The 114,966-nt window shown below is 57.6% G+C and carries 106 protein-coding genes, 3 tRNA genes and 2 pseudogenes (1 of these 111 only partly in view); 64 read left to right on the forward strand and 47 right to left on the reverse strand.

Annotated elements, in window-relative coordinates; translation table 11 throughout:
- Positions 1 to 445 (reverse strand): IS110 family RNA-guided transposase (locus tag FVV99_RS18530; RefSeq protein WP_161598982.1); only part of this gene is annotated, 445 nt, incomplete at its 3' end.
- Between the two features lie 343 nt (positions 446 to 788).
- Between FVV99_RS18530 and FVV99_RS09020 the strand changes: the two genes are divergently transcribed.
- Complete coding sequence (locus FVV99_RS09020) at positions 789 to 1,523, forward strand: efflux RND transporter periplasmic adaptor subunit (protein ID WP_148253759.1); 735 nt, start codon at positions 789 to 791, stop codon at positions 1,521 to 1,523.
- Between the two features lie 169 nt (positions 1,524 to 1,692).
- On the opposite strand, the gene FVV99_RS09025 is transcribed toward FVV99_RS09020, so the two are convergent.
- From FVV99_RS09025 to FVV99_RS09040, 4 genes are all read right to left on the reverse strand, one after another.
- On the reverse strand, positions 1,693 to 3,357 hold the full coding sequence (locus FVV99_RS09025) for a methyl-accepting chemotaxis protein (RefSeq protein ID WP_148253760.1): 1,665 nt from the start codon (positions 3,355 to 3,357) through the stop codon (positions 1,693 to 1,695).
- A gap of 294 nt (positions 3,358 to 3,651) precedes the next feature.
- The gene (locus tag FVV99_RS09030) at positions 3,652 to 3,900 is read right to left on the reverse strand and encodes a DUF2835 family protein (protein ID WP_148253761.1); all 249 of its coding nucleotides are present in this window, start codon (positions 3,898 to 3,900) and stop codon (positions 3,652 to 3,654) included.
- A 10-nt stretch (positions 3,901 to 3,910) separates the two neighbouring features.
- Complete coding sequence (locus FVV99_RS09035) at positions 3,911 to 4,435, reverse strand: hypothetical protein (RefSeq protein ID WP_148253762.1); 525 nt, start codon at positions 4,433 to 4,435, stop codon at positions 3,911 to 3,913.
- Positions 4,432 to 4,734: a nucleotidyltransferase family protein gene (locus FVV99_RS09040; protein ID WP_148253763.1), complete on the reverse strand. Its 303-nt coding sequence runs from the start codon at positions 4,732 to 4,734 to the stop codon at positions 4,432 to 4,434. Before FVV99_RS09040 ends, FVV99_RS09035 begins: the two co-directional genes overlap by 4 nt.
- A gap of 148 nt (positions 4,735 to 4,882) precedes the next feature.
- Here FVV99_RS09040 and FVV99_RS09045 point away from each other — a divergent pair, with 148 nt between their 5' ends.
- The 7 genes from FVV99_RS09045 to FVV99_RS09075 all read left to right on the forward strand — a co-directional run bounded on the left by FVV99_RS09045 (position 4,883) and on the right by FVV99_RS09075 (position 14,300).
- Positions 4,883 to 5,356 (forward strand): hypothetical protein, encoded by a 474-nt coding sequence (locus FVV99_RS09045; protein ID WP_148253764.1) that lies wholly within the window; start codon positions 4,883 to 4,885, stop codon positions 5,354 to 5,356.
- A 201-nt stretch (positions 5,357 to 5,557) separates the two neighbouring features.
- Positions 5,558 to 7,819: a flagellin N-terminal helical domain-containing protein gene (locus FVV99_RS09050; protein ID WP_148253765.1), complete on the forward strand. Its 2,262-nt coding sequence runs from the start codon at positions 5,558 to 5,560 to the stop codon at positions 7,817 to 7,819.
- 240 nt (positions 7,820 to 8,059) lie between these two features.
- Positions 8,060 to 9,151: a FliC/FljB family flagellin gene (locus FVV99_RS09055; protein ID WP_201745061.1), complete on the forward strand. Its 1,092-nt coding sequence runs from the start codon at positions 8,060 to 8,062 to the stop codon at positions 9,149 to 9,151.
- Between the two features lie 195 nt (positions 9,152 to 9,346).
- On the forward strand, positions 9,347 to 12,211 hold the full coding sequence (locus FVV99_RS09060; protein ID WP_148253767.1) for an O-linked N-acetylglucosamine transferase, SPINDLY family protein: 2,865 nt from the start codon (positions 9,347 to 9,349) through the stop codon (positions 12,209 to 12,211).
- 2 nt (positions 12,212 to 12,213) lie between these two features.
- Positions 12,214 to 12,771: an acyltransferase gene (locus FVV99_RS18990; protein ID WP_148253768.1), complete on the forward strand. Its 558-nt coding sequence runs from the start codon at positions 12,214 to 12,216 to the stop codon at positions 12,769 to 12,771.
- On the forward strand, positions 12,755 to 13,594 hold the full coding sequence (locus FVV99_RS09070) for a hypothetical protein (protein WP_161598983.1): 840 nt from the start codon (positions 12,755 to 12,757) through the stop codon (positions 13,592 to 13,594). The genes FVV99_RS18990 and FVV99_RS09070 overlap by 17 nt, the downstream gene beginning before the upstream one ends.
- A 331-nt stretch (positions 13,595 to 13,925) precedes the next feature.
- Positions 13,926 to 14,300, forward strand: a complete 375-nt coding sequence (locus FVV99_RS09075; RefSeq protein ID WP_148253770.1) for a hypothetical protein — start codon at positions 13,926 to 13,928, stop codon at positions 14,298 to 14,300.
- A 111-nt stretch (positions 14,301 to 14,411) separates the two neighbouring features.
- Here the strand turns inward: FVV99_RS09075 and FVV99_RS09080 are convergent, their stop codons facing one another.
- A complete protein-coding gene (locus FVV99_RS09080; RefSeq protein WP_148253771.1) occupies positions 14,412 to 16,997 on the reverse strand; it encodes a sensor domain-containing phosphodiesterase in 2,586 nt (861 codons plus the stop codon).
- Positions 16,998 to 17,406: 409 nt separating this feature from the next.
- Positions 17,407 to 19,125, reverse strand: a complete 1,719-nt coding sequence (locus tag FVV99_RS09085; protein ID WP_148253772.1) for a PilZ domain-containing protein — start codon at positions 19,123 to 19,125, stop codon at positions 17,407 to 17,409.
- 385 nt (positions 19,126 to 19,510) lie between these two features.
- On the opposite strand from FVV99_RS09085, the gene FVV99_RS09090 reads away from it, so the two are divergent.
- Positions 19,511 to 19,927, forward strand: coding sequence for a hypothetical protein (locus FVV99_RS09090; RefSeq protein ID WP_148253773.1), 417 nt, complete (start codon positions 19,511 to 19,513; stop codon positions 19,925 to 19,927).
- Between the two features lie 110 nt (positions 19,928 to 20,037).
- On the opposite strand, the gene FVV99_RS09095 is transcribed toward FVV99_RS09090, so the two are convergent.
- Both FVV99_RS09095 and FVV99_RS19060 read right to left on the reverse strand, forming a co-directional pair.
- Complete coding sequence (locus tag FVV99_RS09095) at positions 20,038 to 20,418, reverse strand: type II toxin-antitoxin system VapC family toxin (protein ID WP_148253774.1); 381 nt, start codon at positions 20,416 to 20,418, stop codon at positions 20,038 to 20,040.
- Between the two features lie 3 nt (positions 20,419 to 20,421).
- On the reverse strand, positions 20,422 to 20,679 hold the full coding sequence (locus FVV99_RS19060) for a type II toxin-antitoxin system Phd/YefM family antitoxin (RefSeq protein ID WP_148253775.1): 258 nt from the start codon (positions 20,677 to 20,679) through the stop codon (positions 20,422 to 20,424).
- A 290-nt stretch (positions 20,680 to 20,969) separates the two neighbouring features.
- Here FVV99_RS19060 and FVV99_RS09105 point away from each other — a divergent pair, with 290 nt between their 5' ends.
- Together FVV99_RS09105 and FVV99_RS09110 are read left to right on the forward strand one after the other, a co-directional pair.
- Entirely contained in the window at positions 20,970 to 22,925 is a 1,956-nt protein-coding gene (locus FVV99_RS09105; RefSeq protein ID WP_148253776.1) for a methyl-accepting chemotaxis protein, read from the forward strand.
- Between the two features lie 422 nt (positions 22,926 to 23,347).
- A complete protein-coding gene (locus FVV99_RS09110) occupies positions 23,348 to 23,857 on the forward strand; it encodes a hypothetical protein (RefSeq protein ID WP_148253777.1) in 510 nt (169 codons plus the stop codon).
- 122 nt (positions 23,858 to 23,979) lie between these two features.
- Here the strand turns inward: FVV99_RS09110 and FVV99_RS09115 are convergent.
- The 4 genes and pseudogenes from FVV99_RS09115 to cfa form a co-directional block, all read right to left on the reverse strand.
- Positions 23,980 to 24,870: pseudogene (locus tag FVV99_RS09115) on the reverse strand (TrkH family potassium uptake protein); the annotation flags it as partial.
- 593 nt (positions 24,871 to 25,463) lie between these two features.
- Positions 25,464 to 26,156: a hypothetical protein gene (locus FVV99_RS09120; protein ID WP_148253779.1), complete on the reverse strand. Its 693-nt coding sequence runs from the start codon at positions 26,154 to 26,156 to the stop codon at positions 25,464 to 25,466.
- 369 nt (positions 26,157 to 26,525) lie between these two features.
- Positions 26,526 to 27,863, reverse strand: a complete 1,338-nt coding sequence (locus FVV99_RS09125; RefSeq protein ID WP_148253780.1) for an FAD-binding oxidoreductase — start codon at positions 27,861 to 27,863, stop codon at positions 26,526 to 26,528.
- Positions 27,860 to 28,990 (reverse strand): cyclopropane fatty acyl phospholipid synthase, encoded by a 1,131-nt coding sequence (cfa, locus tag FVV99_RS09130; protein WP_148253781.1) that lies wholly within the window; start codon positions 28,988 to 28,990, stop codon positions 27,860 to 27,862. Before cfa ends, FVV99_RS09125 begins: the two co-directional genes overlap by 4 nt.
- A 451-nt stretch (positions 28,991 to 29,441) precedes the next feature.
- On the opposite strand from cfa, the pseudogene FVV99_RS18780 reads away from it, so the two are divergent.
- A pseudogene (locus tag FVV99_RS18780) lies at positions 29,442 to 29,662 on the forward strand (IS3 family transposase); the annotation flags it as partial.
- A 91-nt stretch (positions 29,663 to 29,753) separates the two neighbouring features.
- Here the strand turns inward: FVV99_RS18780 and FVV99_RS09135 are convergent.
- The 9 genes from FVV99_RS09135 to bioB form a co-directional block, all read right to left on the reverse strand.
- Positions 29,754 to 30,056: a helix-turn-helix domain-containing protein gene (locus tag FVV99_RS09135; RefSeq protein ID WP_148253782.1), complete on the reverse strand. Its 303-nt coding sequence runs from the start codon at positions 30,054 to 30,056 to the stop codon at positions 29,754 to 29,756.
- Positions 30,057 to 30,067: 11 nt separating this feature from the next.
- Positions 30,068 to 30,319: a type II toxin-antitoxin system RelE/ParE family toxin gene (locus FVV99_RS09140; RefSeq protein ID WP_148253783.1), complete on the reverse strand. Its 252-nt coding sequence runs from the start codon at positions 30,317 to 30,319 to the stop codon at positions 30,068 to 30,070.
- Positions 30,320 to 30,385: 66 nt separating this feature from the next.
- Entirely contained in the window at positions 30,386 to 30,505 is a 120-nt protein-coding gene (locus tag FVV99_RS19065) for an Arm DNA-binding domain-containing protein (RefSeq protein ID WP_201745063.1), read from the reverse strand.
- 279 nt (positions 30,506 to 30,784) lie between these two features.
- Positions 30,785 to 30,869, reverse strand: a tRNA-Leu gene (locus FVV99_RS09150).
- A 45-nt stretch (positions 30,870 to 30,914) separates the two neighbouring features.
- Complete coding sequence (bioD, locus tag FVV99_RS09155; protein WP_148253784.1) at positions 30,915 to 31,607, reverse strand: dethiobiotin synthase; 693 nt, start codon at positions 31,605 to 31,607, stop codon at positions 30,915 to 30,917.
- Positions 31,608 to 31,631: 24 nt separating this feature from the next.
- A complete protein-coding gene (locus tag FVV99_RS09160) occupies positions 31,632 to 32,435 on the reverse strand; it encodes a methyltransferase domain-containing protein (RefSeq protein ID WP_148253785.1) in 804 nt (267 codons plus the stop codon).
- The gene (locus FVV99_RS09165) at positions 32,432 to 33,148 is read right to left on the reverse strand and encodes an alpha/beta fold hydrolase (protein ID WP_148253786.1); all 717 of its coding nucleotides are present in this window, start codon (positions 33,146 to 33,148) and stop codon (positions 32,432 to 32,434) included. The genes FVV99_RS09160 and FVV99_RS09165 overlap by 4 nt, the downstream gene beginning before the upstream one ends.
- Positions 33,145 to 34,335, reverse strand: a complete 1,191-nt coding sequence (gene bioF, locus FVV99_RS09170) for an 8-amino-7-oxononanoate synthase (RefSeq protein WP_407921337.1) — start codon at positions 34,333 to 34,335, stop codon at positions 33,145 to 33,147. Before bioF ends, FVV99_RS09165 begins: the two co-directional genes overlap by 4 nt.
- On the reverse strand, positions 34,332 to 35,399 hold the full coding sequence (gene bioB, locus FVV99_RS09175; protein WP_148253787.1) for a biotin synthase BioB: 1,068 nt from the start codon (positions 35,397 to 35,399) through the stop codon (positions 34,332 to 34,334). The genes bioF and bioB overlap by 4 nt, the downstream gene beginning before the upstream one ends.
- A 95-nt stretch (positions 35,400 to 35,494) precedes the next feature.
- Here bioB and FVV99_RS09180 point away from each other — a divergent pair, with 95 nt between their 5' ends.
- From FVV99_RS09180 to FVV99_RS09200, 5 genes are all read left to right on the forward strand, one after another.
- Positions 35,495 to 36,193, forward strand: a complete 699-nt coding sequence (locus FVV99_RS09180) for a ComF family protein (protein ID WP_269090058.1) — start codon at positions 35,495 to 35,497, stop codon at positions 36,191 to 36,193.
- A 71-nt stretch (positions 36,194 to 36,264) separates the two neighbouring features.
- The gene (locus FVV99_RS09185) at positions 36,265 to 37,254 is read left to right on the forward strand and encodes a serine/threonine protein kinase (protein ID WP_148253788.1); all 990 of its coding nucleotides are present in this window, start codon (positions 36,265 to 36,267) and stop codon (positions 37,252 to 37,254) included.
- A 152-nt stretch (positions 37,255 to 37,406) separates the two neighbouring features.
- On the forward strand, positions 37,407 to 37,964 hold the full coding sequence (gene folE / locus FVV99_RS09190) for a GTP cyclohydrolase I FolE (RefSeq protein WP_148253789.1): 558 nt from the start codon (positions 37,407 to 37,409) through the stop codon (positions 37,962 to 37,964).
- A 31-nt stretch (positions 37,965 to 37,995) separates the two neighbouring features.
- Positions 37,996 to 38,403: a dihydroneopterin triphosphate 2'-epimerase gene (gene folX / locus FVV99_RS09195; RefSeq protein WP_148253790.1), complete on the forward strand. Its 408-nt coding sequence runs from the start codon at positions 37,996 to 37,998 to the stop codon at positions 38,401 to 38,403.
- A gap of 142 nt (positions 38,404 to 38,545) precedes the next feature.
- Entirely contained in the window at positions 38,546 to 40,003 is a 1,458-nt protein-coding gene (locus FVV99_RS09200) for an NAD-dependent succinate-semialdehyde dehydrogenase (RefSeq protein ID WP_148253791.1), read from the forward strand.
- A 416-nt stretch (positions 40,004 to 40,419) separates the two neighbouring features.
- On the opposite strand, the gene purH is transcribed toward FVV99_RS09200, so the two are convergent.
- The 7 genes from purH to dsbD all read right to left on the reverse strand — a co-directional run bounded on the left by purH (position 40,420) and on the right by dsbD (position 48,547).
- The gene (gene purH, locus FVV99_RS09205; RefSeq protein ID WP_148253792.1) at positions 40,420 to 42,024 is read right to left on the reverse strand and encodes a bifunctional phosphoribosylaminoimidazolecarboxamide formyltransferase/IMP cyclohydrolase; all 1,605 of its coding nucleotides are present in this window, start codon (positions 42,022 to 42,024) and stop codon (positions 40,420 to 40,422) included.
- 45 nt (positions 42,025 to 42,069) lie between these two features.
- On the reverse strand, positions 42,070 to 42,408 hold the full coding sequence (gene fis, locus FVV99_RS09210) for a DNA-binding transcriptional regulator Fis (protein ID WP_201745064.1): 339 nt from the start codon (positions 42,406 to 42,408) through the stop codon (positions 42,070 to 42,072).
- The gene (gene dusB, locus FVV99_RS09215; RefSeq protein WP_148253793.1) at positions 42,405 to 43,472 is read right to left on the reverse strand and encodes a tRNA dihydrouridine synthase DusB; all 1,068 of its coding nucleotides are present in this window, start codon (positions 43,470 to 43,472) and stop codon (positions 42,405 to 42,407) included. The genes fis and dusB overlap by 4 nt, the downstream gene beginning before the upstream one ends.
- A gap of 105 nt (positions 43,473 to 43,577) precedes the next feature.
- Positions 43,578 to 44,498 carry a 50S ribosomal protein L11 methyltransferase gene (gene prmA, locus FVV99_RS09220; RefSeq protein WP_148253794.1) on the reverse strand — a complete coding sequence of 307 codons (921 nt, stop codon included), beginning with the start codon at positions 44,496 to 44,498 and terminating at the stop codon, positions 43,578 to 43,580.
- A 34-nt stretch (positions 44,499 to 44,532) separates the two neighbouring features.
- A complete protein-coding gene (accC, locus tag FVV99_RS09225) occupies positions 44,533 to 45,873 on the reverse strand; it encodes an acetyl-CoA carboxylase biotin carboxylase subunit (protein WP_148254179.1) in 1,341 nt (446 codons plus the stop codon).
- A 74-nt stretch (positions 45,874 to 45,947) separates the two neighbouring features.
- Positions 45,948 to 46,421 (reverse strand): acetyl-CoA carboxylase biotin carboxyl carrier protein, encoded by a 474-nt coding sequence (gene accB / locus FVV99_RS09230; RefSeq protein WP_148253795.1) that lies wholly within the window; start codon positions 46,419 to 46,421, stop codon positions 45,948 to 45,950.
- A gap of 248 nt (positions 46,422 to 46,669) precedes the next feature.
- Positions 46,670 to 48,547, reverse strand: a complete 1,878-nt coding sequence (gene dsbD, locus FVV99_RS09235) for a protein-disulfide reductase DsbD (RefSeq protein WP_407921338.1) — start codon at positions 48,545 to 48,547, stop codon at positions 46,670 to 46,672.
- Positions 48,548 to 48,744: 197 nt separating this feature from the next.
- Here dsbD and FVV99_RS09240 point away from each other — a divergent pair, with 197 nt between their 5' ends.
- The gene (locus tag FVV99_RS09240; protein WP_148253797.1) at positions 48,745 to 49,887 is read left to right on the forward strand and encodes a DUF2333 family protein; all 1,143 of its coding nucleotides are present in this window, start codon (positions 48,745 to 48,747) and stop codon (positions 49,885 to 49,887) included.
- A gap of 58 nt (positions 49,888 to 49,945) precedes the next feature.
- Here FVV99_RS09240 and ppa read toward each other — a convergent pair whose 3' ends face one another.
- Positions 49,946 to 50,476, reverse strand: coding sequence for an inorganic diphosphatase (gene ppa / locus FVV99_RS09245; protein WP_148253798.1), 531 nt, complete (start codon positions 50,474 to 50,476; stop codon positions 49,946 to 49,948).
- Positions 50,477 to 50,766: 290 nt separating this feature from the next.
- On the opposite strand from ppa, the gene FVV99_RS09250 reads away from it, so the two are divergent.
- Entirely contained in the window at positions 50,767 to 52,503 is a 1,737-nt protein-coding gene (locus FVV99_RS09250) for a bifunctional protein-serine/threonine kinase/phosphatase (protein WP_236645359.1), read from the forward strand.
- Positions 52,504 to 52,595: 92 nt separating this feature from the next.
- Here FVV99_RS09250 and FVV99_RS09255 read toward each other — a convergent pair whose 3' ends face one another.
- A complete protein-coding gene (locus FVV99_RS09255) occupies positions 52,596 to 53,855 on the reverse strand; it encodes a 6-phosphofructokinase (RefSeq protein WP_148253799.1) in 1,260 nt (419 codons plus the stop codon).
- Positions 53,856 to 54,093: 238 nt separating this feature from the next.
- Here FVV99_RS09255 and mpl point away from each other — a divergent pair, with 238 nt between their 5' ends.
- Positions 54,094 to 55,473 carry a UDP-N-acetylmuramate:L-alanyl-gamma-D-glutamyl-meso-diaminopimelate ligase gene (mpl, locus tag FVV99_RS09260; RefSeq protein WP_148253800.1) on the forward strand — a complete coding sequence of 460 codons (1,380 nt, stop codon included), beginning with the start codon at positions 54,094 to 54,096 and terminating at the stop codon, positions 55,471 to 55,473.
- Entirely contained in the window at positions 55,466 to 56,110 is a 645-nt protein-coding gene (locus FVV99_RS09265) for a flavin prenyltransferase UbiX (RefSeq protein ID WP_148253801.1), read from the forward strand. The genes mpl and FVV99_RS09265 overlap by 8 nt, the downstream gene beginning before the upstream one ends.
- On the opposite strand, the gene FVV99_RS09270 is transcribed toward FVV99_RS09265, so the two are convergent.
- From FVV99_RS09270 to FVV99_RS09280, 3 genes are read right to left on the reverse strand one after another with little or no spacing between them, the layout of a single operon-like run.
- Positions 56,087 to 57,493 carry a bifunctional DedA family/phosphatase PAP2 family protein gene (locus tag FVV99_RS09270; RefSeq protein ID WP_148253802.1) on the reverse strand — a complete coding sequence of 469 codons (1,407 nt, stop codon included), beginning with the start codon at positions 57,491 to 57,493 and terminating at the stop codon, positions 56,087 to 56,089. The two genes, FVV99_RS09265 and FVV99_RS09270, sit on opposite strands and share 24 nt — an antisense overlap.
- Complete coding sequence (locus tag FVV99_RS09275; RefSeq protein WP_148253803.1) at positions 57,490 to 58,434, reverse strand: GGDEF domain-containing protein; 945 nt, start codon at positions 58,432 to 58,434, stop codon at positions 57,490 to 57,492. The genes FVV99_RS09270 and FVV99_RS09275 overlap by 4 nt, the downstream gene beginning before the upstream one ends.
- A complete protein-coding gene (locus FVV99_RS09280) occupies positions 58,427 to 59,299 on the reverse strand; it encodes a hypothetical protein (RefSeq protein WP_148253804.1) in 873 nt (290 codons plus the stop codon). Before FVV99_RS09280 ends, FVV99_RS09275 begins: the two co-directional genes overlap by 8 nt.
- Positions 59,300 to 59,448: 149 nt before the next feature.
- Between FVV99_RS09280 and FVV99_RS09285 the strand changes: the two genes are divergently transcribed.
- The 12 genes from FVV99_RS09285 to lipA all read left to right on the forward strand — a co-directional run bounded on the left by FVV99_RS09285 (position 59,449) and on the right by lipA (position 71,055).
- Complete coding sequence (locus tag FVV99_RS09285; protein WP_148253805.1) at positions 59,449 to 60,756, forward strand: glutamate-5-semialdehyde dehydrogenase; 1,308 nt, start codon at positions 59,449 to 59,451, stop codon at positions 60,754 to 60,756.
- A 31-nt stretch (positions 60,757 to 60,787) separates the two neighbouring features.
- The gene (nadD, locus tag FVV99_RS09290) at positions 60,788 to 61,429 is read left to right on the forward strand and encodes a nicotinate-nucleotide adenylyltransferase (RefSeq protein ID WP_148253806.1); all 642 of its coding nucleotides are present in this window, start codon (positions 60,788 to 60,790) and stop codon (positions 61,427 to 61,429) included.
- 49 nt (positions 61,430 to 61,478) lie between these two features.
- Positions 61,479 to 61,841, forward strand: coding sequence for a ribosome silencing factor (gene rsfS, locus FVV99_RS09295; protein WP_148253807.1), 363 nt, complete (start codon positions 61,479 to 61,481; stop codon positions 61,839 to 61,841).
- Positions 61,838 to 62,305 (forward strand): 23S rRNA (pseudouridine(1915)-N(3))-methyltransferase RlmH, encoded by a 468-nt coding sequence (gene rlmH / locus FVV99_RS09300; RefSeq protein WP_148253808.1) that lies wholly within the window; start codon positions 61,838 to 61,840, stop codon positions 62,303 to 62,305. Before rsfS ends, rlmH begins: the two co-directional genes overlap by 4 nt.
- 69 nt (positions 62,306 to 62,374) lie before the next feature.
- Entirely contained in the window at positions 62,375 to 64,315 is a 1,941-nt protein-coding gene (mrdA, locus tag FVV99_RS09305; RefSeq protein ID WP_148253809.1) for a penicillin-binding protein 2, read from the forward strand.
- Complete coding sequence (gene rodA / locus FVV99_RS09310) at positions 64,316 to 65,449, forward strand: rod shape-determining protein RodA (protein WP_148253810.1); 1,134 nt, start codon at positions 64,316 to 64,318, stop codon at positions 65,447 to 65,449.
- Between the two features lie 38 nt (positions 65,450 to 65,487).
- Positions 65,488 to 66,534 (forward strand): lytic murein transglycosylase B, encoded by a 1,047-nt coding sequence (gene mltB / locus FVV99_RS09315; RefSeq protein WP_407921339.1) that lies wholly within the window; start codon positions 65,488 to 65,490, stop codon positions 66,532 to 66,534.
- Positions 66,534 to 67,589: a septal ring lytic transglycosylase RlpA family protein gene (locus tag FVV99_RS09320; protein WP_201745065.1), complete on the forward strand. Its 1,056-nt coding sequence runs from the start codon at positions 66,534 to 66,536 to the stop codon at positions 67,587 to 67,589. The genes mltB and FVV99_RS09320 overlap by 1 nt, the downstream gene beginning before the upstream one ends.
- Before the next feature lie 118 nt (positions 67,590 to 67,707).
- Positions 67,708 to 68,904, forward strand: coding sequence for a D-alanyl-D-alanine carboxypeptidase family protein (locus FVV99_RS09325; RefSeq protein WP_236645360.1), 1,197 nt, complete (start codon positions 67,708 to 67,710; stop codon positions 68,902 to 68,904).
- A gap of 120 nt (positions 68,905 to 69,024) precedes the next feature.
- Positions 69,025 to 69,336 carry an HP0495 family protein gene (locus tag FVV99_RS09330; RefSeq protein WP_148253813.1) on the forward strand — a complete coding sequence of 104 codons (312 nt, stop codon included), beginning with the start codon at positions 69,025 to 69,027 and terminating at the stop codon, positions 69,334 to 69,336.
- Positions 69,337 to 70,023: a lipoyl(octanoyl) transferase LipB gene (gene lipB / locus FVV99_RS09335; protein WP_148253814.1), complete on the forward strand. Its 687-nt coding sequence runs from the start codon at positions 69,337 to 69,339 to the stop codon at positions 70,021 to 70,023.
- A 36-nt stretch (positions 70,024 to 70,059) separates the two neighbouring features.
- Positions 70,060 to 71,055, forward strand: coding sequence for a lipoyl synthase (gene lipA, locus FVV99_RS09340; protein WP_148253815.1), 996 nt, complete (start codon positions 70,060 to 70,062; stop codon positions 71,053 to 71,055).
- A 35-nt stretch (positions 71,056 to 71,090) separates the two neighbouring features.
- On the opposite strand, the gene FVV99_RS09345 is transcribed toward lipA, so the two are convergent.
- A complete protein-coding gene (locus FVV99_RS09345; RefSeq protein WP_148253816.1) occupies positions 71,091 to 72,086 on the reverse strand; it encodes a LysR family transcriptional regulator in 996 nt (331 codons plus the stop codon).
- A gap of 167 nt (positions 72,087 to 72,253) precedes the next feature.
- Here FVV99_RS09345 and FVV99_RS09350 point away from each other — a divergent pair, with 167 nt between their 5' ends.
- The 3 genes from FVV99_RS09350 (at position 72,254) to FVV99_RS09360 (ending at position 77,830) form a co-directional block, all read left to right on the forward strand.
- The gene (locus FVV99_RS09350) at positions 72,254 to 73,669 is read left to right on the forward strand and encodes an acetyl-CoA carboxylase biotin carboxylase subunit (RefSeq protein WP_148253817.1); all 1,416 of its coding nucleotides are present in this window, start codon (positions 72,254 to 72,256) and stop codon (positions 73,667 to 73,669) included.
- Positions 73,670 to 73,679: 10 nt separating this feature from the next.
- The gene (gene oadA / locus FVV99_RS09355; protein WP_148253818.1) at positions 73,680 to 75,491 is read left to right on the forward strand and encodes a sodium-extruding oxaloacetate decarboxylase subunit alpha; all 1,812 of its coding nucleotides are present in this window, start codon (positions 73,680 to 73,682) and stop codon (positions 75,489 to 75,491) included.
- A gap of 128 nt (positions 75,492 to 75,619) precedes the next feature.
- Positions 75,620 to 77,830 carry a DUF3141 domain-containing protein gene (locus tag FVV99_RS09360; RefSeq protein WP_148253819.1) on the forward strand — a complete coding sequence of 737 codons (2,211 nt, stop codon included), beginning with the start codon at positions 75,620 to 75,622 and terminating at the stop codon, positions 77,828 to 77,830.
- Positions 77,831 to 77,861: 31 nt separating this feature from the next.
- Here FVV99_RS09360 and purN read toward each other — a convergent pair whose 3' ends face one another.
- Together purN and purM are read right to left on the reverse strand one after the other, a co-directional pair.
- Positions 77,862 to 78,614 (reverse strand): phosphoribosylglycinamide formyltransferase, encoded by a 753-nt coding sequence (gene purN / locus FVV99_RS09365; protein WP_148253820.1) that lies wholly within the window; start codon positions 78,612 to 78,614, stop codon positions 77,862 to 77,864.
- Positions 78,611 to 79,702: a phosphoribosylformylglycinamidine cyclo-ligase gene (gene purM / locus FVV99_RS09370; RefSeq protein WP_148253821.1), complete on the reverse strand. Its 1,092-nt coding sequence runs from the start codon at positions 79,700 to 79,702 to the stop codon at positions 78,611 to 78,613. The genes purN and purM overlap by 4 nt, the downstream gene beginning before the upstream one ends.
- Before the next feature lie 143 nt (positions 79,703 to 79,845).
- Here purM and FVV99_RS09375 point away from each other — a divergent pair, with 143 nt between their 5' ends.
- Both FVV99_RS09375 and hda read left to right on the forward strand, forming a co-directional pair.
- A complete protein-coding gene (locus FVV99_RS09375; RefSeq protein ID WP_148253822.1) occupies positions 79,846 to 80,919 on the forward strand; it encodes an AI-2E family transporter in 1,074 nt (357 codons plus the stop codon).
- Positions 80,916 to 81,617 carry a DnaA regulatory inactivator Hda gene (gene hda / locus FVV99_RS09380; protein WP_148253823.1) on the forward strand — a complete coding sequence of 234 codons (702 nt, stop codon included), beginning with the start codon at positions 80,916 to 80,918 and terminating at the stop codon, positions 81,615 to 81,617. Before FVV99_RS09375 ends, hda begins: the two co-directional genes overlap by 4 nt.
- Before the next feature lie 15 nt (positions 81,618 to 81,632).
- Here hda and FVV99_RS09385 read toward each other — a convergent pair whose 3' ends face one another.
- On the reverse strand, positions 81,633 to 82,214 hold the full coding sequence (locus FVV99_RS09385; RefSeq protein WP_148253824.1) for a hypothetical protein: 582 nt from the start codon (positions 82,212 to 82,214) through the stop codon (positions 81,633 to 81,635).
- Positions 82,215 to 82,227: 13 nt separating this feature from the next.
- Complete coding sequence (locus FVV99_RS09390) at positions 82,228 to 83,259, reverse strand: sensor domain-containing diguanylate cyclase (RefSeq protein WP_148253825.1); 1,032 nt, start codon at positions 83,257 to 83,259, stop codon at positions 82,228 to 82,230.
- A 278-nt stretch (positions 83,260 to 83,537) separates the two neighbouring features.
- Here FVV99_RS09390 and FVV99_RS09395 point away from each other — a divergent pair, with 278 nt between their 5' ends.
- Complete coding sequence (locus FVV99_RS09395) at positions 83,538 to 84,917, forward strand: class II fumarate hydratase (protein ID WP_148253826.1); 1,380 nt, start codon at positions 83,538 to 83,540, stop codon at positions 84,915 to 84,917.
- A 22-nt stretch (positions 84,918 to 84,939) separates the two neighbouring features.
- Here the strand turns inward: FVV99_RS09395 and FVV99_RS09400 are convergent, their stop codons facing one another.
- Entirely contained in the window at positions 84,940 to 86,004 is a 1,065-nt protein-coding gene (locus tag FVV99_RS09400) for an endonuclease/exonuclease/phosphatase family protein (RefSeq protein WP_148253827.1), read from the reverse strand.
- 28 nt (positions 86,005 to 86,032) lie between these two features.
- Entirely contained in the window at positions 86,033 to 86,791 is a 759-nt protein-coding gene (locus FVV99_RS09405) for a DeoR/GlpR family transcriptional regulator (RefSeq protein WP_148253828.1), read from the reverse strand.
- 214 nt (positions 86,792 to 87,005) lie between these two features.
- On the opposite strand from FVV99_RS09405, the gene glpK reads away from it, so the two are divergent.
- From glpK to FVV99_RS09420, 3 genes are all read left to right on the forward strand, one after another.
- The gene (gene glpK / locus FVV99_RS09410; protein WP_148253829.1) at positions 87,006 to 88,487 is read left to right on the forward strand and encodes a glycerol kinase GlpK; all 1,482 of its coding nucleotides are present in this window, start codon (positions 87,006 to 87,008) and stop codon (positions 88,485 to 88,487) included.
- 74 nt (positions 88,488 to 88,561) lie between these two features.
- Positions 88,562 to 88,638: transfer RNA gene (locus FVV99_RS09415), tRNA-Val, on the forward strand.
- 32 nt (positions 88,639 to 88,670) lie between these two features.
- A tRNA-Val gene (locus tag FVV99_RS09420) sits at positions 88,671 to 88,747 on the forward strand.
- Between the two features lie 86 nt (positions 88,748 to 88,833).
- Here FVV99_RS09420 and FVV99_RS09425 read toward each other — a convergent pair.
- From FVV99_RS09425 to FVV99_RS09440, 4 genes are all read right to left on the reverse strand, one after another.
- Entirely contained in the window at positions 88,834 to 89,301 is a 468-nt protein-coding gene (locus tag FVV99_RS09425) for a GAF domain-containing protein (RefSeq protein ID WP_148253830.1), read from the reverse strand.
- A 64-nt stretch (positions 89,302 to 89,365) separates the two neighbouring features.
- Positions 89,366 to 90,121 (reverse strand): MetQ/NlpA family ABC transporter substrate-binding protein, encoded by a 756-nt coding sequence (locus FVV99_RS09430; RefSeq protein WP_407921344.1) that lies wholly within the window; start codon positions 90,119 to 90,121, stop codon positions 89,366 to 89,368.
- Positions 90,122 to 90,272: 151 nt separating this feature from the next.
- Positions 90,273 to 90,926 carry a methionine ABC transporter permease gene (locus FVV99_RS09435; RefSeq protein ID WP_148253832.1) on the reverse strand — a complete coding sequence of 218 codons (654 nt, stop codon included), beginning with the start codon at positions 90,924 to 90,926 and terminating at the stop codon, positions 90,273 to 90,275.
- Positions 90,907 to 91,950: a methionine ABC transporter ATP-binding protein gene (locus FVV99_RS09440; protein WP_148254182.1), complete on the reverse strand. Its 1,044-nt coding sequence runs from the start codon at positions 91,948 to 91,950 to the stop codon at positions 90,907 to 90,909. The genes FVV99_RS09435 and FVV99_RS09440 overlap by 20 nt, the downstream gene beginning before the upstream one ends.
- A 433-nt stretch (positions 91,951 to 92,383) precedes the next feature.
- Between FVV99_RS09440 and FVV99_RS09445 the strand changes: the two genes are divergently transcribed.
- The 14 genes from FVV99_RS09445 to FVV99_RS09510 all read left to right on the forward strand — a co-directional run bounded on the left by FVV99_RS09445 (position 92,384) and on the right by FVV99_RS09510 (position 106,509).
- Positions 92,384 to 93,010, forward strand: a complete 627-nt coding sequence (locus FVV99_RS09445) for a riboflavin synthase subunit alpha (RefSeq protein ID WP_148253833.1) — start codon at positions 92,384 to 92,386, stop codon at positions 93,008 to 93,010.
- 249 nt (positions 93,011 to 93,259) lie between these two features.
- Positions 93,260 to 94,564 carry an NCS2 family permease gene (locus tag FVV99_RS09450; protein ID WP_148253834.1) on the forward strand — a complete coding sequence of 435 codons (1,305 nt, stop codon included), beginning with the start codon at positions 93,260 to 93,262 and terminating at the stop codon, positions 94,562 to 94,564.
- A gap of 8 nt (positions 94,565 to 94,572) precedes the next feature.
- Positions 94,573 to 95,118, forward strand: coding sequence for an adenine phosphoribosyltransferase (locus FVV99_RS09455; RefSeq protein ID WP_148253835.1), 546 nt, complete (start codon positions 94,573 to 94,575; stop codon positions 95,116 to 95,118).
- Positions 95,119 to 95,125: 7 nt separating this feature from the next.
- Positions 95,126 to 95,611, forward strand: coding sequence for a xanthine phosphoribosyltransferase (gpt, locus tag FVV99_RS09460; RefSeq protein ID WP_148253836.1), 486 nt, complete (start codon positions 95,126 to 95,128; stop codon positions 95,609 to 95,611).
- Positions 95,612 to 95,616: 5 nt separating this feature from the next.
- Positions 95,617 to 96,303, forward strand: coding sequence for a uracil-DNA glycosylase (gene ung, locus FVV99_RS09465; RefSeq protein WP_148253837.1), 687 nt, complete (start codon positions 95,617 to 95,619; stop codon positions 96,301 to 96,303).
- A 78-nt stretch (positions 96,304 to 96,381) separates the two neighbouring features.
- On the forward strand, positions 96,382 to 97,011 hold the full coding sequence (gene upp / locus FVV99_RS09470) for a uracil phosphoribosyltransferase (protein ID WP_148253838.1): 630 nt from the start codon (positions 96,382 to 96,384) through the stop codon (positions 97,009 to 97,011).
- 315 nt (positions 97,012 to 97,326) lie between these two features.
- Positions 97,327 to 98,415, forward strand: a complete 1,089-nt coding sequence (locus FVV99_RS09475; protein ID WP_148253839.1) for an ABC transporter ATP-binding protein — start codon at positions 97,327 to 97,329, stop codon at positions 98,413 to 98,415.
- 1 nt (position 98,416) lies between these two features.
- Positions 98,417 to 99,520, forward strand: a complete 1,104-nt coding sequence (locus FVV99_RS09480) for an ABC transporter ATP-binding protein (protein ID WP_148253840.1) — start codon at positions 98,417 to 98,419, stop codon at positions 99,518 to 99,520.
- The gene (locus FVV99_RS09485) at positions 99,513 to 100,397 is read left to right on the forward strand and encodes a carbohydrate ABC transporter permease (RefSeq protein ID WP_148253841.1); all 885 of its coding nucleotides are present in this window, start codon (positions 99,513 to 99,515) and stop codon (positions 100,395 to 100,397) included. Before FVV99_RS09480 ends, FVV99_RS09485 begins: the two co-directional genes overlap by 8 nt.
- Positions 100,398 to 100,400: 3 nt before the next feature.
- Positions 100,401 to 101,294 (forward strand): carbohydrate ABC transporter permease, encoded by an 894-nt coding sequence (locus FVV99_RS09490; RefSeq protein ID WP_148253842.1) that lies wholly within the window; start codon positions 100,401 to 100,403, stop codon positions 101,292 to 101,294.
- Positions 101,295 to 101,306: 12 nt separating this feature from the next.
- Entirely contained in the window at positions 101,307 to 101,579 is a 273-nt protein-coding gene (locus tag FVV99_RS09495) for a DUF2160 domain-containing protein (protein WP_148253843.1), read from the forward strand.
- A 55-nt stretch (positions 101,580 to 101,634) separates the two neighbouring features.
- Complete coding sequence (locus tag FVV99_RS09500) at positions 101,635 to 103,374, forward strand: ABC transporter substrate-binding protein (protein ID WP_148253844.1); 1,740 nt, start codon at positions 101,635 to 101,637, stop codon at positions 103,372 to 103,374.
- A gap of 195 nt (positions 103,375 to 103,569) precedes the next feature.
- Complete coding sequence (locus FVV99_RS09505) at positions 103,570 to 105,183, forward strand: glycerol-3-phosphate dehydrogenase/oxidase (protein ID WP_148253845.1); 1,614 nt, start codon at positions 103,570 to 103,572, stop codon at positions 105,181 to 105,183.
- Between the two features lie 87 nt (positions 105,184 to 105,270).
- Entirely contained in the window at positions 105,271 to 106,509 is a 1,239-nt protein-coding gene (locus FVV99_RS09510) for a uracil-xanthine permease family protein (protein WP_148253846.1), read from the forward strand.
- A gap of 9 nt (positions 106,510 to 106,518) precedes the next feature.
- Here FVV99_RS09510 and FVV99_RS09515 read toward each other — a convergent pair whose 3' ends face one another.
- Positions 106,519 to 107,100 (reverse strand): cupin domain-containing protein, encoded by a 582-nt coding sequence (locus tag FVV99_RS09515; RefSeq protein WP_148253847.1) that lies wholly within the window; start codon positions 107,098 to 107,100, stop codon positions 106,519 to 106,521.
- Positions 107,101 to 107,323: 223 nt separating this feature from the next.
- Here FVV99_RS09515 and mobA point away from each other — a divergent pair, with 223 nt between their 5' ends.
- The 7 genes from mobA (at position 107,324) to FVV99_RS09550 (ending at position 112,520) form a co-directional block, all read left to right on the forward strand.
- Complete coding sequence (mobA, locus tag FVV99_RS09520) at positions 107,324 to 107,920, forward strand: molybdenum cofactor guanylyltransferase MobA (RefSeq protein WP_148253848.1); 597 nt, start codon at positions 107,324 to 107,326, stop codon at positions 107,918 to 107,920.
- Positions 107,921 to 107,939: 19 nt separating this feature from the next.
- On the forward strand, positions 107,940 to 108,536 hold the full coding sequence (mobB, locus tag FVV99_RS09525; protein WP_148253849.1) for a molybdopterin-guanine dinucleotide biosynthesis protein B: 597 nt from the start codon (positions 107,940 to 107,942) through the stop codon (positions 108,534 to 108,536).
- Positions 108,533 to 109,801: a molybdopterin molybdotransferase MoeA gene (gene moeA, locus FVV99_RS09530; protein WP_148253850.1), complete on the forward strand. Its 1,269-nt coding sequence runs from the start codon at positions 108,533 to 108,535 to the stop codon at positions 109,799 to 109,801. Before mobB ends, moeA begins: the two co-directional genes overlap by 4 nt.
- A gap of 14 nt (positions 109,802 to 109,815) precedes the next feature.
- Complete coding sequence (gene moaC, locus FVV99_RS09535; protein WP_148253851.1) at positions 109,816 to 110,613, forward strand: cyclic pyranopterin monophosphate synthase MoaC; 798 nt, start codon at positions 109,816 to 109,818, stop codon at positions 110,611 to 110,613.
- A 1-nt stretch (position 110,614) separates the two neighbouring features.
- On the forward strand, positions 110,615 to 111,070 hold the full coding sequence (gene moaE, locus FVV99_RS09540; protein ID WP_148253852.1) for a molybdopterin synthase catalytic subunit MoaE: 456 nt from the start codon (positions 110,615 to 110,617) through the stop codon (positions 111,068 to 111,070).
- The gene (gene moaA / locus FVV99_RS09545) at positions 111,067 to 112,056 is read left to right on the forward strand and encodes a GTP 3',8-cyclase MoaA (protein WP_148253853.1); all 990 of its coding nucleotides are present in this window, start codon (positions 111,067 to 111,069) and stop codon (positions 112,054 to 112,056) included. Before moaE ends, moaA begins: the two co-directional genes overlap by 4 nt.
- A gap of 173 nt (positions 112,057 to 112,229) precedes the next feature.
- Positions 112,230 to 112,520: an H-NS family histone-like protein gene (locus tag FVV99_RS09550; protein WP_148253854.1), complete on the forward strand. Its 291-nt coding sequence runs from the start codon at positions 112,230 to 112,232 to the stop codon at positions 112,518 to 112,520.
- 102 nt (positions 112,521 to 112,622) lie between these two features.
- On the opposite strand, the gene FVV99_RS09555 is transcribed toward FVV99_RS09550, so the two are convergent.
- Complete coding sequence (locus FVV99_RS09555) at positions 112,623 to 114,194, reverse strand: ribonuclease J (RefSeq protein WP_148254183.1); 1,572 nt, start codon at positions 114,192 to 114,194, stop codon at positions 112,623 to 112,625.
- 240 nt (positions 114,195 to 114,434) lie between these two features.
- On the opposite strand from FVV99_RS09555, the gene purU reads away from it, so the two are divergent.
- Positions 114,435 to 114,966, forward strand: partial view of a formyltetrahydrofolate deformylase gene (gene purU, locus FVV99_RS09560; protein WP_148253855.1) — the 5' portion only. It continues 323 nt past the right edge of the window; 532 of the gene's 855 nt are visible here — the first part of the coding sequence; the start codon lies at positions 114,435 to 114,437; its stop codon lies off the right edge, out of view.

A 114,966-nucleotide genomic window follows, 5' to 3' on the forward strand; every position in this document is an offset into this window, starting at 1 on the left:
TTCCCATTTCAGCGAGCAAGCCATGTAGCTCGTTGCCCAGTGCCGTGCGGTTGGCGATCGCTCGGGAACGCACGCGATGCATGGCTTGCAGTGCCTGCTGTGGCTGCGTCTTGGGGGCGACCCGAGGCGTGGCCTCGCGAGCCGCCGCCTCAGCGATGCCTCGGGCATCCCGAGCATCGTTCTTGTGCCCCAGCACGAAGGGCTTCACGTACTGAGGAGGAATCAACTGTACCTCGTGTCCCAGCGCTCGGACCTCCCTGGCCCAGTAATGAGCACCGCCACAAGCCTCCATGGCGACGACGCAGCGAGGCAGTTGAGCCAGCGTCGTACGTAACGCCAATCGAGAGACCTTCTTGCTGAACACTTCCCGCCCCTTGTGATCGACCCCGTGAAGATGGAAAACATGCTTGGCGAGATCAATGCCGACGATGCTAATGTTATTCATGGATGGACCCTCTCTTCGAGATGCCGTGTGGTGCCCCATGCACACGCAGATGGCGTTAATCTTCATCTTGGCACATGGAGGGACGGGTCCATCCCATTTCCTACAACCCCACTGCATGGGTTCTTGTAGGAGCGACTTCAGTCGCGATAGGTGCCGGCAGGCACCCGGCAGTGTCACAGAGCAGGGCGTACGCCCTGTAGCGCGGTTGAAACCGCGCCTACGTGGGTTGGCCACCATATGCACCGTAGGAGTACCAGCCTCGATATGGGGTTGTAGGAGCGACTTCAGTCGCGATCCGGCCGTAGGCCGGTAGTCCATTCACCGTTAGTCAAGGTTGTCACCAATGTTTCATCGCTCATTTCTCATGCTCACTACACTGACATGCCTTGGCATGCCTGCGCTTGCCATCGCTCAGCAAAACAACGGTATCGAAGCCGTCAGTTGCCTGGTCGATCCCGGTCGGAGTGCGACCATGTCCAGCCAGGTGCCCGGCATGCTTGACGACATTCGTGTCGATAGCGGCGATAGAGTAGACGAGGGCGAGACACTATTTACCCTCCAGCGTGAGGTGGAACAAGCCAGCCTCGAACTCGAACGCGCCCGCCAGCGTTACGCCCAGCGCACCTTGCAACGCAACCAACGTCTGATCGAAAAAGGCATGCTTAGCGAAAGCGAACGCGACGAGATCGATACCGATGTCGTCGTTGCCCGTCTGCAAGCCAACCTGGCTGAAGCGCGTCTCGGCGAACAGACCGGTGAAGCCCCCTTCGATGGCGTCATCGCCAGCCTGGAAAGCGAAGAAGGCGAATTCATCGACAACACTCCCATTCTCGAGATCGTCCAGCTCGACCCGCTGCGCATCGACCTCGTCATGCCATTGGAAGCCTTCGGCCAGTACGCCACCGGCGACACCCTCGATATTCGCCTACAAGCACCCGTCGACGAGACCGTTACCGCGGCTATCGAACGTATCGACAGCGTCATCGATCCATCCAGCGGCACCTTCGGCATCCGCCTGCGACTCGACAACCCTGATGGCCGATACCCGGCTGGCATCAATTGCCGAATCGCTGACTGAAGAAAGCCGACGCCACTGGTTCAAGTCGCGCCTACCTCATTGATTATGCTGGGGTTCGATGTTGTAGGAGCGGTTTCAACCGCGATGCAGGGCGTAAGCCCTGCTGGACGGGTCGTACCAGACGCCTGATGGCGCCCATCGCGACTCCATACCGCGATGGGCGATGCGTTTAACTGAATTCCAACCACTTCTGCTCTTCATCGGACTGTGGCTGCTTAGGTTCTGCACGCCGCTGGTGGGACAGCGCATGATGCTCCCGTGATTCGGACGTGCTGTTGTCGCTCAGACGGAAAGAGCTGATCAGGGCGGTCAGTCGTTCCGCTTGATGGCTCATTTCGTCGGCTGCGGCACTGCTTTGTTCGACCATGGCCGCGTTCTGTTGAGTCATGGTATCGAGCTCGGTAACCGCTGTGTTGACCTGATTGATGCCACTACTCTGTTCCTGAGAGCCGGCGCTGATCTCGCCAATCATTTCCGTGACTCGATTGATGCTTTCAGTGATATCTTCCATGGTCTGGCCAGCTTTGCGTACCTTTTCGGCACCGGACTCGGTGTTGGCGACGGACGTTTCCACGAGTTGGCGGATTTCACGCGACGCATCGCTCGAACGCCCGGCCAGTGTACGAACTTCTTCGGCCACGACGGCGAAGCCTCTGCCATGCTCTCCGGCACGGGCGGCCTCTACGGACGCGTTCAGCGCCAGGATATTGGTCTGGAACGCGATCGAGTCGATCATACCGATGATTTCGTTGATTCGTGTCGCCGAATCACTGATATCGGTCATGGTCGTTTCGACGTCCTGCATGGCGGATTGGCCATTGCGTGTCACCTCGACACTATGGCGTGCCAGTTCATCGGCCTGAGTTGCCGTATCGGCGGTGTGTCGCACTGTCGACGTGATTTCTTCCATCGACGAGGACGTTTCCTGCAGATTCGAGGCTGTCTGCTCGGTACGCGACGCCAGATCCTGGCTGCTCTTGGCGATTTCGTCCGCGGCGGAGTTGACGCTATAGGTACTCGCACTGACGGCTTGCAGCGTCGTATCGATACGAGCGATAAAGCCGTTGAATTGGGTGGCCAGCTCGCCGATCTCATCGTTGCGACGGCTGTGGATACGGGCGGTCAGGTCACCATCGCCTTCGGTTATCTCCTGGATACGCCCGCTGATTTCGCGAATCGCTTTCGACATCCGGTAAGGACCAATCAGCGCGATGGCCGTTGCCGCCAGGAAAATCAATGCCGAGATCACGATGACCGTCGTCTGTTGTGTGCTGATGCGCTGGACCATGGCCGTTTCCAGTTCGGCGACCTTGGCGTTCGCTGCTTGACCGCCCAGGTCGTAGATCTCGCGCAACGCATTGAAGCGGGTCATTCCCTCTTCCTGGAACAGGGTTCTCGCTTCAGTCGCCTCGCCATCACGATGCAATGCGGCGATCTCGCCGGACACGCTCTCCCACGCTTCGAAACGGCCTTCGAACTCATCGAGTTCCGACACCACCTCCGGATACGCCGCCATGCGTTCCTCGAAGGCATGCATTCGGTCATAGGCTTGCTGGGCATTCTCTTCATAGGTGGCGATGAGTTGTTGTCCGGCCTCGCTGTCCGGATCCTCATCGAGGAATTCCAGCAACGCCATCTGGCCCTGATACAGATCCCGGTCAGCGTTCAAGACATCGGAGATCGCGACATTGAACTCACTGCTGAACGCCGTCATGCGCTCCTTGACCGCATTGACCAGCCGTTCATCCACGGCCACGATCGCCAATAGCGACAGTGCCACAGCGATGAACGCAATGGCGTATTTGACCTTTATCTGATTGAGCTTTCCCAGCATCACTACCCCCTAATATACGTAGAATTGTCATTGGCTTGTAAAAGGGAGATCGGCCGAGAGAGGCAAAGCTTTAGTAGATAAGTCTTTTCTAATCAATAAGTTAGTGACTTTTAAGTGGGATTGCGACGCATTGATGTTCAAATAGGGGCGGCATCGTAGGCGTGGTTTCAACCTCGACCGCGAAGCGGAGCGTTAGCCCTGCCAAGGTGGCACAGTTGAGTGCCTGGCGGCGTCATCGCGACTGAAATCGTTCCTAACTCATTGATTATGTGGGGATCGGCGTTATGGGCGACTTCAGTCGCGATGGGTGGAGCACGATGTCTGTTCGATTCGCTGGATGGACTCGAACCGCCCCTCCGAGGAGTAGCGCAACCGAAACACCCCCTGAACACCATCTTCCGTCACGATCCGCCGCAATGCCGATGCCGGGAACACCACCCGTCGCCCATCCAGACTATAGGCGAAGACGTTCTCCACCCGGCCTTCGTAGTGCGCCAGGCAGGTTTCCTTACTGAGTTCGAGGAAGAGGTCGATAGTGGGCATGCAGCACGACCTAGGTAATGGACTGGAATTCCTGAGAGAAATCATCGCTAATAGGCAAAACGCCTAGCTGCGTTTCACAGAAAGCAAGGAACCGTTCGGAAGTCGCATATAAGATGCCGGAAAGCTGGTGCAGCGTATTGAAGTGTTCGGCAGTTTCCAGGTAATCGGTGTCGTAGTCATGGGCTGCAAGGTTTCTCGCAGCACGACAACGCTGCCAATCCTCGCGAGAGGTGATCACTGCTTCTTTTTCAAAGAAGCCAAGAACCTTCAGGAAGTTGTCACTTGGTTCCCCCGCAAGATAAGCGCAGTGACGCATGGCGGTAGCCAGAGAGTCCTGCAATTTCGCAAAACGCTCATTGATGGCGGCCAGCGTTTCGAAAAGATCGACATCCTTTTTCCTCGTAGTGAGCGTTTCACCTGCCAATGGCCACTGGATACGTTGCTCCGATTGGTAGAGGAAATAAGCGCAACGCTGTATGGCTTCCAGCAATCGGGCCAAGTGTCGTTTCTGAGCTGTGAGGATATCGTCAGTCATGCCACGTTTCTCAGTGGGAGTGCTTGGTTCAGTGCGATGGAGGCAAACGGCGAGGGTGTCGTGCCAGCTTGGTAACATAACACATCGACAGCGATGCCCAGAGCGTCCTCCAGTGCCATGGTCAGTTGAGCACGCCTCAAGCGGGAGACAGGGTATGGCGTGATAACGAGCAAATCGATGTCGCCACCCCGACGGCTATCATCAAGACGAGAGCCATAGACACGCAGGTCGAGATCGTCTCCCAACCACGTTTGGCAGATCGACTGTATCGTCGCGGCCTGTTTCTGTGAGATACGCATGGCGAACACCTGATACGACTGCTGGCTTACAGTTTACCCACCACCACTGTCGTCGGCCAACTCCCGCCGTGCGTTTCGTGCTTGAAGTCATGCCACCCATCTTCAATACTGACCTGACACCGAACAGGGAGTCAGGGGAGGGCACCCCATGCAAATCACCTCGGTAGCCAGCTTTCAACCCTACCAATCGCCGACGGCGACGCCGGTTCGCAACGTACAGGCGACAGAGCATACCAACGCCAGCCGTAGTGGTGAGAATGCCGGTGCCCGTGCCAATGACCTGGCCTGGATTCAAGCCGTACAACAAAGCGACGGGGAGGACGCTTCGGAACCGCTCGATCGGCAGCCGGAAACGAGCCAACCCGAACCGCCCTCGCTGGATGATCGGCTGACTGCTCAACTGATGCAAGCTGATGCGCAAGGCTGGCAGGGCGACGCCACGCGGTACGACGCGCTTCCTTACGAACGGCCCGCCAGCGTTGTCGAAGCGGCAGGCTCGCCGCCCGCATCGGCGACCGATACGCCGCCTGCCAGCAACGATAGTGCCATTGCACTCTACAATGCGCTCGCCGGTAGCGGCGTCACGGCACCGCCAGGTGGAACGTTGAACACGGCAGCATGAATGGTTGATATGAGCGGCCTACCGTAATGGAAGTGGGCTGTTCCAGGAAGTGCGTGATCTCTATCTCTCGCCGGGCACGCAGCGTCGCCTCTCACTCTTCCCTCTTTTGTGCATTATCCGTCATTGCCTGTGCCTGACATCAAGTTTACTTCGCTATTGCCGATAGCGAGTTCTGGGTGTGACTGAACACAAGGGGATGGCGTGGGTGCGATTCAGACCAATTTGGCGGCAATGACGAGCCAGCAGCATCGTCAACAGTCGTTATCCGAGGGAAAAACGGCCATGGAGCGGCTGGCTTCAGGGTTGCGGGTCAACGGCGCCAAAGACGATGCGGCAGGGCTGGGTATCGGCAACCGCATGACCAGTCAGGTCAATGGACACGCCCAGGTTCAACGCAATGCCAATGATGGGGTATCACTGGTTCAGACTGCGCAAGGCGCGTTGAGCCAGATCAACGACCATCTTCAGCGCGTTCGTGAGCTAACCGTGCAGGGTCTGAATGGCACTCTGAATTGGGACGACAGCGACGCTATCCAGGCTGAGATCAATGCCAACCTCAAGGAAATCGATCGCCTGGTCGAGTCGGCGAATTACAACGGTATCCCGCTATTGAACGGTCAGGCCGGAGGCATCGACCTGCAGGTGGGAACCCATGATGGCGAGCAGTTGGGAGTCGATTTATCGTCCCCCGGTTTCAGCGTGGCAACGCTAGGGCTGGAAGACTTCACGGTTGCCGGTATCGAAGGCGAGGTGACCCCCAGGAACACCTTACCTGGACGCGCCCTGGACATTCATGTCGATGCGCCGCATACCGAGCTGAATGTGAGTGGCCTGGCGGCTGGCGTAAGCAATGAGCGCCTGATGAACATGAATCAAGGCAGCGGCGATGGCTCTTACGGCTACTACGTCAGCGGTGAGGAGGGAGGTAAGCCGGTATTTTACGATGCGGATGTCAGTGCGTCGCACGATACCGCAACGGATCAAAGCCAGGTGAATGTCAACGCGAGCCGACTCTACGGCACGGTGGATGAGATACCGGCATCGACCGGCACGACGAGTACCCAGCTTCTGGACAACAATGGCAATACCATCAGTGGTGAGCTGGTGCAAAGCGATGATGGGCGCTACTTGATTGCCGATACCGCCGGCGACGGTGAAACCCGCTACCTGGAAGCCGAGTTACGTTTCGAAGCCGGTAGTGGCAGCCTGACCGCCCAGGCCATCGATGACCAGCCAATGATTGCGGGGGGCGTTTCGCCCGTCAATACGTTGGCCGGGGCAGACGTCACGGACCCCGATGTCAGTGTCAGCTATTATCACAGCGATAACAGCCATCTCTCGCCTTCCGGTCAGGGGGTCGTAGAAGCGGATGGCTTCCAGTATATCGAAAGTGGCAGCACACCGGCCTATTACAGAGTGGACGAAAGTCGTACCGGTGCGATAACGCACGGTAACGGGACAACGACCGTCAATGTGTATGCCGATGACGACATACCGTTACGGGATGGCGGTATCGCCGGCACGAGCGATATCGATCAAACGCCCCAGCTCACTTTGCCGAGCGATGATAGCGAGATCGATTTCCGCGATGCGGGAGGGAATCCGTTGGCATCCGGCGATGTGCGGTTGATGCAGCGTGAATCGGACGACCAGTACATGATCGAAGTCGACGAAGGAGGCGGCGTATATCGCTATCATGAGGCTCGATTGGATGTCGTGCGCGACTCGTCCGGCGATACCTTCACCGTCTCCGCCCTGGGAACCGGCACCACGACGTTTGATGCCAACACGCATGAAGTCAGTACCGTCAGCGGCACGTCGACAGTGACGATCGATCCTCGCAATGTCGAGATCAACTATACCGATGCCAATGGTGAGCACCATCCGGACGTGTTGCGGCAGGGCAGTGATGGCAACTACTACTTTGACCTGCCGGACAGCGAATCCAGTTACGGCAACTTCAAAGTGGCCAGTCTGGTCGATACCGAAGGGAATGACATTCTGATCAAGACGATCAACGGTAACAACGACGTGATCATCTATCATCCGTCCAACCTCGATACCACCTACAACCTGAATGTGCAGACGGATGCCAACGGATTCAGCAACGATGACTCGATCAGTGCCGGCTCGCCACATACCCGTATCGATATTACCGAGGCGGCCCAGGACATCCGCCTGAAACAACCGGCCAACCCGCTGGCGGCGCTCGACCGGGCAATCGGGATGGTCGATAGTCAGCGCAACCAGCTTGGCAGTATGGAGAACCGGCTGGGTTCGGTCATCGAAAGCAGCCGGAGCGTCGAAACTCAACTCGCCTCTGCTCGCTCGCGAATCATGGATGCCGACTATGCCGCGGAATCTGCCAGGTTGACCAAATCGCGCATTCTGCAGCAGGCAGGCAATAGCATGATCGCACAGGCAAACCAGCTACCTCAGAACGTATTGTCGTTGCTGGGTTAGTCTCCGGGCATGGCATGAGCGGCAGGTCGCCGCTCATCACTCGTCTTCCTTCCCCGTTACTATACGCCATACCGCTCGTCTTCCCACGTTCCAAAATTTTTTGCAATTCGCCCTAAAGCTTTCTCGACACCTTCCGATAACAGGAATAACGGCCAACGGCGCCGTTGTGGCAGGCCCGGGAATGGTTGCACCATCGCGGCCCGCCAATGGAGCCACACAAACGAGAGGAAGGACATCATCATGTCTGTAATCAATACGAACATTACCGCGCAAATCGCGCAGCAGAACCTCAGCAACTCGCAAGACGTGCAGACGACAGCGATGGAGCGTTTGTCCTCTGGTCTGCGTATCAACAGCGCCGCCGACGATGCCGCGGGTCAGGCGATCGCCAACCGTATGAGCAGCCAGATTACCGGCCTGGGCCAGGCGCAGCGTAACGCCAACGACGGCATTTCCGTTGCTCAGACCACCGAAGGCGGTCTGAACCAGGTCAACGACAACCTGCAGCGCGTTCGTGAACTGACCGTACAGGCGCAGAACGGCACCAACTCTCAGGAAGACCTTCAGTCCATCCAGGACGAAATCGGCCAGCGTCTGAACGAGATCGACCGTATTTCCGAAGAGACCGATTTCAACGGTGTCAAGGTGCTGTCTGAAGGAAATAGCCTGGAAATTCAGGTTGGTGCTAACGATGGGGAAACCATCGACATCAATCTAGAGGAAATTAACGCTGAGACACTGGGCCTCGAAAATTTCAATGTCAATGGCGTCGATATGGATGGCTTGACTGCTTACGCTGATGGTGATCTTCAGGATGGAGATGGTGAAAATATCTCAGCAGCCGATGTCACGATTACCGATGACACTGGCGGTACGGCATTGACCGGTACCGAACTGCAGCAGGACGAAGACGGTGCTTGGTTCGTTACTGGTGAAGATACTGATGGAAATACCGTCGCCATTTCAGTAGATGAAAGCGACTTTACCTATGACGATGGCAATACAGCCGTCGAAGTAACGGTGAACTCTGAGGAAGATGCATTGTTGGGTGATTTGACTGAAGATCCTCTCGAAACCTTGGATACAGCACTGGGTCAGGTCGATAGCCTCCGCTCTGAGCTGGGCGCTATTCAGAATCGTTTTGATAGCGCGATCAATAATCTCGCAACAAACGAAACCAACCTCTCCGATGCCCGCTCTCGTATCGAGGATGCCGACTACGCTACTGAAGTCTCCGAAATGACGCGTGGACAGATCCTCCAGCAGGCAGGCACATCGGTTCTGGCACAAGCCAACCAGATCCCGCAGAACGCATTGTCGCTTCTCGGATAACAGCATTTCTGAATGTAGTACAGAAGGGGTCGACTGCGGTCGACCCTTTTGCTGTGTAGGGCATGGGTAGAGGTGGAATTGGAGAGTGTGCCTATCTCAAAAGCTTGGAATAGCGATGTTCGATGGCCGTTTTCAAGGCTTGTGACGTACCATCATGGGTTACGCTGACACAAACTCACTCTGTGATGGTTAATCATGGCAAAGCGTAACGTCAAAAAGAAGCAGAGAGTCAATCGAACGTATGGTATGACGATCAGCCAGGCGCGTAAGATGACGGAAAAAAATCCTAAGTCTCCCGATGGATGGAGAGCTCTAGGACGTCTTCTCATACGAGATAAGCAATATGAAAAAGCACGTCAATTACTTGAATATGCCAGAGAAGTAATACTTGAAGATCATGTGTTGCTGGAACAATTAGGGTATTGCTATCAAAAGCTAGGGAAGCTAGAGTTTGCTGAAACAATATCAGAAGAAGTTTTGAAGTTAAAGCCTAATTCTTCTCAGGCATATTTGATTTTATCCTCGTGTTGTTACGACCGAGGTCACAAAAAAGATGCGCTGAGATATGTAAAAAACGCCGAAAGAATAGCACCGGATGATGTGCGGATGCTGGATCGTTTAGGCACGATTCTGTATGCGTTGCATCATTATGAAGAAGCGTCGGAAGTTTTTGAAAAACTAATACAGAAAGATCCAAGAAACTTTAGTCACTGGAATAATGCGGCCAATGCACGCCGTGACCTTGGTCTACTAGATGAGGCTAATACCTATTATCAACGTGCAGTTGATCTCGCAGGTACTGTTTCGTCCCCTTATTCCAACCGGTTGACGTTATTGCATTATCTTCCGGATATTAAGCCGGAGACCATTTTTGAGGTATGTCGTGAATGGCAACCGCGTTTTGCACCTGCTTCTCTACCTGATCGACCGGTGCCATGTAACAAGAAGATGAACCGCCGTCTTCGTCTTGGTATGGTTTCCGATGGGTTCAATCGTCACCCGGCGGGCAAGATGATAATTCGGGCACTGGAAAACCTTCACTGCCATGATTTCGAATGTTTTGCCTATAGTACGAATGGCAAGGTTGATTCGCTGACAAAGCGCATTCGATCAGCCATCAGTCACTGGGAAAATATAAATCACCTGACAGCAGAATCCTTGGCAGAGAAAATACGGGATGACAAAATCGATATCCTTGTTGATCTGTCCGGCCATAATAGTGGTAACAGGATGTACACAATGGCTTTGCAGCCTGCGCCGGTGATTGTCAAATGGGTTGGCGGACTAATCAACACCACGGGTGTCAAGGCCATCGACTATCTGCTATCGGATTCTGTTGAGACTCCTGAGGGAGTCGATGGCCTCTATACTGAAAAATTAATTCGTATGCCGGATGATTATATTTGCTTTGATATTCCAGACAAGGTGCCTTCGGTTTCTAGCCTACCGGCCAAAGATAATGGTTATATCACTCTCGGGTGTTTTAATAATCCAACTAAAATCAATGAAGTCGTTTTCAAGGAATGGGCAAAGATCATGCATCAGTTGCCTGATTCACGGTTGTTTCTTAAAGGTCGTCCCTATGCGAGCGACTCGTTCTGTGAGCGGCTGTATCAAACGATGGAGTGCCATGACATAGCGAGGGAGCGACTGATTATCGAGGGCCCCGGCAGCAACTATGAGTTGTTGGAAGCCTATAACCGCATGGATATCGCTTTGGACCCTTGGCCCTACTCCGGTGGACTGACGACTTGTGAAGCCTTCTTGATGGGTGTGCCTGTCGTTACCATGCCCGGGCCGACCTTTGCCGGTCGCCATAGTGCCACCCACCTGGTGAATGCCGGCATGCCGGAGTTGGTGACGAATAGCTGGGATGAGTACCGGGAGCGTGTTCTGGAACTGGCCGGCGACCTGGATAGCCTATCGACCATACGCCAGCATCTGCGTGAGGTGCTGACTAAATCGCCGGTGTGCGACGGCCCGCGTTTCGCCAAGCATTTTACGACGGCCATGCGAGCGATCTGGCAGCGCTATTGTGAGGATAAAGCACCGGCGGCATTGACCTTCAACAAGGAAGGGCAAGCCTGGTTCGACGATGAGGATGACCCCGTTCATATCGAGCCGGTACTAGACGATGCTGCGGATTCGGATGATTCCGGCTTTCGCTTCCAGTTCGAGGGCAAGGTCATCGCCATCGACAATGGTGGCGAATTGCTGAACCATGCCGCGACACAACAGATGCTGTCGCTGAATGCGTTCGAGGTCATTACTTTTGACCCTCGTAGTGAGGCTTTGCAGCATTCATTGATCCAGCATGAGGGCGTACACCATTACCCCAATACCTCATTGGGGGATGGGCAGCCAGCAACGCTCTACACGTGCCTTGACCCATCGATGACGGCTACGTTACCGCCGCTGCCCTCGGAAGACCTATCGGATGAGCAAGCCCAAGGCGCCAAGGTATTGGCACAGTTACCGCTCAATACCATTGCGCTTGACAAGATAGAAGGGCTGCCATCGTTAGATTGGTTAGTTCTGGATGATCGTTGTGATGCCGGGACGATACTCGAGAATGGCAAAACAGCCTTGAAAGATACGCTGTTGATCCAGGCGCGTATTACCTTTCAGCCGACACATGAAGGACAGACAACGCTGGATAAAGTGACAGCATGGGCACAGAACAACAGCTTTCTTTTCTATCGTCTTAACAATCTTCAGCACAAGAGTCATCTCCCTGCGCGAGATGACTTGATCCGCCACCAAGCGACGGAGTTGACGCATGCAGATGTGCTGTTGCTGCCTAGTCAGGGACGAATGGAATCTATAGACGACAACCAAAAGATGAAATTAGCTTTCCTACTGCATACAGCCTATGGCATGAAAGACATGGCTTATAAAATCATCTCCATCGTGGATGAGGAAAAAGCTGATGAGTATCTTATTGGAGAACAGTTGGTTTTTCGAGAACAAACAAAGATAGATGACGTCAGCAGCCACGACCCGGATGATGAAGACGATACGATAGCTGATGAAATCGACAAGTTATTGGGGAGAACATAACTATGCTTCCGATTGTACAGTCTGATCCTAAAGAGAATGTATCGAGTGATGAGAAACAACGTGAAAATCAAGATAGTGATTTTCTCAAGCTGGTTAAAACAGCCAAGAAGAGTGAGCTTAGAGCTCTTGCCAAGATATTGATGCCATATATTGCAGAGGCTGAACTTAAGCAGGTGAGGGTATGGGGTGATAGAAGTCGTATTCATTTGGATAAAGCAACGATCTCTGTTAATGACCTTTTGATAAATACACGATCAGGCCATGTGACAATTCATGAAAATTGTTTTTTTGGCCATCGTTGTATGTTGCTTACAGGCAGTCATGATTATACGAAAACAGGTATGGATAGATTAAAAGCGGTACCTGATAGCGGCAATGATATTGAGGTGGAATCAGGAGCATGGCTTGGCTCAGGTGTTACTGTCCTTGGCCCTGCCAAGATAGGAAGGAATGCAGTAGTGGCTGCGGGAAGCCTGGTCACTAAGGATGTTCCGGAAAATACGATAGTTGCTGGTAATCCTGCAAAGCCTGTAAAGAGAATTGATGGGAAAGATATATAAAATGAATTCAAATAAAAATTTAATATTCGCGGTCACTCATGGTCGTACAGGGACCACGATGGTTACTGAAGTTTTCAAAATATTTGATAACGTAAGATCAGAGCACGAACCGGAGCCGAATTACGCAAGCGTTTTCCCACATGTGAAATCTGACCCTAGAAATGCGATCAAATTTCTTGAAAAAAAGCTATCTACGATAGATTCTTTTGATGAAGAAAATTATATTGAGACAAGTAATGTTTTTGGTAAGGGGTTTTTGATTCCTTTGCTGAGGATGGGGCGAATGCCGGGCTTGCTCTTTTTGAATAGAGACTTTAGGGAAACTGCACGAAGTCTTTATGTACGTGGAAGTATTCCTGTACGCTCTAAGATGGGAAGACATTTTTCTGCAGACCCATCGGTACCTGGGAGTCTACCTATTTTTTCTCCTGAGTCCTTATCAGACTACCAGATGTGTTTTTGGGGGGTTTTGGATTCGTACTATAGACAGCTTCAGGCTGAGAGTGTTTATAAAAAAGAAGGAGGGTGTTATTGTTGGGTGAATGCATCAGATTTTCATGATTTTGAGAAAGCTGTGAGTATAGGCTCTACTTTTGGTCTTGGTGTATCTGACAAAGAATATGCTAAAAAAATGCATTCTGAAATCGTTGGTGTTCATCATAACCCGAACAAGGGTAAGCGCAACACCAGTGAAGTGTCTGCTTTTTCGGAAGAAATAGAAGTCATTGATAGGGTCGCATTTTATGATCCTGAATTTGTTGAGTCTTGTCTATCTTCGAAATATTTGAGTAGTGATGTCGTATCGTATCTTCGCCAAGATTGATTGGTTTGATTTTATGACATTAAATTTTAATGGTTTTTTATAAAAATCGATTTTGTTGTTGAAATTGCGTAGGGTGTCATCCTTGTCATGTTGCGAGCTTGGTGAGGGGATTGACAACGTCTTCGTATGGGGGCGGTTCAAGTTTCAGCAGGTATTGCCGATATCCGCCTAGCAGAGGGAATGGAATAGGGGCTTATGGAGGCCTAGTCCATCGGGCCTCCTTGGTTTCACAGCGGCTACCGTTCACGGCATCTTGACGGCGTGGAGGTGTCGTTTTTGTCAGACGGGTGGTTCACCGTCAAAACCTTACACATATAGAAAGATCCATTTAATGACCCTGACAGAGCACAATATCACCCCTCGCGACCTTCTTGACGACATCCTCCCCAAGGTCAAAGCGACGGAGCGTGTCGTCAACAACACGCTCAAGTCGATGCTGGAGGAAGCGTCGGACGACCCGGCGGAGCGGCGGCGGCTGGAAAACCAGGTGATGGAGTTCGAACTCGAGATCACCATGATCATGATGAACCTCGAGCACCTGATGAACCGCTATGCCACGGCGTTCCAGGAAGTGACCGATTCCGGCCATCGCCGTTCCGGGCCGGTGTTGGAACTGGATCAACACGAGGTCGTGGCAGTCGATAGTGCTCGGAAGCTGTATGAGCGAATACAGGAATTGCAGCGCGCTAATACATCGCCGGATTGAGCGATGCGTTGACAGTCACTGGTCATCATTCGCTCAAGCTTCCTGCCACTGTGCGACTGTTCCCATCGACATGAACATCTTGTGGGGGGAACACTCAAGGAAGAGGAGCATTCAAAGAGAGTGTCCGAAACCCTTGGCCGGAAGACGTTCCGGCAATGAACGCAGCTCTGCCAGTGGCATGGGCCTTGCAAATCGGTAACCCTGTAGCAGGTCGCAATGTCGGCGGACCATGTCCTGCTGCTGCGCTTCGGTTTCAATGCCTTCGGCAACGACCATCATCTCCATGTGGTGTGCCATGGTGATGACGCCTTGGACGATAGCGGCACTGCGAGGGTCGGACAGTGTGTCAGCGATGAAGCTGCGGTCGAGCTTAACCTTGTGTGTTGGTAAGTCGCGCAGGTAACTGAGACTGGAAAAGCCGGTCCCGAAATCATCGATCGCCACACGGACGCCGATAGCCTTAAGCGTCTCCATCATGTCGATGACCTGGGATGCGCCGTCCAGAAATACACTTTCCGTGACTTCCAATTCCAGTTGATTCGGCGGTAAGCCCGTTTCTTCCAGTATTCGGCGTACCTCATCGAGGAAGCCATCGCGGTGAAACTGCAACGAGGAGATGTTCACGGCGACCGGCAATATTCGCTCTTCCTCCGTGCGGAACTGTGCCATTTCTAGGCAGGCTTGGCGAAGCACCCAGCGTCCCAATGGGATGATCTGGCCGGTGCGCTCGGCCAACGATATGAACTCGTAAGGTGTTATTAAGCCGCGGCTAGGGTGGTGCCAACGTACCAGGGCTTCTACACCGCAGACACGTCCGCTCGTGGTTTCCACCAGCGGTTGGTAGTACAGTTCAAATTGCTCTTCGTGCAGCGCGGTATGCAAGTCATGTCGTAATAGTACACTGTCCTTGATGCTTGCTACCTCGCGATCCCGATACCATTGCCAGGTGTTGCGCCCTTGCCGTTTGGCTTTCTCCAGGGCCAGGTCAGCATGCTGCATCAACTCGTGGGGTTGATCGAGCGTGATGTCGTTACAGGCGATGCCAATGCTGACGCTGATATGAAGGCAATGGTCATCGACTTCGAAAGGCGTTGCCAACGTCTCCAGGATACGATCTGCCAACTCGACGACCTGCTCGTGGCTATCGCACCCCGTCAGAAGCAGACCGAACTCGTCACCTACCAGTCGTCCCAGCGTTTGCCCTTCGCTGACCAGCGCGTGAAGTCGTGTAGCCACCTTGGCCAGCACCTTGTTGCCCAGATGATGACCTAGGCCATCGTTGAGAGTCTTGAAGCCATCCATGTCGAGATACATCACTGCCAGCAGCTTCTGATGCTGCTGACTGTAATGGAAGGCCTCTGACAGGCGGGCATCGAAGGCCGTACGATTGGGCAGGCCGGTGAGCAAGTCATGACTCGCTTGATAGGCGATCCGGGCGTCCTGCCCCTTCTGGCGGGTAACATCCTGCTGGATGCCAATAAAGTGAGTGCAGGTCCCTCTGTCATCAAAAACGGGGCTGATCACCAGTTGATTCCAAAACGGCGTGCCATCCTTACGGTAGTTGAGCAGTGTCACTTCAACATCACGCTGATCGCGTATCCCGTGACGGATAGCATCGACAGCCTTGAGGTCAGTTTCGGGGCCTTGCAGGAAGCGACAGTTGATTCCAATGATTTCCTCATGCCCGTAGCCGGTCATGGTCGAAAATATGGGATTGGCATAGGCAATTGGCATGTCGGGCTTGCAGGCATCCACCATCAAGACGCCGTTCGGGCTAGCATCAACGCCACGCTTGAGCAGGCGCAGCTCGTCGGTTTGTTGTTTACGCTGGGTGATGTCGCGGCAGATGCCGTAGACGCCAACGATTTCGCCGTCGATGATCACCGGGAAGTTGGTGATCTCCAGATAATAAGGGTGTCCTGAGGCGTGCGTGCCCATGGTTTCGTAGGTGATGGCTTCACCCTGACGTGCGGTATCGAAGGCGGCTTGCGTCAGGTCCCGGTAGTCGGGGGTGATGAATTGGTTGAAGTGCAGGCCTACCAGATCGGCTTCGGAGTAGCCGGTAATTCGTTCGAGGGCGGCATTACCACTCTGGAAACGGCCTTCCAGGTCGAACGAATAGACTCCGTCCGGATGATTGACGAACAACGAGTGGTGCCACTCGGATAGAGTACGATGCGCCTGTATATCACGGTCGCGGATCAATGCCAGCGCAATCAGCGCCGCCGCTTGGCGCAGTCGACGCTTGTCGTCTACGGTAGGCTTTTCAGGAGAACTGTAGTAGGTGTCAAAGGTCCCCAACAGCTCTCCATTGGCAGTCACTACCGGGCTTGACCAGCAGGCGCGAAGTCCCTCGGCCATGGCCGCTTCCCGCAAGCCTTCCCAGCGAGGATCGGTCGTGATGTCCTCGGTGATGATGATACGGCGTTCGAAGGCCGATGTGCCGAAGGAAGCGACACCGGGTCCGATTGGCACGGCTTGGAGCCGTTGTATATAGCTCTGAGAAAAGTGCTTGCTGGGTACCAGGCTCAATGTGCCTTCGTCGGGGTCATGGCGCATGAAGACTATGGTGGCACTGGGAAGCAGCAGGCTCAGCCAGTGGGCGATGGCATCGAGAGTGTCTTCAAGAGGATGCTGCTCGGCGATCAGCTCATGAATATGCTGCTGTGCCTTCAATAGCTCATACTCGTCGTGCATTAAGCACTCCTTGTATCGTTGAGCTTGTCCAGTCGCATTAGACGCCTCATGTATGTGGTCACAGCTATCGCATCTAGCCATGGCAAGATCGGTTGCAGCAATCAAGGAAAGAGCGTCCCTGTTATTCAGGGCATCGACCAGACGCCTTGGTACTTGAGGGCGCAGTGATTGTCGTCAGATGTGTATGTCACTGTCATTCCAGCCGCTGTATACCAGTGTCGACCCAAGGTGCCGAATAAACGGACGCTTGAGCCGGCGTTGGGTCAGCGAAAAATCAGTGACCGATTAACGTGACGGCGTGGCATAAGGCCACGGAGTTATCTGAGGATCAAGGCTTCGCAGGTGATATGATGACTATGCGATAGTACGAAGTAGATACCTTCTATTGTCATTTCATGCATCTGAAAGATCAACCTTCTTTCGGGACAATATCGTAGTCATCCGGGTTGGCGATGCCTTCAAGTTTACCGATCTGCATGAAATCGTGCGCTTCCAGTTCGGTGCTGATGGCCGTATTCGGAAAGGCGAGGTTTTTCACGACGTTGACTCGGGTCGGCATGCCCTTGCTGTCAGTGTCGATGATCCATGCCAGGAATCTGCGCGAGAACTGGGCGAGACAGCCGATTGGATAGAGGCCGTATATCTGAATGTATTCGACCAGCAGCGCTTTATCGTACTGTTCGTCATGATCGCTGACCCACCGGTAGGCATCCAGAGGCGCACGGGGGGCCGCCCCGTTGCGGGGATGCATCAGCTTGTTGATGACCTTGATCAGCCCTATCAACCGAGCGGTATCGTTGAGGTCTTGATCTGTCTTGCCCGCAGGGTAGCCACTGCCATCCAGGCGTTCATTGCAATATTCAATCACATTGCGACAGAGTTGGCTGGGTTGCCAGCCCGCGGTATCCAACGTTTCCAGTAAGGTCGTGGTGTGGCCTTTCAGAAGAGTTTTCTGGTCCGGCGTCATGTTGGCCTTCAGGGTCGGCAGGTGCGGACCCAGCATCAGCGGTTTGCCCATGGTATGAATGAAGGCGCCCGCGACACTTTCCAGAATATACGGGGAGTGCGGGTCCCTGCCGATCATGAAATCCGCCAGTGTTGCGGCTACCTGAATGGCGTGGCGAACCCATTCCGCTTCATTGCGTAGCAGCGAAAGGGCATACAACAGTTGTTTGCGGTCCTTGTTGACGAGCAGCAACAGCGTATCGACACAGTCATAGAGCGTGTCTTCGGGGAAGGTGTTCTGATTCTTGAGGAACATCAGGATGATGTGGAGCTGTTTGGCGAGCTCTTTGACACCACGCGTCATCGGAGGCTGGTTCGCGTGTTTTACCTTGTCCTGCGCTTCGCGTCGCATGATCTGTTTTTCTTTCTTCCCGGCGATGAACAACGGTGATCCGGCGCCCGCTTCGGGGTTCATGCCGGTGCGTATCGCGACCTCGCGTTCGGCTTCCGCGACAACATGAAACAGGTGTTCGTCGAGCGCGTGATCCTTCTCGATGAATTGCAAGCCCACGGCGGCATGAGTCGATGAGCCGAACGGGCGAATGTGGCGAATCAATCCCTTGGTGGAGATCGATGTCCCGTTGGGAAAGTCGATGAGCACCCCGGGTATGACCTGATCCACGCGCAGGGCAGCGCTGTCTTCGATCGCGATATCGATCATGCAACCACCGATCGAGAGGTTGCGCAGCTTGCCCTTGATGTTCAGTTCATCTTCGTAGACTTCGCAATTGACGCGGGCATGCATTCCCAGGATGAACGGGATGCGAATGGCGTCACGGTTGTCGTTGAGCAGCACGGAATCAGGAAGCTGACACTGGAATTCGTAGAGGTGGTGGTCACGCTTGATGGTAATGGAGCTGACCCTCTCGAAATTGAATATCTCCGCGCCGCCATCGTCATCCTGGACCTCGATATCGAAGGACAAGCGACCGTCCTGGCTGTAATGGGAGATATCTCGACCCCGGGAATCCGCACAGATGGTGAGGTGTCCCGTGTCGGCATCGAGCCAGGTGATATCGCCGGAGAGGGTGCCGGTCAGACTGTTTGAAAAGATGAATAGCTCATGGTCGCGATCCATGAGCGACTTGACCACCTTGGCGGCCGTATTCTCGGCGAAATGCATGGTATGACCCCTTGTATCATTTGCGATGTCATTCGCCGAAATGACTGCCTTCCGTGCTGACTCGGCGCTTAGCCTCCTTGGCGTAGCGACGGGGGGCGTCGATACTCTAATCCTAAAACATATTAACTATGGTAGATAGCCCACCGGTCGATGATTTGTTTATTGTGAACCAGACATATTCTGTCCCGGTTATGATTTCTTAAAGTTTCCCAGCATGCTGCCGATATCTCCGTTATGCCCTGATCTTTATCCATAATAAAGACGACACTAATTCAAGTAGGCTAGCTCAAGGAGGGTAAATGTATTATCGCCGGCAACGGGGCATTCTTGCGATCCTGATTTGGGTGGCGGCGGGGCTTCGGCACCGTATGCAATCTATGTATTCATGCGGTTCGGTCTGGTAGCGGCGTTGTGGAGCATCTCGCTGAGCGTTTTACTGTTTGCGACGGCATTGTGGTGTACACGCATCAATGAGCGGTTGAATGCCTTGCTGGAAACTGAACAGATGCCGGAAGCGGAGGGCGGCTCCTCGTTACCTGAAGGAATTGAGTCGGGATTGAAGATTTTGCGCATCGCCCAGCATAGTCCATTGCGTGGACATGTGAACGAGAAAGCCATCATCGTGGCGATCAATGGCGAGATGCCGTCGACGGCGGCCGAGGCCAATGAGTTGATGGTCGAGGGCGTGAATGACATAGAATGGATGGGGCCGAACGGCAAGGTGTTGACCTCGAAGGTCGAATGCGATGGCGGCGATATCATGGCCCAGTTTGAACAGATCACGCCACCGAAACGTCGGTGAAACAGGCAGGGCTCACACCCTGCATCGCGGTTGAAACCGCTCCTACAACCCCATCATCACGGCATTCTATCGGCACAGGTTGTCGTAGGAGCGACTTCAGTCGCAATGGCTTAGGCAGGGCGGAAGATGTCGATGTCCAGTGCGTCGATATGCCGATAGTGTCGATCGTTGGCGGTGACTAGGGGCTCGCCTTGTTGTAACGCGGTGGCGGCGATCAGTGCATCTGCCATTTGCATGTTATGGCTGAGTGCATAGGTTTCGACGAGAAATGCCGCACGATGGGAAATCCCCTCTGTAATAGGCAGGAGAGCGGCGTTCCAGTAATGAATGGCTTGCCGCAGGATGCGAAGTTCCTGTTTGTTATTCAGACCTTGCAGGAGTTCCATGTAAGTGACCATGGACAGGCTGAAGCCGTTGTGGTCGTCCAGAAAACGGGCAGCGTTTTCGTCGCCGCGTAGATTCCAGATCAAGACATCCGTGTCGATGATCATTGGTTACTCTCCCGATGAAGGGAATGACCTGGGTTGGCGTAGCTTGCGTACTTCTTCATCGACGCTCGTAGCGGTGCGGTTACGCCATAAACCGAACGCCGGGTTGCGGGACTTCCTGTCATGTGGCTGTTGTTGGGGGGCGTACGGTGCCAGCCTCGCACAGGGTTTGCCATGGTAGGTAATCGTTACAGCCTCACCACGCTGAGTAACCGCGAGCAACTCGCGGCTGTGTAAACGTAAATCTTTGATCGTTGCCATCATGAGACATCGCCATTAGCCACCAATATTTCATTTTATTGTGAAACTTTAGGAGGCGACTGTCAAAATGAGTGACGTCCTGCATCGCGGTTGAAATGGCCCTTGTGCTCAACCGCGCATCGTGGTCGATAGCGTGCAAATTTAGCTTCAGTTAAATGAATTCGTGTCGATACGTATTCATTGAAGGGTTGAGAGCAGGGACGTTTGGCAATTCCACAAGCTGTGGCGCCTCTTCGGTTTCTGACCCAGGGCATCGCTCGCCGATGTCGTAACCGAGAGGAGAGAACGACATAATGAATAGCTTATTGCAGCGTCTTCCCATGGGCAGGAAATTCGTCCTGGTGCTGTTCTTACCCATCCTGGGCATACTTTTTCTTGCTGGCGACGAGATGATCGAGCGTCAGAGTCATGCAAGCCATCTGGCCGATTTGCAGTCGTTGACGGGCTTGGTTCGTGTATCCGGCGACCTCGTGCATCAACTTCAACGTGAGCGTGGCCAGAGTGCGGGGTATATCGGTAGTGAGGGGGAACGGTTCGCTAATCGGTTGGTAGCACAGCGCTCGGCAACGGATGAACGCGTGTCGGTTTTCGATGAGCAATTTGCCGAGGTTGAGGCCTTGCTGGATGGTGGGCTTGCCGAGCAGCTCGAGACCGCCCATGACGAACTGGAGACCCTGGCGCAGACTCGGCAAGCGGTAGACGCCGGGACAGTGTCCGTCGATGCCGCTATCAGTGATTATACGCGACTCAATGATGCCTTGATTCAGGTGGTCGCCGAACTCGTGCATGTCGCGGATACTGGCGGTTTGTCACAACGCTTGGCGGCGCATCTGAGCCTGCTGCAGGGTAAGGATCTGGCGGGAATCGAACGGGCGATACTGTCATCGGTATTTGCTTCCGATGAATTCACGCCGTCGCTGTATGAACGCTTCATGACGTTGGTCGGGGAGGAGCGCGCGTTTCTGGCGTCGTTTCGTTCATTGGCCGTCGAGGACGTTTGGGCGACCTACCAGGAGCAGATGCAGGGGGACAGTCTCGAGCGGACCCAGTCGCTGCGTGAACTCGCGATCGAGCGATCGGCGTCGGGGGGCTTCGATGTCGATGCCGGCGAGTGGTTCGACCTGCAGACGGAGAAGATCAACCGCTTGCATGAGGTGGAAGTGGCCATAGTGGAAGAACTCGAACAAGCCACATCCCTGTTACGCACTGAAGCGCAGCAGGCCTTGGTGGGGTATGCCACGATGGCGGCAGTCATAACATTGCTCGCTGTTGGTATGGCCATCCTGGTGACGCGCAGCATCGTCGGCCCGCTCAAGCGGACCTTGAAAACGATCGCTGACAACAAGCACGATCTGACCCAGCGTCTCGTCGTTACAGGCAGTGATGAGTTGGCACAGCTCAACCAGGCGTATAATGATTCCACCGATGAAATCGAGAAGCTGGTTACCAGCATCAAGCGAACGGCGCAGTCCATCAGCGGTGCGAGTTCGGAGATCGCGACGGGAAATCAGGATCTATCGCAACGCACTCAGGAGCAATCCACTTCCATCGAGGAAACGGCCTCCAGCATGGAGGAGATAACCTCCACGGTGAAGCAGACGGCTGATCATGTAGAACAGGCGCGTCAGTTGACTCAAGGAATGGACGAACAGGCATCGGAGGCGGCCAAGGTCGCGGCTAGTACCACCGAGGCGATGAACGAGATCAAGACATCCAGTGAATCCGTGTCGTCGATCGTTTCGGCGATCGATGGAATTGCCTTCCAGACCAACCTGCTGGCACTGAATGCGTCGGTCGAGGCGGCACGAGCGGGTGAGCACGGCAGAGGGTTTGCGGTCGTGGCGTCGGAGGTTCGCCAACTCGCTCAGCGCTGCGCCGATGAGGCGGGGCAGATACGTTCCTTGGTGAATACCAGCGTTGCCAGAATCGGCGAAGGATCCTCGCTGGTGAATTCTTCGACCGAACGACTGGATTCGATTGCTGGCAGTGTCCGCCAGGTGGCGAATCTGGTTGACGAGATCACCAGTGCAGCGCAAGAGCAATCGACGGGAGTGGAGCAGATCAACCAAGCGATTTCTCAACTCGAGCAGGTGACGCAGCAGAATGCCGCCTTGGTGGAGCAAACGGCCACGGCGAGTCAGTCACTCGATGACCAAACCGATGATCTCGCCGGTCTGGTGAAGGTATTTACCGTCGATGACGAGCAGGCTTTCAAGCACACCAAGGCCCCGCGTCTGACTGAAGCCTGAACTTGATTGTTGGCGTTGGCAGTGGCTGGAGCGTGAAAGCACGACGCATCGCTGTCGCAGCCAGCGGGCAGGGCTCACGCCCTGCATCGCGGTTGAAACCGCTCCTACGACCCCATAACCCCGGTATTCCACCTACCGGTTGTTTGTAGAAGCGACTCCAGTCGCGCTTGACCACGCCACCTAAGCAGGGCCAACGCCCTGCATCGCGGTTGAAACCGCTCCCACAACCCCATGACCCCGGAATTTCATCGGCACCGGTTGTTTGTAGGAGTGACTTCAGTCGCGCTTGGCGCCGTCAGGCGCCTTTCATCTATTTCCTCAAGCTTTCTCCATATCGGCCGATCATCGTGTTGAAGAGTGTCCTTTTAAAACAACGAAGATAATGACTCATCGGGATGTGATTCACTTGTGTGGGAGGGGAGATGCTGTATCGCCAGGAACGTTTCATTCTTGCCATATTGCTGTGGGTGGCGGCGGGGGCTTCGGCACCTTATGCAACGTATATGTTCGTCCGCTATGGGCTGATAGCGGCGTTGTGGAGTATTTTGCTGAGCCTGTTGCTATTTGTTGCGGCGCTTTTGTGCACGCACATCAATGACCGTTTGAATGCCACCATGGATGAGGAGGACGACAGCGATACTGACACAGAAGCGGCGGGCGTGTCGGACGCTCATGAGGCAGGGTTACGCATCCTGCGGATCGCCCAGCAGAGTCCGTTGCGAGGGCATGTGAATGAGCGGGCCATCATCGTATCCATCAATGGCGAAATGCCATCGACGGCTGCAGAAGCCAATGGACTGATGGTAGAGGGAACCAATCATATCGAGTGGATGGGGCCGAATGGCAAGGTCTTGACGTCGACTGTGGAGTGCCATGGAGAGGACATCATGGCCCAGTTCGAACAGATCACACCACCGCGCCGGAAAACGTGACGGGGATTTGGGCTGCAGGCACGCGACTTACGCTCTCATCGAAGGTGTGGTGGGAGCGTATGGCTCGTCTACCTTCGATCACCGCGCGTCGGTTCCGTCGCCGGTCAATAATGGCGTAGGTATCACTTACGCCAGAACATTGGCGTCAACAGCACCAGTACCGTCAGGATTTCCAGACGTCCCATCAGCATACCGACGCATAACAACCATTTGGCTGCATCAGGTAGTGGGGCAAAGTTGCCTGATGGCCCGATGGTATCTCCTAGCCCCGGTCCAATATTGGCTACAGCTGTGGCGGCTCCGGTCAATGCAGTGGTGAAATCGAGCCCCAACGCGGAAAGACTCAAGGCCAACCCTGAGATCGTCAGGAAGAAGAAGAACGAGGCCATCCATAGTATGAGAGGCTGGTCGGCATAGGCGCCGAACGAGGCGTCCGAATTGGCGAATCCACCGGTTGCCATGGATGTCATGGCATGGACGACGGCATCCAGTAACGACATTCCGCCCAGCCAGTAAGCGGCGGTTGCGGCGAGAGTGAAGCTCATGTAGATCGATAATGTCGCTTTGGCGATTCCGCCGGTGCGAGGCATTACCTTATCCGACCAGTCGGATGACTCCGTATGGAACAGGCGCATGCCGCCGACCTTGAGGAACGGCAGGATGGCAATGGCCATGACGATGATGCCGATGCCACCCAGCCACTGCATGATGCCGCGCCACAGCTTGAGGCCATCCGACAGCTCTTCGATGTTAACCAGGATCGTCGATCCCGTCGTGGTGATTGCCGATACGGATTCGAATACTGCATTGGTGAAGGATAACTGTGGCACACCGAGTACCAGCGGCAAGCTGGCGAAGCCACTGATCGAGACCCAGCTAGCCGTCGTCAGAACGAACATCTGGCGGGGTTTTAGCTCGATAGGAATACGCCACGTTACGGTCCACACTAGGGCCACGGCCAGCAGTACGACGAGGATGGATGCTACGAAGGCGTGCGTATCCGGATCACCTTGAGAACGGGTGCCCAGGCCAGCGTGCGCCGTTGAAGATGGGAGGCGAGATTGATCGACATGCCCTGACCCGGCCGAAAACTATGGCAAGGCACTATATACGTAAGTATCAGTGACTGCTAGGGCTCTATAGTACTGAGAGCGAGAGGCCGACAGCCGGCGTTCCGGGGATCTGCTGGAAAATACGATCATGAATTTCGATCACCTGCTGACCGCGAGCATGAAGAACATCGTTGCGACTCAGGCGATCGGCAATGCCGTGTCGCTGGATATCGTCGGAAGGCGGTGACCTATTTCGGCTAAGCGCAGTGATTCATAGAGAGCTGATGTTATAAAGGCCTTGGTTTTCTTTACATTGTGACCCAAACAGGAAACCCTACCAAGGTCAGACACCACACCACGACGCCCAGGTAAGGTCGGCACCATGTCTCTACGTAACCTAGCCTGAAACGATAAGCGCCATAATTATGCCGTTATACGAATGAAAATTGCCCCATAGTGGTAGGGAGGCAGCTCGACACGCGACTCCAGCTTGAAGCCCCTACAGCCTGTGATTGATGGCTGGTAATTCCTGACTGATCTCCCAAAACCTGGCCCTAATGGGCGAGCTCTGCTGTGCGCCGTGTGGTTGAGCCGAAAAACAAGGGTTTGTCGATGACGAACTTCATCGAACGTTTCACCAGACCTTTGCCGGGGAAGAAGCCGAGATCGAGCGACAACCGGATCACCGCCTGAGCCTCAAGATCGATGGTCTGCTCGAGCGGCACCAGGAAACCTTCGTAATCACCCGCCGGAGTCACATACCGCTCTCGAGTGATGGGCATGACTCGGTGCTGGTACTCACCCGTGTGTTCGACCTCTTGCGTCTCTATGTTAACGACCGTAGCCCTGCCAGAGGCGCTCCATGTCCTGTCGGGCACGATCCTGTTGGGTAGCAGTACCACGGGCGGCTCGTACTGCACGGTCTGGCCTTGCGTGAGCACGTCCAGACCGGTGAGCAGCACGCTGCCATCCCGGAGCTTGGATAGATGGAGGATGTTGTAGTCGCCAAATCGAACTTCCCAGCGGCCTTCACCGTCTGCTGAACTCAGCTCCATCACGACCTGCCGTCCCTCGCCGTCTCCGTCCACCACCTCGAACGTGTTTTCACTGGGGACGAGAGGGAAAAGCTCTTCAGCCTCAACCTCCTGAACCGTCGACGCCGGAGACTCTGGCGTCTCCGCGAGGGTGGCCTCGGCGGTGCAGAGGCTGGTGCCGATCAGTATCGCTCGCACGTAAGACAGGTACATTGGATCTCTCCTGGAGTGCGTGAACAAGGGCGGTGCAGCACTCGTGGCAGTGAAGCGACGTCCACGGGGGAACCGGCGCCACTGGCGAGGGATTGTGGAGATCTTTCCTAGATTGTAGAAGACGTACGCGTCGTGGTCCTCGGCGATCCAGAGGTATTAGTCGGTTTCGCCGGTGAGTACAAGCATGGACGGCCTCGTTGCCAAACGCATGATTTCCTGAAGCGGTTAGATCGAATCCTTCAGTCGGGTTATGCGCTCACGCGCGACGGGGCATTCACAGTCGATCGCGATCGTCCCGGTCTCCCCCGATTTCCTGGCGCGCAACAAGCCAGGGATGGACAAGCATTTTCCGCACGGAGACAACCGGTCTTAGCCCAGTTTGACCGCCTTTTCATAGAGCCCCGGAAAGCGCCCGTCGGGGTCGCATTCGCGCTTGAGGGCCTCATAGGCCGGGCGGTCGTAGTTCTGCCAGAACGTCGTCTCGTCGTAGGTACTGCGCGAGTACAGGCTCTTCTTGCCGCCGTGCTTCGCGACCAGCTCCTCGACCCGGGCATTGTAGTGACCGTCGGGCTCGCTGGAGCGGACCATGTCCCAGAAACCGAAGTTGATGTACGGGGTATCGGTACGCAGATGGAACAACGAGAACCCGGCGTCGGGAACGACAAACGGGCAGATCCACACCGGGCGGATGCCGATTTCGGCCTCGAAATCTTCCAGAAACGCCGCGGCGTTGGCGATCGGGATGTCTACGTCCTGGATCACCGCCTCGGTGCGCGGCCGAATGGACTGGAGCAGGCTCAGCGGCCAGCGCCGGCTGGAGCGCATGATCTTCTGGTAAGTGACGCTCGACAGGCGCTTGCGTCCGAGAAGCAGCCGCACCGGCATGAGATGGGCGCCGACATTCCTGCTGCACCAGAACCAGTCGGTGTCCCAGCGCCAAAGGTAGTCGTGGATGCTCAGATAATCCTCGCGTTGCTCGCGCAGGCTCCGCCAGTACTGGTGGAGCCAGGTGTAGTCGCTGGCCTCGGTGCCCGCTGGCAGCGATTTGATGAAATGCGCGCGGGTCAGCACGAAATCGTCGGGTGCGAAGTACACGCCATCGAGAAAAGCGCAGGTCGGTTGCGCGCATTTCTCGCCGATCGCGGCGAACAGTTCTTCGGGCTCGCGGAAACGGGTGTGCTCGATCCGGACATAAGGCTGCACCGGAATCAGGCGGAGGCGGACCCGCGTGGTGTAACCGAGGCTACCGTAGGAGTTCGGAAAGCCGTAAAACAGTTCCGGGTGCTGCTCGCGCGAACAGGTCAACACGCGGCCGTCGGCGACCAGGACGTCGAGCTCTTGCACCATGTCGTGCACCAGGCCGTAGCGGAACGCGCCCGACTCAATGCCGATCCCGGTGGTCGCGCCGCCGACCGTGATGCTCTTGAGTTCCGGCACAATGGCCGGGGCCAGGCCATGCGGCAGGGTTGCATCGACCAGGTCGGCATAGGTCGTCATGCCCTCGACCTCGGCGACGCAGGCCTCGACGTCGATCTCGATGACGTGGTTGAGCGATCCCACGTCGATCCCGGTCCGGCGGGCATCCTCGCGCGGCCTGAACAAGTTGCTGGTGGGCTTTCTAAGGCGTACCGGCCCCTCGGACTCGGTCAGCGCCGCGGCTATCGCCTCCACGCGGGCGCGGTGGGCGTCCCAGGCGGCTTTACTCATCGGACTGACACATAGCGCGGCAGATCGCCGTGGCTGAGCACGAGCTGCCAGAGATTCAGATGGCGCGCCCGAAAGGCGCCGGCACAGCTCAACAGGTAATAGCGCCACATCCGGTAGAAGCGCTCGTCCAGCCCTTCGCTTTGTTGCAGATCCGGCCAGGCGGCGACGAAATTGTCGTACCAGCCCATCAGTGTGCGGTCGTAGTCCGGGCCGAAGTTGTGCCAGTCCTCGAGCACGAACAGACCTTCCTTGGCCCGGGTGAGCTGAGCCTCGGCCGGGATCACGCCGCCAGGGAAAATGTATTTCGCGATCCAGCGGTCGGTGCCGCCGTGGCTGATGTTGCCGCCGATGGTGTGGACCAGCGCCAGGCTACCGGGCTTCAAGCGGGCCCGGGCCAGTTCGAAGAAGGCGCGAAAGTTCTTCGGCCCGACGTGCTCCATCAGGCCGACACTCAGGACACGGTCGTATTGCCGGGAATCATTGGCCGCCTCGCGGTAGTCCTGCTGCCGAACGTCGACCGGCAGGCCTTCGCAAAGCCCTCTCGCGTACTCCACCTGCTCGCTGCTGATGTTGTAGCTGGTTACCTCGCATCCGTGCTCCGCGGCCAGAAACCGGGCCAGTTCGCCGAACCCTCCGCCCAGCTCGAGTACACGCATGCCCGGTTCCAGGTGCAGCTTGCGCGCAATGAGCTCCAGCTTCGCACGCTGGGCCTCATCCAGGGGCGCGTCGGCCCCGTCGGGGCCGTAATAGGCGCAGGTGTACTGCATGGTCGGCCCGAGCATCGCCTCGTAGAGCCGGTTCGAAAGATCATAGTGCTGCTCCGCGACCCGCCGCGAGCGCCATCGACTCTGCTCATTCCCGAGCCAGCTCAGCAATACCCGCCCGAGCATAGCCGGCGTGCGCACCTTGCGGTTCAGGCTGGCCCGGAGCATCCGGAAGAACAACTCGTCGAGCCGCTCGGTGTCCCACCAGCCGTCCATGTAGGCCTCCCCGGCGCCGAGCGTCCCCTCGGCCAGAACGCGCTGGTACAACCGCTCGTCGTAGACCTGGAGATCCCAGGGCCGCTCGCCGCCGACCTCGACGTCAGCGCTGCTCAGCAGTTCCGTGACTTGTTGTCTTGCTGACATGCTTGTGCCCCTCGCAGGAATCGGATGGCCGGGGTCCGGCCGCAATAACCGTGCCTCATTAGCCTTAATCAGAGCTAGACCCAAGTTCGCAACGTTCCATTCTCCTCCGGATCCGGACGTCCCTGGAAGTGGTGCAGATCGAGGGTGGTGAAGCCACCGTGGGCCTTCGTTAGCGTTGCAGTCGCCGAACTTGCAACAACGAAGGAGAACCTCACCGCTCTTACACCACTGGACGGGACACTGCCAGCCTATCGTTTCTGACAACCGAATGTAGGGATGACGTCATGGCGAGTACCAGTCATTCGAACGCGCACCACGCCCTAGGTCGGGTGATAGCTTCAGGAGGCACTGTCCAGCGGGAGTAATCCGGTGCTATGGCATCACCGGTATGACCGTGCGCATGAACCGTACCGGGATTCCCGGAGGCTCCAAACCTTGAGAGGATGGAGCCATGAGCATGTCGAAACGATACGCCGCCGAGGTACGCCAGCGGGCGGTCCGCATGGTCTTTGATCACGAGGCCAACTCCCCCTCCCAGTGGGCAGCCATCGGCGCCATTGCCCCCAGATCGGCTGTACGCCGGAAACCCTGCGGAGCTGGGTCCGGCAGGCCGAGCGTGATGCGGATCGCCGTGAAGGTACCACGACGTCAGAGCGTGAGCGGATGCCGGCATCGAGCCCTCGATATTTATTGATTTTCCATTGAATTTTGAATAAAAAGCCCCCGAATTTCGGAGGCTTAAAGTCCAATATTTAAGAAAGAATTAAATCATTGCTTCTTCCTTCGGCTTATCCTCGAAAGAGAAGTGAAGGTGGCCACCCAGCGCCGGCCGGGAAAGATTAACCAAGGCGTCCAAGCTGAAGCGGCTGATACGACCATTCAAAAGATCATTCAGGCGCGGCTGAGTAATCCCCAGGCGCTCGGCTGCTACTTTCTGAGTCACTTTCCATTCGGCCACGCGATCGGCAATTTTTCCCATAAGCTCGGCGCGCAGCCGCATGCTGTCTGCCTGCTCGGGAGTATCCTCGATGGCATCCCACACACTGCTAAAACGCTCATTTGCCATGCTCTATCCTCCTATCGCACGCTTACCGCACATGATGTGCGGATAACGTGGGAGCCCTTAGAAGGCTCCTCTTTTGCATCTCTGATCTTGATCTCGATCACTCCGCGCCCTACATCAGGCATCGGTCGATAGTGATCGGGCATCTTGCCTTGCTGTACCCGGCCGAGCTCATAGCCCGCCGTTTGCTTGGCTTCAGTTGGAAAGTCTCGTAGCCGATCCAACGAGTCGCCGCGAAACTCGATGGGCTTTTCTTCTTCTGGCATGGATCCTTCTCTTCATCCTGGACACCTAAATTTTATATCCATTTTGATATAAAGGCAGCAAGGGCCTCAGTAGGAGCTCGCAGGGTGGGGGAATGTACCCAGCTTCTTCCAGCGCCACTGGCCATCCGCCCGTTTGTATCTGAGTTCCCATGACTTGTTGCCGCTCGGTCGGATCCGGACGTACAAGCCCGGACTGTCCTGTTCACGGTAGTCACTGTCTTCAGGCTCAAGAGAGGCTAGTTACGGTGTCAGCCAATGACCGTCGCTTGATCTCACTCCGCTTCATGAGTCTCGCGATTCCCTGTTACCTACGTTTGTACCGCTTAACTTTAATAGGTACACGTGGGGGTACATGAAGGGGGCGCTGTAGAGGGTTTTGTTGGGCAGTGTTGGAGAGTGATCTTGTAGAAAAATCAGAAAATTTAAGGAGTGATCGTTGTGGCTGGTTATCTTGGGGAGCCTGTTTGGTGCGGAAGGGGGGACTCGAACCCCCACACCTTTCGGCACCAGAACCTAAATCTGGCGTGTCTACCAATTCCACCACTTCCGCAATGCCCCCAAGGCCGCCCATATTCTACGGATGCGCCGTGCCAAGTCAATCGCTACCGGGCAGTGTCAGGTAGTCGGCAGCGCGGCGTGCCAGTTCCCTATCGCCGGCATCGACACCGAGGTACGGAACGTGGCCCAGGCAGGGGGCATCCAGGTGGTATTCGAGGGTGGCCAGGTTGGCGTCGCGTTCGCTGAAATCCGGTGCCATGTGATTGGCGACCCAGCCGGCGATGGCCAGTCCGTCGGCACGGATGGCGTCTGCTGTCAGCCGAGCATGATTGATGGCTCCCAGACGCATGCCAATCACCAGAACGACTGGCAGGGAAAGGGATGTCGCGATATCGGCCAGGTCGTGATCGTCGTTGAGCGGCACCCGCCAGCCACCGGCGCCTTCAATCAACGTCAGGTCACGAGACTCGGCCAGAGCCAAGGTCAGGGAGGCTAGAATATCGTCCAGTTGCAGGTGTATACCGGCTTTACGGGCAGCCAGGTGTGGGGCGATGGCGGGTTCGAAGGCGTAAGGATTGACGAGGTCGTAGTCCGGTTCCGGTCGGGAATGGTTCTGGAGTACCTCCGCGTCAGGGTTTCTCAAACCGTGCGATTCCGGTCGACAGCCTGAAGCGACGGGCTTGAGGCCGAGTGTCGTCATGCCTTGGCGAGCGGCCAGGGCGAGCAGGGCGCCGGTGACGACTGTCTTGCCGGCGTCGGTATCCGTGCCGGTGATGAAGTAGGTTGGCATCGTGATCACTCCTGTAGACCGGTTTCACGATTTGGTGAGTGTCAACGTCAGGCACTGATAGGTAACAGGCAGACCGTGTGGCTCGCGCAGGCGTTCGTAACGTTGTGTGGCGCGGTCGAGGTCACGGCGGGTCAATCGGGCGCCGGGGCGGCTGACCTGGGCGCCGACCCCTTTGATCGAAGCCATGACGGCGGCGAAGGTAGGGTAATGAAAGCGATACGTTCGCTGATCGAGACGGATGTGCTCGAAGCCACATAGCCGTGCCTGGTCGCGATAGGACTCGGCGGAACGCAAGGCGAGCAGGGCGGCCGGTCTGTCGGGTAGCGACCATGCATGGTCGATCTCGGTAAGCGTGCCGGGAACCAGGGTGTTGATCAGGGCGCACCCGCGAGCGGCGAGCAGACGATGCAGGCCGGCGAAGACGGCAGCCATGTCGGGGCACCACTGAATGGTCAAATTGGAGAACAGCAGGTCGAACTGTTGGTCGGCCAGCGGTGGGTGGGCTGCATCGGCACAGAGCCAGCCGATGCGATCACCATGCGTGTGTCTGGCGTGCTCGAGCATGACGGGGGACAGGTCGAGACCGACGAGGGCGGCATCGGGGTAACGACTGGCCAGTGCGGCGGTCCACCCGCCGGGACCACAGCCTAGATCGAGTATACGATGGGCATGCTCGGGCAGAGCCGTCCATAACCGTTCACCCATGACGTGTTGTGCTGACGCGCGTTGCTCATAATGAGGCGCGGCACGATCGAAGGCGTGTGCCACGCGTCGGCGCCACCCGAGGCGCTGGTCATGCGCACTGTCCAGTGTCTGGGCCGGCTTCATGAGTGCGTTACTTGGCGTTCGGCGATCGAGATCACTCGCTTGGCCAGGGCATCGGGCTGCGAGAGTTGGGGGCAATGGCCACATCCCGGGAGCGGAGCGTGATCGCTGCCGGGCGGAATCAGGGGGTCGTCATTGCCTCTGAGCGAGTGGATGGGGCACGGCGGGTGCTCGAGAGTGTCGCCGATATCCAGTTCGTGCAGTTGTTCGAGACCGTGTCGCAGGGTCGTGACATCGGCGGGAGGCGCGTCGCCGAGCAAGTCGCGCAATTGGCGATGTGAGCGTCGCGGTTCGGGTTCGCCCCCGAGTTGCCAGCGCAGGAAGTGCGCCCAGGTCGCTGCCGGGTCTCGGGCGAATGCGCGACGGAACATCGCGAATTCGGCGTCGTTGACTCCCCGGCCATCGGTATTCGGGGTCGTGAATCGCTTGCCCATGCCGAGTATGATCAGCGCCGATGGCCGAGGCAAGTGCGTCAGCAGTCGGGCCGCCAGCAGTGCGCCAAGTGACCAGCCGACCCAAAGGCTGTCGCCGGGTAGCTGGCCGGCCATGCGCCTGGCCAGTTCTGTCATGTCGAGCGGGGAGTCCAATGGCGAGCTCCCGCGATATCCCGGCCAGTTCGGGGTCAGCACCTGCCAGTCGGCCGGCCAGTGCGATGCCAGCGGGCGCCAGATTCTCGCATCGATGCCCCACCCGGAGAGTAGCACCAATGAGGTCATGAACGCTCCCGCTTGATCAGCTCTCCCAATGTGTCGAGCAGGGCATCGATGTCGTCTCGAGTGTGCGAGGCCGACAAGGCTATGCGCAGACGTGCCATGCCATGGGGCACGGTCGGTTCGCGGATGGCGCCGATCATGAAGCCCTGGCTGCGCAGGATGTCGCTCCAGCGTATGACGCGTTCGACATCGCCTAGCAGCAATGGCTGGATAGGCGTATCGGAGTTCATCAGAGGAAGGCCCAATTCATCGCCGTGATGACGGAAATAGGCGATGTGATGATGCAGGCGTTCACGCCGCTCGGGCTCATCGTGCAGGATATCCAGGGCCGTCAGTGTGGCAGCCGTGATGCCGGGAGGTTGGGCGGTGGTATAGAGATAAGGGCGAGCGAACTGGATGAGAGTGTCGATCAACAGGCTTTCACCGGCAACGAAGGCCCCAGCCGTGCCCAGCGCCTTGCCTAGAGTACCGACCAGTATCGGCACTTCCTGCGTCGAATAACGCTGCCCGACACAACCATCGCCATTCTTGCCGAGCACGCCCAGCCCATGGGCGTCGTCGATCATCAGAGCGGCCTCGTAACGCTGGCAGAGGGCCGTGAGACCGTCGATGTTGGCACGGTCGCCATCCATGCTGAAAACGCCATCGCTGGCGACCAGTTTCAGGCTATCTTGCGGTGCTCGCGAGAGCAGCAAGGCCAAGTCTTCCAGGGCGCTATGATGGAATCGGCGTGAGCGAGCGCCTGACAGGGCGGCCCCATCGAGCAGGGAGGCATGGTTGTAGCGGTCCTGAAAAATGCGCGTGCTCGAATCGCAGAGTGCTTGAAGCACCCCGAGGTTAGCCATGTAGCCGGTGGAGAACAGTAGTGCCCGAGGTCGGCCGGTGAGTTCGGCCAGGCGTGCTTCCAGTCGGTCGTGGATGTCGTAATGCCCGTTGACCAAGTGCGAGGCACGGCTGCCGATACCGTATTGCCGCGCTGCCCTGGCTTGGGCCTCGGCGAGGCGCGGGTCGCCGGCCAGCCCCAGATAGTCGTTGCTGGCGAAATCACGGAGCCTGGCCGAGGGGGACGGCGACATGGTGAGTCGCTCCCGCCATAAGCCGTCCCCACGCTGTTGTGCCAGCCGTTTTTCCAGCCACTGACGCCACATTTCAGTCGAGCCGGCGCGGCTCTCGGGCAATGGTTGTCTCATAGCGTTGCATCATAGAACCGGGTGTCGTCTTGTGGCCACATGGCGCGTTCGAGAGTTGCTACTTGGGCAATCTCATCCTCTTGAGTGTGTCCCGGTTCGGCATGAAGCCCTAGTTTGTCGAAGAGCGCATGGTCGTGCGCTACGTCGGGGTTATCGGTGGTTAAGAGCGTATCACCGTAGAATATCGAATTGGCACCGGCGAGAAAGGCCAGACTCTGTGTCGATTCTGCCATCTGTTCACGACCGGCGGATAGTCTGACGTGACTGCGGGGCATCAGGATGCGGGCCACGGCAATGGCACGAATGAAGTCGATGGGATCGAGATCCTCGACATTTTCCAGTGGGGTGCCAGGCACCTTGATCAGCATGTTGATGGGCACCGATTCCGGATGCGGGTCTAACCGTGCCAGTTGTTGCAGCAGGCCGGCCCGGTCTCTGGGGCGTTCTCCCATGCCCAGAATGCCCCCAGTACAGACTTTCATGCCGGCCTGGCGGACGTTGGCCAGTGTCTCCAGGCGATCGGCATAGCTGCGCGTCGAGATGATCTCTCGATAATAGTCGGGGGACGTGTCCAGATTATGGTTGTAATAATCCAGGCCGGCCGCAGCCAGACGCTGTGACTGCTCGCCATCGAGCATGCCTAGCGTCATGCAGGTTTCCAGCCCGAGCGCCTTGACGCGGCTGACCATCTCCAGCACGACTTGCAGATCGCGTTCTCTGGGGCGTCGCCAGGCGGCTCCCATGCAGAATCGGCTGGCGCCAGCCTGCTTGGCGGCCTTGGCCTGCGCGACGACGTCGTCGATTTCCAGCAGCGTTTCCTTGCCGAGTCCGGTATTGTAATGCCCTGATTGTGGACAATACTTGCAGTCTTCAGGGCATGCCCCGGTCTTGATCGACAGGAGTGTCGATACCTGGACGGCATTGGGGTCGAAGTAGCGCCGATGAACGTGTTGTGCTTGCCATAGCAGGTCGTTGAACGGCTGAGCGAACAACGCCTCGATTTCGTCGAGTTGCCAATCATGGCGAATGTCGGCGTGGGTGTCTTGGCTGTAACCTAGCGTCATACCGGGATCCAGGGACGATGAATGGAAAAATCGGGAAACGACGATCGATCAAGGGAATGATAGGGACTGAGCGTTATCTGTCAACCAGGTTTGTGATGTTGGTTGACAGGTGTCTCAGATACGCCTTGCCCGGGCGCTGTGCGTTTTGCCTGGGCGCCGCGATGGAGGGTGCCCCCTGGTGCCGTCAGTGTCTGGACGAGCTGCCGTGGAACCGCACTGCCTGTTCGCGATGTGCCGAACCTTTCAGTGGCCCTGCGGGCGAACCGATCAAGTCGTGCGGCGCCTGTCTACGTGAGCCTCCGTCCTTCGTTCGTGCCAGGGTGCCGTTATGCTATAGCGACCCCGTAGCGGCGCAAGTGCAACGGTTCAAGTTCTCTGCTTCGCCACGCGCCGGGGCGATATTGCTTTCGTTGTTGCAGGGGGCGTTGACAACGGGCGGGGACGTCTTGCCCGAGGCACTGGTAGCCGTCCCCCTGCATGAACAGCGAGCCAGGGAGCGTGGCTTCGATCAGGCCGATTGGCTGGGATCTCGCCTGGCTCAGCGCCTCGGCATGCGTTACATCAAAGCGCGCCGTTTACGCTCGACGCCCACCCAGCGCGGGCTGTCTCGGGAACAGCGTCGGGCCAACCTCAAATCCGCCTTCGTCATCGACACGTCGTTGCCGGCCAGTGTGGCCATCCTGGATGACGTGATGACCACCGGGGCGACGCTCGACGCGCTTGGGCAGGCATGCCTGGAGGCAGGCGCCGATCATGTCGAGGCCTGGGCAGTGGCCAGGACACCGATGCATTGAACGTGTTCTGTCTGATTCGCCGTATCGATGTCTGTTAGGATGCCGATATATCGTCGCTTTGGAGATCCATCATGGTCGCTGCATCCGCCCATCCCTTCGCTCAACTCGACCCGGCTCGGGTGGTGGCGGCTGTAGAGTCGTTAGGCTTTTGGGTCGCCGATGAACCGTTTGCGCTGAATAGCTATGAAAACCGGGTTTTCTCCTTGCGTGATGAGTCCGGTCGACGCTGGGTGGTCAAATGTTATCGCCCTGGCCGCTGGAGCGATGAGCAGATCCAGGAAGAGCATGCGTTTCTGTGGGAGCTGGATCAGGCCGACGTGCCGGCCTGCGCTCCCTGGCGCAATGAGCAAGGCCGCAGTCTGCATCACTACGAAGGGTACCGGGTGGCACTGTTTCCGCATGTGGCCGGTCAGGCGCCGGAGTTGGAAAATCCGGCGCATCTGTTTGCCCTTGGCGAATTGATCGGGCGTTTGCATTCCGTATCCGAGCAGGGCCGTTTCGTGTCACGACGAATGCTGGATCTTGATGCCATGGTGGCTGAAAGTCGTGAACGCGTTCTGCACTGTCCATGGCTCACCCAGCGACAGCGCCGGGTTTATGAGCGCTTGACCGAATCGTTGTGCCAGGCTCTGACTCCTTATACCTGGTCACCGGCAGCGTCGATCCGTGTGCATGGCGACTGTCATCTGGGCAACATGTTGGGCCGGGATGAGACGTTCACGCTGGTGGATTTCGATGATGCCGTCATGGCGCCTGCGGTTCAGGATCTGTGGATGCTATTGACGGCTCAGCACGAAGACGATTTGCGCATGCAACTCTCGGAGATTCTCGAAGGCTATGAACAGTGGCGTGAGTTCGATCGCAGTGAACTCGAATTGATCGAGCCTCTGCGGACACTACGACTGTTACGCCATAGCGCCTGGCTGGTGGCTCGTTGGGAAGATCCGGCGTTTCCCAGGGCCTTTCCCTGGGTCATCGAAGAGAGCTTCTGGGACCAACAGCTTCGCAACCTGGAGCAACAACGTCTTGCGTTGCAGTCACCGCCTCGCTGGCTAGCGTGATCGATCCGATTTATCGGGTCGGTAGACTGCGTGATAGGCCCAGTTGCGCTAGAATCGTCTCAATCAGGCAGTGATAATTGTACAGTTATGTTATTTTTGTGTAGCTTTTGTACATTATGCCTATCGAGTCGATATCACTAGTGGACCAAGACATGAGCGAACAACTCGCCAATCACTTCTATCACATTATCCAGGGACTGGGAGAGAACCCCGAGCGTGAAGGGCTGCGAGACACGCCGAGGCGTGCCGCCGAAGCGCTGCAATTCTTGACTCGTGGCTATGGACAGTCGCTGGAATCGCTGGTCAATGGCGCGGTTTTCGAGTCGGAAACCGACGAGATGGTATTGGTCAAGGATATCGAGCTCTACTCGATGTGCGAACACCATATGCTGCCCTTCATTGGCAAGTGCCATATTGCGTATCTGCCGAATGGTCGAGTGCTGGGGCTGTCGAAGTTTGCCAGGATTGTGGACATGTACGCACGACGCCTCCAGATTCAGGAAGATCTGACTCGCCAGATTGCCGAAGCGATTCAGAACGTCACGGAGGCGCGCGGCGTGGCCGTGGTCATTGAAGCCAAGCATATGTGTATGATGATGCGAGGTGTCGAAAAGCAGAATTCCAGCATGACCAGTTCGGTCATGCTGGGGACATTCCGCGAAAACCAGCCGACCCGGCAGGAGTTCCTGACGCTGGTCAATGGCCGTTGACTGTACTCACGATCAAGAGGGTGTCATTTCCATGCCCATCCATGCCCTGACCGACCAGCACTTGGACCACGACCTGGCGACGATTTGCATCAAGAATCTGCGACTGCGTACCTATGTCGGTATCAAGGAAGACGAAATACAGAATCGTCAGGATGTCGTCATCAATGCCATCATTCGTTATCGGGCCGATAGTGCGGTTCAGTTCAATCATATCGATCAGGCGCTGAATTACCGGACCATTACCAAGCACGTGATTTCGCATGTCGAAGACAACAGCTTTCTGCTGTTGGAACGCATGACGCGTGAAGTCCTTGATGTCATCATGTCCTATGAGCAGGTGCTGACCGCTCAAGTGGAAATCGACAAGCCCCATGCGTTGCGGTTTGCCGACTCGGTGTCCATTACGTTGTCGGATTCGCGTGATGATGGTCATCCTTGAGTGCGCCGTTGTCATCTTGTTGTAGCCGCCAGAGGAAGCCGTCAGGCGTCGGAGACCGCGACAGTGTCAGCGCCTCTGCAAGTTACGAATTATCGCGTTGAACGGCGGCGTCACTGCCGCTGGATCCCGCAAGGAGAAAACCATGGAATCCCTGCAAGACAGTCCGCTGTTCCGCCCCTTTGCCTATATCGATGGGAGTTGGGTAGCGGCCGACAGTGGTGAACAGATTGATGTGGTGAACCCTGCCGATAGCGAGGTCATCGGTCGGGTGCCTCGTTTGGGGCGTGGTGAAACGGAACGGGCGATTACGGCGGCCGAAGCTTCATTCGCCAACTGGAAGGGGCGGACGGCGCTTGAGCGCGCCGACATTCTGCTGAAGTGGCATGACTTGATGCATGAGCACAAGGATGAACTGGCTCGCATCATGACACTCGAGCAGGGCAAGCCACTCAAGGAAGCGGCGGGAGAGATCGCCTATGCAGCCAGCTTCTTGCGCTGGTTCGCCGAGCAGGCTCGGCGTGTCTATGGTGAGACCATCCCGGCGGCCAGTTCCAACCAGCGCGTGATGGTTCTCAAGCAGCCTGTCGGCGTCGTCGGTGCCATTACGCCGTGGAATTTTCCGGCTGCGATGATTACCCGGAAAGCCGGCGCTGCGCTGGCGGCCGGTTGCCCGATCGTCATCAAGCCTGCGAGTCAGACACCGTTTTCAGCGACGGCATTAGCGCTTTTGGCCGAATGGGCCGGCGTGCCACGTGGTGTCTTCAACGTGGTGCCTGGCAAGGCAAGTGAAATTGCCGGGGCACTGACCGACTCGCCCTTGGTACGCAAGATCACCTTTACCGGGTCGACCGAAGTCGGGCGTGATCTCATGGCCAAGGCGTCTCAGCATATCCAGAAATTGTCGCTGGAACTGGGTGGCAATGCGCCATTCCTGGTCTTCGAGGATGCGGACCTGGATGCCGCGGTTGCGGGGGCGATGGCGGCGAAATTCAGGAATGGTGGTCAAACCTGTGTCTGCACCAACCGTTTCCTGGTGCAGTCCAGTGTGGTCAATGCCTTCTGCGAAAAATTGGCTGCCGCCATGAATAGTGAGTTGCATGTCGGTGATGGAACCCAGCCAGGGATCAACATTGGCCCCTTGATCGACGAGAACGCTGTCAACAAGGTGTCCGAGCATGTGCAGGACGCGGTCGAACATGGCGCCAAGGTGCTGCTCGGCGGCAATCCACATCCGCTCGGGGGCAATTTCTTCACGCCCACGTTGGTCACTGATGCCAACGGTGACATGAAGGTGGCTCAGGAAGAAACCTTCGGGCCACTGGCCGCAGTCTTTCCCTTCGAGGACGAAGAAGACGCCGTGGCCGTGGCCAATAACACGCAATATGGCTTGGCCGCGTATTTCTACTCGCGTGATCTGGGACGGGTCTGGCGCGTCTCCGAAGCCTTGGAATACGGCATGGTGGGCGTCAACACTGGCTTGATTTCCAATCCGGCAACGCCATTCGGTGGGGTCAAAGCCTCTGGTCTCGGGCGCGAAGGCGGACATCAAGGACTCGAGGAGTTCGTCGAAACCAAGTATCTGTGCATTGATCTTGGATGATAAGGCGCTGCCGGGCGGTTAGCCCTGCCCAGGTGGTACCGTCGGCGCCTGACGGCGCCAATCGCGACTGAAGTCGCTCCTACGACAACCTGTGCCGATGGAATGCCGAGGGGATGGGGTTTTAGGAGCGGTTTCAACCGCGATACAGGGCGGTCAGCCCTGCCCAGGAGGCACCGCCGGCACCAATCGCGACTGATGTCGCTCCTACACGATGGATCCCCTGAGGTTTTTGGGTTTTGTAGAAGCGGTTTCAACCGCGATACAGGGCGGTCAGCCCTGCCCAGGTGGTACCGCCGGCACCTGACGGCGCCATCGCGACTGAAGTCGCTCCTACACGATGGATCCCCTGAGATTTTTGGTTTTGTAGGCGCGGTTTCAACCGCGATACAGGGCGGTTAGCCCTGTCTAGCTGGCACTCAGTGTCTGAAATGGCGCATGCCGGTGAATACCATGGCGATGCCGGCTTCATTGGCGGCATCGATCACTTCCTGGTCGCGCATGGAGCCGCCGGGCTGGATGACGGCGGTGATACCGGCAGCGGCGGCGGGGTCGATGCCGTCACGAAATGGAAAGAAGGGGTGTGCCGCCATGACGGACCCTGAGACCGCCAGGATTTCGTCGGCTGCTTTGATGCCAGCGATCTTGGCAGAGTACACACGGCTCATTTGCCCTGCACCGACACCGATGGTCTGTCCTTCCTTGGCATAGACGATGGCGTTGGACTTCACGTATTTGGCGACACGCCATGCGAAGGCAAGGTCGCGTAATTCCTGTTGGCTTGGCGCTCGCTCACTGACGACTTGCAGGTCGTCGCGTTCGACCATGCCGAGATCCCGATCCTGAACCAGCAAGCCGCCGGTGACGCACTTGAGGTCGTGACTCGGGAGCCGTTCATTCGCCCATGCATGCCCGACATCCAGCAGGCGCACGTTCTTTTTCTCGGCAACGATGGCAGCGACATCATCACTTACGCCGGGCGCGATGATGACCTCGACGAATTGACGGTCGATGATGGCGCGTGCGGTTGCTGTCTCGATTGGCTCGTTGAAAGCGATGATGCCGCCAAAGGCACTGGTGGGATCGGTGGCGAAGGCTTTGTCGTAGGCATCCCGCTGAGTTTCTCCAACGGCGACACCGCAGGGGTTGGCATGCTTGACGATGACACAGGCGGTGTCATCGAACGATTTGACGCATTCCAGCGCGGCGTCGGTGTCGGCGACGTTGTTGAATGACAGCGCCTTGCCTTGCAGTGTGATGGCGGTCGCTACGCAGGCTTCCCGGGTGTTGTCATCGACATAGAAAGCGGCGCGCTGGTGCGGGTTCTCGCCATAGCGCATCGATTGACGCTTGCGAAATTGGCGGTTGTAGGTCCTTGGAAACGTCTCATCGCTTTCATCGACCTGTCGACCGAGATAGTTGGCGATGGCCGCATCGTAGCCGGCCGTATGTTCGAAGGCCTTGACCGCCAGGTCGAAGCGGGTGGCATCATTGATAACGCCAGCGTGGATATCGATTTCCTCGATCAAACGGGCATAGTCATCGTTGTCGACGACGACGGTGGTATACGCGTGATTCTTGGCACAGGCCCTGAGCATGGTGGGGCCGCCAATATCGATGTTCTCGATGGCGTCGGCCAGGGTGCAATCGGGCTTGGCGACGGTCTGCGCAAATGGATAGAGATTGACCACCACCATGTCGATGGGGGCGATGTCATGCGCTTCCATGACGGCATCATCCTGCCCCCGGCGACCGAGAATCCCGCCATGTATCCGTGGATGCAACGTCTTGACGCGCCCATCCATGATTTCGGGAAACCCGGTGTGTTCGGAGACTTCGGTCACGGCGATGTCGTTGTCCGAGAGGAGTCTGTAGGTGCCGCCGGTGGAGAGCAACTCGATGCCGCGTTCCATCAAGTGCCGTGCGAAATCCACGATACCGGTCTTGTCCGAGACGCTGATCAAGGCTCGGCGGATCGGCTGAGGTCGAGTCGATGTGTCGCTGAAAGACGATTGGTTGGCCATGAACTTACCGTATTGGCTCCTGAAAGAGGGTGGACAGCTCGAGCGTCAGATCAAGTCATAATACTTGAGCTTCTTGCGCAGCGTGCCGCGGTTGAGTCCGAGTATTTCGGCGGCTCGGGTTTGATTGCCGTCGGCATACTCCATCACTCTGGCTAGGAGCGGGGACTCCACTTCGGCTAGCACCATGGTATAGAGGTCGGTGACCGTTTCGCCATCGAGGTGATCGAAATAACGACGCATGGCGATATCCACGGCTTCCCGCAGGGGGCGCTCATGCATGTCGTCGGCCGATACCGTGGGCGCGTCGACGGCACTGCCGATATCCAAGGGGTCCTGGCTGCCATTGACGCTCTGTTCGGGGGTTGTTGCTTGCCTGCTCGTCATGCTGCGCTGATTCCATCCAGTCCCATGCGCAGTCCGGAATGGACGTCGTCATGGTGAAACAGTTCATCCACGAATCGGTATTGCTGCGTGGTGCTCTCGAGGGAGTTGAAAACCTTGCGAAGCGCCTTGGCCTCTGCTGCCTCGAGTGACCGATGCGTACCCGGGCAATGGTTGTCCAGATACCAGCCCAGATGCTTCCGGGCAATGCGTATCCCCATGGTGTCGCCATAGAAGTCATGCAAGGCAGCGAGATGGTCCCGCATGACTCGTCGGCGCTCAATCGGAGATGGCGGATCCGCCAGTCGGCCGTGGCGAAGGTAGTGATCGATCTCGCTGAAGATCCACGGGTTACCTTGAGCGCCACGGCCGATCATCACGGCGTCCGCACCAGTATAGTCGAGGACGTCGCGAGCTTTGACAGGAGAATCGATATCGCCATTGGCAAAGACCGGGATATTCACCTGTGACTTGATGGCGGCGATAGTGTCGTATTCGGCCTTTTCCTGATAACGCTGTTCGCGTGTTCTGCCGTGGACTGCCAAGGCCCGAATGCCACTATTTTCCGCCAGCCTGGCGATGCGTTCGCCATTGCGGCTATCGGCGCACCAACCGGTGCGAATCTTGAGCGTTACCGGAATGTCGACGGCGGCAACGACGCGTTCGAGAATCGCCGCGACGAGTCGTTCATCGCGTAGCAAGGCCGAACCGGCTGCTTTATTACAGACCTTCTTGGCAGGGCAGCCCATGTTGATGTCGATGATTTCGGCACCATGCTCGACATTGAGCCGAGCCGCCTCGGCGAGCATGTCGGCATCGCCTCCCGCAATCTGTACGGAACGGGGCCCTGGCTCGCCACTATGGTCGAGCCGTAGCCGGGACTTGCGGGTGTGCCACAAGCTGGGATCCGAGGTCACCATTTCCGATACGACCAATCCGGCCCCCAGTTCTCGACAGAGCTGGCGGAACGGGCGGTCGGTGACGCCGGCCATCGGGGCCAGGATGACTCGGTTAGGCAGGCAGTGCCGACCGATGGCAGGCATTGCTGGCTGGGTATCATGGAGCATGCGGCACCAGGCGTCATTCTGCGGGGGCACCTATCATACTGATCGGCACCCCTCGCGAAAAGTCGAAAATGGTCCACTCCCTGTCGGAACATGTCCGGACAAGGCTCAGCGCGAGCCGTCGTAGCGGTAGCCGACCAGTCGTACCCAGCCGTCGCGCTCGCAGGGAGGGTCGATCATCAACCCCTGATCGCGATAGGCATCCGCCACATCGTCGGCCTGATGGGCAAGAATGCCGGATAACACGATCGTGCCTCCGGGGGCCACATATCCGGCGAGCGTGGCTGCCATCTCGATGAGCGGGCCGGCCAGGATATTGGCGAGCACGATCGGATAGTCGTCGCCCTGGAAGGTATCCGGTTCGTACAGTGACAGGCGGCTTGCGTCGATCTCGTTGCGTTCGGCGTTATCGCGACTGGCCGTGAGTGCCTGTGGGTCGATATCGGTGCCGACGGCGTGGGTGGCACCCAGCTTCAGTGCGGCGATGGCAAGGATGCCTGAACCGCAGCCGATATCCAGGATGGCCTGATCGTCAAGCCTGCCTGCGAGCGCTTGCTCGTCGAGCCATTCCAGACACAGTGCCGTGGTAGGGTGGGTGCCCGTGCCGAATGCCAGTCCGGGATCGAGAATCAGGTTGACGCCGTGCGGGTCGGGGCTGTCATGCCAGCTGGGCACGATCCAGAGCCGCTTTCCCATCTGCAGTGGTTCATAACCGTCCATCCACTCGCGTTCCCAGTCGCGATCCGCGACGAGTTCGAAGCTGATGTCCGGGCAGGGATCGTCGGGGACGTCGGCGGCCCAGGCCTGACCGACCCGTCCTATCATGGCCTCGACGTCGTCCAGGTCATCGTAAAGACCGGTCAGCACGGTTTCATTCCACAGCGGCGTCGTGCCGAGCTCCGGCTCGAGCACGGGATCGTCGTATGCGTCCTGCAGACTGATTGCACTGGCGCCTTCGGCGATCAATAGTTCCTCGAGCCGTTCCGCTTGTTCCGGCGCAACTTTCGCTTTCAGTTGAAGCCAGGTCATGCCGTCACCTCTTGCGTGCTCACGAGCCTCGATCTCACGACTCGAGCTTCTTTTCCAGATAGTGGATATTGACCCCGCCCTGCTGGAAGTTGGCGTCGCGGACCAGGTCCTTCTGCAAATCGATATTGGTCTTGATACCTTCCACCAGCAACTCGTCCAGGGCGTTGCGCATACGCGTCAAAGCGTATTCACGGGTTTCGCCCCAGGTAATGAGCTTACCGATCAAGGAGTCATAGTAGGGCGGCACCGAATAGCCGGTATACATATGGGAATCCATGCGCACGCCTAACCCTCCGGGCGGATGGTAAAGCGTGACCCTGCCTGGCGATGGCATGAACGTCCGCGGGTCTTCGGCATTGATACGGCATTCGAAGGCATGGCCATTGATCTTGACATCGTCCTGCTTGATGGACAGTGGCTCGCCCGAGGCGATACGCAACTGTTCCTTGACGATATCCACGCCGGTGATCATTTCGGTGACGGGATGCTCGACCTGGACCCGGGTGTTCATCTCGATGAAGAAGAACTCGCCGTTTTCGTACAGGAACTCGAACGTACCGGCGCCGCGATAGCCGATTTCCAGGCACGCATCGGTACACGCTTTGAGCACCTGTTGACGGGCCCTTTCGTCGATCTGTGGGGCGGGGGCTTCCTCGAGCACCTTCTGATGACGGCGCTGCAGCGAACAGTCACGGTCGTACAGGTGAATAGCGTTTCCCTGCCCGTCGGCGAGGACCTGAACTTCGACGTGGCGCGGTTGTTCGAGGAACTTTTCCATGTAGACCGTGCCGTCACCGAAGGCGGAATTGGCTTCATTCTGGGTGACGCTGACGGCGGACAATAGATGGGCCTCGCTGTGTACCACCCGCATGCCGCGACCTCCACCGCCGGCAGCCGCCTTGATGATGACCGGGTAACCGATGTGACGAGCCATGGCGATCACCTTGGCTTCATCATCCGGTAGCGGACCGTTAGAGCCGGGGACGGTCGGAACGCCGGCCGCTTTCATGGACTCGATGGCACTCACTTTGTCGCCCATCAAGCGGATGGTTTCTGCCCGCGGGCCGACGAACGTGAATCCTGAGCGCTCGACTTGTTCAGCGAAGTTGGCGTTCTCGGAGAGAAATCCGTATCCCGGATGGATGGCGCTGGTGTCCGTGACTTCGGCGGCACTGATCAGCGCGGGTATGTTCAGGTAGGATTGTGCCGATGAAGCGGGGCCGATGCACACGGCCTCGTCGGCCAGACGCACATGCATGAGTTCTCGGTCGGCCTTGGAGTGCACCGCTACCGTCCTGATGCCCAGTTCCTTGCACGCACGCAGTATGCGCAGGGCGATCTCGCCGCGATTGGCGATGAGTACCTTGTCCAACATCATTTATACGCCCAGGTTGTCATGAGGATTCGGAAGGTCATGCCGGATAATGACATGGCGAACTGTCACGGAGGTTATCCCAGGATGACCAACGGCTGATCGAACTCGACCGGCTCGCCGTCTTCGATCAGGATCGCCGTGACGGTGCCGTCACGGTCGGCCTCAATCTGGTTCATCATCTTCATCGCTTCCACGATGCAGACCGTTTCGCCTTTCTTGACGCTTTGACCGACTTCAACGAACGATTTGGACCCTGGAGCGGGCGACCGGTAGAAGGTGCCGACCATGGGAGACGGAATGGGGTGTCCTTCGGGCTGATCCGTCCCTTCTTCCTGGGCTGCGCTAGGCGCACTAGCCACGTCCTGAGGTTGCGGCGCGGCCGGTACCGCAGGTTGCGCAACGGCTGCAGGTGCAGGAGCAGCGGGTTGTGGAACCCCGTTGGGATGGCGGCTGATTCTTACCGACTCTTCACCTTCCTGGATTTCGATTTCGCTGATATTGGACTCTTCCAACAGCTCGATCAGCTTCTTGACCTTGCGGATATCCATGCTGTTTATCTCAATCGGTAGTGTGTTGGTGCATGTCCTCGGGATCGGAGATCGATCGCGGCAACTGGCGTGCAGTTGACAGTTAGCCTGGAAGGCGCTGTCAACCTGCTCAAACTTCGTCGAGATCACGGCACGATCTTGCACGTTACCGTCTCAAGTGGCCCTTTAAGGCATTAGCGGCGGAGTTTGCCGAAAAAAGCCGGGCGTGTCCAGAACGATGGACGTCACTCCTTGCCGTGGTCGAGGCATCAACTGCGTTGCTCGTCCAGCCAACCAAGAAGTTGGCGCAGGTGTGCGGCAAATTCATCGCTGTCGACTTCACCCTGGATGCGGGCATTGCGTATCTCCTCGCCTTGAGCGAAGAACAGCAGGCTGGGCGGGCCGAATAGCGTGAAACGTTCCAGGATCCGGCGAGTGTCATCGTTACTTTCTGTTACATCGACCTGAATGCGTCGAAAGGAGGATAAGGCGTCTGCGACACGGCGGTCGGTATAGACGTTACGCTCCATGCGCTGGCAGGAGATGCACCAATCGGCCGTGACATCGACGAACGCCGGGCGACCGTTGTTCTGAGCGGATGCCAGAGCGTTTTCCAACTCGTCGAGGCGTGTCACGGTCGTGATATCGCTTGTCGACCGACGGTCACCGCCGGTGGTTGCTGTCTGGCTGGCTTCGCCACTTGACGGGGCAAGAGGCCGTAATGGGTCGTTGCCACCTCGTGCGGCGCCGAGCACGAGGGCGACACCCCAGATCAGTAACAGGATACCGGCCGTTTGGCGCAAGCGTGGCCACCCTTGAGGCGTGTCGAAGCGCAATGCGCCTAGCGCCAGGGCACTGCCTGTCGCGAGCGTTCCCCACAGCAATAGCGACAACGAGTCAGGAATCAAACGTGACGCGAGCCACACGGCGATACCCAGCAGGAGCACACCGAAGGCGGCTTTGACGCCATTCATCCAGGCACCGCTGCGGGGCATCAGGGTGGTACCGAATGTACCTACGATGACCAAGGGCACACCCATGCCAAGGGCCAACGCCAGTAACGCCATGCCGCCCATCAGTGCGTTACCTGTCGTCGAGATGAAGACCAGGGCACCGGCCAGTGGTGCCGAGACGCAAGGCGATACGACGAGCACCGATAGGGCGCCGGCGGCGGCCAGACCGAGATAACCGCTGCGTTGTGCGCGTTGTTGCCACTGTTCGACCCGAGAGGCCAGCTTGGGTGCAAGACGCAGGTTGAAGACGCCGAACATGGCGAGTGCAAACAGCGTGAACAGTAGCGCGAAGGTGATGAGTACCGGTGGCGATTGTAGGCGTGCCTGCACATTGAGTCCGGCACCGAACAGGCCCATCAGCACGCCTGCCAGGGCGTACGTGGCGGCCATGCCGGCTACATAGCTGAGTGAGAGCAGGCAAGCCCGTGGTCGGGTCGGGTTCTGGCCGACGATGATCGATGACAGGATGGGAACCATCGGCAGCACGCAGGGCGTGAATGTCAACCCGAGTCCCGCCAGGAAAAAGAGACCCAGCATCCAGATGGGGTTCGTTTCGTCGAGTATGCGGTGAAAACGTTCATCCGCACTCAGCAGACTGCGACTTCCTTCGACAGTGGCCTCGCCGTCGGGTGAGCCGAGGGGCGAGGCGTCATTGTCACCGCTCGCTGTCCAGTCGGCGAACTGGTTGGGCGGTGAACTGGCGCCCGCATCGAGCTCGATGGTTTCGGGCGGGTAACAGAGACCGGCGTCGGCACAGCCTTGAAACGTGACGCGGAGCGGTAACGGAGTGGCCGCCTCGCTTTTCAGCGGTACCTCGATCACGACACGATCATAGAAGACATTGACGTCGCCCAGGAATTCGTCGGTCTTGGCCTCGCCGGGGGGGAGTACGGGGTCGCCCAGTGCGGTGTCGTCGCGGCTTTCGATCTGGAAACGGTGGCGGTACAGGTAATAGCCTTGGGCATTCTCGAAACCGACATACAGCGTGTCGTCATCGTGCCAGGCGCTGGCCTGGAAGGCGTCATTGACGGGAAGAAAGTCCTCGTTGTCGTCCGATGAGAACCATTGGGCTGAAACCGCACTGGAGAATGACAGCAGCACGATGCCTGCCAGTAGAATCAATCGGTGAATCAACGCGAAGCTCCTCACACTGCCTATATTCGTTGCGGCGATGGATGTCTCGGACGCATTTCTGCGACCCTTGGGGACGACGCGAGTTCCGATACGTGGAAGGCGTCCGCAGGTTCGCATGCTAGGATAACTCTCATGCATCGTATCGGCGAGAGTCGAGCCGGTACTTCCTCAGTCTCAGGTGCAAGGATGGCGTGATCATGGCCGCACTCGGTAAACGCAAGACTGCCGCATCAAGAAGAACGTCCGACGTACTCGAGCGTCCCGAGTATGGGTGGATATGGAAACCGTTGCTGGCATTGCTGGTGCTTTACCTGTTGGTAACACTGGCATTGGGTATTTGGTGGAGCCGTGAACCACCGGCATTCGAGGTCGACCGGGTGGTAGACATACAGCGGGGTGATGCTGCTGCCGATACGGCGGCCGCTGATGAGCAAGCCGGGGCTGTCACCACCGCGACCTTGATGACGTTGGTCGATACCCTGCTGGACAAGCCCGGCGGCTATTTGCGCAATGACTTCATGCCGCCAGGGTTATGGCTGGATAATCAGCCTAACTGGGAGTATGGAGTGCTACGGCAGGTACGGGACATGTCATCGTCGCTGTCGACGCTGGCAGCCGGCTCACCGGGCGTCGTGGAGGAGGCAACGGAACGTTTCCAGGCCAATAGTCGCGATTGGCTTTACCCGTCGACCGAGCGGCGTCTGCAACAGGGTACCGATTTGCTGGGTGAGTATCTGATGGCGCTGGGCAGTGGTGACGCAGCGGGATTTCGTCATGACGGCGAAGCGGTCTCTGCCTGGCTGGATCGTGTCGAAGAGCGCCTGGCCTCCTTGACGACTCGACTGTCTGCCAGCGTCGGCGAGTCGGGAGTCATCCATGGGCTGGACGTCGATAACGAGGAAATGTCATCGCAGACACCCTGGTACAAGGTCGACGACTATTTCTATGAAGCCCGTGGTAGCGCTTGGGCGCTGATGCATTTGCTACGTGCGATGGAACAAGATCAGGCAGAGCTTTTCGAGCAAGCCGGCGTCGATGAGTTGACTGCAGGACTGATGACCGAGCTGGAGCGAACTCAGCGCCGCTTGTGGAGCCCCGTGGTTCTGAATGGCTCGGGGTTCGGGATCTTTGCCAACCACTCGTTGATGATGGCCAATCATACGCAGCGGGCGAGAGAGTTGATCGCCGAACTGTCGCAGCGGTTGGCGGATGTCGACGTGAGTGAGAGCGGTGCCGCCGATTCGTCGTCGACGGAGACAGCCGGCAGTGGCACTGACACGTCAACGACGGATGCCGACGCAAGCGACGCAGAGGAGCCGGCGGTGTCGTCAGGCAATTGACAGGAACCCGATATCGGGCCCCGTCAAGGCGCCCGATAGATGACGTGAACGGGGAACGTCAGGCCTTGGTGTAGGCGTCTACGGCCTTCTCGATCGCCTTGCGGGCCGCGTCGACGCCTTCCCAGGATTCCACCTTGACCCATTTGCCTTTCTCGAGATCCTTGTAGTTCTCGAAGAAGTGAGCAATTTGCTGGCGCAGCAGTTCGGGCAGATCGGTCACTTCCTGCACATGGTCATACAATTCCGTCAATTTCTGATGGGGAACGCAGACCAGTTTGGCGTCCTCGCCGGCCTCGTCGGTCATGTTCAGGATGCCGACGGGGCGAGCGCGAATCACGCTGCCTGGCTGTACAGGATACGGCGTGACCACGAGTGCATCGAGCGGATCGCCGTCATCGGCCAGGGTGTTCGGGATAAAGCCGTAGTTGGCCGGGTAGAACATGGGGGTAGCCATGAAGCGGTCGACCAGCAAGGCGTCGAGATCCTTGTCGATCTCGTACTTGATCGGTGCATGGTTGGCGGGGATCTCGATGGCGACAAAAACGTCGTTCGGAAGGTCCTTGCCGGCGGGAATCTTGTTGAAGCTCATCGTTGAATCCTTGCAATGGCTGTTAGCGGCCTGTTCCTCGACAGACCAGGTGACAGCGGCTTGATTAGCCGGCTGACATCGGAAATGAATGATCGTCGGCCAGAGACAGTAAGGCCTGGAAAACGGCCGAATTATACGAATTGCGACGGCCGATTACCAATGCGACGAAAGCGGGTGACGGATCGGTTGCGACACATCTGGACACCCGGGTGGGGGATGACGTGTATGATAGTCGGCATTCATGGTAACGAAAGGGGGCATCACGTGTTCGATCGAGGGGATCGGCCGTCATGAAGGAGTCCGTCCAGATGGAGTCGGAGTTGTCGCTTAGTGTCGGACAGGCATTCGTTGCACCGGATCGTCGTTATCATCGAAGTTCGATGTCGGTGCGCATACCCGAAGACAAGTTGTTGCGGATCAAGGGCGCCAGTGCAGTCATCAGCGATTCCACGTCGCGCAATGCCATTGCCAAGCAAGCCGGTGACCTCAGTGTCCGAGGCTTCCTGACGGATTATTACTCGACTCCGGACCACTGGGATGTAAAGACATCGGCGACTCGTGTGCTGCACGCCTTGAACGGCTGGTGTTTCAGCCAGAGCGGTCATGTATCGGGAGGCAGTTATATCGCGTCGTTGTCGGCGATGGTGTTTCGCGGGAGTGAAGCGCATCTGTTCCACATGGGGGATACATTGGTGTTCCGCTTACGCGGGGCGGAATTCGAGCAATTATCCCGCGATCATGTCACTGATCTGGGCGGTTACCGCTATCCTTCTCGGGCGCTGGGCATGGATGCCAGTATCGATATCGACTATGTACACACGCCGTTGAAGCAGGGCGATATCTTCCTTTTTACCACCCGTGCCGTGGGCGGCACCTTGATGCCGTCGGATTACGTACATCTGATCCGGCAGGATTCCAGCAATCTGGATGCTGCTTGTGAGCGGCTCTGCGAAGCGGCGAGCGAGCGTGCTCAGGAACGCGGTTATGGGGGAGAAACCTTCTGTTTCCAACTGCTGCGTATCGATCAGTTACCTGAAGAAGAGAGTGACGAGCCCGGCAAGATCTATGGTGACTTGCCGGTTCCCCCTGAGCTGGCCAAGGGGGAGCGCCTCGATGGGTTGGAAATCCAGGAAGTATTATCCCGCACGGCGCAGTCCCGGGTGTACCGCGTTCAGGATGTGTACAGTGGCCGTGAGATGGTCATGAAGGCGCCTAGTCCCGAATTATCGACCCGCAACGCTTACCTGGAACATTTCCTGTTGCAGCAGTGGGTGGTGGAGCGGGTCAACTCGCCTTTCGTGGCCAAGGTGATGGAGTCGTCGCGCCCACGGCGTTACCTGTATTACCTGATGGCCTACATCGACGGCGAACGGCTGAGTGACTGGGCGCGACGCCATCCTCAAGCCAGTCTGTCGCAACGCCTGGATATCGCTCGACAACTGGGCAAGGCCGTTCAGGCCTTGCATCGCCGCGACCTGCTGCACCAACAGATTCATCCCGATAACGTATTGATCGATCGACATGGACAGGTCGTTCTAGCCGACTTCAGTGCGTGCCGGCTGCGTGAAGGCGATGGGCACAAGCGGTCACGAGAGTTGGCCAGGCAACTCGGACTGACCGAGCATAGTGCCCCCGAATATGCATTGGATGATGATGTCGGTCGGCGTAGCGATCAGTACGCCTTGGCATCCACCGTCTACTGGCTATTGACGGGACAGTTGCCCTACGAATTACCGCCACACCAATTGCGAGGGCATACCGATCTGGAGCTGCTGAACTATCGTAGCGCCCGGACGCTCAATCCCGAGGTGGGGGCGGGGCTGGATGATGCCTTGCGGCGCGCCCTGGATCCGCAGCGAGCACTGCGCTACCGGCGGCTTTCCGAGTTTCTGGTCATGTTGCGGGAACCTCGAAGTGACACTGCCCGTTCCACGAGTCCGCGAGTCTTCCGCGAGCCGGCCAACTTCTGGCAAGGCATTGCCGGTATCCTGTTGTTGCTCCTGGTACTATCATGGTTGCTGCGATGATGTCGCGTGGGAGGAATGGCCGGTTTCGCCCGTTTCCTGTGTGCCAGGGGGCGAAACCGGCCGTGTTCGGACGCCTATCGCAGATGGCGTGCCTATAGCTCGAAGGTGGGTAGCTTGCGCGCCACACGGGCCAGTTTCGGCTTGGCGACTCGTGGTAACCCGTTGTCGTATGGCGGGTAATCTTCGCCCTGAATCAATGGTTCCAGGTAACGTCGACACGTTGCCGTGATACCGAATCCGTCTTCGCGAATGAAATCACGCGGCATGAATTTCTCCCGGTTGGCGACCTCTGCCAGCGGGGCGGCATCGATGCGCCATTCATAGGGGGTATCGGATACGCGTTCAATGGTCGGCATCATGGCATTCTTGCCGGCCAGCGCCAGTTCGACGGCATGAGCGCCCACGGCATAGGATTGTTCGACATCGGTTTTCGAGGCCAGATGCCTGGCGGCGCGTTGCAAGTAATCGGCAACGGCCCAGTGGTATTTATAACCCAGATCCTGTTTGATCATGCCGGCCAGCGTCGGTGCCACGCCACCGAGTTGGCGATGGCCGAATACATCGGTATTGCCGGAGTCGGCTAGGAACGTGCCATCCGGATAACGAGCGCCCTCGGAGACGACGATCACGCAATAGCCGTAACGTTTCACCGCGTCTTGAACGCGCGTCATCACGGCTTCACGGGAAAAATCGATCTCGGGAAAAATGACCATGTGCGGAGGGTCGCCTTCCCCCTGACCGGCCAGCGCGCCGGCAGCGGCGATCCAACCGGCATGGCGTCCCATGACTTCCAGCACGAAGACCTTGGTCGATGTGGCGCACATCGAGGCAATGTCCTGTGACGCTTCCAGCGTGGATGTTGCAATGTACTTGGCGACGCTACCGAAACCGGGGGAATTGTCGGTGATCGGTAGATCGTTATCGATCGTCTTGGGGACATGGATGGCGGTCAGTGGGTACCCCAGGTGTTCCGACAGTTGCGAGACCTTCAGGCATGTATCGGCGCTGTCGCCACCGCCGTTATAGAAGAAATAACGGATGTCGTGAGCCTTGAAGACGTCGATCAGACGTTCGTACTGGGCGCGGTGCGTTTCGATGTCCTTGAGCTTGTAACGGCAGGAGCCGAAGGCGCCGCCTGGTGTATGGCGCAGCGCGGCGATCGTGTCGTCGGACTCTTGCGAGACATCTATCAGGTCTTCGGTCAAGGCGCCAATGATCCCGTTGCGTCCGGCATAGACCTTGCCAATGCGATCGTCGTGACGCCGGCAAGCCTCGATGACGCCGCAGGCACTGGCATTGATGACGGCGGTAACCCCACCGGATTGGGCATAGAAGGCGTTGTGCTGAGCCATGGGGCTGCTTTGCTCCTGCGCTGTATCGTGAGCGAGTAAACCTGAACTCGATGAACGAGAGCGTTATCTTAGTCGAAAGTCGTTCGTTCGTCGAAACGCTGGCGTTGCTGACATACGTGGCTCTCCCACTCGAATTCGCTGTCTCGGCGACTGTTCCGTGTGGAGTGCATGAGGGTCGCATGCTAGTCTCCCTGCCATTATGGCTGATGGTCACGGCATCAAGGAGTCCAACGCTGGAATGCATCTCCACATTGTAGGTATCTGCGGTACGTTCATGGGGAGCCTGGCTTTGCTCGCCCGCGAGTTGGGGCATCGGGTGAGTGGGTCCGATGCCAATGTCTATCCGCCCATGAGCACGCAATTGACCGATGCCGGTATCACGTTGATGGAAGGGTATGATGGCGCCAACCTGTTGCCTCGCCCGGACAGAGTGATTATCGGTAATGCGTTGTCGCGCGGTAATCCGGAAGTCGAAGCCGTGCTCGAAGCCCGTCTGCCTTATGTGTCCGGTCCGCAATGGCTGGCCGAGGCAGTGTTGCCCGGTCGGCGTGTCATTGCCGTGGCGGGCACGCATGGCAAGACGACGACCGCTAGCTTGCTGGCTTGGCTGCTGGAACATGCCGGACAGTCGCCAGGCTTTCTGATCGGTGGCGTGCCGCGCAATTTCGGGGTGTCTGCTCGCCTGGGACACGCCGACGCCCCCTTCGTGGTCGAGGCCGATGAGTATGATACGGCCTTTTTCGATAAGCGCTCCAAGTTCGTTCATTACCGGCCGGATATTGCCATTCTCGGCAACCTTGAGTTTGATCATGCCGATATCTTCGATGATCTGACTGCGATCGAGCGGCAGTTCCACCATTTGGTTCGTACGGTACCTGGTGATGGCAAGTTGCTGGTGGCCGATCATGAGCCGGCACTGGAGCGCGTCCTGGCGCAGGGTGCCTGGACGCCGGTGGTCCGTTTCGGAACGGCTGAGTCCAGCCCGTGGCGAGTGGAATGCCGGCAAGACGATGCCCGCCGCTTTCGGGTCATCCGCGAGGAGGAGGGCGCCAGCGATGAGGCCGTCGTCGATTGGTCATTGACGGGGACGTATAATGCACGCAATGCCTTGGCGGCCCTGGCGGCGGCCAGTGAGTGTGGCGTTGCCCTGACGGCAGGTTGCCAATCGCTGGCGCATTTTGCCAGTCCGCATCGTCGCCAGGAAGTGCGTGGTGAAGTGCGGGGAATTCAGGTAATCGATGATTTTGCCCATCACCCCACCGCCATTGCCGCAACGCTCGAGGGACTGCGGGCGGCGACCCTGGAAGGTCGCTTGTTGGCCGTCATCGAACCGCGTTCGAATACCATGCGGCTGGGCAATCTTCGGGACCGCCTGGCGGCTAGTGTATCCAGCGCCGACCGTGTGTTCTGGTATCAGCCTGAAGGACTGGAGTGGTCGCTGGCGCCACTGGTCGACGAGAGTCTCGTGCCCTCGCATTTGGCCACCACCATCGATGGCATGGTCACTGAAGTCGTGGCGCAGGCCAAACCGGGTGACCGCATCGTGGTGATGTCCAATGGAGGGTTCGGAGGCATTCACGACAGATTGCTATCGGCACTGGAGAGCATGGATGAATGAGCGGGGCGAACGTGAGTTCCGAGCACCGATTACCGTTGCATTGACCGGGGCGTCGGGGGCGCCTTATGGCCTGCGTTTGATCGATTGTCTGGTAGCCGCCGGTCATGAAGTCTGGGTGATGATTTCCAAAGCTGCGCACATGGTGATTGCGACCGAGACGGATGTGCGGCTACCGGCTCAACCGGCGCGATTGGCTGTGGCGCTGTGCCAGCGCAGCGGTGCGGTTGAAGGTCAGATTCGCTGCTTTGGGCGAGAGGACTGGATGGCGCCGGTGGCTTCGGGGTCGGGGGCGCCGTCGTCGATGGTCATCTGCCCCTGTTCCACTGGCACGCTATCGGCAGTGGCGACCGGCGCCAGTAACAATTTGATCGAGCGTGCGGCAGATGTGGCTCTCAAGGAGCGCCGTCAGTTGATCGTGGTCCCCCGTGAGACGCCGTTGTCGGCGATCCATCTCGAGCACATGCTGTCGTTGACGCGCATGGGGGCGACCGTCATGCCGGCTGCACCTGGGTTCTATCACTATCCCGGGCGGATCGACGATCTGATCGATTTCATCGTCGCTCGTATTCTGAATCAGTTGGGTATCGAGCATCGCTTGATGCCCCGTTGGGGCTCAGGCGTGGGGCAGCCAGAGTAAGCGTGCGATCAGCAAGCCCGCTGATGACAACGCCAGTCGTACCCAGGGAGCCTGGCTCAGTGAGGGAGGCGTGAGGCGCTGATGGCTGATGCGTGTCACAGCGCAGATCACGAGTCCCAGTAGTGCCCCGCCGACGATATCGCTAAGCCAATGGACATCGAGCAACAGGCGTGACAAGCCCATGGATAGGCAGGCCAGTATTGCCAGCCAGTAGGGCAAGAAACGCCGGCGATGAGGCAGTTCCTGGGCGACGAAGGCGGCGGCCAGGCCGAACACCACGACCGAGATCGAGGTATGCGCGCTAGGGTAGGCGAGGGAGTCGGCGAGATGCATCGGGGTGTCGGGGCGGGCACGAGCTACAAGGGCCTTGAATACGGTATTGGTCAGTGCCGTGGTCACGAGTGCGCCGCTCAGGTGCCATAATGTCGAGAAATGTCTGGCCCAGCCCAGCCAGACTAGCCATGGAATGCAGAGCGCCAGGATGCCGTACCGGTCCCCGATGTAGGCCAGCCCTTCACTGATGTGGAGTGTCAATGGCGTACGTAAGCCGTCGGCGAGGATGCGTACCTGTTCATCCATGCCAAGTGGCGTGTCGGCCTCAAGAATCAGCAGGGTCCATGCCGACAGAGCGGTCATCGATGTCAGCAGCAAGCAGAGCGAAGCCAGCGGGACTTCACGTCGTGGACGCGACCATCTCGGCCCCAACCACCAACGTCGTAACCATCCATGGCGTCGAGCCAGTCGCACCATGCCGCGATAGACATGACCTTCTCTGGCAAGCTGGTGACGTAACCAGGAAAACGCGAATGCCAGCAAGGCAGCGACGAGACTGAGTAGTGTCAGCCATTGCAGGCTGCCAGCGGGTAAGTCCATCCAGTGAGTCCAGGAGCGACCGAAGAGGTAACCGGGGAGCAGATAGGCTGGCGCCCAGAGAATGGCCGAGCCGATGTTGGCACTGGCAAACGCCCAGGGAGACATGTGCAGCATACCTGCGATCATGGGGATGACCGGGCGAACGGGACCGACGAATCGGCCGATGAAGACCGAGAGAACGCCGTAACGTTGAAAGAAACGTGCGCCGCGTGCAAGCCACTGGGGATGGGCGCGAAATGGCCAGCGGCCGGGAATGCTATCGCGTTGGATGTGTCCGAACGCGAAGCTAAGGCCATCGCCGATGATGGCGCCGATGGTGGCTGCCGATAACAGGATCATCAGGCTGATCTGCTGATGCCCGGCAAGGCTGGCTGCCGCTGTCAGCAGGGCGATACCGGGAATCAGCAGCCCGATGAGCGCCAACGATTCCAGTAGTGCAATGGTGGCAACGATCAGGATCAGCAGAGTGGGCGATGGTGTGAGCTGGGATAACCAGTGGCCGTCGATCAATGCAGGGTGCCCATCAATTGCGTGCCTTGAGCTTCCAGGCGATGACGATACTCCGTTGGGCTTTCACCCGTATGCGGTTGGCTCACGATGATATCGGCCCGGACCGGGCCGGTTTCTGGCAGTACGGTGGCATCGATGGCGCTCATGAGACGGTTCTTTACCATTAGTGCGCCGCTTTCTCCGGTATTGGGGAGGAGGAGCCAGAAGAGCGACCCGTCGACGCGTCCCAGACTATCCTGGCCACGACACGTATGCAGTGCGGCATGACAGAACTGTTGCGCGAGCGTCTGACTCAACCGGATGCCGAACTGTTCGTGTGCCATTTCATACTGTGGTAGGTGAATGACCAGTACGCTCAATGGCCGTTCCAGCAGGTGTGCCCGTTCGACTTCGCCGGTAAGTCGCTCATGAATCAGGCTGGTATGCAGTGCATCACAATGAGAGTCGTACTGGTTGGTCGTGTAGAGACGCGTGCGTAGTCGCCATCGCTCCCAAGGAACCAGCGTGCCGAATAGCAACAGGGTCAGATAGGCCAGCAACGTGAAGGGAGGCATCGCCAGGTCACCCAGGAGAAATAGCCAGAGGGGTACCAGCATGAGGTTGGTCAGCCAGGCGGTGATCAACGGCAATACGAGGAAGGCCAGGATGACGGAGAACCCTAGCCAGAGGCTCGGCAAGGTGTCCGTATGATGTAGTTCCGTGGCGATCAACAGATAGGCGGCTGCCAAGGCCAGGCAGGTCGAGAGGTAGTGGTAAGGTCTTTCCAGCGAGCGGAGCAGGGTCGCGACCAGTAGCACCACGACCAGGCTGCTCGGAAGGATGATGCGGGTGTAATTCCCCATCAGGTATTGCCATAGGGCATAGCCGGCGACGATCAGCGCACCGCTGGCGTAACTCAGTGTGGTCAGGCGCGTCAGCGTGCCTTTCGTCATGTCATCCATGTCGCTGCGCTTCCTCGATACAGTAGTTGGGGGTCTGCTGTTTCTCCAGAGCCTGGTACTCGTCGGTCAGCGACAGTGGCTGAGCCAGGTTGACCACGCGGACACGCGACGATTCCGGTAGCTCCTTGACAAGCAGCTCGCGGCGCTGGCGGGCATGGGAGAGGTCCTTGCCGATCAGTAGGGCGGCCAGGGTGTGATGGTCGATCCGGTAGCAGTGTTCGAAAGCTGCCAGGTGATTCCAGAGAGCGTTTGCAGCCTGGCGCTGTTGCCGGCGTTCGGTGCGTAGCAATAGCAGTTCGGCATGGGTGCCTTCGCGGTCACTGCGCGCGTGTTCACGTGCCAGGTCGTCGATTAGCCCGTCGGCCGCCCAGAGGCGTTGCCCGGTTATCAATTGGTCGCATTGCGCGGCATTTTGCCATAATGAACGCAGTTGAAGTGCATTGGATTGCCCGATGAGCAACAGCAGCGACAATAATAGCCCGTAAAGCGCCCACACTGGAGGCGCCAATAAGTCATGGAACTGCCACCAGCCAAAGATGGCCAGGATGACATGCAGGATGCTTGTCCAGCGTGGCTGGGGTAGTATCAACAACAATGCCCAGCTCCATGACCAGACGGCGTAACGCGATGGGTCCAGCCATATCAGGGTGGCCAACAGGAAGCTGGGAATGCAGTGCCAGGGCAAGGGGAGAGGCCAGCGTGGCGTTACATCGAGTAGCAGGGTGGTCAGCAGCAACCATGCAGTGGCCAGCAGGAGTATCACAGTGGCCATTGGATTGTCGGCAAGCGTCGATAACAGCCCTGACAGCGAGGCACTAGTGATCAGACTGAATCGGTATAGCCCGGCTTTGTACTCGTTCTGCATGGTGACTTATCATGATCCTTGCGTAGGTTCGTCGATATCTTGGAATGATGTCTTTTTTGTCAACGTCGCCATTCTGCCAGCTGTCGCTAATGTATCTGCACCGACGTTAATTATATTGAGTTTATCGCATTGAGGAGACACTAGCCTGCATGTCACAACACGCTTCCCGCTCTTCCCTTGGTGAGACCTCTCAGGCTATCACCGACATTGCCGCTTACATGGACCAATTGGGTCAACAGGCCCGTTTGGCCAGCACTGTAATGCGAAGCCTCGATAGTGGTACCAAGAACGCTGCGTTGCGTGCCATTGCCGCCAATCTGTCGTCATCGCGTGACGTCTTGGCCGCTGCCAATCACGCCGATCTCGAACGGGGGCGTCAAGACGGTCTGGATGAGGCGTTGCTTGACCGGCTGGCGCTTGGCGACGCGCGTATCGATGCCATGATCGACGGCCTGCATCAGGTCGCTTCCCTACCCGATCCCGTGGGTGAGATCGACGGATTGCGCTCTCGACCGAGTGGCATTCAGGTAGGGCAGATGCGAGTGCCGCTTGGCGTTGTCGGCATCATCTACGAATCGCGCCCGAATGTCACGATCGAGGCGGCGAGCCTCTGCCTCAAGGCCGGTAATGCGTGTATTCTGCGTGGCGGCTCAGAGTCTCGTGACAGCAATGCCGCGATCTCTGCATGCATTATCGCCGGCCTGCGGGAGGCCGGTGTGCCGGAAACCGCGGTGCAGGTCGTAGCAACGACTGACCGTGCCGCCGTCGGCCATTTGATAACCATGTCGACCTATGTCGATGTCATCATTCCACGCGGGGGCAAGTCGTTGATCGAGAGAATTTCCCGCGAAGCCCGAGTACCGGTCATCAAGCATCTGGATGGTGTCTGTCACGTTTATGTCGATGCCGATGCCGATCTCGATAAAGCACTGGCGATTGCCGTGAATGCCAAGACGCATCGTTATGGGACGTGCAACACCATGGAAACGCTGTTGCTGGAGGCATCGGTCGCCGAGTCGTTGTTACCGCGATTGGCGACTGCATATGCCCAGCATGGCGTCGCGCTACGGGGATGCGAGCGTACGCGTGAATGGTTGCCGACTGTGACGCCGGCGGAGGAGAGTGATTGGTATGCCGAATATCTGGCCCCGGTGTTGGCGATTCGGGTGGTCGAGGGTATCGACGAAGCCCTGGCACATATCGAGCGGTACGGTTCGCATCACACGGATGCGATCGTGACTGACAATTACACCCGAGCTCGTCGCTTCATGGCCGAGGTCGATTCCAGTTCGGTCATGGTGAATGCGTCGACTCGATTCGCCGATGGCGGTGAATATGGGCTGGGTGCGGAAATCGGTATTTCCACCGACAAGTTGCACGCCCGAGGACCGGTCGGTCTCGAAGGGCTGACGACTCGCAAATATATCGTGCTGGGGGACGGACAAGTTCGTGAGTGATGGCGAGTCCCGGCATGTGGAGAGCGTCTCCATGACTCGTATTGCCATGTTCGGTGGTACGTATGATCCCGTCCACTTGGGACACTTGCGTAGTGGCGTCGAGTTGCGCGAAGCGCTGTCGCTCGATCGCGTTCACATGATTCCGGCCCATGTTCCGCCGCATCGGGAAGCCCCGGGGGTGTCGAGCGGCATGCGGCTGGAAATGTTGCAGCTTGGCATCGGCGATACGCCCGGCCTGTTGGCCGATGATCGTGAACTGCGCCGCGATGGCCCCTCCTACTCTGCCGATACGTTGACCTCTCTGCGCGAGGCGTATGGTCCCGATGCCTGCCTGATCATGGCCGTGGGAGCCGATGCGTTCCTCAAGCTGGCGCAGTGGCATAAACCGGAACGGCTGTTCGAATTGGCGAACCTGGTAGTCATCGACCGTCCCGGTCATTACGCCCCCCTGCCGAAGGAGCTGTCACGCCTGGTCGAGCACCGTCTGGTCGACACGCCGGAGTGGCTGACGTCTCGACGCGCGGGATGCGTTCTGCGTCTCGCTTTGCCCAGTGCCATGGAAATTTCCGCGACTGACATTCGGGCACGCTGTCGCCGCGGTCTTTGTATCCGTTATCTGGTACCCGATGCCGTTGCGTCTTATCTCGAGACATCGGGTGCCTACCGAGAGTGAAAACTGGAGTAGAATGGTGATCGATGAATCCCCACAACCACGAGGAGCTATGCACATCAATGCACTCAAGTCCTTGGTGATGGACGCTGTCGACGAGCTCAAGGGTCAGGATGTCGTCACTCTGGATGTGTCACGCCTGACAAGTGTGACGGACCTGATGCTAGTGGTCAGCGGCACATCGTCGCGGCATGTGGCTGCGCTGGCCGACAATGTCGTCGAGAAGGCCAAGCAGCAGGGCATCAAACCATTGGGGGTCGAGGGGCGTACCGGTTCCGAATGGGTGCTGGTCGATCTAGGCGATCTGGTCGTCCACTTGATGCAGGTCGAGACCCGGCAAACGTATGACCTCGAGCGGCTTTGGTCGGATTTTCCCAGCGATATCCATGAGGTTCGTCACGGAGAACAGGCGTGAAAGTCAAGATGCTTGCGGTGGGTTCACGCATGCCTGACTGGGTCGAGCGTGGCGTGGAGGAGTACCGCAAGCGCCTGCCTCGTGATTTTGCCCTGGAAGTTCATGAAATCGCCCCGGGTGCCCGTGGCAAACGTCCTGACGTCAGACGGGCAATGGCATTGGAAGCCGAGCGAATACGTGAGCGGCTGCGTGGCAATGAGATGTGCGTCGCACTGGAAGTCGCAGGGCAGTCCTGGAGTACCGAGCGTCTGGCGAAAGAAGCCGATGGCTGGCGCCATGAAGGACGAGATGTTGCGCTGCTTATCGGCGGTCCTGATGGGCTGGATTCCGAGCTGTCATCCCGGACGGAACAGCGCTGGTCACTGTCGCCGTTGACGCTGCCTCATCCTCTGGTACGTCTGGTGGTTGCTGAACAAGTCTATCGGGCATGGACGCTGCTGGTGGGTCATCCTTACCATCGCTGATGCCATGCCAGGGTGATCGAGAGAGTATTGATATATGGTGGATGCCAATGATGGCGTCGGGTAGGCTTCATGCGTAAACAGCGTCGTTCGACGTTACAACCCCCTCGTACTCTGAAGAACACGCAGCATGAAGCGCACATATTCCGTGTCCGCTCGCTGTTGGCATTGTTGGTGGTCGTGTTGCTGACTGCCTTGTTGATGGGGCGCTTGTTCTATCTGCAGGTCGTACAGCATGAGGTGTTCATCACCCGCTCCGAGAACAATCGGGTGCGTGTCGAGCCTCTACCGCCCAATCGTGGTTTGATCTACGATCGTGATGGCGTGTTGCTGGCGGAAAACCGCCCGACGTATAACCTGACCCTGGTGCGCGAACGGGTAGAGGACCTCGATGAAACCCTGACGCTGCTGGTCGATATCCTGGGCTTGTCCGACGCAGAGGCCGATGCCTTTCGTGAACGGGCTCGCCGGCCACAGCGACCCTACCAGCCCGCGCTGTTGATGAGTGGGCTCGATGACGAGGAAATCGCAGAGTTGGCGATCAATCGTTACCGCTTGCCCGGCGTCGAAGTGGAAGGGCAGCTTCAGCGCCATTATCCCTATGCCAGGATCATGTCGCACGCGCTAGGATTCGTGGGGCGCATCAACGCCGCAGAACTCGAAACGCTGGACAGCAATGATTACGCCGGGACTCACTTCATCGGCAAAACTGGCGTAGAACGGTTCTACGAAGACGAGCTGCATGGCAAGGCGGGAGTTCGTCAGGTCGAAACCAACGCCAGTGGTCGAGTGTTGAGAGAGCTAGGACGTACGGACCCGGAGCCGGGACAGGATCTGACCTTGACCATCGACAAGGATATGCAGGCACTGGCTCACGAGCTTCTGGACGGACGCCGCGGCGCCATCGTGGCGATCGAACCGAAAACCGGGGGGATCCTGGCGATGGCGTCGGCTCCCGGTTTCGATACGAACCAGTTCGTGACTGGCATCGATCAGCAGTCGTATCAGGCACTGCAGCAAGATATCGACTTGCCTCTGTTCAACCGCGCGATACGCGGTACTTATCCCCCGGGGTCTACTGTCAAACCTTTCCTGGCGCTTGCGGGATTGGCCAATGGCGAGATCACTCCTGAGGAAACGATTTACGACCCCGGGTATTTCCAGTTACCCAATGACTCACGTCGTTATCGCAACTGGTTGCGTTGGGGACATGGCAGAGTCGACATGAAGCGGGCGATCACCGTGTCCAACAACACCTACTTCTATAGCCTGGCTCATGAAATGGGGATCGATGCTCTCTCGGACTATATGCACCGATTCGGCTTCGGTGAGCGCACCGGCCTGGACATTCAGGGAGCGAGCAGCGGTCTGATGCCGTCGCGCGAATGGAAGCGGGAACGCTTCGGCGATCCCTGGTATCCCGGTGAAACCCTGTCGGTGGGTATCGGCCAGGGGTACTGGCAGGTGACACCGCTTCAGCTAGCAACGGCCACGGCAGTATTGGCCAACCACGGTCAGTGGGTTCGTCCACGGCTGGTACAGAAAATCGACGATGAGCGTGTCGACATCGAGCAACCCGGTACCAAGGAAGACCTGACCCTGGACGACCAGGCGTGGTGGGATACGGTTTTTTCCGGTATGGAGCAGGTGGTGTCCGGTAGCGAAGGAACGGCTCGGCGCATCGGCGAGGGGCTTGAATATCGGCTGGCGGGGAAATCGGGGACTGCTCAGGTATTCTCGCTGGGTCAGGATGAACAGTATGATGCCGAAGAGTTGGAGGAACGGCTGCGCGACCATGCCCTGTTCATCGCGTTTGCGCCGGTGGACGATCCTCAGATTGCCGTTTCCGTGATTGTCGAGAATGCCGGTGGTGGTAGCACCCATGCGGCACATCTGGCGCGCGCCATGACCGATGCCTGGTTGCTGGGACCGGATAACGACGAGCTCGATCCGGACAAGGTGCTTGATGAAGCCGACAGCGACGACAATGCGATGCCTGATACTCAAGGGTGAATGAATTCAATGGAATTGACGGGCGGACATAGAGGAGTGACTCGTAGGCGCAGCCTGTGGAGCCGGCTGCATATCGACCCCTGGTTACTGTCGTTGCTGTTGGTGTTGATGGGATCGGGATTGATCGTGCTGTACAGCGCGAGCGGTCAGGACATGCAGACAGTGATTGCCCAACTGACGCGTTTTGGCGTTGCCTTGACCGTGTTATTCGTCATCGCTCAGATTTCGCCGGCGACGATGCTACGGTGGGCGCCGGTCGCCTATGGTGGCACCGTCTTGATGTTGCTGGCCGTGGAGATCATGGGGGATATGGGAATGGGGGCTCAGCGCTGGCTGGTCATTCCCGGGGTGCTTCGTTTCCAGCCCTCGGAGTTGATGAAGCTGGCCATGCCCTTGATGCTGGCCGCCTATATCAGCCGACGTGAATTGCCGCCGCGCTGGCGTGACCTGCTGGTCTGTGCCGCATTGATCGTCGTTCCGATCATCATGATTGCCCGCCAGCCCGATCTGGGGACTTCCCTGCTGGTTGCTTGCTCCGGGGTCTTCGTGATTCTTCTTGCGGGGCTGTCATGGCGCTTCATTATCGTCATTGCCGCATTGGTCACTGCCGCGTTGCCGGTGCTATGGCTCTCCATGCACCAATATCAACGACAACGCGTATTGACGTTTCTCAACCCGGATACGGATCCGTTGGGGGCCGGCTGGAATATCATACAGTCGACGACCGCGATCGGCAGTGGCGGCGTCCTGGGGAAGGGGTGGCTGGAAGGTACCCAGTCGCAACTCGAGTTTCTGCCCGAGCGACATACCGATTTTATCGTTGCTGTGTTGGGTGAAGAGTTCGGGCTCGCGGGTATGTGGCTGGTGTTAGTGCTGTATCTGTTGATTGTCATGCGTGGCATGTGGCTCGCCAATGAGGCGCAAGATAGTTTCGGGCGGTTGTTGGGCGGCAGCATCGTGTTGACGTTCTTTATCTATGTATTCGTCAACGTGGGGATGGTGAGCGGTATTCTACCCATCGTCGGTGTGCCTCTGCCGTTGGTCAGTTTCGGGGGAACGTCGAGCGTGACCTTGCTGATTGGTTTCGGTATTCTCATGTCCGTCCATTCCCACCGTCGCCTGTTGTCACGTTAACCGGTGATGGTAAGCATGTTATAGGGAGTTAAATGCTGATGACGAAGTGTCGCGCTCGTGGGAAGACCCGGCGTGTCATCAATGATGGTGTCGGTCTGCTGATCGTGGCCTGGTTATCGCTGATGTCCTCGAGCGTAGAGGCGGCGCGTTTCGATCCTGACGATAATCCGGACGCGGCGGCTCTGATCGATGAGCTGGTGGCTCAAGGAGGAGACCGGGCTTGGCTTGAATCGACATTGAGTGACGCCAGCTTCGAGCAGACGGTGCTCGATGCCATGGACAGCGCCGCCGAAGGGCGTCTGCGTTGGGATGAGTACCGCGATATTTTCCTGACCGATGAACGGATCGAGCAGGGGGTGGCGTTCATTGAGGATTACGCCGACGCGTTCGAGCGAGTCGAAGCCCGGTACGGTGTTCCGCGTGAGTTCGTGGCCGCCATCATCGGCGTGGAAACCGCTTACGGTCGTCATACCGGCCGTCATCGTGTGCTCGACTCCTTGGCCACTCTGGCCTTCGAGCATCCGTCGAGAGGTGGATTCTTCCGTAGTGAACTGGCGGCATTCCTGCAAATCACCAGCCAGGAAGATGTCGATCCACGCCAACCCAAGGGATCGTATGCGGGGGCAATGGGCTACCCGCAATTCATTCCTACGAGCTATCGGGCCTATGCCGTGGATTTCGACGGTGATGGTGTGCGGGATCTGCTGGGCAACCCGGTCGATGCGATAGGCAGTGTCGGTAATTACTTTGCCGAACATGGCTGGCAATCGGGCGAGCCGGTCGTCAGCCGAGCCCGAGGGCCCTCAAGCCGGCCCGATGGTATCGACTTCAATGCCACACGGGAGCCTTACGTGTCACTCGACACTCTGTCGGATTACGGTATCGATGCCGTCGATGAGCTGCCGACGTCGCACAACGTCGTTCCCATCGCGCTCGATCATGCGGCAGATGACGGCGTTCGTTACACCTATTGGTTGGGCCATCATAATTTTTATGTGATCACCCGATATAATCACAGTCACCTGTATGCGATGGCAGTGACGGAACTGGCGGATGCCATTCGTGATGCTAGGGAGGCGCGCTGATGACTCACGAGCGCTGGTACCCCGGTGTTTTCCAGGCGGTGTGCCTGGCAGTCATGACGATGTTGCTGGTTGGCTGTGCCAGTTCCGGGGGCGGTCCGAGTACCGGGCGGGATGATTCGGTACCGTCCTCGTCGGATGCGACTCACAGTGCCGCCGGGCGGTATGCCATGACTCGGGATGCTTACCCGGAGTTACCGCCGGATGTCTCGGATGTTCCCAATGCCGTTCCCCGGAGTGAGCCTCGATCCCGGCGCGGTAATACGTCTCCCTATGAAGTGTTGGGCAAGCAATATCATGTCATGGAGGATGCCAGTGACTATGAAAGTCGCGGGACGGCGTCCTGGTATGGCAAGAAGTTTCATGGCTATACCACGTCCAATGGCGAAATCTATGATATGTACAAGATGACTGCCGCGCATAAATCACTGCCCCTGCCGTCCTACGCACGCGTCACGAGTGTCGATAATGGCCGTTCCGTGATCGTCAAAGTCAACGATCGCGGTCCATTTCACGACGATCGTGAGATCGATCTGTCATATGCAGCGGCGTCACGCTTGGACATTCTTGGACATGGCACCGGTCGGGTGCGTGTCGAGGTGATAGATCCCGCAGACTGGCGACATAAGCAGGCTGGTAACGTCGCTTCCCGTCAGGCGGGGAGTGGCGTGGATAACCGGGCCACAGCGTCTGCCAGTGCTGATGAATCGGCCATGGGCGAAACCACCGCCGGCGAGGCGACAGAGGCGCTTGATGACAGTGCACGCCGCGCGGCTAGCATCATGGCGGTCGACGATCAACCCGGGGCGGCGGGTCCCTCCGAGGGGCAAGGTGTCTTCTTGCAGGTTGCTGCGTTGAGCTCGTCGGTAAATGCGCAACGCATGCGCTCTCAGCTTCAAGAGTCACTCGAGCAACCAGTGCGTGTCACCAGCGAGAGCGGCTTGCATCGGGTACAAGTCGGCCCGCTTCGCGACGAGGAGAGTGCGCTCGTCCCGTTGCGCGAGAAACTGCGTCGAACAGGTATCGAACAGACCGTGGTGGTACGCAGTGGGCACTGATATCATTTCATCGGTTCTTACATCGGCTGTCACGGCAGCGATGCTGGGCAGAACGTATCGGTTGCCATAATTTCAGGCATTTATCCTTCATCCTTCTATCATCATGAGACATGCAGTCATGAGAGAGTCACTACTATCCGTGGGTTCGCGCCGCCTGGTCGTATTGCTGGTGCTGTTATGCCTGAGTTTGTTGCCGGTGACGGCGACCTCTCAGGAAGTACCGGGTGCACAGACGCTGATCCCGTCTCCCCCCCAACTCAATGCCTCCTCCTGGTTGTTGATGGATGCCGATACCGGTGAAGTGCTGGTCGAGCACGATGCCGACGAGTCCTTGCCGCCGGCCAGTCTGACCAAGTTGATGACGGCGTATCTCGTTGAGCATGAACTCAATCGTGGCAACCTCGGTCTCGATGATCAGGTGAGTGTCAGTGAAAATGCCTGGCGAACCGGTGGTTCGCGGATGTTCATACAGGAAGGCAGTACCGTACCGCTGCAGGAGTTGCTGCACGGTATCATCATTGCATCCGGAAACGATGCGAGTGTCGCCGTGGCTGAACATGTGGCGGGCAGTGAAGCCGCATTCGCCGAGTTGATGAATCAACAGGCCGAACGGCTGGGCATGGAGAATACGCATTTCGTGAATTCGACCGGGCTGCCGGACCCTGACCATTACGCCTCCGCTCACGATCTGGCAACGTTGTCCCGCCACATTATCAATGACTACCCCGAACACTATGCCATCTATGCGGAACGGGAATTTACCTACAACGATATCGCTCAATCGAATCGCAACAGTCTGTTGTGGCGTGATTCCAGTTACGATGGCCTGAAAACCGGGCATACCGAGGCTGCCGGCTATTGCCTGGTCGCTTCGGCTAAGCGCGATGGCATGCGTCTCATTTCCGTCGTCATGGGTACCGATTCGGAAGATGCTCGCGCTCAAGAGACCCAGAAGCTGATGAGTTATGGCTTCCGCTTCTTCGAGACCTTGACGCTTTATGACGAAGGCGAGGAATTGGATGCGCCGCGTATCTGGGGTGGCGAGTCCGATCAACTGAGTGTGGGTGTCGACCAGCGGATCCGCATGACGATTCCCAGGGGAAGTGACGATTCGCTATCCGCGAGTCTCAGTATGCCTGAATCGATCGAGGCCCCGGTAGCGCAGGGGGATCGTATCGGTACACTGGAAATCACCCTGGCTGACGAGACATTGAAGGAAGTGCCGCTGGTGGCACTGGAAGATGTGGATGAAGGCAGTCTCTTCAAGCGGTTAATGGATATGGTCAAGCGCTTCATTGCTGGCTTCTTCGATTGATGGCGTTACCTTCATGACTGACTCGGGGGCATTCCCTCGGGTCTCGTCATCCGCTCTGGTTTGGTAGTTACCGATAGGTTGAGTAGAATACTCGGAAATGCGTACTAACGAGTAAATCTCATGAGCGACTCGTCCTTGCGTGATCTTCGTCAGACGACCGGTGACGCGGAAACGCCACAACCCCGAATCGAATTCCCATGTGATTACCCATTGAAAATCGTCGGTGATGCGGTCGACGGTTTTCACGATGCGGTCATGGCGATCCTCGAACAGCATGCCCCTGAACTCGATCGAGATAGCGTTCAGGTCATCGACAGTCGCAATGGCCGTTTCCAGTCGTTGCGTGTGACAATCACGGCAACGGGCGACAAGCAGCTGCAGTCCTTGTTTGCCGACCTCAAGGCAACCGGTCGCGTTCACATGGTGCTCTGAATGATAGCCAAGGGTGGGCAACTGGATGTCCATTGCCTGGGGCTGAAGCCCTATCGTGAGGTGTGGCAAGCCATGCGTAGATTCACCGACCAGCGCGACGGTGATGCGCGTGACCAGTTGTGGGTCGTGGAGCATGAACCGGTGTTCACCCAAGGGCAGGCCGGCAAGGCGGAGCATCTGCTACTCCCCGGCGACATTCCGGTCGTTGATACCGATCGAGGCGGACAAATCACCTATCACGGGCCTGGCCAATTGGTGTTATACCCCTTGCTGGATGTCAAACGTGCTCGTATCGGCGTTCGCATGCTGGTCGATGCCTTGGAGAATTCGGTCGTCGATGCATTGCGGGAGCACGGTATCGCTGCCCGGGCACGGCCGGATGCCCCAGGCGTCTATGTCGGTGCTGACAAGATCGCATCGTTGGGGTTGCGGATTCGCCGAGGTTGCAGTTTCCATGGCATTGCCATCAATCTGGACATGGATCTGTCCCCGTTTGCAAGAATCAACCCCTGTGGCTATGCAGGGCAGGCCATGACTCAACTGGCCGATTTGACAACAATGCCGCTTGATCGCCATGCCGAGGCTTCGCGTCTGGTTCGTTGTCTGGCATTGCGTTTGGGCTGTTATGCACTGAATCAGTCTGGTATGCCGCCTGCGCTTGTGACTGACGAGTCGGCGACTGCCTAGTTTTCTCTCACGTTTTCGAACAGCAGGATAACGATCATGACCGAGACGATTGCCGCTACACAAAGCAAGGCCGCTGCTGCCAAGAAAGGACGTGCCGAACGTGGTGTCAAGCTGCGCGGCGCTGAGAAGGTGGCACGCATTCCGGTCAAGGTGATACCGACCGAAACCATCCCGAAGAAGCCTGAGTGGCTAAGGGTTCGGATGCCGGTATCGCCTGAAATCACACGTATCAAACAGACGCTGCGCAAGCACGGTCTGCATACGGTATGTGAAGAAGCCTCTTGCCCGAATCTAGGCGAGTGCTTCAATGGGGGGACCGCCACGTTCATGATCATGGGAGATATCTGTACGCGCCGCTGTCCGTTCTGTGACGTTGCCCATGGTCGTCCCAACGCGCTCAATGAAAACGAGCCTCGCGAGCTGGCTGAAGCCATTGCTGAAATGCGGCTGAACTATGTCGTCGTCACGTCAGTGGATCGTGATGATCTGCGTGATGGCGGGGCGAAGCATTTTGCCGACTGCATCCGTGAAATTCGTAACGATAGTCCCGAGATCGAAGTCGAGGTGCTGGTTCCGGATTTCCGTGGTCGCATGAACGTGGCTCTGGATGCATTCGAAGAGACGGCACCCGATGTGTTCAACCATAACCTGGAAACCGTACCCGCGCTGTATCGCACGGTGCGTCCGGGGGCCGATTATCAGTGGTCACTGGATCTGCTCAAGCAATACAAGGCGCGTCGGCCCGATGTGTTGACCAAGTCCGGTTTGATGCTCGGCGTCGGGGAGACCGACGAGCAGGTGATCGAGGTGATGCGCGACCTGCGAGATCATGATGTCGATATGTTGACGCTCGGCCAGTACATGCAGCCGTCTCGCGATCACCTGCCAGTCGATCGCTGGGTGCATCCCGATACCTTCGATTGGTTTGCGGAGCAGGGAAAAGCCATGGGCTTCACCCACGTGGCGTCAGGCCCATTGGTGCGCTCTTCCTACCACGCCGATAAACAGGCCCACGGCGTCGAAGTGAAGTAAACCGGACGCGAGTCGTCGGCGCTGGATCCCGTGGCCTAGAATCTGGTGTTTTCGGCCACGGGAAGGCACACGACGCCATGCCCCGGCATGGGCTCCAATGGTGCCTGGAAGTGGCGATTGAGTTCCGGCAGCAATTCCCGGACGAAACGCAGGAACAGCTCGGTGACCGGCGACGGGTGCCGATCCTTGGGGTAGACCGTGCACCATGACCGACGCAGAGGGAATCCCGGCAGTGACGGCGAGGCCAATAAGCCGGAAGCCAGTTCCAGTTGAACGGCCAGGCGAGGTAATACGGCAACGCCCAGATGGGCCATGACGCCCTGCTTGATCGCCTCGTTGGTGCCCAGCTCGATGGTATGGGACAGCGAGACTCGTTCACGAGCGGCGAATTCCTCGAACGCTGTACGCGTGCCCGAACCGGGCTCTCGCATCAGTACGTAGTGGCGGGCAAAATCGTCCAGCGTCGGTTTGTCCTCGTTCAAGAGGGGATGGCCGGGCCAGACGACGGGAATCATCTCATTGTCGAGAATCGGCATGAAGGACAGATTCGAGTCTTCGGGAACCATTCCCATGATGACGAGGTCATCACGTCGTTCGGCCAATCGCTCCAACGCCTGGCCACGATTACACACCCGCAGCCGAATCTGTACCTCCGGGTAGCGCGCTCGAAAGCGGGCGAGAATATGTGGTACGACATACTGCGCCGTAGAGACGGCGGCCAGATTCAGTTCCCCGCGTATCGTGCCCGCCAGTTCCGACAGTTCCATCTGCAGGCTCGAGACTTGTCCAAAGATTGATTGAACCGACGCGGCCAGTGCATCGGCGGCCGGCAGAACATGGAGCGTCTTGCCTGCATATTTGAAGAGCGGCTGTTCGAGGGCTTGTTCCAGTTGACGGATTTGTGCACTGACCGCTGGCTGGGTCAGCCCGAGCTGTTCCGCGGCACGTGAGTATGACTGCTGGCGATGCACGGCCTGGAAGACCTGTAACTGACGAAACGTCAGGCGATTGAGCAGACTGGGGCGTGTCATCAATGCTTCCGCTAGTTATAAGTCGTAACTTATAGGTTGGCAAAAAAATATCAATTTTTCTATTGAAGCCGGGGCGGGTAGCGTAATAATGATGTACCGCCGCTGGCACGTCGTTATCCCCGAGTGTTTCTTATGCCTGCGTTGGACGCAACCCCGGAGAACGCATCGTGTTCCGTAAGCTACTGATTGCCAACCGTGGCGAAATCGCCGTTCGTATTGGTCGCGCCTGTGCGGAAATGGGCATACGGTCGGTTGCCGTCTATACCGACCCTGATCGGTTCGCCCTGCATGTCAAACGCGCGGATGAGGCCTATTTCCTCGGCGACGATCCCATGGCAGGGTATCTCGATATTCGGCGACTGGTCGATCTGGCACGCGAAACCGGTTGCGATGCCATCCATCCCGGCTATGGTTTCCTGTCGGAAAACCCCGAGCTGGCGCGTGTCTGTGGTGAGAAGGGGATCGCCTTCATTGGGCCGGATGCCGATGTCATGGCGCGGATGGGAGACAAGACCGCCGCGCGTGCGGCTATGCGCCAAGCTGGCGTGCCGGTCACTCCCGGCTCCGATAGTCATCTGGAGAGCCTCGCCGAGGCGCAGCGCGTTGCCGCTCGGATTGGCTTCCCGGTGATGCTCAAGGCGACCTCTGGTGGTGGTGGCCGAGGCATTCGCCGCTGTGACGATGCTGAACAGTTAGAGCGTGCCTGGCGGCGTGTCGCTGCTGAAGCCAATAAAGCGTTCGGGTCGGCTGACGTGTTCCTCGAAAAGTGCATCGTCGGCACTCACCATATTGAAGTGCAGGTCATGGCGGACCGTCGTGGCGGTGTGATCCACCTGTTCGAACGAGACTGCTCGGTTCAGCGGCGTAACCAGAAGCTGATCGAGATCGCGCCGAGCCCGCATTTGACCCCGGAGCAACGGGCTTATGTCGGGGAATTGGCGGTCAGTGCCGCTGCGTCGATAGGCTACGAAAATGCCGGTACGGTCGAATTCCTGGTCAAGGGGAATGAGATCTACTTCATGGAAATGAACACACGGATACAGGTCGAGCATACGATCACGGAAGCGATTACCGGCATGGATATCGTGCGGGAACAGATCCGCATCGCTGCGGGTATGAAGTTGTCATTCCGACAGGAGGATGTCCGTCATCACGGCCACGCCATCCAGTTTCGCATCAACGCCGAAGACCCTCGTAATGACTTCCTGCCTTCCTTTGGCCGGATTACCCGCTACTATGCCCCGGGCGGACCGGGCGTGAGGACGGATACGGCGATTTATACCGGCTATCAACTCCCTCCCTATTTCGATGCCTTGTGCTTGAAGTTGATCGTCTGGGGCATGAGCTGGGAGGAGACCTTGAATCGGGGAATTCGTGCGCTGAACGACATGCGTCTGCAGGGGATCAAGACCACGGCACCCTTCTATGAAGAAATTCTCAGACATCCCGAATTCCGCAGCGGCCGCTTTGATACCGGGTTCGTCGCCGGGCATCCTGAGTTGCTGAATTATTCCGTCAAACGCAATCCCGAAGAAGTGGCATTGGCCATTGCTGCCGCCATCGCGGCTCATGCCGGGCTATGAGGAGAGAACCATGAGCGATATGCCGGCTTCCCGTGTCCATGTCACCGATGTGGTGTTACGCGATGGCCATCAGTCGTTGATTGCCACGCGGATGCGCACCGAGGACATGCTCCCGGTCTGCGCTGACCTGGATGCAATCGGTTTTCACTCCCTGGAAGTCTGGGGAGGGGCTACGTTCGATGCTTGCGTCCGTTTTCTCAAGGAAGATCCCTGGGAACGGTTGCGTCGTCTCCGGCAGGCGATTCCCAATACGCCGCTGCAGATGCTGCTCAGAGGTCAGAATCTACTCGGTTACCGGCATTACGCCGATGATGTCGTGACTCGCTTCGTTGCCCGCGCCGCGGAGGGGGGGATCGACATCTTTCGGGCGTTCGATGCGCTCAATGATCTGCGCAACCTGGAAACGGCGATGCAGGCGATCAAGTCTGTCGACCGGCATGCCCAGGGGACGCTCTGCTATACGGTGAGTCCCGTGCATACGCTGGATATGTTCGTCGCCGACGCCAAGCGGCTGGTCGATATGGGCGCCGACTCCATTGTAATCAAGGACATGGCGGGACTATTGACCCCGTATGCCACTTATGACCTCGTCGGTGCGCTCGTCGATGCTGTGGAGGTCCCCGTTCACCTGCACGCTCATGCCACGTCCGGGTTGGCTTCCCAGTGCCTCCTGAAGGCGGTCGAGGCCGGTTGTCGTCATATCGATACATGTAGTTCGGCGTTTTCCGGCGGCACCAGTCATCCTGCAACCGAGGCGATGGTGGCTGCCTTTCACGATACCGACTTCGATACCGGCCTGGACCTGGAGGCGATCAAGGCCGTAGGCGACCGGTTGCGGGACATTCGAGGTAAATACGCGGCCTTCGAGAGTGAGTTTACCCAGGAGGATGTTTCTGTACAGCTCAATCAGATTCCCGGTGGCATGATGTCCAACCTGGCCCATCAGTTGAAAGAGCAGAATGCATTGTCACGGATTCGTGATGTATTCGCAGAGATTCCGCGAGTCAGGGCCGAACTGGGTTACCCCCCCTTGGTGACCCCGACATCACAGATCGTTGGCTCGCAAGCGGTCATCAATGTACTGACGGGCAGTCGTTACAAGTCGATTACCAATGAGGTCAAACGCTATCTGCTGGGTGGCTATGGTCATCCACCGGCACCGGTGGATGAGGCGATTCGCCATCTTGCCGTCGGCAATCAGATGGTCGAGGAGGGGCGTCCCGCCGACTCCCTCGACCCGGAAATGGTACGTCTGACCGAGGAGCTCGGCAGTCTGGCTGATACGGAAGACGATGTCCTGACCTATGCGATGTTTCCCGACATCGGCCGGGATTTTCTGGTCGGACGTCGTGATGGCACTTTGGTACCTGAACCTTTGCCGGCGCAACAAGGCGAGCAGCGCCCCGTCAGCGAAGGTACGCCTACCGAGTTCGTGATCGACGTGCATGGAGAATCCTATGAGGTCCAGATCACGGGAGTGGGCAGTAACACCAGTGGTAAACGGCAGGTCTATCTGACGCTGGATGGCATGCCGGAGTCGGTGGTATTCGAACCCCGCGACAGTTATCAGCCCGCGTCGCGGGGAAATGGGCGTGCCCAAGCCACGTCACCTGGCCATGTCACGACGGCGATGCCCGGCAATATCGTGGATGTACTGGTTGTGGAAGGTGACGCAGTCGCGGCTGGTCAACCCGTCTTGATTACCGAAGCAATGAAGATGGAGACGGAAGTGCATGCGCGGCAAAGCGGTGTCGTGCGGGCGATACATGTCGTCAGAGGTGATCGCGTGACGCCTGGTGAGGTATTGATCGAGATCGAATGATCAGCGGCTATCATGATGATGATGCGTATCACATGACAGCCTTGCCGGTTTCGCGCTAGGCTGTATTTTGCATTGCACAAAAAACGTCGACACCATAGCGATCGAGCGCGACGAACCGGAGAGCCATCATGCTATCGGCCTATCATTCCCTGGCGGCTACGGCGTTAACCTTCTGCGATCCGTTGGGCATCGGACGCGCGGCGCTGGATTACTGGCGTGACGGTATCGAGCGGCAAGTGCTCTATCTTGACGTCATGCGTCAACGAGGCAATCAGTATCTGGAGCACATGGAGCAGACCAAGCCCAATGTGCTGGGGTTCGAAACCGAGGTGCTGATGGATGGGCGTGACCTGCCGCGTCCGGTCAACTACGAACTGTTGCGTATCGTGCCCCCGGCCGGGGTGGAGATCGACCCCGATATGCGTCCGTTCGTTGTCGTGGACCCCCGTGCGGGTCATGGGCCCGGTATCGGTGGCTTCAAGCCGGATAGCGAGATTGGTGTCGCACTGCGCGCCGGGCACCCTTGCTATTTCATCGGCTTTCTGCCTTTTCCGGTATCCGGGCAGACGGTAGAAGACGTTGCGGATGCAGAGATCGCGTTCCTGCATGACATCAATGCCCGCCATGCTCATGTGTCCGAAAAACCCATGGTCGTTGGCAATTGCCAGGCTGGCTGGCAGGTCATGATGGCCGCTGCCCTTGAACCGGATTGCTTCGGCCCGATCCTGATTGCCGGTGCCCCGCTATCCTATTGGGCCGGCGAGCGCGGCAAGGCGCCCATGCGCTACAGTGCAGGACTGACCGGAGGAAGCTGGTTGACGGCCTTTGCCAGTGACCTGGGCGCCGGTTTGTTCGATGGCGCCTGGTTGGTCCAGAACTTCGAGAAACTCAACCCGGCCAATACCCTCTGGACCAAGCAGTACCAGCTATATGCCAACGTGGATAGCGAGGCCGAGCGGTATTTGCAGTTCGAACGCTGGTGGGGTGGGCACGTGGTGCTGGGTGGTGAAGAGATTCAGTACATCGTCGACAACCTGTTCGTGGGCAATCGCCTGAGTAGTGCGAAATTGACGACGCGTGACGGCCGCCGTATCGATCTGCGCAATGTGCGTTCGCCGATCGTGGTGTTCTGTTCCCAGGGTGACGACATTACGCCGCCGCCACAGGCGTTGGGCTGGATTCGTGATCTGTATGCCGATGTCGACGACATTCAGGCGCATGAGCAGACGATCGTCTATTGCGTCCATGACAGCACAGGCCATTTGGGGATCTTCGTGTCGGGCAACGTGTCTCGCAAGGAACACACGGAGTTCACGGCCAACATGGACTATATCGATGTATTGCCACCGGGACTCTATGAAACTCAAGTGACCGAGAGAGCGGCGCAAGGTGCCAAGGACGCTGAACATGTCGACGGCGATTATCTGCTCGAGTTCTCGCCACGAAGCCTGGAAGACGTCGAAGACATCGTCATGCCGATCGATGACGACGAGCGTCGTTTCGCAACGCTGGAACGGGTATCCCAGATTAATCTGGGGATCTATCAGATGGTACTTCAGCCGTGGCTGCAAGCGATGATGACCCCATCAGCCGCACGCTGGATACGCCGCCTGCACCCGATTCGGTTGGGTTACAAGCTGTTTTCTGATCGCAATCCCCTGATGGTACCGGTGCCGGTCCTGGCAGAGTCGGTCAGAAACGATCGTCACCGCGTTGATGACGATAACCCGTGGCGAACGGTGGAGGGCATGGCTTCCGACCAAATCACGGCAGCACTCAATACGTATCGTGACTTGCGAGATCAAGCCACCGAGAATTTCTTCATGCAGTTCTACGGTCAACCTTGGTTGCAGACCATGGTCGGTCTCGGCGCGACAGGAGAACCGCTGCATCGGCGACCCGGCATCGAGCCCGAGCACCGCCGCTTCATCGCCACCCGCAAGGCGGAACTGGCTGAACGCGTTGCTGAGGGGGGCAGTGTGGAAGCCGTCGTACGCTCTCTGATCTATGTGCTGGGCGGTGCGACTGCGACCGATGAACGCAACTTCCAGCGTCTCAAGGCATCCCGTGCCGAGCTGGAAGGGGAGCTCGATCTGGCTGAGTTCAAGGCGCTGGTACGAGATCAGTTCTTCATACTGAGAATGGACCGGCAGGCTGCTCTCGATGCGCTTCCCTCATTGTTGCAAGGGGCAAGCAATGACGACATCGATGCCGATCTGGCGCATATCGAGCACGTTCTTGCGGCCAGTGGACCGCTGTCGGATCATGCGGCCGAACGCTTGTCCGTGATCCAGGAGCGTTTCGAACGCGCTCGACCCGAGGCTGTCACGCAAGGGTGACAGCCGCAGGGGCGAGATATTGCCACGCGGCTCACGATTCGGAGGTGCCCACGTCCACGTCTTCGTCGAGCTCTTCGGCAGCGTCGGAATGCGACATGCGCAGGCCGTGTGAGGGCAGTGGCGTACCATCGAATGTTACGTAACTGCCGGCCAGTTGGAGGCGTCCTTCCAGGAACCAGCGAACCGCTATCGGGTAGATCAGGTGCTCGCGTGCTTGAACTCTGGCCTTGAGACGTTCCTCTGTATCGCCGTCGCTGACGGTGACAACGGCTTGCATGGCGACTGGCCCACCATCCAGCTCTTCCGTGACGAAATGCACACTGGCGCCGTGCTCGGCGACACCATCGGCCAAGGCGCGTGCATGGGTGTTCAACCCTTGATAGGCCGGTAGCAGTGATGGGTGGATGTTCAGCAAGCGGCCAAAAAAGCGTTGCACGAAGATCGGCGTGAGGATACGCATGAAACCGGCCAGCACGATCAGGTCGGGCTCATGACGTTCGATCACCTTGATGAGCGCCCCATCATAGGCCTCTCGACTATTGTACTCCTGATGTGGCAAGGCGACGGCATCGATGCCGGCATCGCGTGCCCGCTTGAGACCATAGGCATCCGCCTTGTTCGAAATGACGGCGACGATCTCGCCACCCAGTTCATCGTAGGATTGGGCGTCGAGCAGGGCCTGCAGGTTGCTGCCGTGGCCGGAAATGAGGACGACGACGCGGGGCGCCTCCGCCGGTTCGGCCTGCATGTCGTTGGTGTCATCGGTATGGCTGGTGTCATTCATGCGTCGAGATTCTCCAGACGAACGTGTGCGTCAGTCTCCGTGCGTGCAACGACCTCACCGAGCCGGTAGACGGTTTCTCCCTGGTTCTGGAGGTGAGCCTGCGCATCGTCGGCATGCGCCCGTGGCACGATGACGATCATGCCAATGCCACAGTTGAGGACCCGGTACATTTCGTGGGTATCGACGTTGCCTTGTAACTGGAGCCAGTCGAAGACCGCTGGACGTTGCCAGGCAGTCGTATCGATACGCGCCGCCAGCGACTCGGGGAGCACTCGGGGGATATTCTCGAGCAGTCCACCGCCGGTGATGTGCGAGAGTGCGTGGACGTCGACAGCGCTTTCCCGTAACAGGGAAAGCAGCGGTTTGACGTAGATACGGGTCGGTTCGAGTAGAGCATCGCGCAACGGCTTACCATCGACCGGTGTATCCAGCGATGACGCATCGGCTGCCAGAATCTTGCGAATCAGCGAGTAGCCATTGGAGTGCGGGCCCGATGAGGCCAGTCCCAGGATGATGTCGCCTTCGCCGACCTGACGGCCATCGAGGATCTGCGATTTTTCCACGACACCGACGCAAAAGCCGGCGAGATCGTAGTCGTTGCCTTCATACATGCCTGGCATCTCGGCCGTCTCGCCACCCACCAGAGCGCACCCGGCCTGGGTACAGCCTTCGCCGATACCGGTAACGACGTCGGCGGCAATATCCACGTCGAGCTTGCCCGTGGCATAGTAGTCGAGGAACAGGAGAGGCTCGGCACCTGCCACGACCAGATCGTTGACACACATGGCGACCAGGTCGATACCGATGCTGTCGTGTTTACCGATGTCCATGGCCAGGCGGAGTTTCGTGCCGACGCCATCGGTGCCGGTGACCAGAACGGGTTCGCGATAGCCACTGGGCAGTTCGCACAAGGCACCGAAGCCACCGAGTCCCCCCAAGACCTCGGGTCGCGTGGTACGCTTGGCAACGCCTTTGATACGCTCGACCAGGGCATTGCCGGCATCGATATCCACGCCGGCATCCTTGTAACTCAATGAAGGCCGGTCCGACGTGGTGTTAGCGGGGGTATCCGATGAACTCGAAGTCATGAGGCTTCCTGTTGCACAGCACGTGATAGGCAAGGGGAATGAAAACGCTGTGGATTGTAGCACCGAGAGGGCGAGGACGCACCGGCGAACCGGTATCCGTCGATACCGGTCGATGCATGTGAATGGGACCAGGGAGAGGCGTCATGCGTAAATCGTGGTGGGTGTTGATCGGGGTCGTGGCTCTGCTGTGGTTGCTGGTCAGCCTGGAGCCGATTCTGATGCCTTTTTTCGTCAGTATGATACTGGCGTATCTTGGCGATCCCCTGGCCGATTGGCTGGAAGCCCGCGGTGTGTCGCGCCGCTTGGCAGTGTCGCTGGTGTTTTTGTTGTTGACGGTGGTCGTCGTGTCGGCCCTGTTGATACTGATCCCGATTCTGGGGCGGCAACTGGGACAACTGGTCGAGTCGATACCGGGAATTCTCGGCTGGGTGCAATCGACGGTCGTGCCTCGCGTCCAGGCGTTGACGGGGATCGACCTGACGCCTGATATCAACCAGATGCGTGATACGATCGTCGAGAATTGGCGAGAAACCGGGACCTTTGCGGCCAATCTACTGGCGCAAGCATCACGCTCCGGCATGGCTCTGTTGGGATGGATAGCCAATCTGGCGCTGATTCCGGTCGTGACGTTCTATCTGTTGCTGGACTGGGATCGTCTGACCGCCAGTATTCACGCCTCGTTACCACGGCGTTGGGAACCGGAAATCGCCCGGCTCGCCAAGGAGTGTGATGAGGTTCTTGCCGCTTTCCTGCGCGGTCAACTCGTCGTCATGATATGCCTGGGCATCATCTATGCGGTCGGGTTGAGTCTGTTGGGGGTGCGTTTCGGTGTCTTGATCGGGCTATTGGCAGGATTGGCTAGCATAGTGCCGTATCTGGGGGTGATCGTGGGGATTTCGGTGGCGGCGGTCGTCGCATTCTTCCAGTTCGGCGATCTGCTGCCCTTGCTTGGGGTCGCTGGGGTGTTTGCGGTTGGCCAATTGGTCGAAAGTACGGTTCTGCAGCCCAAGTTGTTGGGCGACAGGATTGGCCTGCATCCAGTGGCAGTGATCTTCGCCGTACTGGCCGGCGGCCAGTTGTTCGGTTTTACCGGTGTGCTGCTGGCATTGCCGGCTGCTGCAATGATCATGGTGGTATTGCGCTACCTGCATGCACACTATAAACACAGTAGTCTCTACGACAATGCCCAACGTCGCCGAGACGAGGAGTCTTCATGAGTCCGGGGCCGGCACAACTGCCATTGGGTGTCAGCATTCGCGATGATGCGACCTTCGACAACTATCTAGCGCACGGCAATGCCTCATTGGTCGAGACGCTGCGTCGGCAACTCGATGCCGATGGAGAGCCCTTGTTGTTTCTCTGGGGTGGCGAGGATGTCGGGCGCAGTCATCTGCTGCAGGCCGCCTGTCATGAAGCCAGTTCTCGCGACAGACGCTCCTTGTATCTCCCGCTGGCAGAGCTTTGGCACTTCCCGCCGCACATTCTCGAAGGGCTGGAACAACTCGATCTGGTGGCGATAGACGATCTGGAGCGGGTATTGGGTCGACGGCGGTGGGAGGAGTCGCTGTTCCACTGTTTCAATCGCTTGCGAGAGGCGGGGACGCGATTGGTGATCTCTGCCGATGCATCGCCTCGCCAACTCGCGTTTCAACTCCCCGACCTGGCATCACGCATGAGTTGGGGAATGACGTTCCATGTACAACGCCTCGACGATGAAGGACGAGCTCAAGCGCTGAAGTTGCGGGCAGGAGTCCGCGGCATGCAGTTACCGGACGATGTGGCGCGATACATCCTGCATCGAGGACCGCGCCGGTTGAGTGCATTGTTCGATGTGCTGGAGACATTGGATAGTGCCTCCTTGTCGGCACAACGCAAGTTGACGATTCCTTTCGTCAAGCAGGCGCTGGGGTGGTGAGTTCGTCCGAGCCCCTCAGCGTTGAAGGTTGACTTCTACGGTCTGGCCGTTCCGGACACTGACTTGGTTGATGATGATCCGGGGGCGGGCGTTGGGCGATGGCTGGATGCTTCCGGAGACATAGAAGTCGCCCCCCGGTAAGCCGTTGACCCTGAAGAAACCACGATCATCGGCTCGCGTACGGTGAGTATAGGCCCGGGCCCGTGGGTCGGCGGGTTCCACGGCCTTGCCGGCCAGCGCCATTTCGGCGGCCTCGGCCGAATAGGTCGTGACGGGAGCGATGGAGATCGCCGCACCGGAGCCGTATTTCACGCCTGAAGGGGTAGAGAGAGCAATACGCCCCGTGATTGTGGCATTGCCGGTTTTTTCCAGAGCGGCATATTCGTCCTCCGGGAACGCGACTTGCCGCTCTACGCGGTCCGTTTCCCTGGGGCGTGGTGTCGTTTCCGATTCGCGTTCGGTATCCTTGGCTTCCTCGCCGGCTTCAATGACTTCGACACGACGGGGAGAGCGTTCTCCCCAGGGATCGACTGCCTGGCATCCGCCCATCAACACGCCGAATGTCATGATCCATGCCACATTGATGGCGATTTTCATGCTGCCTCCTGGCTCAGATGGAGTGGTCGTCCGGTTCACTCGTTTCCACTTCGATACGGTTACGTCCATTGCGCTTGGCAGCTAACAGTAATGCGTCGGCGCGCTGCACGAGAGCGTCCAATTGATCATCTTCGGGGCGCCTGGCGGTGATGCCGATACTGATTGTGCGCCGAGTGCGGTCGCCTTCGTGTAGCGATCGGCACAGGCGTTCCGCCGTTTCACGTGCCCCGGGTAACGACGTTTCCGGCATGACGATCAGAAATTCATCGCCGCCATAGCGGCCAACGAGGTCGCAATCGCGTACCGTGCCGACGATCATGTCGGCGATGTCCCGCAAGGCCTCATCTCCTGCCGCATGTCCATTATGGTCGTTGATGGTCTTGAAGTCATCGATATCCAGCATGAGCAGGCATAGCGGCAGTGCGTAGCGTTGGGCACGGCGCAATTCGATATCGGCCAGATGAACGAGATGGCGTCGGTTATACGTATTGGTGAGATGGTCGTGAGTCGCCAGGTGGGTGAGTTGCTGGTTGACCTCCATCAGTTCGGCAGTGCGCTCGGCGACACGATGTTCGAGTTCCAGGTTATGTCGTTCCAGGGCATGTCTGGCGAGATGCAGTTCGGTCAGGTTCTGCGCGACGCCAAATAGGTGCGCAATGTTGCCTTGACAATCATTGATCGGGACCAACAAGGTCAGCCAGTGGCCGCTGCGGTGAACGCCATCCGGGCCGATGTAGATCCCTTTTTGCTCGTAGCGAATCGGGCGGCCTTCGGCGACGCAGCGAGCGTAATTGGCAATGACATCATCGGCGGTCGGGGATGGCAGCAACTCCTCGATACGCTTGCCCGTGCAGTTGGTATCGTGGCCCAAGGTGGCTTGTTGTGCCGGATTGACGGCTTCAATGATGAAGTCCCGCGAACCTTCGACCCGAATGATGAACATGTGTTCGGGGAAATGCTCCCATAGGTGCTTGACGAACAGTATTCCCGAGCTGTTGTCGAGCAGCCGGAGGATATCCGTTTGTAGTTGGGGATCGGTATCCATAGGCGGTTCTCCTTGAATGGCGCCTACCTTGCAGTATCGCAGGCGTTGCGCTTCTTTGGTCGTGATGTTGTCAACGGCCTAAGTCCACTAGCTGGAATCGACTACGATGCGGATTCACCATAGGAGGGTCGTCATGCGCTTGCAGTATGATTTTCCTCATTTTCGGAGAGTCACTTGAAAGTCGTGCGGGTAAGCGCAACCTTCACAGAATGGGTACGTAGCGAAGGCGCCGATGGGGTCGCCGGGCGCCGTGGACGGTAAATCGATAGGAGGCAGTCATGAACGATACTCGGATTGAACGCGACAGCATGGGTGAGCTGGAAGTGCCGTCCAATGCACTCTATGGCGCTCAAACGCAACGTGCCGTGAATAACTTTCCCGTCAGTGGGCAGGCCATGCCCACTCGCTTCGTTCATGCCATTGCGCGGATCAAGCTCGCTGCTGCCGAAGTGAATGCCGAGCTGGGATTGTTGGATGGTGACCGCGCCGAGGCAATCATCGGCGCAGCCCGTGACATCCTGAATGGCTGCCATGACGACCAGTTTCCCATCGATGTCTTTCAAACGGGGTCGGGGACGTCGAGCAACATGAACGTCAACGAAGTGATCGCGCATCTGGCGTCGCGGAAAGGCGTGGAAGTCGGCCCCAACGATCATGTGAACATGGGCCAGTCGAGCAACGACGTCATTCCGACGGCGATTCATCTCTCGGCGTCACTGGCAATCAAGGACGAGTTGCTGCCGGCATTGAGGCACTTGCGGTCGGTCATCGACACTCGGGCGGAGTCGCTGGATGCCGTGGTCAAAACGGGGCGAACGCACTTGATGGATGCCATGCCGGTACGCATGAGCCAAGAGCTGAATGGCTGGGCCAGTCAGGTTGGGCAGGCAATAGAGCGCTTCGAAGAATGCCAGGGACGCTTGAATCGGTTGGCGCAAGGCGGTACGGCGGTCGGTACCGGTATCAACGCGCACCCGGAATTCGCTCAACGCATGGCTGAGGCGCTGGGGCGTCAAACGGGGTTGTCGCTGGCCAGCAATGACAGTTTCTTTGCCAGTTTGTCGTCGCAGGACACTGCGGTGGAGCTCTCGGGCCATTTGCGTGGCTATGCCTGTACGGTGATGAAAATTGCCAACGATCTTCGTTGGATGAACTCCGGGCCATTGGCAGGATTGGGAGAGATAGAGCTGGAAGCGCTTCAACCCGGCAGTTCCATCATGCCCGGCAAGGTCAATCCCGTCATCCCTGAATCCGCCGCTCAGGCTGCCGCTCAGGTCATGGGGCTGGATAGTGCCATCACCGTGGCCGGTCAGAGCGGTAATTTCCAACTCAACGTCATGCTGCCGCTAGTCGCGAACAACGTGCTGTCGTCATTGACGTTGATGACTCAAACCAGTCATTTGCTGGCTGACCGGGCCATTGCGACCTTCAAGGTACGCAAGGAAAACCTCGAGGCCCCCTTGTCACGTAATCCGATCCTGGTGACCGCGCTGAATTCGGTCATTGGTTACGATGCCGCGGCAGCGATCGCCAAGAAAGCCTACCAGGCGGGTAGGCCGATTCTGGATGTGGCCGACGAAGAAACGGAGCTCGATAGAGAGGAACTCGAGCGTCTACTCGATCCTGTTCAGTTGACGCAAGGCGGCATTCCCGAGTAATGAATTCGTCGCCTGGAGAGTGTCAGGACGTCTGGTCGCGAGCCTGCGCTTCATCGATGGTATCGTTCGCATCCTGACGCTCTTCAGGGGCCGCTTCCGGGGGATCGTGTTCTTCGGCACGTGATGGCCGGTAGCAGAAGGTCGTGAGTATCGGGAAATGGTCCGATCCGATACTGGCGAGGCGCCGTATCGATACCAGGGTGAATTCTTCGCTGACGAACACATGATCCAGTGGCCAGCGCAACAACGGGTAATTGGCGTGAAACGTACTGTACATGCCACGGCCACGACGAGGATCCAGCATGCCGCTAACGCGGCAGAATAGCCGAGTCGAGCGTGACCAGGCGACATCGTTGAGGTCGCCGGCGACCAGCGACGGTTCGCCTGACCGGTGGATCTCCTTGCCGACCAACAACAACTCGGCATCGCGCCACAACGACTCTTCGCTTTCATTGGGTGCTGGCGGGCGGGGGTGAAGCGCATGTAGCTTGAAGCGATGTCCGCTTGGCAGTTGCACCCAGGCGTGCATCGAGGGTATGTCCTCTTGTATCAGCCACTCGATCCGTGGCTCATCCAAAGGTAGACGCGAATAAAGGTGCATGCCGTACAGGTTGTCCAGCGGCATTTTCAGCGAGTATGGGTAATCCTTATCGAGTACTGGATCGAGTTGCTGTTGCCACCAGCCGTCACTCTCCAGCGTCAAGACGATATCCGGTGAGTGGCGTTGTATCAGTTCGATGAGCGCTTGAGATCGTCGGTTCGTTGTCAGAACGTTGGCGATCAGTAACGTGACATGGCGATCGCCGTCACCATGTTCGGCGTCTTTGACCTGCGTAGGCCATAGTCGCGTCCAGGGGAGGATGCGATAGCCTTGAATGAGCAGCACGATCAGACACGCGATGACGACGGGCAACTGCCAGTCGGAGGCGATTATCAACGACCCGATGAGTGTCAGTAGTGCGAGACCGGCAATCTGCAGGCGAGGGAACTCACAGGCACGTATCCACCAGGCATGCAAGGGCAGCTTGGCCAGCAATGTGGCCGCTAACAGGCCGGTTGCCACAGAGGCGAGAAATAGTCCAACCATGCTGCGACCTCCCTGTCTCCCTCTTCAATCAGGCAATGTGGAGGGCGACGTCATTGGTTTCCAGTAGGTGGATCAAACTATCCGGTGGCTGACGGTCAGTGAACAACGCATCGAGTTGCGCAACATTGCCTTGGCGAACGACGGGGTTGCGATGGAACTTCGAATGATCCGCGGCCAGAAACACTTGTCGTGAGTTGTGAATGATCGCCTGGGCGACTCGTACTTCCTGGTAGTCGAATTCCAGCAGCGAGCCGTCTTCATCGATGCCACTGATGCCGATAATGCCATAGTCGACCTTGAACTGGTTGATGAAATCGATGGTCGCTTCGCCGATGATACCACCGTCACGTGAACGAACCTGGCCGCCGGCCACGATGACATTGAAGTCGTCATTGTGTTGGAGAATGGCAGCGACATTGAGGTTGTTGGTAATGACTTCCAGGCCTCGATGGTGGCGCAGGGCTTCGGCCACGACTTCATTGCTGGTACCGATATTGATGAACAACGACGAGTCGTTCGGGACCTTCGATGCCAACAAGGCCGCGATTCGTTGTTTCGCTTCGAGGTTCAAGGCCTTGCGGGTATGGTAGGACGTGTTGACGGTGCTGGATTCCAGCCCGGCTCCACCATGAACGCGTCGGATCAACCCTTCATTGGCAAGTGCATTCAGGTCGCGGCGAATCGTCTGGGGCGTCACGACAAAGTGGGACGTCAGTTGTTCAATGGATGCATACCCTTGGCGCCGGACAAGATCGACAATGGATTCCTGGCGTTCCTGCTGTGTCATATCGTCTCCTCGTTAGCCATTGTCCCGATTGGTCGCCAAGCTGTTATACGACCATGGTGGTAGGCAATCGGCGCACCGATCGATTGAGCGCTTGTCGCTGCTGGTTTAGTCTCGTTTATCGAAAACGAACATCATGATAGCAAAAACGAAAATAAAACGTGTAAAAGCGAAAGTCGCATACATGCACGCCCCGATAACCACCGAGGATTAGACCATGGCTTCGTATCTGCTTGCCATCGATCAGGGTACCACCAGCACTCGAGCGATCCTGTTTGATCGTGACGCCAATGTCGTCGGTGCGGCTCAACGAGAGTTCACCCAATACTTCCCTCAGGATGGTTGGGTAGAGCACGATGCTGAAGACATCTGGTCCTCGGTCGTTGCCACGTGTCGAGAGGTATTGAAGGCTCAAGGTGTCAGCGCCGACGAACTGGGCGGAATCGGTATCACCAATCAACGCGAGACATCATTGATCTGGGACCGCGATACCGGGGAGGTACTGCATCCTGCCATCGTCTGGCAGGATCGCCGTACCGCGGATGCTTGCAAAGCACTGAGGGATGCCGGGCATGGCGACTGGGTGCAGTCGCGTACCGGTTTGTTGATCGATCCGTATTTTTCGGCGACCAAGCTGGCCTGGATGCTCGATCATGTCAACGGGGCGCGGGAGCGCGCCGAACGTGGCGAACTCGCCTTCGGTACCGTGGACACTTTTCTCATCTGGCGGCTGACGGGAGGGCGTGTCCATGCGACCGATGCGACCAATGCGTCACGCACGGCCATGTTCAATATTCATACCCAGCAGTGGGATGGCGAGTTACTGAGGCTGTTCGATATCCCCGCCAGTCTGTTGCCCGAGGTCAAGGATTCCAGTGACGATTTCGGTCGCGTCGACACTCAGTGGTTGGGAAGCGACATCCCCATTGCCGGTGTTGCGGGCGATCAGCAGGCGGCGCTCGTCGGGCAGGCGTGTTTCGAGCCTGGTATGGGCAAGAGCACCTACGGGACAGGGTGCTTCATGATCCTCAATACGGGGCAGCGTGCCGAAACGTCCCGCAACCGGCTGCTTACCACCGTAGGTTATCGCCTCAATGGGGAGACGACCTATGCGATGGAGGGCAGCATTTTCGTTGCCGGAGCCACCGTGCAGTGGATGCGTGATGGCCTCAAGTTATTTGCCGAGGCGGCGGATACTGAAACGCTGGCGCAACAGACGCGTAGCGGCCACAGCGTCTATCTCGTACCTGCCTTCACCGGACTGGGGGCACCCCATTGGGACCCTCAGGCTCGCGGCGCCATTTTCGGTTTGACGCGGGATACCGGTATTGCCGAGATCGTGGCGGCGGGCCTGCAGGCCGTTTGTTACCAGACGCGTGACTTGCAGGTATGCATGAACGATGATATTTCAGTCAACACCGGGACCCTACGCGTCGACGGCGGCATGGTCAGCAACAACTGGGTCATGCAGTTTCTGGCCGATATGCTGGGTGTACCTGTCGATCGGCCGACGGTATTGGAAACGACTGCGTTAGGCGCCGCCTATCTGGCGGGGTTGCATATCGGCTGGTATCGCAACCTTGATGAGATCGCCGGTCTATGGCGTTGCGAGCGTACCTTCACACCACGGATGCCGGAGTCGGAACGCGAGACGTTGTATCGAGGCTGGTTGGATGCGGTTGAACGCGTCAAATGCTGACGAGCAGGTCTTGCATTCATGGGGTGAATCCGTAAAATACGCACCCGTTGTCATAGTGAACAATGAGATGGAATAGGACCATAGCTCAGTTGGTTAGAGCGCCACGTTGACATCGTGGAGGTCAGCGGTTCAAATCCGCTTGGTCCTACCAAGTTTCCATTCTCGGTTTGGCAACCGTAATAAAGGACCATAGCTCAGTTGGTTAGAGCGCCACGTTGACATCGTGGAGGTCAGCGGTTCAAATCCGCTTGGTCCTACCAGACATGGAAGCACCTCGTGGCCTTCGCTGCGGGGTGCTTTTTTATTGCCTATTGATTCAGGACATGGATTCACGGCGAAGTCACCGCTACAGAGTAACGGTGAGGTCACTACGCCGAATGAATACATCGAGCACGTGTTCCAGGCCTGCCTGGTCGTGCACACGGAAGCGGCCCCGTATTGGACTATCAAGATCGAGAACGCCCCAAAGCGTGTCGTCGATGACGACCGGCACGACGAGTTCAGCTTGCGATTCCGGATCGCATGCGATGTGATCCGCGATGGCATGAACATCGTCGATGCGTTGCGTGCGGCGATGCCGAGCGGCTGCACCGCACACTCCCGTGTCGAAGGGGATGGGGTTGCAGGCTGGTTTGCCCTGGAACGGACCCAGCGACAAGCGCTGCGGCTCTCGCTGCACATAGAAACCCGCCCAATTCAGGTCAGGAACCTCCTGCATGATGAGTGCGCAGGTCTGTGCCATGTTGGTCAGGGCATCACGTGTATCGAGTAACGCGTCGAGTTGTCGAGCGAGAAGGTCGTAGTCAAGAGGCATGACATCTCCTTGAACGCAATGAGCCGGCCCGGAGGCCGGCTCGTCAGCGTTTATGCTGGCAGTCTCATTCCCAGCCGGGAACGGCACCACCTTTGAACAGCTCTTTTGCTTTTTCGGCGACGGCTTCCGTTTGATACGCCTCGACCAATTGTTGAATGGCTTCACGGTCCTCGTCACCGTTGCGTACGACGATCAGGTTGACATAGGGAGAGTCGGGGCCCTCGCTGATTAGCGCATCGTCGAGCTGCAAACCGGCAGGCTGAGCAAAGGTGTTATTGATGAACGCCATGTCGACGTCCGGCAGAACGCGTGGAAGCTGTGCTGCTTCGATTTCGCGAAACTCGAAATCGTGTGGATTGTCGACGATGTCGATGGGGGTGGCCTCGAGATTGTCGGGATCGTCGAGCTCGATCAGACCTTCCTTGTGCATCAGGATCAGGGCGCGCCCTTCGTTGGATGGATCATTGGGCAGAGCCACCGTGGCGCCTTCGGGAAGCTCATCGATACTGTCATACGTTTCTGAATAGGCCCCGATCGGGTAAACGAACGTGTAGCCTGCAACCGCGAAATCATAGCCACGATCATCGATCATGCCTTGCATGTAAGGTTCATGCTGATAGGCGTTGGCATCCAGGCTGCCATCGGCCAGTGCGGCATTGGGCGTCACGTAATCGGTGAATTCGACGATTTCCACCTCCAGCCCGTATTCCTCGTCGGCAATGTCGGCGGCCAATTGCATGATGTTGGTTTCAGGCCCAGCCACGGTGCCCACCTTGATGTGGTTGTCAGCATGGTCGGCCAATGCCGGAGCACTGATCATGCCGAGGCTCAGCAGCGCCGTCCCGAAAAGTTTGCTGGCAGTTGTCGTCATTGAGATCTCCTTGGCTGTGTGTTCCGTTTTTACTGTCGAAATAAATTTAAAGGTATAAAAGATAAAAGCAAAATTCTTTTTGGTTATCGATATAATGGATTCACTTGTGATCGCTCCGTCGCACCAGGTAATCCCCCAGGCTCTGGAAGCCTTGGACCATGACGACCAGGATGACGACGGTGATGAGCATGATGGTCGGTTCGAAACGGTTATAGCCATAGCGGATGCCAAGGTCTCCTAGACCTCCGCCGCCGACGGCCCCAGCCATTGCCGAATAGCTGACCAGCGTCACGACGGTGATGGTCAGCCCGGTAATGATGCCCCCGCGAGCTTCCGGTAGCAGCACCTTCATGATGATTTGCCACGGGCTGGCACCCATCGATTGAGCCGCTTCGATCAAGCCGGGAGAAATTTCGTTGAGCGATCCCTCCACGAGGCGTGCAACGAAAGGAATGGCCGCGATCGTCAACGGTACGACAGCAGCGTTGAGCCCGATGGAACTGCCGACGAGCATGCGTGTGAAAGGGATGATCGCCACCATCAAAATGATGAAAGGCACCGAGCGCCCGATATTGGTCACGACGCCCAATAGATGGTTGAGGACGGGCAATGCCAGAAACTGTCGTGGCCGGGTCACATACAGCAATACCCCGAGCGGGATACCTGCCAGGGCGGCTATGAATCCAGAGACACCGACCATGTAGAGTGTGTCGAGTGTCGCGGCGAGGATCAGTTCAATCATTGCGTTTGACATGGCCAATCACCTCCACTTGCAGATCATGATTGTCGAGGTACGCCAGGGCTTCACGGGTTTTTTCCGCCGGGCCGACCAATTCAGCGATCATCAACCCCAGCGTGCGGTGGCGAATCGATTCCACCTTGGCTTCCAGGATGCTGATGTCGATGTCGCAGTCGCGAGCGAGTCGTGAGATCAGCGGTGTGGATATCGAGTCACCGGCATAGGCTAGACGCAGTACGGGGTGTGCATCGGGCGCCGGGTCGGATAGCAACCTGTCGCGTAGGGACTGGGGCAGATTCAGCTCGAGGAAGTCATTGATGAAGCGTCGGGCCAACCGAGTACGCGGCGACGTGAAGAAATCGCCGACCTCGGCTTCCTCGACCAGCTCGCCGTCGGATATCAGGCTTACCCGGTGACAAATACTTTTCACGACTTCCATTTCGTGGGTGATCAGGAGAATGGTCAGCCCGAGTCGACGATTGATATCTTCAAGCAACGCCAGGATCGAACTCGTGGTCTGAGGGTCGAGCGCTGACGTCGCTTCATCGCATAACAGAACCTTGGGACGGCTGGCCAGTGCCCGGGCAATGGCCACCCGCTGTTTCTGACCTCCCGACAGTTCCGCTGGATAGCTCTCCGCCTTGTCGGACAGACCGGTCAGTTCCAGTAATGGGTGCACGCGTTCACGAATGGTTTCCCGGTCGACCTTCATGAGTTCCAGCGGCAAGGCGACATTGGCAAAGACCGTCCGCGACGTTAGCAGATTGAAATGCTGGAAGATCATGCCTATGCCGTGGCGTGCGCGGTTGAGCGCAGCACGGTTCAATGTCGTCAGGTCCTGGTCATCGACGCTGACATGCCCTGTGGTCGGGCGTTCCAACAGGTTGACGCAACGGATGAGGGTCGATTTGCCCGCACCGGATAAGCCAATGACACCGTGGATGCTGCCCTGGGGGATGTTCAGGCTGACATCCTTGAGAGCAGTGACGGCATTGGAGCCACTACCGTAAACCTTGGAGATATTGTCGAGGGCGATCATGATCCTGTTGGGCATTGACCTGCCTTTGATCTGTGTGGACGACGGGGCGGCAGCACAAAAAAAAGGCCACCCTGGTGGGGTGGCCATCAACGCTGGACACACCCTTTTAGCAGTATTTCCCGCACTGGGCAGTGTGAAGCGTGCCAGTAGCCGGGGGCGCCCGCAATCTGGGGACAAATCGGCGCCGAGATTAATCGCACTATTTTAAGAACCGATTCGGCGAAGTGTCAATTATATTGGGACATGTCAATAGACGATGACGATCTTGTCAGAGGATATTGCTGTGAAAGCCGCTCAGGGGCGAAAAAGCGATTACCATCGGCTCGACGATTGCCGATGGACGCTACCGGGCCTGCTTCCCTAGACTAGTGGCTTCATCGACGCGTGCCTCGGATGTGCCGAGGCCGGATAATCGCTTGCGAGGCATGACAGCATGTTCACGGGGATCATTCAGGGGATGGCCGAAGTCGTATCGATCATCGAGGACGAGGCCTTTCGCACCCATATAGTCAGGATGGATGACTACCTGCTGGAAGGGCTGGCGCTGGGGGCGTCCGTGGCCCACAACGGCGTTTGCCTGAGCGCAACGGCGATCGATGGCAATGATGTCAGCTTCGATTTGATGCGCGAGACGCTACGTGTGAGCAATCTCGGCACACTGCAAGTCGGCGACCGCGTCAATATCGAGCGGGCGGCTCGTTTCGGTGATGAAATCGGCGGGCATGCCATGTCGGGACATGTCTCTTGCATGGCCACCTTGGTGGAGGTCAACAAGACACCCAACAATTTGCGTCTATGGTTCGAGCTTCCCGATAGCCAAGGGCGCTTTCTGTTCGACAAGGGGTACATCGGCGTTGATGGTATTAGCCTGACGATCGGCGAGGTGGTGGCTTCGAAACACGGGAGTATCCGCTTTTGTGTCAATCTGATTCCGGAAACCCTGCAGCGAACGACCTTGTCTGAACGACGTCCCAATGATCGTGTGAACATTGAGATCGATCCCCAGACACAGGCCATTGTCGAGACGGTCGAGCGGGTCATGGCAAGGAAAAAGGGGTGAGGTCGAGGCATCGAAATTGACCGTTCCGTCAAGTTTCCGTTAGCTATCCAAGCTGGCGCTTGGCCGGGGGCTTGCTTGTATTCTGAGGTTTGGCGTCGCCATGCGACCTTGTGCCTCGCATCAGCGCAGGCCTTTGGGTACCATGTGCGGCTTTCTTGGAGCGAGGGCGCCTAGGTTTTGGCTGAATACTGGCAGCATGGGCTGATGTTTCAGACGAATCCTACTGTCCTGTGCAGGACTGGATGAACAATGATGAAACGTCTGTTGAACGACCATTTCAAGCTGGACGAACACGGTACGAGTATCCGTACCGAGGTCATTGCGGGAATCACGACCTTCTTGACGATGGCCTACATCATCTTCGTCAACCCGAGCATTCTTTCGGAGGCGGGCGTCGATTACGGCGCCGTCTTCGTCGCCACTTGTCTGGCAGCGGCTATCGGCTGTCTGATCATGGGGCTGTGGGCCAATTATCCCATTGCACTTGCCCCCGGCATGGGCTTGAACGCCTTCTTCACCTACGGCGTCGTGTTGGGGATGGGGTATAGCTGGGAAGCTGCCCTGGGAGCGGTGTTCCTGTCCGGTGTGACGTTCTTCCTGCTGAGCGTGTTCAAGATTCGGGAGTGGATCATCAATTCGATCCCGATGTCGTTGAGGTTGGGTATCGCTGCCGGCATTGGCCTCTTCCTGGCCATGATTGCACTACAGAATGCCGGCATCGTCGTCGACAACGACGCGACGTTGTTGGCACTGGGCGATCTCTCTTCGCCAGAGGCCCTGTATGCATTGCTGGGTTTCTTCGTCATTACGGCATTGGCCTATCTGCGTGTGACTGGTGCCGTCATGATCGGCATTCTTGGCGTCACCTTGCTAGCCATGCTGTTGGGACACAATGAGTATGGCGGGCTGGTATCCGCGCCACCGTCGATTGCACCAACCTTCATGGCCATGGACGTCGCCGGCGCTTTCGATATCGCCATGCTCAGCGTGATCTTCGCCTTTCTGTTCGTCGACCTGTTCGATACTTCCGGTACCCTGATCGGTGTGGCCCATCGGGGCGGGCTGTTGGACGAACAGGGCAAGTTGCCCCGGTTGGGGCGCGCTTTGATGGCGGATTCCACGGCTTCGATGGCGGGGGCTGCGCTGGGCACGTCGACGACGACCAGCTACATTGAAAGCGCTTCGGGAATCGCCTCGGGCGGCCGCACGGGGTTGACCGCGGTCGTGGTGGCAGTGCTGTTCTTGGTGAGTCTGTTCTTCGCGCCGTTGGCGGGATCGATTCCGGCGTATGCGACGGCGGGTGCACTGCTCTATGTGGCCGTATTGATGGCCGGTAGCCTGGCACATGCCGATTGGGAGGATGCCACGGAAGCGGCCCCGGTATTGATTGCTGCACTGGCCATGCCCCTGACGTTCTCGATTGCCGAAGGGATCGCCTTGGGCTTCATCAGCTACACCGCTATCAAAGCCCTGGCGGGCCGTTTCAAGGATCTGAATCCTGCGGTCGTTGTGTTGGCCATCGTGTTCGTACTTAAATTTCTTTTCCTTGACTGAGAGTGGCAATGAGCATCTACGACGACTATATCAAGTCCGTCATCCGCACCGTTCCCGATTGGCCTCAGCCGGGGGTCAATTTCCGTGACATCACGCCGCTGCTGCAGAATAGCGCGGCGTTTCGTAAGCTGATAGACAGTTTCGTGCATCGCTATCAAGAGATGAATCTGGATGCGATTGCCGCCATTGATGCCCGCGGCTTCATTATCGGGGCTCCACTCGCTTACGAGTTGAATTGTAGTTTCGTGCCGGTTCGCAAGAAGGGTAAGTTACCGTTCAGGACGATCAGCGAGACCTATACGCTGGAATATGGGCAGTCGGAAGTGGAGCTGCATTCCGACGCCTTTCGCGAGAACGATCGCATCCTCGTCATGGATGACCTGATTGCCACCGGAGGAACCATGCTGGCGGCGGCCAAGCTCATTTCACGCAGCGGCGGTCGGGTCGTGGAGACCGCCACTATCATCGACCTGCCGGATCTGGGTGGCGCACAGAGAATACGTGATGCCGGTTTCGGTGTGTTCGCTGTATGTTCCTTTACCGAAGACGAGTGATTGCACTATGAGCCGTGATCGTTATCACCAGCATTTTACGGTCTCCTGGGATCAACTGCACCGGGATGTCCGCGCACTGTGTCACAATCTCGTCGAGCGGGATTTCAAGGGTGTCGTCGCGATTACCCGCGGCGGTTTGATTCCGGCCGCCTTGATCGCACGCGAACTCGATATTCGCCTGATCGATACCGTCTGCATCAAGAGTTACGAGCATATGGATCAAGGCGGTTTGCAGATTCTCAAGGGTATCGAGCATGATGGAGAACATTGGCTACTGGTCGACGATCTTGTCGATACCGGCAAGACGGCCAACAAAGTGCGGGAAATGCTGCCCAAGGCGCATTTCGTGACCGTCTATGCCAAACCGGATGGACGCCCTCTGGTCGATCAATATCTGACCGAAGTCGCCCAGGATTGCTGGATACAGTTTCCCTGGGATCTCGGCGTCGCTTATGTCGAACCGCTCGTCGATCAGGTCAAGCGCAAGGATTGAGGACGATGTCGTCACCATTACCGGATAGCTGGAATCATTATCTGGAGTGTGAGTTCGAAGCGCCCTATATGCAGCAGTTGCGGGAGTTTCTGGCGCGTGAAAAAGCCGCTCGCAAGGTCATATACCCACACTCGACGAATTGGTTTCGTGCTTTCGAGCTGACACCTCTGGATCAGGTCCGTGTCGTGGTGTTGGGCCAGGATCCCTATCATGGCCCCAACCAGGCCCATGGGTTGTGTTTTTCGGTGCGTCCAGGGGTGGCTACGCCTCCGTCGCTGGTCAACATTTACAAGGAACTCGCCCAGGATGTCGGCACGACGCCCGTCAATCATGGTTTTCTCGAGCCTTGGGCAAGACAGGGAGTACTGCTGCTCAACAGTGTGCTGACGGTAGAGCAGGGCAATGCCGGGTCGCACCGCGGTCAAGGGTGGGAGACGTTCACCGACCGGGCCATCGCGACGGTCAATGAACAGTGCGATGGTGTGGTTTTCCTGCTCTGGGGCAGTTATGCGCAGAAGAAAGCCTCGTTCGTCGATCGTCAACGCCACCTGGTGCTGCATGCCCCGCATCCGTCACCATTGTCGGCACACCGTGGATTCTTCGGGACCCGGCATTTTTCGCAGGCCAACGAGTTTCTGATGGCACGGGGACGTGGGCCCATCGATTGGCAGTTACCCGATACACCTGCTTGAGTCGTGGCTTAACTCGCAACGCAGTTCGAGCTAGAATTCCCGGCCGATGCATTCCGCCCATCCAGCCAGGAGCCGTCCATGAGCGTTCATGCCATTCAACACCCCTTGGTCAAACATAAGCTGGGGTTGATGCGCGCTGCCGATATCAGTACCAAGAGTTTTCGTGAACTGGCTGGGGAAGTCGCCAAACTGCTGACCTATGAAGCGACTCAGGATCTCGAGGTGGAGCCCACGACCATTGAGGGGTGGAATGGGGAGCCGATTGAAACTGAACACCTGAAAGGCAAAAAGGTCACCGTGGTACCGATCCTGCGCGCGGGACTAGGCATGTTAGAAGGCGTAACCGACCTGATTCCCAGTGCTCGAGTCAGTGTGGTGGGACTTTACCGCAATGAAGAGACGCTGGAACCGGTTCCCTATTTCGAAAAGTTTACCAACGACCTGCATGAGCGACTGGCAATCGTGATCGATCCGATGTTGGCAACGGGGGGATCGATGGTTGCGACCTTGGATATGCTGAAAGCTCGCGGTTGCCCCCTGATGAAGGTGATCGTACTGGTGGCAGCGCCGGAAGGCTTGCGGCGTGTACAGGACGCCTATCCAGACATAGAGATCTATACGGCGGCCATTGATGATCGGCTCGATGAGAACGGTTACATCGTGCCAGGATTGGGGGATGCGGGAGATAAGATATTCGGTACCCGTTGATTTGCCCGACACGCCCTGAGTCGGGTTGACCCTGTGACCATGTTCGTGCTGTAGGCTACGCTCGCTCACGATTTCGTATGCGAAAAAGTGAGCGAGCGCTTTCTCTTCGTTACGCCATCCTATCTTTGCATCTAAAGTATAATATTTTATTTTTTTATTTGTAAATCAGCAAGTTATTTCCGTTTGGCGCTCATCTGACGGAACTGCATCATCAGTTTCGATAAACCACATTTGTGTCTGAAAGCGAATCTCGACTACTGTGAGTTCACGCCACGCCGCGTGTCAGTTCACAACAACGACTACGTCGAGTTACGCATGTCTCTGATCCTTGAAAATATTGACCTCGAGGTTGGGCGCGAGACCCATGTCGAGGGAGTTGATCTCGAGTTGGCTCCGGGCTCGTTCAATGTGTTGCTGGGTCGCACACTGTCCGGGAAAACGACGTTGATGCGTCTCATGGCGGGGCTGGATGTACCGACCCGCGGGCGTATCCTGATGGATGGTCGAGATGTGACCGGCGTATCGGTACGCCGCCGCAACATATCCATGGTCTATCAGCAGTTCATCAATTACCCGGGATTGAGTGTCTACGAGAACATTGCGTCGCCGCTACGCCTGGCCAACGTTCAATCACACGAAATTGATCGCCGTGTTCGCGAAACGGCCGAAATGTTGCATATCGAACATCTCCTTGACCGCTATCCTCTGGAACTGTCCGGAGGGCAGCAGCAGCGTACCGCCATGGGGCGTGCGTTGGTCAAGGATGCCGATGTCATCCTGTTCGACGAGCCTCTGGTCAACCTGGATTACAAACTTCGGGAAGAGTTTCGCGAGGAACTCCGGGCACTGTTCAGCGAACGACACTGTATTGCCGTCTACGCGACCACGGAGCCCGCCGAAGCCCTGGCATTGGGCGGGAATACTGCTGTGCTTCACGAGGGGCGGCTACTGCAGTATGGCCGTACCGAGGATGTTTACCATCGGCCACGGGATATCCGTAGCGCTGAAATGTTTTCCGAGCCACCGATGAATGTCATCGACGGCATCGTGTCGGGTAGCGAAGTCACCTTTGACCACCATTTGCACTTTCCGCTCGATGACGCCTTCCGCAACCTGCCCCCGGGTGACTATCGCTTTGGAGTCCGGGCGTCTCATATTTCACTGACACCGCAAGCGGAAAGCGACATTCGACTCGAAATGACGGTCGATCTCGCCGAGATCAGTGGGTCGGAAACATTTCTGCACGCGCACAACGATTGGTTCGAAGTGACGGTGCATCTGGCGGGTGTGCACGAGTTCAGCGTCGATGAAGCGGTATCGCTGTATTTCCCCACGCACAGAATGTATGCCTTCGACCGGCAGGGTGGCGTGGTGCATATACCCACTCACCTGGGAGGTGTGTGAGATGGCGGAAATCACTCTCAAGTCCTTGGCTCATTCTTATCTGCAAACCCCCGACGGCGACCAGGATTATGCCATTCGCGAGATGGATCATGTCTGGCATCAAGGTGGTGCCTATGCATTGCTGGGGCCTTCCGGGTGCGGAAAGTCGACGTTGCTGAATATCATCTCCGGTTTGCTGGAACCGTCGCGCGGTGATGTGTTGTTCGATGGCGAGGTGGTCAATGCACTGCCGCCGGAACAACGCAACATCGCGCAGGTTTTCCAGTTTCCGGTGGTCTACGACACCATGACGGTCTACGACAATCTGGCTTTCCCGCTGCGTAACGTGGGGACCTCGGAAGAACGTGTCCGTGAACGGGTCAGTGAAGTCGCCGATGTCCTGGAGCTGAGTGGGCAACTCAAGCGCAAGGCCAAGAACCTCACTGCCGACGAAAAACAGAAAGTCTCGATGGGGCGCGGACTGGTGCGCGATGATGTGTCGGCCATTCTGTTCGATGAGCCCCTGACCGTCATCGATCCTCAACTCAAGTGGAAGTTGCGCCGCAAACTCAAGGAGATCCACCAGCGTTTCGGCATCACCATGATCTATGTCACTCACGACCAACTCGAAGCCTCGACGTTCGCCGACAAGATCGCCGTGATGTATGAAGGTCAGGTGGTTCAGTTCGGTACTCCCCGGGAACTGTTCGAGCAACCTGGACACACCTTTGTCGGCTACTTCATCGGTAGCCCGGGAATGAATTTCCTGGATGTGCATGTCAGTGACGGTACGCTCTATAGCGGACGGACGGCGCTACCGTCAAGCAGCGACCGGTTGCTGGAGCGTGTCGCCAACTGCCGTTCCGATAACGTCAAGATCGGCATACGGCCGGAATTCATCGAGGTGAGTGCGGTGCCCGGCGGGGGAAGCGTCGAGGTGGACGTGGACGATGTTCAGGATCTGGGAACTTACTCGATACTTTCACTGCGGCTGGGTGAATGGCCACTGAAAGCGCGTGTGGAAGAGGGCGGTGTCACGCCACACGACAAAGCATACATTGGCTTTCCAGAACGCTGGGTGGGTCTGTACGTCGATGACTATCGGGTGGAGATGGATCATGAATAACAAGGTACGTGACAACCGGGCCTGGTGGTTGATACTGCCGATGCTGTTGCTGGTGTCTTTCTCGGCGATCATCCCGTTGATGACGGTCGTCAATTATTCGGTACAGGACGTGTTTGACGCGAATACACGGTTTTTCACGGGCACGGAATGGTTCGAGGTAATGCTCAATGATCCGGCATTGCAGGTTGCCTTGTTACGTCAGTTCGCATTTTCACTGACCGTGCTGGCAATCGAGGTGCCGTTGGGCATCGGTATTGCCTTGCTGATGCCCAAGCGAGGCTGGCAAGCCTCGGCGGTACTGATACTGGTGACCTTGCCCTTGCTGATTCCCTGGAATGTGGTCGGCAGTATCTGGCAGATTTTTACTCGCGGCGACATTGGGCTGATGGGGTGGAGTCTTCGTGAACTCGGCTATTCATACAACATCACATCCAGCCCCGTGGATGCCTGGGCAACGATCGTCATCATGGATGTCTGGCACTGGACGCCGTTGATTGCACTGCTGTGCTATAGCGGCCTGCGTTCGATCCCGGAAGCCTACTATCAGGCGGCGCGCATCGATCGCGCCTCCACGTGGTCGATATTCCGTTATATCCAACTGCCCAAACTCACCAATGTCCTGGTGATCGGCGTGCTGTTGCGCTTCATGCACTCGTTCATGATCTATGCCGAGCCGTTCGTGCTGACCGGGGGTGGGCCGGGGAATTCGACGACGTTCCTGAGTCAGTCGCTGACCACCATGGCCATCGGCCAGCAGGACCTGGGCCCATCGGCCGCCTTTTCGCTGATCTATTTCCTGATCATTCTGCTGGTCTGCTGGGTGTTCTACACCGCGATCATGAATATGCAGAAAGACAATAACAATCCGGAGGCTTGAGAGATGACGGACTCTATGCCCGCGACTCCCGAGGAGGTACGTCGGCGAGCGGCTGCCACCGATCGACAGCGCCGTCGGCAGGCACGTCCTGTCTCTCGACAGTGGCGTCGACGGGGACTGATGGCGCTCTATATCGTCTTCGTGCTGTTGCCGATCTACTGGCTGCTCAACATGTCGTTTCAATCCAATACCGAGATATTGGGCGGTCTGACACTGTGGCCGGAAAATTTCACGGTGGAGCATTATACCAAGATATTCACCGAAGCCAGTTGGTACATGGGCTATGTGAATTCGCTCGGTTATGTGCTGATGAACATGCTGATCAGTATCGTCGTGGCGCTGCCGGCCGCTTATGCCTTCAGTCGCTACCAGTTCATTGGCGACAAGCATCTGTTCTTCTGGCTCTTGACCAACCTGATGGCGCCTCCGGCGGTGTTCTTGCTGCCGTATTTCCAGCTTTACTACACGGTGGGTCTGTTCGACACGCACTTTGCCGTGGCACTGGCACACTGCCTGTTCAACATTCCTCTGGCGGTTTGGATACTCGAAGGGTTCATGAGTGGCGTGCCCAAGGAAATCGATGAAACCGCGTTCATTGATGGGTATAGCTTCCCGCGCTTTTTCATCAAGATCTTCATTCCAATGATCAGTTCGGGCATCGGTGTGACGCTGTTCTTCCTGTTCATGTTCTCGTGGGTCGAGTTACTGCTGGCAAGTACTCTCACGGCCACCGAGGCACAGCCGATCGCTTCCGTCATGACGCAAACCAAGGGAGCGTCCGGCATCGATTGGGGGGCGTTGGCGGCGGCCGGGGTGCTGACCATTCTGCCCGGCATCGTCGTTGTCTACTTCGTTCGTCATCACATCGCCAAGGGCTTCGCCCTGGGCCGGACTTGAGGAGGACATGCCATGCAATGGATGGTCTGGACGTTACCCACTACCATTTTTTTCTGCACGATTGCCGCTCTGCTGGCAGGCATGACCGTCTGGGAAATTGCGTCGCCGACGGTGGAGCGCAAGGGATTCCTGCCCATTTCGACGACACGTGGTGATCGTTTCTTCATCGGGCTGCTGTCTGCTGCCTATATCCACTTGGGGGTGGTTGGCTTCACCTCCTTCAGTCTCTGGTTGGCGCTTGGCGCATCGGCACTCTGGTTGCTGGTATTGCTGCGCTGGGGCTGATCGTGATCCATGGAGCGAATCGTTCACGGATGAACCCCACTCAAAAGAGGTCATTATGAAACCGACAACAACGCGACTCTCTCTATTGACGGCTTGCGTGATGCTGGCAAGCGGCTCTTTGCACGCCGAGGAACAGGATGCTCGTGCCGTTGCCGAGCGGCTGGTCGATGAGCATTTCCAGAGTTCCACACTGTCCCGCGAGGAACAGATCGAGGAACTGATGTGGTTCGCGGAGGCTGCCGAACCTTTCCGTGACATGGAAATCAACACTGTCGCCGAAGGGCTGACAACGCATATTTATGAGCGTGACGTGCTGGCCGAGGCGTTCGAGGAGCTTACCGGTATCGAGGTCACTCACAACATCATCGGTGAGGGTGATGTGGTGAACAACCTGCAGACCCAGATGCAGTCCGGGCGCAATATCTATGACGGCTATGTCAACGATACCGATGCCATCGGTACGCATATTCGTTACGGCACGACTATCAACCTCTCCGAGGCCATGGAAAACGAGTGGTCGGATTATACGCTGCCGACCCTGGACCTTGATGATTTCATCGGTATCCAGTATGGAACCGGCCCGGACGGCAGCATCTACCAGTTGCCGACTCAGCAATTCGCCAACCTTTACTGGTTTCGCTACGACTGGTTCCAGCGCGAGGATCTGCAGGAGCAGTTCCGGGACATTTATGGCTACGAGCTGGGCGTACCGACCAACTGGACAGCCTACGAGGACATTGCCGAGTTCTTTACCGACCACGTTGGTGAGATCGATGGTGAAACTGTCTACGGCCACATGGACTATGGTCGTCGCGACCCGTCCCTGGGCTGGCGTTTCCACGACTCGTGGCTTTCCATGGCCGGTATGGGCAGCCCCGGCGTCCCCTTCGGCAATCCTGTCGACGACTGGGGCATTCGGGTCAATGAAGAGAGCCAGCCGGTGGGAGCCAGTGTGAGCCGTGGTGGTGCCACCAATTCGCCGGCATCGGTATTTGCAGTGACCAAGATGGTCGACTGGCTGGAGCAATATGCGCCACCTGAAGCCAGTGGCATGACATTCGGTGAGGCTGGACCAGTCCCTGCACAGGGCAACATCGCTCAGCAAATGTTCTGGTACACGACCTTCACGGCTGATATGACCGATCCTGAACTGCCGATCAACAATGAAGACGGTACCCCGAAGTGGCGTATGGCGCCGTCACCGACCGGCCCCTATTGGGAAGAGGGCATGAAGGTGGGGTATCAGGATGTGGGAGCCTGGACCTTCTTCGACTCCACGCCGGAAGATCGGCGCACGGCGGCCTGGTTGTTTGCCCAGTTCACCGTCTCCAAGAGCGTGTCGCTCGAAAAACTGATGGCCGGACTGACGCCGATCCGCGAGTCGGACATCTTCTCCGAGCAGATGAGTGATATGGCACCACAGTTGGGCGGTTTGGTCGAGTTCTATCGCAGCCCCAACGAGTCCAACTGGACGCCGTCGAGTACCAATGTTCCCGACTATCCGCGTATGGCGCCATTGTGGTGGCAGAACCTGGCACCAGCGGTCAATGGTGAGATCGAGCCTCAGGAAGCGCTGGACAATCTGGCGGGGGATCTCGATAACATCATGCGGCGACTGGGTAGGGCCGGCGTATTCGCGACTTACTCGCCGGTGCTCAACGACGAGCGCGATCCCGGCTACTGGCTGGAGCAGGACGGCGCGCCCAAGGCCAAGCTCGATGACGAGATGCCGCAGGGTACTACCGTGCCTTATGACGAAATGATGGAAGACTGGATGGCTGCCGGTACGCGCTGATCGATGACGGACAGGCCGGCAAGGCCTGTCCGCGGTGAGCGGAGAACCGGAACGCGGCTATCTCGACGAGTTCTCCGTGTCGCCGACGGCTCAAGTAGTAAAGAGCCCGACATTACAGTGACCGGTTGCCCGAACGGGATCACGGCCCCGCCCGGCGCACGCCGAGGGGGGGCTTTGTCTGAATAAGGCCCTGCTATGCCACTTCCTCCGAACAACATCCGCCAACTGGCGGAGCGTGATTTCGATGTCCTGGTCGTTGGTGGTGGCATCAATGGTGCGTCAGCGGCTGCCGCATTGAGTGGCAAAGGCGCCAGCGTCGCATTGATCGATCGCGGTGATTTCGCCAGCAGTACCAGCATGCATTCATCGAACCTGGTCTGGGGCGGTATCAAGTACATGGAGAGTCATGATTTCGCTCTGGTACGGAAACTTTGCAGGAGTCGCAATCACCTGATCAAAAGTTACCCTTCCACGGTGCAGGAAATCCGCTTTCTGACTACCATCACGCAAGGGTTTCGCTACCATCCACGCTATTTGTGGCTGGGAACGTGGCTCTACTGGTTGATCGGTAACGCGTTCACGCGCATCCCTCATTATTTGACGGCCAAGGAGATCAGTCGGCGCGAGTCGATCATCGATACGTCCCGAGCGGTGGGGGGCTTTGAATATTCCGATGCGTATCTGCATGACAATGACGCCCGTTTCGTCTTCAATTTCGTGCGCAGTGCCCTGGATTTCGGTGCGGTGTCCGCCAACTATGTGGAATCGCTGGGGGCCGAGCATAATGCAGAGGGCTGGGTGACTCGAGTGCGTGACCGGATCGGCGGTGACACCTTCGACATTCATTCTCGCGTAGTGATCAATGCAACCGGCCCCTGGGTCGATCGCCTCAACCGGCTATCCGCACAACCTACCGAGTACCAGCACGTTTTCTCCAAGGGCATTCATCTGATCGTGCCACGGCTTACCGACAGCCAGCGGGTACTGGCCTTCTTTGCCGATGACGGTCGCTTGTTCTTCGTCATTCCGATGGGGCCGCGCACCTGCATCGGGACGACCGATACCCGTGTGGATGACCCCGATGTCGGAGTCACTCGGGAGGACATCCAGTTCGTGCTGGATAACATCAACAAACGGCTGTGCCTTGATACTCCCTTGTGTGAGAGCGATATCATAGCTACCCGTTGTGGTGTCAGGCCGTTGGCGGTCAAGGCAAGCAGCACCGACGATCGTGATTTCCTGCAGTTGTCGCGTAAGCATGTCATCGATGTCGATCGTCAGCGCCGCCATCTGAGCATATTCGGAGGCAAGTTGACCGATTGCCTGAACGTGGGCGAAGAAGTCGTCGATGAAGTGCAACGACTGGGTATCGAGATACCGTATGCTGGTTATTGCTGGTACGGAGAGCCGCCGACATCGGTCAAAGAGACTTTCATGCATCAGGCACGTCTGATGGGGCTGGATGAACGGGCCGACGATCATGCGACCGAACCCTTGAGTCTGCGCCTGTGGCGGCGCTATGGAGCGGCTGCCATGGAGATGCTCGAAGATATCCGTCAGGACCCTCGCCAGGGCGACGTATTGATAGCGGGCACCGAGTATCTGCGTTGTGAATTGCGCCAGGCTCAGCGTCGCGAGATGGTAACCCGGCTGGAGGATTTCTTGCGTCGACGCTCGAAGATCTCGCTGGTGGTGCCGGAGGAAACCATCCGCGATTCACCCGGCTTGCGGGAGGCGTGTGACATTCTCTTTGGCGATGAGGCCGAGGTACGGTTACGGGAATATCTCGATAGCGGAGAAGTGGGGTAAACTGCGCGGCGCCGGGAGATGGCAAGTCGCGACGTCATCTCGTGCCCGGCCCGACGCTGTTCATTCGCCGCTAAGGGAGATTCTTCCATGAGTGATTCCGCCGCCCCGGAGGAGGCGCCTACCGACTCTGTACCACGCACTGTGTTGATCGGTGCACAGATGCTTTTCGTCGCCTTCGGGGCGTTGGTACTGGTTCCTCTGTTGACCGGGCTGGACCCTAATGTCGCACTGTTTACTGCGGGGGTGGGAACGCTGATCTTTCACCTGGTGACTGGCCGTTGCATACCGGTATTCCTGGCGTCTTCGTTTGCCTTTATTGCTCCGATTCAGGGCTCGGTCAGCAATTTCGGCATACCCGCGACGCTTGGCGGCCTCATGGCGGCAGGATTGGTCTATGTCGCTATCTCCCAGTTCGTGCGCGTGAAAGGAACCGTCTGGCTACACCGACTGTTGCCACCAGTCGTGGTTGGGCCGGTGATCATGGTCATCGGTCTCGCATTGGCGCCAGTGGCGGTTGACATGGCAATCGGCGAGACCAGTGACCATATCGCTTACGGCCAGGCCCTGACGCTGTCCATGGTCAGCTTGCTGGTGACATTGGTACTGGCCGTATTCGCTCGAGGACTGCTGCGCCTGGTACCGATCCTCGGCGGGATTGCTGTAGGCTACCTGCTGGCGCTTGCCATGGGAGTGGTCGAATTGTCGCCGATCCATCAGGCGGCCTGGTTGGCGCTGCCGTCGTTCACGCCACCGAGCTTTCATTGGGCGGCGATCCTGTTCATGGTTCCCGTGGCGATAGCGCCTGCCGTCGAGCATATCGGCGATATGGTGGCTATTGGCTCGGTCACTCGCCGGAACTACCTTGATTCCCCGGGATTGCACCGGACACTGCTAGGCGATGGTCTGGCGACTTCGACGGCCGCCCTGTTCGGTGGGCCGCCCAATACGACGTATTCCGAAGTGACAGGGGCCGTCACGTTGACTCGTGCATTCAACCCACGAATCATGCTGGTGACAGCATGCCTGGCCATCGTGCTGGCTTTCGTCGCCAAGCTGGGAGCCGTTCTGCAATCGATTCCAGGGCCGGTGATGGGTGGCATCATGACGCTGCTCTTCGGCTCGATCGCCGTGGTAGGCATGAATACACTGGTTCGCGCCGGCAACCCCCTGACAGCGCCACGCAATCTGGTCGTCGTGTCCTTGATTCTGGTGTTCGGCATCGGTGGTATGCAGGTCGGGAATGGTCAATTTACGCTTCAGGGAGTCAGTCTCGCGGCCCTGGTGGGTATTATACTCAATGCCTTGTTGCCACCGGCCAAGGAGTGATGCTCACTGTCAACCGTGATGCTTGGCGCTGCCGCCGTCGGAGAACGATGGCGGTGTATTGGCACTGACGATGACGCACTCGCGATCGCCGACGTTACGGAATCGGTGCGGTATACGCGAGTCGAAGTAGTAGGCATCGCCAGCGCCGAGTTGCTGAACCTCGTCACCCACCGTGAGTTCAATGACGCCCGTGACAATGACTCCGCCTTCTTCTCCCTCGTGCTCCAGCATGGTTTCACCGGTATCGGATCCCGGCGGGTAGCGCTCGTGGAGGATGGACATGCTACGGTCCGGTCGTCGAGCACCGATCAGGCGCCACGACAGCTGACCGTCACCGATGTCGGTCAACTCGTCAGCGCGATAAAATACTTTCGTCTCATGCGTCGGCTCCCCGGCAAAGAATTCGCTGATGGAAACCGGCAAGGCATCGAGAATCTTCTTCAGCGAACTCACCGAGGGACTGACGCTATTCTGCTCGATCAATGAAATGGTGCTGTTGGTGACGTTGGCACGTTTGGCCAGTTCACGTTGTGACAGGTCATGCCGTATGCGAAGTGTCTTGAGGCGACCTCCGACATCGAATCCACTCATGATGGGTCCTTGTTCAAGATCCTTGACGACATCATACCGTCCGTTGGGTCCTCACCGAAATATGCGTGTCTCATTCCTCCGCCAGTGGTCCGCTGTTTTCACGCACCGAGGGCGAGAACGTAGTCGGAGACTTTGGTCGTGCTCTGATTCAAGCCGCTGTCTGCATACCCTCACCTTGAGGTAATCTGTCATCTATCCATTCCGTAATGCCGGGGACTCGTCAATGCAGATCGAATCGTTATCCGGCCTTATCCTTGCCGGAGGGCAAGGGCGGCGCATGGGAGGGCGTGACAAGGGCCTGGAACCCTTTGCTGGCCGCTCATTGATTGAACACGCTTGTCGTCCGTTGCAGGGACGGGTCAGAGAATTGCTAATCAATGCCAACCGTCATCTCGAGGCTTACCGACGGTATGGAGATCGTGTCATTGAAGATCGCGAAGGTGGGTATCAAGGGCCGTTGATGGGGATCTGGAGTGGGCTGTGTGCGACGGATGACGAATGGCTTGTCATCGTGCCATGTGATAGCCCCGACCTTCCCGATGACCTGGTTGACAGGCTCTGGACGGGGAAAGGCGAGCATGATATCGCCGTGGCTCACGATGGTGACAGGGCTCATCCCGTAGTCGCGATCATCCGCGTGGCGCTTGCCGAGGATCTTGAAGCGGCCCTGGTCGCCGGCGAACGCAAGATTGATCGTTGGTACGATCGTCACTCATGGTGTCATGTGGACTTCAGCGATTGTCCATCGGCCTTTGCCAATCTCAATTCCGACGATGACAAAGCATACCTCGAGGCGAGATGGGCTTCCCAGGCCCCCTGAGATCGGATCGGTCGAAATTATGACGTTAACACTGGATCAGGAAAACTTGCCGCTATTGGGCATCGCCGCCTGGAGTGGCACCGGAAAAACGACGCTGCTGGAACGGTTATTGCCCGTGCTGCGTGAACGGGGGATGCATGTTGCCGTCATCAAGCACGCGCATCATCAGTTCGATGTCGATCAGCCGGGTAAGGATAGTCATCGTTTGCGGCAAGCGGGAGCAGCGCCGATGCTGGTCGCGTCACGGACTCGGTTTGCCTTGATGATGGAAACGCCGGACCAGGACGAACCGGACTTGCTGTCGCTGATCAATCAGGTGCGCTCACTACGGCCCGACCTGGTGTTGATCGAAGGCTTTAAATCATGGCCGGTGCCCAAGCTGGAACTCCATCGCGTGTCGCTCGGCAAGGACATGCTGGCGATGTCCGACACCTGGGTCCGAGCCGTTGCCTGTGATGCGGTCGTGCCGGTACCTGCCGGTGTCGAATTGTTGGATCTCGACGATCTCGACGCCATCGCGAGTTGGGTCATGGCATGGCCGAGTCGTTGGTCATCGGTACGTACTCCGAGAGCGGGGAACAACGAGCCGGACGAACCTCGGGGGGCCGGGTCATGAGTCTGTCCTGTTTCGATCTAGGCGAACGAATGTTGAGCGTAGATGAAGCCCTGTCGGCCTTGCAGGATTTCGTGCCAGGCCCGTTGGCGATGGAAACCTTGCCGTTGAGTTCGCTGCTCGACCGTGTCCTTGCCGAGGATGTGACCTCGACCATCGATGTGCCCCAACGGACGAATGCGGCCATGGATGGCATTGCGTTGGCATGGACTGAGCGGCTTTCCGATCATGCCATGTGGCGTCTCGCGGGGCATGTATTGGCTGGATACCAACATGACCGGCCTGTCGTTGCCGGGGAGGCCGTGGCCATTACGACCGGTGCGCCGATGCCGGCGGGTACCGATACTGTCATCATGAATGAGCAACTTGATGAAAGCCGGGATGGCGATGGTGTCGTCTGGATGAGCGTATCGCAGCCGGAGACGGTCAAGCGTGGTCAACATGTTCGTCAGGCCGGCGAGGACATCGGGCGTGGTGACCTGGCTTTCACGGCAGGAACCCGGATAAAGCCGCAACATCTTGGGTTCCTGGCGTCGCTGGGTGTGGCTGAGGCCAGCGTGTATCGTCGCCCGCAAGTAACGATCTTTTCTACGGGTGACGAAGTCAACTCGCCGGGAGAGCCACTGCCTGAAGCGGGGATTTATGATGCCAACCGCTTCTCGTTACTGGGGCTGCTGACACGCTTGGGGTGTGACGTTGATGATGCCGGGATTCTGCCCGATCGTCGCGATGCTATTCGTGCCACACTACAGGAAGCGGCGGCACGCTCCGATGCCGTCATCACCAGCGGTGGTGTCTCGGTGGGACAGGCTGACTGGATCAAGGCGGCGCTCAATGACTTTGGTGAGTTGGGGTTCTGGCGTATCGCACTACGTCCCGGTCGTCCGCTCGCTTTTGGCCTGCTTGGCGAGCAGCGGGTTCCGTTTTTCGGGTTACCCGGCAATCCGGTGGCGGTAATGGTGACATTCCTGCAATTCGTTCAGCCTGCGTTGCGACGACTGCAGGGAGAGTTCCACTGGGCACCTCGACGGCTCACGGCCAGCGCAGAATCGTCGTTACGCAGCCGGCGTGGGCGGGTCGACTATGTGCGTGGTATCTACCGTAGTGACGATGAGGGACGGTTATGGGTCAGAAGCACTGGTCAGCAAGGATCAGGCATTCTATCGTCGATGGTGTCAGCCAATTGCCTGATCGAGATCAGCGCAGAGCTGGAGTCGATTGCCGCCGGTGATCGAGTGCTTGTGCAACCCTTTCACGAACTATTATGAGTGGGTCGGATAACATGAATCTCAGTCATATGAATGCCCGTGGCGAGGCCCACATGGTGGATGTGGCCGATAAGGAAGAGAGCCGTCGCGAGGCTGTGGCCAGCGGGTATGTCCAGATGCAATCCGAGACGCTGGAGCTGCTGGTCGAGGGGGGGCTGCCCAAGGGTGATGTCTTGGCCACTGCCCGGATTGCCGGTATTCAAGCGGCCAAGCGGACGCATGAATTGATACCGCTCTGCCATGCTTTGCCACTGTCCAAGGTGGAAATCGAGTTTCGAGTCGATGAGGCGGCATCGCAAGTCGATGTAACGGCTCGGTGTCGTCTCAATGGCCGGACCGGGGTGGAAATGGAAGCACTGACTGCGGTTTCCGTTGCCTGCCTGACGCTTTATGACATGTGCAAGGCAGTCGACAAGGGTATGGTCATTGGTGCTATACGCCTTGATGCCAAGACAGGGGGAGCATCGGGGGATTTCAAACGACAACCCGGTGAAACACCTATCGTGACGGCCTCATGCAGTGATGGAGAAGTGGGTATGCCACCGCGTCGTGCATCGCCCGGTCTACGTGTCAAATGCCTTGCAGAGCTGCGTGAACGGATGGGTGTCAGTGAATTGGACGTTGAGTTCACCGAACTGGAACATACCAATATCGCGGGGCTGAAGCAGGCGCTGCGTCAGCGGGATTCGCGGTTTTCCCTGTTGCAAGGGCAGCGTGTTCTCTGTGCCGTCAATCAGGTCATGGGCAGTGACGATACCCCCTTGAGTGACGGTGACGAGGTAGCTTTCTTTCCTCCGGTTACGGGAGGATGACATGATACGCGTTCAGCATGCGCCTTTCGATCCTGGAGGAGAACAGCAGGCTCTGACGAAGGGGCGCACCGATATCGGTGCCGTGGTCAGCTTTACCGGCCTGGTGCGTGATTTCAATGAACGGCCGGACGTGACGGCGTTGACGCTTGAACATTACCCGGGCATGACCGAACAAGCACTTGCCGATATCACGGAACAAGCGATGCATCGTTGGTCGTTACAGGGTGTAAGTCTGATTCATCGAGTCGGGTGCTTGTCGCCGGGCGATCCAATCGTGTTGGTCCTGGTGGCGAGTGCTCACCGACGTGATGCATTCGATGCCTGTGCTTTCATCATGGATTTTCTCAAAACGCGAGCGCCTTTCTGGAAAAAAGAGCATACCCGTAGCGGTCACTACTGGGTTGCCGAGCGTGAAGCCGATCAGCGCGATGCCAATCGCTGGGAGGATGAGCAATGACAACATTGATCGATAATTTCGATCGCCAGGTGCGTTACGTGCGGATCTCGGTCACTGACCGCTGCGACTTTCGCTGCGTTTACTGCATGAGCGAGGACATGACCTTTCTGCCCCGTGCCCAGATATTGACTCTGGAAGAGTTGTCCATGGTCGCAAGGGCATTTGTAGAATTAGGCGTCGAGAAAATCCGCTTAACCGGCGGTGAGCCGTTGGTTCGACGCGACATTGATCAACTGGTATCCGACATCGGTGAGTTGCCCGGGCTGAAGGATTTCACCATGACGACCAATGGCGCCGGATTGGGTAAGTATGCAGAGTCGCTGCGACAAGCAGGAATGCAGCGTCTCAACATCAGTCTTGATTCACTGGATCCGGAACGTTTCCATCGACTGACGCGGACCGGCCAATTAGGCAAAGTGATTGATGGAATCCGCGCTGCCAAGGATGCCGGGTTCGAGCGTATCAAGCTCAACGCTGTCATCCTCAAGGGTCGCAATGACGACGAAGTGCTGGATCTGGTCGAGTTCGCGCGTCAGGAAGGCGTGGACATCAGTTTTATCGAAGAGATGCCGCTGGGCGATGTATCGGATCATTCGCGAGCAGAAACCTTCTGCTCGAGTGACGAAGTCCAGTCAATGATCGAGGAACGGCATTCTCTCGTCCCCACGACCGAAACGACACTGGGGCCATCGCGCTATTTCAGGATGACGGATAGCGAGACTCGGGTTGGATTCATTTCCCCGCATAGCCATAACTTCTGTTCGACCTGCAACCGGGTCAGGGTCACTGTGGAAGGGCGTTTGCTGCTCTGCCTCGGCAATGAGCATTCCGTAGATTTACGTGAGGTGTTACGCCGTTACCCTGGAGACATGGATGCATTGAAAACTCGCATTATCGAGGCGATGCCATTGAAACCGGAACGCCACCATTTCACTACTGATGGCGATGTGCAAGTGGTTCGCTTCATGAACATGACGGGGGGTTAATGCCTTAATACGGAGCGATTCTCTTCACTTAGTTGCTGACTGGCCTTCTCTTTATGTCACCTTGGCAAAAGAATTATTGACTGACTTTTCTTGCCAAAGTGCCATATCTGCATATACTTTTTACCACAGTATCTATCGATACGTTTTTTTGACCCTCAGCATGGAGGAGGCCAATGTCTTCCGAATCCTTGGAGCGCATCGCTCGTAACAAGAACGTAGCCCGTGCTGCTGCACGCCAATTGAGTATGGAACAGCTCAGTAAACTGTCCGAGGTTATCGGAGAGGTTATCGAGCAAAAGCAAGAGGAGGAGAAAAAGCGCCGGGAAGAGGAAGCCATGAAAGAGCGAAAGTTGGCTGAAATTCGTGAAGCGATCAATGATGCCGGCTTGTCACTGAATGACCTCGTTCCGGAGCAACCCAAGCGGCGTCGTGGACGTCCACCAAAGAATGCCAAGAAATCCTGAATGGCATTCCGGGTAAGTAAGTATCGGCGCAGGATCCGATATCGGCGCATGTCGGGACATGTCGACTCTTGCTACCATGGTTAGTGTAAATGCGCCATCTGCCTATGCGGCGATTAATTGCAAGTGGACCGACGGCAGGTGGCGCATGTGTGTTGTCAGATACTCCATCAGTAGTGGACGCAGTGCCTGACGAAGCTGTGCAATATGGTGGCTCGCCAAACTAGGCAGATGGTCATCAAGCCACGCTATGAGAGCGGTTTCGTCCAGCGCGGCTGTCATCTGCGACTCGATGAGCGGCAGACCGATGCGACACCATCCGTGCCCGTTCGGCATCACGGAAATGGCGAGAAACAGGGTGCCGAAGCGGTCATGGTCGCCGGATTCGGCATTGAACAACTCGGGAAGCGGGGTGATGCGGTTCCTGTCGATGATGCAAGGATGCTGTGGATGGCTCGCCTCGTGCGTCAACTCCCTGGCGCTGAAACGAATCAAGTCGCCGTTCGAGGGTGTCAAGGGCGCTTGAATGTCGAGCGCCTTGGCAAGGGCTTGGTGGGCCTTCTGGTGGGGTCTTTCTCCATGAACGGGAAGCAGGTAACGTGGTTGAATCCAGCGGTAGAGCGTGGTGATCTCGTCCCGTCCCGGGTGACCTGAGGCATGCAATTCCGGGTGGTTCTCACCATCGTAGATGACCACTCCCAGTTGCTTGAGACCTTGCTGAAGTCGCTCGATTAGAGGCTCGTTTCCCGGGATGGCTTTGGCCGAAAAGATGACACTGTCGCCGGGTATCAATTCGAAATTCGGATGTTGATTGCGTGCCAGTCGCGATAAAGCCGATCTAGGCTCACCCTGACTTCCGGTGGCGATGACCAGGACTTCTTCCGGTGGCAGGTAACCGAGATCGTGAACGGGAACGGTCGGAGGGAAATCGTCGAGGTATCCCAGTCCACGGGCAATGCCAACCATACGCTCCATGGAGCGTCCCATGAGACTGATGCGTCTACCGCATTGTTCGGCGGCTCGTCCAATGGCGAGTACACGAGCCAGGTTACTGGCAAAGCATGAAATAATGATGCGGCCACGGCATTCCGCCAATCTCCTTTCCAGCGCGCGGGCCACGTCTCCTTCGCTGCGTGTCGATGGGGTCGTCGCCGCATTGGTGGAATCTCCAACGACCAAATCGACCGGAGCGAGTGCTCGAAACATGGCTTCGTCCGGTGGCGACCCGATCACTGGGTCGGCATCGAGTTTCCAGTCTCCCGTATGCAGCACGCGTTGTTCTGGCGTGACGATCAACAGGGCGCAACTCTCAGGAATCGAATGCGTTACCGGCAGGAAGCGAATCGTAAAAGGCCCCTGTTCGCAGGCATCCCCCGGGTCGATTACATGAATACTGTCGGTCGTCAGTCCGTGGTCATTGAATTTGGCCCGCAACAGGGCAGCGGCCAATGGCGTGGCATGAATAGGGCAGCCCCAGCGAGGCCAGAGCCAGGCAATGGCGCCGATATGGTCTTCGTGACCATGAGTTATCACCAACGCTTCTGGACGGATATTCAGGTCATCAAGAGTGTCCGGGTTGGGTACTTGCAAAGGGGTCTCGGTTAAATCCTGACGGATCATCATCCCGCAATCGACGGCGATCCATTGTCCCTCATAACCGTACAGACTGAAGTTCATGCCGATTTCACCGCATCCCCCCAAGGAAAGGAAGTACAGGGAAGGACGCTGTCGTTGGCGAATCTGAACGCGAGGTTGATACATGGTGGACACGATATCGAGTATGAGAGAACTCCATCATACGGGATGGGTAAGCGCCGCCACAACGCAGATGTCCTGACCGTCAAGAATTCGCTAGACTAATGCATCAGATGGCAATTCTTCCCGGCATGTTTTCTTGTTTCGACCGATGGCTTACCGATGTCCCATTATTATCGTCTCGTCGTATCCTGTCCTGATCGTGTCGGCATTGTGGCACGCGTTTCCAGTTTCATTGCTGAACATGGCGGCTCGATTACTGAAGCCAGTCAGCACTCCGATCTGATGACCGGGCGTTTTTTCATGCGCTATGAAATCCTGGCGGATTCCATTGCCGTGGGCATTGAAGCGTTGCGGCGGTCTTTCGCTCCGATTGCCGACGAGTTCAGCATGGATTGGGCATTGACCGATACGGCTCAACGTTCGCGTATCGTGTTAATGGTGTCACGTGAATCACACTGTCTGGTTGACTTGCTTTATCGCTGGACCGCTGGCGAGCTGGATTGCGATATTGCCTGTGTCATCTCCAATCACGACGACATGCGGTCGCTGGTCGAATGGCATGGCATCGATTATTACCATGTACCTGTGGCGCCGGCTGACAGGACGTCGGCATTTAGCGAGGTCGAGCGTCTCATCGACCAGGTGCAAGCGGATACCGTGGTGCTTGCACGATACATGCAAATCCTGCCTC

Source organism: Aidingimonas lacisalsi, assembly GCF_008079445.1.
Classification (GTDB): domain Bacteria; phylum Pseudomonadota; class Gammaproteobacteria; order Pseudomonadales; family Halomonadaceae; genus Aidingimonas; species Aidingimonas lacisalsi.

Coding starts and splice junctions, on each gene's coding strand:
- FVV99_RS09020 (WP_148253759.1), top strand. CDS start 789: ATGTTTCATCGCTCATTTCTCATGCTCACTACACTGACATGCCTTGGC.
- FVV99_RS09025 (WP_148253760.1), bottom strand. CDS start 3,357: ATGCTGGGAAAGCTCAATCAGATAAAGGTCAAATACGCCATTGCGTTC.
- FVV99_RS09030 (WP_148253761.1), bottom strand. CDS start 3,900: ATGCCCACTATCGACCTCTTCCTCGAACTCAGTAAGGAAACCTGCCTG.
- FVV99_RS09035 (WP_148253762.1), bottom strand. CDS start 4,435: ATGACTGACGATATCCTCACAGCTCAGAAACGACACTTGGCCCGATTG.
- FVV99_RS09040 (WP_148253763.1), bottom strand. CDS start 4,734: ATGCGTATCTCACAGAAACAGGCCGCGACGATACAGTCGATCTGCCAA.
- FVV99_RS09045 (WP_148253764.1), top strand. CDS start 4,883: ATGCAAATCACCTCGGTAGCCAGCTTTCAACCCTACCAATCGCCGACG.
- FVV99_RS09055 (WP_201745061.1), top strand. CDS start 8,060: ATGTCTGTAATCAATACGAACATTACCGCGCAAATCGCGCAGCAGAAC.
- FVV99_RS09060 (WP_148253767.1), top strand. CDS start 9,347: ATGGCAAAGCGTAACGTCAAAAAGAAGCAGAGAGTCAATCGAACGTAT.
- FVV99_RS18990 (WP_148253768.1), top strand. CDS start 12,214: ATGCTTCCGATTGTACAGTCTGATCCTAAAGAGAATGTATCGAGTGAT.
- FVV99_RS09070 (WP_161598983.1), top strand. CDS start 12,755: ATGGGAAAGATATATAAAATGAATTCAAATAAAAATTTAATATTCGCG.
- FVV99_RS09075 (WP_148253770.1), top strand. CDS start 13,926: ATGACCCTGACAGAGCACAATATCACCCCTCGCGACCTTCTTGACGAC.
- FVV99_RS09080 (WP_148253771.1), bottom strand. CDS start 16,997: ATGCACGACGAGTATGAGCTATTGAAGGCACAGCAGCATATTCATGAG.
- FVV99_RS09085 (WP_148253772.1), bottom strand. CDS start 19,125: ATGCATTTCGCCGAGAATACGGCCGCCAAGGTGGTCAAGTCGCTCATG.
- FVV99_RS09090 (WP_148253773.1), top strand. CDS start 19,511: ATGCGGTTCGGTCTGGTAGCGGCGTTGTGGAGCATCTCGCTGAGCGTT.
- FVV99_RS09095 (WP_148253774.1), bottom strand. CDS start 20,418: ATGATCATCGACACGGATGTCTTGATCTGGAATCTACGCGGCGACGAA.
- FVV99_RS19060 (WP_148253775.1), bottom strand. CDS start 20,679: ATGATGGCAACGATCAAAGATTTACGTTTACACAGCCGCGAGTTGCTC.
- FVV99_RS09105 (WP_148253776.1), top strand. CDS start 20,970: ATGAATAGCTTATTGCAGCGTCTTCCCATGGGCAGGAAATTCGTCCTG.
- FVV99_RS09110 (WP_148253777.1), top strand. CDS start 23,348: ATGCTGTATCGCCAGGAACGTTTCATTCTTGCCATATTGCTGTGGGTG.
- FVV99_RS09120 (WP_148253779.1), bottom strand. CDS start 26,156: ATGTACCTGTCTTACGTGCGAGCGATACTGATCGGCACCAGCCTCTGC.
- FVV99_RS09125 (WP_148253780.1), bottom strand. CDS start 27,863: ATGAGTAAAGCCGCCTGGGACGCCCACCGCGCCCGCGTGGAGGCGATA.
- cfa (WP_148253781.1), bottom strand. CDS start 28,990: ATGTCAGCAAGACAACAAGTCACGGAACTGCTGAGCAGCGCTGACGTC.
- FVV99_RS09135 (WP_148253782.1), bottom strand. CDS start 30,056: ATGGCAAATGAGCGTTTTAGCAGTGTGTGGGATGCCATCGAGGATACT.
- FVV99_RS09140 (WP_148253783.1), bottom strand. CDS start 30,319: ATGCCAGAAGAAGAAAAGCCCATCGAGTTTCGCGGCGACTCGTTGGAT.
- bioD (WP_148253784.1), bottom strand. CDS start 31,607: ATGCCAACCTACTTCATCACCGGCACGGATACCGACGCCGGCAAGACA.
- FVV99_RS09160 (WP_148253785.1), bottom strand. CDS start 32,435: ATGAAGCCGGCCCAGACACTGGACAGTGCGCATGACCAGCGCCTCGGG.
- FVV99_RS09165 (WP_148253786.1), bottom strand. CDS start 33,148: ATGACCTCATTGGTGCTACTCTCCGGGTGGGGCATCGATGCGAGAATC.
- bioF (WP_407921337.1), bottom strand. CDS start 34,335: ATGAGACAACCATTGCCCGAGAGCCGCGCCGGCTCGACTGAAATGTGG.
- bioB (WP_148253787.1), bottom strand. CDS start 35,399: ATGACGCTAGGTTACAGCCAAGACACCCACGCCGACATTCGCCATGAT.
- FVV99_RS09180 (WP_269090058.1), top strand. CDS start 35,495: ATGTTGGTTGACAGGTGTCTCAGATACGCCTTGCCCGGGCGCTGTGCG.
- FVV99_RS09185 (WP_148253788.1), top strand. CDS start 36,265: ATGGTCGCTGCATCCGCCCATCCCTTCGCTCAACTCGACCCGGCTCGG.
- folE (WP_148253789.1), top strand. CDS start 37,407: ATGAGCGAACAACTCGCCAATCACTTCTATCACATTATCCAGGGACTG.
- folX (WP_148253790.1), top strand. CDS start 37,996: ATGCCCATCCATGCCCTGACCGACCAGCACTTGGACCACGACCTGGCG.
- FVV99_RS09200 (WP_148253791.1), top strand. CDS start 38,546: ATGGAATCCCTGCAAGACAGTCCGCTGTTCCGCCCCTTTGCCTATATC.
- purH (WP_148253792.1), bottom strand. CDS start 42,024: ATGGCCAACCAATCGTCTTTCAGCGACACATCGACTCGACCTCAGCCG.
- fis (WP_201745064.1), bottom strand. CDS start 42,408: ATGACGAGCAGGCAAGCAACAACCCCCGAACAGAGCGTCAATGGCAGC.
- dusB (WP_148253793.1), bottom strand. CDS start 43,472: ATGCTCCATGATACCCAGCCAGCAATGCCTGCCATCGGTCGGCACTGC.
- prmA (WP_148253794.1), bottom strand. CDS start 44,498: ATGACCTGGCTTCAACTGAAAGCGAAAGTTGCGCCGGAACAAGCGGAA.
- accC (WP_148254179.1), bottom strand. CDS start 45,873: ATGTTGGACAAGGTACTCATCGCCAATCGCGGCGAGATCGCCCTGCGC.
- accB (WP_148253795.1), bottom strand. CDS start 46,421: ATGGATATCCGCAAGGTCAAGAAGCTGATCGAGCTGTTGGAAGAGTCC.
- FVV99_RS09240 (WP_148253797.1), top strand. CDS start 48,745: ATGGCCGCACTCGGTAAACGCAAGACTGCCGCATCAAGAAGAACGTCC.
- ppa (WP_148253798.1), bottom strand. CDS start 50,476: ATGAGCTTCAACAAGATTCCCGCCGGCAAGGACCTTCCGAACGACGTT.
- FVV99_RS09250 (WP_236645359.1), top strand. CDS start 50,767: ATGAAGGAGTCCGTCCAGATGGAGTCGGAGTTGTCGCTTAGTGTCGGA.
- FVV99_RS09255 (WP_148253799.1), bottom strand. CDS start 53,855: ATGGCTCAGCACAACGCCTTCTATGCCCAATCCGGTGGGGTTACCGCC.
- mpl (WP_148253800.1), top strand. CDS start 54,094: ATGCATCTCCACATTGTAGGTATCTGCGGTACGTTCATGGGGAGCCTG.
- FVV99_RS09265 (WP_148253801.1), top strand. CDS start 55,466: ATGAATGAGCGGGGCGAACGTGAGTTCCGAGCACCGATTACCGTTGCA.
- FVV99_RS09275 (WP_148253803.1), bottom strand. CDS start 58,434: ATGGATGACATGACGAAAGGCACGCTGACGCGCCTGACCACACTGAGT.
- FVV99_RS09280 (WP_148253804.1), bottom strand. CDS start 59,299: ATGCAGAACGAGTACAAAGCCGGGCTATACCGATTCAGTCTGATCACT.
- FVV99_RS09285 (WP_148253805.1), top strand. CDS start 59,449: ATGTCACAACACGCTTCCCGCTCTTCCCTTGGTGAGACCTCTCAGGCT.
- nadD (WP_148253806.1), top strand. CDS start 60,788: ATGACTCGTATTGCCATGTTCGGTGGTACGTATGATCCCGTCCACTTG.
- rsfS (WP_148253807.1), top strand. CDS start 61,479: ATGCACATCAATGCACTCAAGTCCTTGGTGATGGACGCTGTCGACGAG.
- mrdA (WP_148253809.1), top strand. CDS start 62,375: ATGCGTAAACAGCGTCGTTCGACGTTACAACCCCCTCGTACTCTGAAG.
- rodA (WP_148253810.1), top strand. CDS start 64,316: ATGAATTCAATGGAATTGACGGGCGGACATAGAGGAGTGACTCGTAGG.
- mltB (WP_407921339.1), top strand. CDS start 65,488: ATGACGAAGTGTCGCGCTCGTGGGAAGACCCGGCGTGTCATCAATGAT.
- FVV99_RS09320 (WP_201745065.1), top strand. CDS start 66,534: ATGACTCACGAGCGCTGGTACCCCGGTGTTTTCCAGGCGGTGTGCCTG.
- FVV99_RS09325 (WP_236645360.1), top strand. CDS start 67,708: ATGAGAGAGTCACTACTATCCGTGGGTTCGCGCCGCCTGGTCGTATTG.
- FVV99_RS09330 (WP_148253813.1), top strand. CDS start 69,025: ATGAGCGACTCGTCCTTGCGTGATCTTCGTCAGACGACCGGTGACGCG.
- lipB (WP_148253814.1), top strand. CDS start 69,337: ATGATAGCCAAGGGTGGGCAACTGGATGTCCATTGCCTGGGGCTGAAG.
- lipA (WP_148253815.1), top strand. CDS start 70,060: ATGACCGAGACGATTGCCGCTACACAAAGCAAGGCCGCTGCTGCCAAG.
- FVV99_RS09345 (WP_148253816.1), bottom strand. CDS start 72,086: ATGACACGCCCCAGTCTGCTCAATCGCCTGACGTTTCGTCAGTTACAG.
- oadA (WP_148253818.1), top strand. CDS start 73,680: ATGAGCGATATGCCGGCTTCCCGTGTCCATGTCACCGATGTGGTGTTA.
- FVV99_RS09360 (WP_148253819.1), top strand. CDS start 75,620: ATGCTATCGGCCTATCATTCCCTGGCGGCTACGGCGTTAACCTTCTGC.
- purN (WP_148253820.1), bottom strand. CDS start 78,614: ATGAATGACACCAGCCATACCGATGACACCAACGACATGCAGGCCGAA.
- purM (WP_148253821.1), bottom strand. CDS start 79,702: ATGACTTCGAGTTCATCGGATACCCCCGCTAACACCACGTCGGACCGG.
- FVV99_RS09375 (WP_148253822.1), top strand. CDS start 79,846: ATGCGTAAATCGTGGTGGGTGTTGATCGGGGTCGTGGCTCTGCTGTGG.
- hda (WP_148253823.1), top strand. CDS start 80,916: ATGAGTCCGGGGCCGGCACAACTGCCATTGGGTGTCAGCATTCGCGAT.
- FVV99_RS09385 (WP_148253824.1), bottom strand. CDS start 82,214: ATGAAAATCGCCATCAATGTGGCATGGATCATGACATTCGGCGTGTTG.
- FVV99_RS09390 (WP_148253825.1), bottom strand. CDS start 83,259: ATGGATACCGATCCCCAACTACAAACGGATATCCTCCGGCTGCTCGAC.
- FVV99_RS09395 (WP_148253826.1), top strand. CDS start 83,538: ATGAACGATACTCGGATTGAACGCGACAGCATGGGTGAGCTGGAAGTG.
- FVV99_RS09400 (WP_148253827.1), bottom strand. CDS start 86,004: ATGGTTGGACTATTTCTCGCCTCTGTGGCAACCGGCCTGTTAGCGGCC.
- FVV99_RS09405 (WP_148253828.1), bottom strand. CDS start 86,791: ATGACACAGCAGGAACGCCAGGAATCCATTGTCGATCTTGTCCGGCGC.
- glpK (WP_148253829.1), top strand. CDS start 87,006: ATGGCTTCGTATCTGCTTGCCATCGATCAGGGTACCACCAGCACTCGA.
- FVV99_RS09425 (WP_148253830.1), bottom strand. CDS start 89,301: ATGCCTCTTGACTACGACCTTCTCGCTCGACAACTCGACGCGTTACTC.
- FVV99_RS09430 (WP_407921344.1), bottom strand. CDS start 90,121: ATGATCAGTGCTCCGGCATTGGCCGACCATGCTGACAACCACATCAAG.
- FVV99_RS09435 (WP_148253832.1), bottom strand. CDS start 90,926: ATGTCAAACGCAATGATTGAACTGATCCTCGCCGCGACACTCGACACA.
- FVV99_RS09440 (WP_148254182.1), bottom strand. CDS start 91,950: ATGATCGCCCTCGACAATATCTCCAAGGTTTACGGTAGTGGCTCCAAT.
- FVV99_RS09445 (WP_148253833.1), top strand. CDS start 92,384: ATGTTCACGGGGATCATTCAGGGGATGGCCGAAGTCGTATCGATCATC.
- FVV99_RS09450 (WP_148253834.1), top strand. CDS start 93,260: ATGATGAAACGTCTGTTGAACGACCATTTCAAGCTGGACGAACACGGT.
- FVV99_RS09455 (WP_148253835.1), top strand. CDS start 94,573: ATGAGCATCTACGACGACTATATCAAGTCCGTCATCCGCACCGTTCCC.
- gpt (WP_148253836.1), top strand. CDS start 95,126: ATGAGCCGTGATCGTTATCACCAGCATTTTACGGTCTCCTGGGATCAA.
- ung (WP_148253837.1), top strand. CDS start 95,617: ATGTCGTCACCATTACCGGATAGCTGGAATCATTATCTGGAGTGTGAG.
- upp (WP_148253838.1), top strand. CDS start 96,382: ATGAGCGTTCATGCCATTCAACACCCCTTGGTCAAACATAAGCTGGGG.
- FVV99_RS09475 (WP_148253839.1), top strand. CDS start 97,327: ATGTCTCTGATCCTTGAAAATATTGACCTCGAGGTTGGGCGCGAGACC.
- FVV99_RS09480 (WP_148253840.1), top strand. CDS start 98,417: ATGGCGGAAATCACTCTCAAGTCCTTGGCTCATTCTTATCTGCAAACC.
- FVV99_RS09485 (WP_148253841.1), top strand. CDS start 99,513: ATGAATAACAAGGTACGTGACAACCGGGCCTGGTGGTTGATACTGCCG.
- FVV99_RS09490 (WP_148253842.1), top strand. CDS start 100,401: ATGACGGACTCTATGCCCGCGACTCCCGAGGAGGTACGTCGGCGAGCG.
- FVV99_RS09495 (WP_148253843.1), top strand. CDS start 101,307: ATGCAATGGATGGTCTGGACGTTACCCACTACCATTTTTTTCTGCACG.
- FVV99_RS09500 (WP_148253844.1), top strand. CDS start 101,635: ATGAAACCGACAACAACGCGACTCTCTCTATTGACGGCTTGCGTGATG.
- FVV99_RS09505 (WP_148253845.1), top strand. CDS start 103,570: ATGCCACTTCCTCCGAACAACATCCGCCAACTGGCGGAGCGTGATTTC.
- FVV99_RS09510 (WP_148253846.1), top strand. CDS start 105,271: ATGAGTGATTCCGCCGCCCCGGAGGAGGCGCCTACCGACTCTGTACCA.
- FVV99_RS09515 (WP_148253847.1), bottom strand. CDS start 107,100: ATGAGTGGATTCGATGTCGGAGGTCGCCTCAAGACACTTCGCATACGG.
- mobA (WP_148253848.1), top strand. CDS start 107,324: ATGCAGATCGAATCGTTATCCGGCCTTATCCTTGCCGGAGGGCAAGGG.
- mobB (WP_148253849.1), top strand. CDS start 107,940: ATGACGTTAACACTGGATCAGGAAAACTTGCCGCTATTGGGCATCGCC.
- moeA (WP_148253850.1), top strand. CDS start 108,533: ATGAGTCTGTCCTGTTTCGATCTAGGCGAACGAATGTTGAGCGTAGAT.
- moaC (WP_148253851.1), top strand. CDS start 109,816: ATGAATCTCAGTCATATGAATGCCCGTGGCGAGGCCCACATGGTGGAT.
- moaE (WP_148253852.1), top strand. CDS start 110,615: ATGATACGCGTTCAGCATGCGCCTTTCGATCCTGGAGGAGAACAGCAG.
- moaA (WP_148253853.1), top strand. CDS start 111,067: ATGACAACATTGATCGATAATTTCGATCGCCAGGTGCGTTACGTGCGG.
- FVV99_RS09550 (WP_148253854.1), top strand. CDS start 112,230: ATGTCTTCCGAATCCTTGGAGCGCATCGCTCGTAACAAGAACGTAGCC.
- FVV99_RS09555 (WP_148254183.1), bottom strand. CDS start 114,194: ATGAACTTCAGTCTGTACGGTTATGAGGGACAATGGATCGCCGTCGAT.